The 115,343-nt window shown below is 59.0% G+C and carries 94 protein-coding genes, 2 tRNA genes, 3 pseudogenes and 1 riboswitch (2 of these 100 only partly in view); of the genes and pseudogenes, 32 read left to right on the forward strand and 67 right to left on the reverse strand.

All coding sequences use genetic code 11. The features are described 5' to 3' along the window. A protein-coding gene (locus AOC04_RS17905; RefSeq protein WP_060695707.1) for an AsmA family protein crosses the window boundary here: on the reverse strand, nt 1-1,616 show its 5' portion. It extends 451 nt beyond the left edge of the window; only the first 1,616 of its 2,067 coding nucleotides appear in the window; its start codon is at nt 1,614-1,616; its stop codon lies beyond the left edge, outside the window. 275 nt (nt 1,617-1,891) lie between these two features. Here AOC04_RS17905 and AOC04_RS17910 point away from each other — a divergent pair, with 275 nt between their 5' ends. The 6 genes and pseudogenes from AOC04_RS17910 to AOC04_RS17935 all read left to right on the forward strand — a co-directional run bounded on the left by AOC04_RS17910 (nt 1,892) and on the right by AOC04_RS17935 (nt 6,207). Further along, entirely contained in the window at nt 1,892-2,167 is a 276-nt protein-coding gene (locus tag AOC04_RS17910) for a hypothetical protein (protein WP_060695709.1), read from the forward strand. Between the two features lie 186 nt (nt 2,168-2,353). After that, nucleotides 2,354-2,986, forward strand: a complete 633-nt coding sequence (locus AOC04_RS17915) for a TetR family transcriptional regulator (protein WP_003439093.1) — start codon at nt 2,354-2,356, stop codon at nt 2,984-2,986. Between the two features lie 160 nt (nt 2,987-3,146). Continuing rightward, on the forward strand, nt 3,147-3,647 hold the full coding sequence (gene ureE / locus AOC04_RS17920) for an urease accessory protein UreE (protein ID WP_060695711.1): 501 nt from the start codon (nt 3,147-3,149) through the stop codon (nt 3,645-3,647). After that, on the forward strand, nt 3,644-4,318 hold the full coding sequence (locus tag AOC04_RS17925; RefSeq protein WP_060695713.1) for an urease accessory protein UreF: 675 nt from the start codon (nt 3,644-3,646) through the stop codon (nt 4,316-4,318). Before ureE ends, AOC04_RS17925 begins: the two co-directional genes overlap by 4 nt. A gap of 9 nt (nt 4,319-4,327) precedes the next feature. Further along, nucleotides 4,328-4,939 carry an urease accessory protein UreG gene (gene ureG, locus AOC04_RS17930; protein WP_060695715.1) on the forward strand — a complete coding sequence of 204 codons (612 nt, stop codon included), beginning with the start codon at nt 4,328-4,330 and terminating at the stop codon, nt 4,937-4,939. 138 nt (nt 4,940-5,077) lie between these two features. Continuing rightward, nucleotides 5,078-6,207, forward strand: a pseudogene (locus tag AOC04_RS17935) (AGE family epimerase/isomerase). Nucleotides 6,208-6,296: 89 nt separating this feature from the next. Here the strand turns inward: AOC04_RS17935 and AOC04_RS17940 are convergent. From AOC04_RS17940 to amaB, 9 genes are all read right to left on the reverse strand, one after another. After that, nucleotides 6,297-7,202, reverse strand: a complete 906-nt coding sequence (locus tag AOC04_RS17940) for a cation diffusion facilitator family transporter (protein ID WP_060695717.1) — start codon at nt 7,200-7,202, stop codon at nt 6,297-6,299. A 70-nt stretch (nt 7,203-7,272) separates the two neighbouring features. Beyond that, nucleotides 7,273-8,040 (reverse strand): SDR family oxidoreductase, encoded by a 768-nt coding sequence (locus AOC04_RS17945; RefSeq protein ID WP_060695720.1) that lies wholly within the window; start codon nt 8,038-8,040, stop codon nt 7,273-7,275. Nucleotides 8,041-8,832: 792 nt separating this feature from the next. Then, a complete protein-coding gene (locus AOC04_RS17950; RefSeq protein WP_060695722.1) occupies nt 8,833-9,549 on the reverse strand; it encodes an ABC transporter ATP-binding protein in 717 nt (238 codons plus the stop codon). After that, the gene (locus AOC04_RS17955; protein ID WP_060695723.1) at nt 9,546-10,436 is read right to left on the reverse strand and encodes an ABC transporter ATP-binding protein; all 891 of its coding nucleotides are present in this window, start codon (nt 10,434-10,436) and stop codon (nt 9,546-9,548) included. The genes AOC04_RS17950 and AOC04_RS17955 overlap by 4 nt, the downstream gene beginning before the upstream one ends. Then, a complete protein-coding gene (gene livM / locus AOC04_RS17960; protein ID WP_060695726.1) occupies nt 10,433-11,716 on the reverse strand; it encodes a high-affinity branched-chain amino acid ABC transporter permease LivM in 1,284 nt (427 codons plus the stop codon). The genes AOC04_RS17955 and livM overlap by 4 nt, the downstream gene beginning before the upstream one ends. Nucleotides 11,717-11,718: 2 nt before the next feature. Then, on the reverse strand, nt 11,719-12,633 hold the full coding sequence (locus AOC04_RS17965; protein WP_060695728.1) for an ABC transporter permease subunit: 915 nt from the start codon (nt 12,631-12,633) through the stop codon (nt 11,719-11,721). 189 nt (nt 12,634-12,822) lie between these two features. Then, on the reverse strand, nt 12,823-13,959 hold the full coding sequence (locus tag AOC04_RS17970) for a branched-chain amino acid ABC transporter substrate-binding protein (RefSeq protein WP_060695730.1): 1,137 nt from the start codon (nt 13,957-13,959) through the stop codon (nt 12,823-12,825). Nucleotides 13,960-14,321: 362 nt separating this feature from the next. Then, nucleotides 14,322-15,605 carry an L-pipecolate oxidase gene (gene amaA, locus AOC04_RS17975; protein WP_060695732.1) on the reverse strand — a complete coding sequence of 428 codons (1,284 nt, stop codon included), beginning with the start codon at nt 15,603-15,605 and terminating at the stop codon, nt 14,322-14,324. Between the two features lie 94 nt (nt 15,606-15,699). Then, the gene (amaB, locus tag AOC04_RS17980; protein ID WP_060695734.1) at nt 15,700-17,190 is read right to left on the reverse strand and encodes an L-piperidine-6-carboxylate dehydrogenase; all 1,491 of its coding nucleotides are present in this window, start codon (nt 17,188-17,190) and stop codon (nt 15,700-15,702) included. A gap of 165 nt (nt 17,191-17,355) precedes the next feature. Here amaB and AOC04_RS17985 point away from each other — a divergent pair, with 165 nt between their 5' ends. The 4 genes from AOC04_RS17985 (at nt 17,356) to AOC04_RS18000 (ending at nt 21,680) form a co-directional block, all read left to right on the forward strand. Next, a complete protein-coding gene (locus AOC04_RS17985; RefSeq protein WP_060695737.1) occupies nt 17,356-18,261 on the forward strand; it encodes a LysR family transcriptional regulator in 906 nt (301 codons plus the stop codon). 163 nt (nt 18,262-18,424) lie between these two features. Further along, nucleotides 18,425-19,639 carry a nicotinate phosphoribosyltransferase gene (gene pncB / locus AOC04_RS17990; protein WP_060695741.1) on the forward strand — a complete coding sequence of 405 codons (1,215 nt, stop codon included), beginning with the start codon at nt 18,425-18,427 and terminating at the stop codon, nt 19,637-19,639. 3 nt (nt 19,640-19,642) lie between these two features. After that, a complete protein-coding gene (gene nadE / locus AOC04_RS17995; protein ID WP_060695743.1) occupies nt 19,643-20,470 on the forward strand; it encodes an ammonia-dependent NAD(+) synthetase in 828 nt (275 codons plus the stop codon). Between the two features lie 187 nt (nt 20,471-20,657). Next, on the forward strand, nt 20,658-21,680 hold the full coding sequence (locus AOC04_RS18000; RefSeq protein WP_060695745.1) for a DUF1338 domain-containing protein: 1,023 nt from the start codon (nt 20,658-20,660) through the stop codon (nt 21,678-21,680). A 64-nt stretch (nt 21,681-21,744) separates the two neighbouring features. Here the strand turns inward: AOC04_RS18000 and azu are convergent, their stop codons facing one another. Then, complete coding sequence (azu, locus tag AOC04_RS18005; RefSeq protein ID WP_060695747.1) at nt 21,745-22,191, reverse strand: azurin; 447 nt, start codon at nt 22,189-22,191, stop codon at nt 21,745-21,747. Between the two features lie 369 nt (nt 22,192-22,560). Here azu and AOC04_RS18010 point away from each other — a divergent pair, with 369 nt between their 5' ends. Then, nucleotides 22,561-22,767 carry a hypothetical protein gene (locus tag AOC04_RS18010; RefSeq protein ID WP_060695749.1) on the forward strand — a complete coding sequence of 69 codons (207 nt, stop codon included), beginning with the start codon at nt 22,561-22,563 and terminating at the stop codon, nt 22,765-22,767. Between the two features lie 269 nt (nt 22,768-23,036). Here AOC04_RS18010 and AOC04_RS18015 read toward each other — a convergent pair whose 3' ends face one another. The 8 genes from AOC04_RS18015 to rnr form a co-directional block, all read right to left on the reverse strand. Further along, entirely contained in the window at nt 23,037-25,343 is a 2,307-nt protein-coding gene (locus AOC04_RS18015; RefSeq protein ID WP_060695751.1) for a YgiQ family radical SAM protein, read from the reverse strand. 237 nt (nt 25,344-25,580) lie between these two features. Beyond that, complete coding sequence (dnaB, locus tag AOC04_RS18020; RefSeq protein ID WP_048360319.1) at nt 25,581-26,975, reverse strand: replicative DNA helicase; 1,395 nt, start codon at nt 26,973-26,975, stop codon at nt 25,581-25,583. Between the two features lie 134 nt (nt 26,976-27,109). Then, on the reverse strand, nt 27,110-27,556 hold the full coding sequence (gene rplI / locus AOC04_RS18025; protein WP_003439047.1) for a 50S ribosomal protein L9: 447 nt from the start codon (nt 27,554-27,556) through the stop codon (nt 27,110-27,112). A gap of 19 nt (nt 27,557-27,575) precedes the next feature. Continuing rightward, entirely contained in the window at nt 27,576-28,472 is an 897-nt protein-coding gene (locus AOC04_RS18030; protein WP_060695753.1) for a YybS family protein, read from the reverse strand. Between the two features lie 36 nt (nt 28,473-28,508). Continuing rightward, nucleotides 28,509-28,739, reverse strand: a complete 231-nt coding sequence (gene rpsR / locus AOC04_RS18035) for a 30S ribosomal protein S18 (protein ID WP_003171373.1) — start codon at nt 28,737-28,739, stop codon at nt 28,509-28,511. Nucleotides 28,740-28,767: 28 nt separating this feature from the next. Beyond that, on the reverse strand, nt 28,768-29,193 hold the full coding sequence (rpsF, locus tag AOC04_RS18040) for a 30S ribosomal protein S6 (RefSeq protein ID WP_003439045.1): 426 nt from the start codon (nt 29,191-29,193) through the stop codon (nt 28,768-28,770). A 294-nt stretch (nt 29,194-29,487) separates the two neighbouring features. Continuing rightward, on the reverse strand, nt 29,488-30,255 hold the full coding sequence (gene rlmB, locus AOC04_RS18045; protein ID WP_060695754.1) for a 23S rRNA (guanosine(2251)-2'-O)-methyltransferase RlmB: 768 nt from the start codon (nt 30,253-30,255) through the stop codon (nt 29,488-29,490). Next, nucleotides 30,252-32,909: a ribonuclease R gene (rnr, locus tag AOC04_RS18050; protein ID WP_060695757.1), complete on the reverse strand. Its 2,658-nt coding sequence runs from the start codon at nt 32,907-32,909 to the stop codon at nt 30,252-30,254. Before rnr ends, rlmB begins: the two co-directional genes overlap by 4 nt. Before the next feature lie 227 nt (nt 32,910-33,136). Here rnr and AOC04_RS18055 point away from each other — a divergent pair. The 4 genes from AOC04_RS18055 to AOC04_RS18070 all read left to right on the forward strand — a co-directional run bounded on the left by AOC04_RS18055 (nt 33,137) and on the right by AOC04_RS18070 (nt 36,269). After that, nucleotides 33,137-33,223, forward strand: a tRNA-Leu gene (locus AOC04_RS18055). 165 nt (nt 33,224-33,388) lie between these two features. Continuing rightward, a tRNA-Leu gene (locus AOC04_RS18060) sits at nt 33,389-33,475 on the forward strand. A 215-nt stretch (nt 33,476-33,690) separates the two neighbouring features. Further along, entirely contained in the window at nt 33,691-34,716 is a 1,026-nt protein-coding gene (locus AOC04_RS18065) for an iron ABC transporter substrate-binding protein (RefSeq protein WP_060695758.1), read from the forward strand. Then, the gene (locus AOC04_RS18070; protein ID WP_060695760.1) at nt 34,716-36,269 is read left to right on the forward strand and encodes an ABC transporter permease; all 1,554 of its coding nucleotides are present in this window, start codon (nt 34,716-34,718) and stop codon (nt 36,267-36,269) included. Before AOC04_RS18065 ends, AOC04_RS18070 begins: the two co-directional genes overlap by 1 nt. 91 nt (nt 36,270-36,360) lie before the next feature. On the opposite strand, the pseudogene AOC04_RS24525 reads toward AOC04_RS18070, so the two are convergent. The 13 genes and pseudogenes from AOC04_RS24525 to AOC04_RS18130 form a co-directional block, all read right to left on the reverse strand. Beyond that, nucleotides 36,361-36,855, reverse strand: a pseudogene (locus AOC04_RS24525) (methyl-accepting chemotaxis protein); the annotation flags it as partial. A gap of 411 nt (nt 36,856-37,266) precedes the next feature. Beyond that, nucleotides 37,267-38,010 (reverse strand): annotated as a pseudogene (locus AOC04_RS24530) (methyl-accepting chemotaxis protein); the annotation flags it as partial. Nucleotides 38,011-38,426: 416 nt separating this feature from the next. Then, nucleotides 38,427-39,722, reverse strand: a complete 1,296-nt coding sequence (locus AOC04_RS18080; protein ID WP_003439037.1) for an adenylosuccinate synthase — start codon at nt 39,720-39,722, stop codon at nt 38,427-38,429. Between the two features lie 53 nt (nt 39,723-39,775). After that, nucleotides 39,776-40,963 carry an ATP phosphoribosyltransferase regulatory subunit gene (locus AOC04_RS18085; protein ID WP_060695764.1) on the reverse strand — a complete coding sequence of 396 codons (1,188 nt, stop codon included), beginning with the start codon at nt 40,961-40,963 and terminating at the stop codon, nt 39,776-39,778. 338 nt (nt 40,964-41,301) lie between these two features. Beyond that, the gene (gene hflC, locus AOC04_RS18090) at nt 41,302-42,180 is read right to left on the reverse strand and encodes a protease modulator HflC (RefSeq protein WP_003439032.1); all 879 of its coding nucleotides are present in this window, start codon (nt 42,178-42,180) and stop codon (nt 41,302-41,304) included. After that, entirely contained in the window at nt 42,180-43,355 is a 1,176-nt protein-coding gene (gene hflK / locus AOC04_RS18095) for an FtsH protease activity modulator HflK (protein WP_060695766.1), read from the reverse strand. The genes hflC and hflK overlap by 1 nt, the downstream gene beginning before the upstream one ends. A gap of 96 nt (nt 43,356-43,451) precedes the next feature. Beyond that, complete coding sequence (gene hflX / locus AOC04_RS18100; RefSeq protein ID WP_060695768.1) at nt 43,452-44,753, reverse strand: ribosome rescue GTPase HflX; 1,302 nt, start codon at nt 44,751-44,753, stop codon at nt 43,452-43,454. A gap of 12 nt (nt 44,754-44,765) precedes the next feature. Beyond that, complete coding sequence (gene hfq, locus AOC04_RS18105; protein WP_003439025.1) at nt 44,766-45,026, reverse strand: RNA chaperone Hfq; 261 nt, start codon at nt 45,024-45,026, stop codon at nt 44,766-44,768. An 89-nt stretch (nt 45,027-45,115) separates the two neighbouring features. Next, nucleotides 45,116-46,096 carry a tRNA (adenosine(37)-N6)-dimethylallyltransferase MiaA gene (gene miaA / locus AOC04_RS18110; protein ID WP_060695770.1) on the reverse strand — a complete coding sequence of 327 codons (981 nt, stop codon included), beginning with the start codon at nt 46,094-46,096 and terminating at the stop codon, nt 45,116-45,118. Continuing rightward, nucleotides 46,096-48,009, reverse strand: a complete 1,914-nt coding sequence (gene mutL / locus AOC04_RS18115) for a DNA mismatch repair endonuclease MutL (RefSeq protein WP_060695772.1) — start codon at nt 48,007-48,009, stop codon at nt 46,096-46,098. The genes miaA and mutL overlap by 1 nt, the downstream gene beginning before the upstream one ends. After that, a complete protein-coding gene (locus AOC04_RS18120) occupies nt 48,006-49,430 on the reverse strand; it encodes an N-acetylmuramoyl-L-alanine amidase (protein ID WP_205891810.1) in 1,425 nt (474 codons plus the stop codon). The genes mutL and AOC04_RS18120 overlap by 4 nt, the downstream gene beginning before the upstream one ends. A 2-nt stretch (nt 49,431-49,432) precedes the next feature. Further along, nucleotides 49,433-49,903, reverse strand: coding sequence for a tRNA (adenosine(37)-N6)-threonylcarbamoyltransferase complex ATPase subunit type 1 TsaE (gene tsaE, locus AOC04_RS18125; protein WP_060695774.1), 471 nt, complete (start codon nt 49,901-49,903; stop codon nt 49,433-49,435). Beyond that, the gene (locus AOC04_RS18130; protein ID WP_060695776.1) at nt 49,891-50,751 is read right to left on the reverse strand and encodes an NAD(P)H-hydrate dehydratase; all 861 of its coding nucleotides are present in this window, start codon (nt 50,749-50,751) and stop codon (nt 49,891-49,893) included. Before AOC04_RS18130 ends, tsaE begins: the two co-directional genes overlap by 13 nt. 62 nt (nt 50,752-50,813) lie before the next feature. On the opposite strand from AOC04_RS18130, the gene queG reads away from it, so the two are divergent. Continuing rightward, complete coding sequence (gene queG, locus AOC04_RS18135; RefSeq protein ID WP_060696984.1) at nt 50,814-51,881, forward strand: tRNA epoxyqueuosine(34) reductase QueG; 1,068 nt, start codon at nt 50,814-50,816, stop codon at nt 51,879-51,881. A gap of 19 nt (nt 51,882-51,900) precedes the next feature. Here the strand turns inward: queG and AOC04_RS18140 are convergent, their stop codons facing one another. Both AOC04_RS18140 and orn read right to left on the reverse strand, forming a co-directional pair. Next, entirely contained in the window at nt 51,901-52,512 is a 612-nt protein-coding gene (locus AOC04_RS18140) for a trimeric intracellular cation channel family protein (RefSeq protein WP_003439018.1), read from the reverse strand. Between the two features lie 144 nt (nt 52,513-52,656). Further along, nucleotides 52,657-53,199, reverse strand: a complete 543-nt coding sequence (gene orn / locus AOC04_RS18145; RefSeq protein WP_060695778.1) for an oligoribonuclease — start codon at nt 53,197-53,199, stop codon at nt 52,657-52,659. 105 nt (nt 53,200-53,304) lie between these two features. On the opposite strand from orn, the gene rsgA reads away from it, so the two are divergent. Then, a complete protein-coding gene (gene rsgA / locus AOC04_RS18150; protein ID WP_003439013.1) occupies nt 53,305-54,336 on the forward strand; it encodes a small ribosomal subunit biogenesis GTPase RsgA in 1,032 nt (343 codons plus the stop codon). A 46-nt stretch (nt 54,337-54,382) separates the two neighbouring features. On the opposite strand, the gene motB is transcribed toward rsgA, so the two are convergent. Continuing rightward, nucleotides 54,383-55,387: a flagellar motor protein MotB gene (motB, locus tag AOC04_RS18155; RefSeq protein ID WP_060695780.1), complete on the reverse strand. Its 1,005-nt coding sequence runs from the start codon at nt 55,385-55,387 to the stop codon at nt 54,383-54,385. Nucleotides 55,388-55,390: 3 nt separating this feature from the next. Further along, on the reverse strand, nt 55,391-56,242 hold the full coding sequence (gene motA / locus AOC04_RS18160; protein ID WP_060695781.1) for a flagellar motor stator protein MotA: 852 nt from the start codon (nt 56,240-56,242) through the stop codon (nt 55,391-55,393). Between the two features lie 164 nt (nt 56,243-56,406). Here motA and AOC04_RS18165 point away from each other — a divergent pair, with 164 nt between their 5' ends. From AOC04_RS18165 to asd, 3 genes are read left to right on the forward strand one after another with little or no spacing between them, the layout of a single operon-like run. Beyond that, nucleotides 56,407-57,945 carry an HDOD domain-containing protein gene (locus tag AOC04_RS18165; RefSeq protein ID WP_060696985.1) on the forward strand — a complete coding sequence of 513 codons (1,539 nt, stop codon included), beginning with the start codon at nt 56,407-56,409 and terminating at the stop codon, nt 57,943-57,945. 43 nt (nt 57,946-57,988) lie between these two features. Then, nucleotides 57,989-58,816 (forward strand): rhodanese-like domain-containing protein, encoded by an 828-nt coding sequence (locus tag AOC04_RS18170; RefSeq protein WP_060695783.1) that lies wholly within the window; start codon nt 57,989-57,991, stop codon nt 58,814-58,816. A gap of 9 nt (nt 58,817-58,825) precedes the next feature. Continuing rightward, nucleotides 58,826-59,692: an archaetidylserine decarboxylase gene (gene asd, locus AOC04_RS18175; protein WP_060695785.1), complete on the forward strand. Its 867-nt coding sequence runs from the start codon at nt 58,826-58,828 to the stop codon at nt 59,690-59,692. A 67-nt stretch (nt 59,693-59,759) separates the two neighbouring features. Here asd and serB read toward each other — a convergent pair whose 3' ends face one another. Continuing rightward, entirely contained in the window at nt 59,760-60,974 is a 1,215-nt protein-coding gene (serB, locus tag AOC04_RS18180) for a phosphoserine phosphatase SerB (RefSeq protein ID WP_060695787.1), read from the reverse strand. A 132-nt stretch (nt 60,975-61,106) separates the two neighbouring features. On the opposite strand from serB, the gene AOC04_RS18185 reads away from it, so the two are divergent. Next, complete coding sequence (locus tag AOC04_RS18185) at nt 61,107-62,645, forward strand: AhpA/YtjB family protein (RefSeq protein WP_060695789.1); 1,539 nt, start codon at nt 61,107-61,109, stop codon at nt 62,643-62,645. 131 nt (nt 62,646-62,776) lie between these two features. Here AOC04_RS18185 and AOC04_RS18190 read toward each other — a convergent pair whose 3' ends face one another. The 9 genes from AOC04_RS18190 to AOC04_RS18230 form a co-directional block, all read right to left on the reverse strand. After that, nucleotides 62,777-63,478, reverse strand: coding sequence for a PqiC family protein (locus tag AOC04_RS18190; RefSeq protein WP_171970592.1), 702 nt, complete (start codon nt 63,476-63,478; stop codon nt 62,777-62,779). 176 nt (nt 63,479-63,654) lie between these two features. Further along, nucleotides 63,655-65,919, reverse strand: a complete 2,265-nt coding sequence (gene parC / locus AOC04_RS18195) for a DNA topoisomerase IV subunit A (protein WP_060695794.1) — start codon at nt 65,917-65,919, stop codon at nt 63,655-63,657. An 11-nt stretch (nt 65,920-65,930) separates the two neighbouring features. After that, nucleotides 65,931-66,452 carry a retropepsin-like aspartic protease family protein gene (locus AOC04_RS18200; RefSeq protein WP_060695795.1) on the reverse strand — a complete coding sequence of 174 codons (522 nt, stop codon included), beginning with the start codon at nt 66,450-66,452 and terminating at the stop codon, nt 65,931-65,933. After that, nucleotides 66,449-67,429, reverse strand: coding sequence for an esterase-like activity of phytase family protein (locus tag AOC04_RS18205; RefSeq protein ID WP_060695797.1), 981 nt, complete (start codon nt 67,427-67,429; stop codon nt 66,449-66,451). Before AOC04_RS18205 ends, AOC04_RS18200 begins: the two co-directional genes overlap by 4 nt. After that, a complete protein-coding gene (parE, locus tag AOC04_RS18210) occupies nt 67,429-69,333 on the reverse strand; it encodes a DNA topoisomerase IV subunit B (RefSeq protein ID WP_060695800.1) in 1,905 nt (634 codons plus the stop codon). The genes AOC04_RS18205 and parE overlap by 1 nt, the downstream gene beginning before the upstream one ends. A 52-nt stretch (nt 69,334-69,385) precedes the next feature. Continuing rightward, nucleotides 69,386-69,994, reverse strand: a complete 609-nt coding sequence (locus AOC04_RS18215) for a YqiA/YcfP family alpha/beta fold hydrolase (protein WP_060695802.1) — start codon at nt 69,992-69,994, stop codon at nt 69,386-69,388. Nucleotides 69,995-70,070: 76 nt separating this feature from the next. Beyond that, nucleotides 70,071-70,886: a 3',5'-cyclic-AMP phosphodiesterase gene (cpdA, locus tag AOC04_RS18220; protein ID WP_060695804.1), complete on the reverse strand. Its 816-nt coding sequence runs from the start codon at nt 70,884-70,886 to the stop codon at nt 70,071-70,073. Nucleotides 70,887-70,984: 98 nt separating this feature from the next. Beyond that, a complete protein-coding gene (locus AOC04_RS18225; protein WP_060695806.1) occupies nt 70,985-71,437 on the reverse strand; it encodes a DUF1249 domain-containing protein in 453 nt (150 codons plus the stop codon). Beyond that, entirely contained in the window at nt 71,428-72,045 is a 618-nt protein-coding gene (locus AOC04_RS18230; RefSeq protein WP_060696986.1) for an NUDIX domain-containing protein, read from the reverse strand. The genes AOC04_RS18225 and AOC04_RS18230 overlap by 10 nt, the downstream gene beginning before the upstream one ends. A 221-nt stretch (nt 72,046-72,266) precedes the next feature. On the opposite strand from AOC04_RS18230, the gene AOC04_RS18235 reads away from it, so the two are divergent. Continuing rightward, nucleotides 72,267-73,013, forward strand: coding sequence for an RsiV family protein (locus tag AOC04_RS18235; RefSeq protein WP_060695809.1), 747 nt, complete (start codon nt 72,267-72,269; stop codon nt 73,011-73,013). A gap of 74 nt (nt 73,014-73,087) precedes the next feature. On the opposite strand, the gene cytX is transcribed toward AOC04_RS18235, so the two are convergent. Together cytX and thiC are read right to left on the reverse strand one after the other, a co-directional pair. Further along, nucleotides 73,088-74,362 carry a putative hydroxymethylpyrimidine transporter CytX gene (cytX, locus tag AOC04_RS18240; RefSeq protein ID WP_060696987.1) on the reverse strand — a complete coding sequence of 425 codons (1,275 nt, stop codon included), beginning with the start codon at nt 74,360-74,362 and terminating at the stop codon, nt 73,088-73,090. Between the two features lie 113 nt (nt 74,363-74,475). Beyond that, the gene (gene thiC / locus AOC04_RS18245; RefSeq protein WP_060695814.1) at nt 74,476-76,365 is read right to left on the reverse strand and encodes a phosphomethylpyrimidine synthase ThiC; all 1,890 of its coding nucleotides are present in this window, start codon (nt 76,363-76,365) and stop codon (nt 74,476-74,478) included. A 154-nt stretch (nt 76,366-76,519) separates the two neighbouring features. After that, a riboswitch (TPP riboswitch) is annotated at nt 76,520-76,625 on the reverse strand. Nucleotides 76,626-76,806: 181 nt separating this feature from the next. On the opposite strand from thiC, the gene AOC04_RS18250 reads away from it, so the two are divergent. Next, the gene (locus AOC04_RS18250) at nt 76,807-78,243 is read left to right on the forward strand and encodes a TolC family outer membrane protein (RefSeq protein WP_060695817.1); all 1,437 of its coding nucleotides are present in this window, start codon (nt 76,807-76,809) and stop codon (nt 78,241-78,243) included. Between the two features lie 82 nt (nt 78,244-78,325). On the opposite strand, the gene waaA is transcribed toward AOC04_RS18250, so the two are convergent. Next, nucleotides 78,326-79,603: a lipid IV(A) 3-deoxy-D-manno-octulosonic acid transferase gene (gene waaA / locus AOC04_RS18255; RefSeq protein WP_060695819.1), complete on the reverse strand. Its 1,278-nt coding sequence runs from the start codon at nt 79,601-79,603 to the stop codon at nt 78,326-78,328. Between the two features lie 164 nt (nt 79,604-79,767). On the opposite strand from waaA, the gene AOC04_RS18260 reads away from it, so the two are divergent. The 4 genes from AOC04_RS18260 to AOC04_RS18275 all read left to right on the forward strand — a co-directional run bounded on the left by AOC04_RS18260 (nt 79,768) and on the right by AOC04_RS18275 (nt 83,335). After that, a complete protein-coding gene (locus AOC04_RS18260; RefSeq protein WP_060695822.1) occupies nt 79,768-80,100 on the forward strand; it encodes a DMT family transporter in 333 nt (110 codons plus the stop codon). 249 nt (nt 80,101-80,349) lie between these two features. Further along, complete coding sequence (locus AOC04_RS18265; protein ID WP_060695824.1) at nt 80,350-81,525, forward strand: NAD(P)/FAD-dependent oxidoreductase; 1,176 nt, start codon at nt 80,350-80,352, stop codon at nt 81,523-81,525. Next, nucleotides 81,522-82,334: an aldo/keto reductase gene (locus AOC04_RS18270; protein WP_060695827.1), complete on the forward strand. Its 813-nt coding sequence runs from the start codon at nt 81,522-81,524 to the stop codon at nt 82,332-82,334. The genes AOC04_RS18265 and AOC04_RS18270 overlap by 4 nt, the downstream gene beginning before the upstream one ends. Nucleotides 82,335-82,375: 41 nt before the next feature. Further along, the gene (locus tag AOC04_RS18275; RefSeq protein WP_060695829.1) at nt 82,376-83,335 is read left to right on the forward strand and encodes a hypothetical protein; all 960 of its coding nucleotides are present in this window, start codon (nt 82,376-82,378) and stop codon (nt 83,333-83,335) included. Between the two features lie 55 nt (nt 83,336-83,390). Here the strand turns inward: AOC04_RS18275 and hldE are convergent, their stop codons facing one another. Together hldE and msbA are read right to left on the reverse strand one after the other, a co-directional pair. Beyond that, nucleotides 83,391-84,812 carry a bifunctional D-glycero-beta-D-manno-heptose-7-phosphate kinase/D-glycero-beta-D-manno-heptose 1-phosphate adenylyltransferase HldE gene (gene hldE, locus AOC04_RS18280; protein ID WP_060695831.1) on the reverse strand — a complete coding sequence of 474 codons (1,422 nt, stop codon included), beginning with the start codon at nt 84,810-84,812 and terminating at the stop codon, nt 83,391-83,393. Between the two features lie 167 nt (nt 84,813-84,979). After that, complete coding sequence (gene msbA / locus AOC04_RS18285; protein ID WP_060695833.1) at nt 84,980-86,788, reverse strand: lipid A export permease/ATP-binding protein MsbA; 1,809 nt, start codon at nt 86,786-86,788, stop codon at nt 84,980-84,982. 157 nt (nt 86,789-86,945) lie between these two features. On the opposite strand from msbA, the gene AOC04_RS18290 reads away from it, so the two are divergent. Both AOC04_RS18290 and AOC04_RS18295 read left to right on the forward strand, forming a co-directional pair. Further along, on the forward strand, nt 86,946-88,805 hold the full coding sequence (locus tag AOC04_RS18290; protein ID WP_171970590.1) for a bifunctional O-antigen ligase/aminoglycoside phosphotransferase family protein: 1,860 nt from the start codon (nt 86,946-86,948) through the stop codon (nt 88,803-88,805). After that, nucleotides 88,802-90,007: an acyltransferase family protein gene (locus AOC04_RS18295; protein WP_060695837.1), complete on the forward strand. Its 1,206-nt coding sequence runs from the start codon at nt 88,802-88,804 to the stop codon at nt 90,005-90,007. Before AOC04_RS18290 ends, AOC04_RS18295 begins: the two co-directional genes overlap by 4 nt. A gap of 75 nt (nt 90,008-90,082) precedes the next feature. Here the strand turns inward: AOC04_RS18295 and AOC04_RS18300 are convergent, their stop codons facing one another. From AOC04_RS18300 to AOC04_RS18330, 7 genes are all read right to left on the reverse strand, one after another. Next, the gene (locus tag AOC04_RS18300) at nt 90,083-90,967 is read right to left on the reverse strand and encodes a glycosyltransferase (protein ID WP_060695840.1); all 885 of its coding nucleotides are present in this window, start codon (nt 90,965-90,967) and stop codon (nt 90,083-90,085) included. Beyond that, nucleotides 90,964-92,115: a glycosyltransferase gene (locus AOC04_RS18305; RefSeq protein ID WP_060695842.1), complete on the reverse strand. Its 1,152-nt coding sequence runs from the start codon at nt 92,113-92,115 to the stop codon at nt 90,964-90,966. The genes AOC04_RS18300 and AOC04_RS18305 overlap by 4 nt, the downstream gene beginning before the upstream one ends. After that, nucleotides 92,112-93,551 (reverse strand): PIG-L deacetylase family protein, encoded by a 1,440-nt coding sequence (locus AOC04_RS18310; RefSeq protein WP_060695844.1) that lies wholly within the window; start codon nt 93,549-93,551, stop codon nt 92,112-92,114. The genes AOC04_RS18305 and AOC04_RS18310 overlap by 4 nt, the downstream gene beginning before the upstream one ends. A gap of 59 nt (nt 93,552-93,610) precedes the next feature. Further along, on the reverse strand, nt 93,611-94,507 hold the full coding sequence (locus AOC04_RS18315) for an antimicrobial resistance protein Mig-14 (protein ID WP_060695846.1): 897 nt from the start codon (nt 94,505-94,507) through the stop codon (nt 93,611-93,613). After that, nucleotides 94,507-95,637 (reverse strand): glycosyltransferase, encoded by a 1,131-nt coding sequence (locus AOC04_RS18320; RefSeq protein ID WP_060695847.1) that lies wholly within the window; start codon nt 95,635-95,637, stop codon nt 94,507-94,509. The genes AOC04_RS18315 and AOC04_RS18320 overlap by 1 nt, the downstream gene beginning before the upstream one ends. Further along, nucleotides 95,621-97,378: a carbamoyltransferase family protein gene (locus AOC04_RS18325; RefSeq protein ID WP_003438928.1), complete on the reverse strand. Its 1,758-nt coding sequence runs from the start codon at nt 97,376-97,378 to the stop codon at nt 95,621-95,623. The genes AOC04_RS18320 and AOC04_RS18325 overlap by 17 nt, the downstream gene beginning before the upstream one ends. Before the next feature lie 263 nt (nt 97,379-97,641). Beyond that, nucleotides 97,642-97,965 (reverse strand): YceK/YidQ family lipoprotein, encoded by a 324-nt coding sequence (locus AOC04_RS18330; protein WP_073514946.1) that lies wholly within the window; start codon nt 97,963-97,965, stop codon nt 97,642-97,644. A gap of 226 nt (nt 97,966-98,191) precedes the next feature. On the opposite strand from AOC04_RS18330, the gene AOC04_RS18335 reads away from it, so the two are divergent. Beyond that, on the forward strand, nt 98,192-100,273 hold the full coding sequence (locus AOC04_RS18335) for a TonB-dependent receptor family protein (protein ID WP_060695851.1): 2,082 nt from the start codon (nt 98,192-98,194) through the stop codon (nt 100,271-100,273). A gap of 100 nt (nt 100,274-100,373) precedes the next feature. On the opposite strand, the gene AOC04_RS18340 is transcribed toward AOC04_RS18335, so the two are convergent. From AOC04_RS18340 to glnE, 9 genes are all read right to left on the reverse strand, one after another. Then, entirely contained in the window at nt 100,374-101,813 is a 1,440-nt protein-coding gene (locus AOC04_RS18340) for a lipopolysaccharide kinase InaA family protein (protein WP_060695853.1), read from the reverse strand. Next, nucleotides 101,813-102,565 (reverse strand): lipopolysaccharide kinase InaA family protein, encoded by a 753-nt coding sequence (locus AOC04_RS18345; RefSeq protein ID WP_060695855.1) that lies wholly within the window; start codon nt 102,563-102,565, stop codon nt 101,813-101,815. The genes AOC04_RS18340 and AOC04_RS18345 overlap by 1 nt, the downstream gene beginning before the upstream one ends. Beyond that, complete coding sequence (locus tag AOC04_RS18350) at nt 102,562-103,296, reverse strand: lipopolysaccharide kinase InaA family protein (RefSeq protein ID WP_060695857.1); 735 nt, start codon at nt 103,294-103,296, stop codon at nt 102,562-102,564. Before AOC04_RS18350 ends, AOC04_RS18345 begins: the two co-directional genes overlap by 4 nt. Further along, entirely contained in the window at nt 103,296-104,102 is an 807-nt protein-coding gene (rfaP, locus tag AOC04_RS18355; RefSeq protein WP_060695859.1) for a lipopolysaccharide core heptose(I) kinase RfaP, read from the reverse strand. Before rfaP ends, AOC04_RS18350 begins: the two co-directional genes overlap by 1 nt. Beyond that, on the reverse strand, nt 104,102-105,223 hold the full coding sequence (locus tag AOC04_RS18360) for a glycosyltransferase family 4 protein (protein ID WP_060695861.1): 1,122 nt from the start codon (nt 105,221-105,223) through the stop codon (nt 104,102-104,104). The genes rfaP and AOC04_RS18360 overlap by 1 nt, the downstream gene beginning before the upstream one ends. Next, nucleotides 105,223-106,284 (reverse strand): lipopolysaccharide heptosyltransferase I, encoded by a 1,062-nt coding sequence (gene waaC, locus AOC04_RS18365; RefSeq protein ID WP_060695863.1) that lies wholly within the window; start codon nt 106,282-106,284, stop codon nt 105,223-105,225. The genes AOC04_RS18360 and waaC overlap by 1 nt, the downstream gene beginning before the upstream one ends. Further along, nucleotides 106,285-107,319, reverse strand: a complete 1,035-nt coding sequence (gene waaF / locus AOC04_RS18370) for a lipopolysaccharide heptosyltransferase II (protein WP_060695865.1) — start codon at nt 107,317-107,319, stop codon at nt 106,285-106,287. 190 nt (nt 107,320-107,509) lie between these two features. Next, nucleotides 107,510-108,433, reverse strand: a complete 924-nt coding sequence (locus tag AOC04_RS18375; RefSeq protein ID WP_060695867.1) for a branched-chain amino acid transaminase — start codon at nt 108,431-108,433, stop codon at nt 107,510-107,512. 85 nt (nt 108,434-108,518) lie between these two features. Next, a complete protein-coding gene (gene glnE / locus AOC04_RS18380) occupies nt 108,519-111,461 on the reverse strand; it encodes a bifunctional [glutamate--ammonia ligase]-adenylyl-L-tyrosine phosphorylase/[glutamate--ammonia-ligase] adenylyltransferase (RefSeq protein ID WP_060695869.1) in 2,943 nt (980 codons plus the stop codon). Nucleotides 111,462-111,845: 384 nt separating this feature from the next. On the opposite strand from glnE, the gene aceE reads away from it, so the two are divergent. Continuing rightward, the gene (gene aceE, locus AOC04_RS18385; protein ID WP_060695871.1) at nt 111,846-114,491 is read left to right on the forward strand and encodes a pyruvate dehydrogenase (acetyl-transferring), homodimeric type; all 2,646 of its coding nucleotides are present in this window, start codon (nt 111,846-111,848) and stop codon (nt 114,489-114,491) included. Between the two features lie 11 nt (nt 114,492-114,502). Continuing rightward, nucleotides 114,503-115,343, forward strand: the 5' portion of a protein-coding gene (aceF, locus tag AOC04_RS18390; protein WP_060695873.1) for a dihydrolipoyllysine-residue acetyltransferase. The gene runs 800 nt beyond the window's last position; only the first 841 of its 1,641 coding nucleotides appear in the window; the start codon lies at nt 114,503-114,505; its stop codon lies beyond the right edge, outside the window.

The following is a 115,343-nucleotide window of genomic DNA, read 5'->3' on the forward strand; positions in this document are numbered from 1 at the left end:
CCGGCAATTTCCATAAGGCTGCGGCTGATGGCGCCATCATTGATGATCATCTTCAAGCCGCCATTGGCCGTGCCCAGTAACTTGGCCACCGAGTTGCCAGTGCCCGAAAGCGTGGCATCGCCATTGAGTTCACCAAAACTGGTCTTCATTGGTTCAAAGGTGGGGAACAGCTGCTTGAGCTTGAAATTGCGCGCGGTCAGTTTGGCCCTCCCCTGCAACGGCGTACTGCGCCCGTTGAGGTTGATTTGCGCGTCCAGCTTGCCGCCCGCCACGCCGAAACGCAGGGGTTCGAGTTTCAGCTCGCCATTGTCCAGCACCACGTGGGTGTACAGGTCCGTGAACGGCAGCTCGGCACTCTGGACGATGCGCTTGCCGGTGAACTCCACATCGGCATCCATATCGCGCCAGCGTTCAGTGCGGAACTCTTCAACCGGCAGCACTTTACCCGCCGGTTGTTTGCTGTCACCGCCGCGGGCTTTTTGCTTGGCGTTGGAGTCAGCGCCAATCAACGGGGCCAGGTCAGCCATCAGCAATTGATTGGACACCAGTGCGCCGCTCAGTTTGGGCCGTGGCTGGCTGGCGACGTATTTCAGGTTGCCATGAATATCGCTGCTACCGATTTTGCCGTTGAAGTTTTCGTAGGTGAAGATTGCGCCGTCCGGCTCATGCAGTTTGGCAATCAGGTGGCCATCGGTTGAGTACGGCGGCGAGTCAGGCAGGGTTACGCCGGTCAGTGGATACAGGTTGCCCAGGCTGCTGCCTGCCAACTTCAGGCGCAGGTCCAGCGCCCCCAGATGGAACGGGTCGGTCAGGGTGCCGGCCAGCTCGACTTTGGTGTCGGCAATGCTCACTTGCGCCTGCAACGGGAAGGGTTTGGCCGCGTCCTGCAAGGCCAGCAGGCCGCCAATCTTCCCGGTGCCGTCGAGGCTCTGGCCGTGGTACTGACCTTTGACCTTCAGGGCGAAGGCATAGTCTTGTGGTGCGCTACCTTTCTCCAGCGCTTTTTTTGCAGCGCTCTGGCCGACGATGTCGCTGAACGGGACGGGTTTGCCCAGCGGATCAATCAGTACATCAAGACGGGTTTTCAGGGTCTGGTCATTAAGCGTTACATGGCCCTTGTCGAAACCAATGGCGCCTATGTCCACTGTCCAGTCCGAGGGTTTTTCGTTCGGGTCTTTGGGGTCGAACGTGAATGTCCAGTTCGCCCGGCCATCGGCCAGACGTTCAAGGCTGGCCGAGGGTTCGGTCAGATCGATACGCGGGATATCCACGGTCTGCGTCAGCAACGCCAGCGGCGACAGACGCAGCTCAACCTTCTTGAGGCTGGCCATTTGCGGTGCCTTGGACCACTCGGGATTGCCCAGGGCCAGGTCTTCGGCAATCACGTGGGGCCAGGGCACCCAGGCACGCCAGCCCCCTTCGTCCGCTTCACGCTGCCAGCGCACGGCGAGGTTGCCGTTAATGGCAAAAGGACGATGGAGGATGTCAGACACCTTGGTATTGATTGTGGGCTTGATCCGGTTCCAGTCGAAGGTAGCGAGGATCACCACCAGAACCACCACCAGCAGAACCAAAATACCGCCAATCCAGGCAAGGATTTTACGGGTGCGTGTCATGTAACGGCTCCTTATTACGGCTGAACGTCCCAACTGCGGCATTTATGAAGGGCTGCGACGCTAATAAAAGTACGACTGTCTGAGACCGCTCAAGGTTTAACCGGCGTACGACTTTCGTAAAAAAGCTGCCCGAAAGCCGCGGACCAGAGCCCTCAAGACTGAACAATCAATTGTGTTGATTATCACCATTGGCCGTATGAACTTTGATATCCAGGATCCAAGCGTAGCATTGCCTCCATACACAGTTCATTGCACTGCTACGGAGCACCCACCTCATGAAACGCCCATTATTGCTTGGTCTTACCCTTTCACTGTTTGCCATTAACGCCTTTGCGATGCCTGCCGACGATGAGCCGACACCTATGGCTCAACCCGCTTCCAGCACCTTGAGCCAACCGCTCAACCCTGTGGCTGAAGACGGTGCACAACGCACCCTGGACCAGCAGAACCGCGTGGCTGAAGACGGCTACGATCGCACTCAACGCCAGAACAACCTGGTGGCTGAAGGCGGCGCGGATCGTCTTGCACAAAGGAATCAACGTGCCAGCTAAGCCAATACTTGTAGTCGCTGCCGCAGGCTGCGATGGGGTGCACAGCAGCCCCAAGACGCTATAGGTCCTGCAGCCCTTATCGCAGCCTTCGGCAGCGACTACAGGGATTGATCATCACACCGTTCGACGTCATCAAAGCCGATTTGCTAGAGTGCGCCGCTGTACTTGTCTGGAATGCCAGCCCCGATGCTGCCTCGCGCCGAACAGAAACAACAAACCCGCCTTGCGCTGATGGATGCCGCCCGCCACTTGATGGAATCGGGCCGCGGCTTTGGCAGCCTTAGCTTGCGTGAAGTCGCTAAAACCGCCGGCATTGTGCCTACCGGCTTTTATCGCCACTTCAGCGACATGGACCAACTGGGCCTGGCGCTGGTCAGTGAAGTCGGTCAGACCTTTCGCGAAACCATTCGCCTGGTGCGTCACAACGAGCTGTTCATGGGCGGTGTCATCAACGCCTCGGTACGGATCTTTCTCGATGTGGTGCAAGCCAACCGTTCGCAGTTTTTGTTTCTGGCCCGCGAGCAATACGGCGGTTCTCAGCCTGTTCGCCAGGCCATCGGTGCGTTGCGCGAAGACATCACCTCGGACCTTGCGGCAGACCTTGGGTCCAAGCCCAAGTTGCAGCACTTGAACCATGCAGGCCTCACGGTGATTGCCGATCTGGTGGTTAAAAGTGTGTTTGCCGCCTTGCCCGATGTCATCGACCCGCCCGCAGAGGCGCTCCCCGACTACCTGCAACCCCAGGCAAAAATCAGCCAGCAGCTGCGCTTTATCTTTATCGGCCTCAAGCACTGGCAAGGGCTGGGCAGTACCGAGTAAAAGCGCGCACCTTGTTGGTGCGGCATAACACTCGCAGCGCACCATTATCGCTCGCCCCTGCCCGCTCCCCTTCCCCGGATCACTCGCCTTTGTTGTGCAACCCAAGGTTGGCAAGCCCCTTGCTCTGTTCAAGGCATTGTCAATTGCAGGAAGCCTACCGATGTTGGTGATTCATCGCAGAGTTCAGCCCCACCCCGTGTGGAGCGCCGAGTTACACCTCAACTTCGAAGCCCGAAGCAAAAGCCGTTTGCGTTGTTTCAGCAGTGACGCCGAGGACGTAGGCCTGTTCCTTGAGCGCGGACAAGCGCCCCTGCATGACGGCGAATTTCTGCAAGCCCAGGACGGGCGCATCGTGCGGGTGTGTGCCAGCCCCGAAAAGTTGCTGCACGTGACCTGTCTCAATGCCTTTGAGTTGACCCGCGCGGCCTATCACCTGGGCAACCGCCATGTCGCCCTGCAAGTCGGCGATGGCTGGCTGCGCCTGCTCGATGACTACGTGCTCAAGGCCATGCTGGAACAATTGGGCGCGCAGGCCGAAGCCATTGAGGCGCCGTTCCAGCCTGAGCATGGCGCCTACGGCGGCGGTCATCATCACTCCCGCGCAGGCGAAGAAGACTTCAACTACGCGCCGCGCCTGCATCAGTTTGGCGTGCGTTTGTGAGTCCGGCATGGGCGCTGTTGCGCCTGGCCAGCCCACAGCTGCCGATTGGCGGCTACAGCTATTCCCAGGGCCTGGAAATGGCCGTCGAGAATGGCCGGGTATGTAACCCGGCAACTGCCAGCCGCTGGATCAGTGATCAATTGCTGCTCAATCTGGCGCGTTTCGAGGCTCCGTTGCTGCTCGCCCATTGCCGGGCGGCGGCCGAGGAAGACTGGAGTGCCTTGCAGCAGTTTTGCGACGAACACCGCGCCAGTCGTGATACCCGCGAACTGCATCAGGAGAGCCGGCAAATGGGCTACTCCCTGCAGCAACTGCTGATGGGCTTGCCCGAGCTGGATGAGCCTGCACGGCTGTTTCTTGCACAGCAAACCGAGCCGCATCTGGCACTCGGCTGGGCGCTGGCCGCCCGCGCCTGGGGCATCAGCCCGGTGGATGCGCTGTCAGCCTGGTTATGGAGCTGGCTGGAGAACCAATTGGCCGTGCTGATGAAAACCCTGCCGCTGGGCCAGCAAGCAGCTCAACGCATGACCAGCGAATTGTCACCGGCGCTGCAGCAGGCACAGCAACACGCCAGCACCCTCGATTTATCCCGTTTGGGCAGCGCCGCTTTCGGCCTGTCATTGGCGAGCATGGCCCACGAGCGCCAGTACAGCCGTCTGTTCCGTTCCTAGGAGAATGCAATGAACACACAACCTTTACGCGTTGGTATCGGCGGCCCTGTGGGCTCCGGCAAAACCGCCCTGACCCTGGCCCTGTGCCTGGCGTTGCGCGACAAATACAACCTGGCGGTGGTCACCAACGACATTTATACCCGTGAGGATGCCGACTTTCTGGTGCGCAACGAGGCGCTGGCGCCGGAGCGGATCATCGGTGTTGAAACCGGCGGCTGCCCGCACACGGCCATTCGTGAAGATGCGTCGATCAACCTCGAAGCCGTGGATCAGCTGAACCGGCGCTTCCCCGGGCTGGATCTGATTCTGGTGGAGTCGGGTGGGGATAACTTGTCGGCCACCTTCAGCCCGGAACTGTCCGACCTGACGATCTACGTGATCGATGTCTCCGCGGGGGACAAGTTGCCGCGCAAGGGCGGCCCCGGGATTTGCAAATCCGACTTGCTGGTGATCAATAAAATCGATCTCGCGCCGCTGGTGGGCGCATCGCTGGAGCTGATGGACAGCGACACCCGACGCATGCGCGGCGCCAAGCCCTTTGTGTTCAGCAATCAAAAAACCGGCCACGGCCTGGACACCATCGTGGCGTTTATTGAAAAGCAGGGACTGTTGATCACGTAACCCGTTGTTCGCAGCAGTGAGCTGGCTCGCGATCTTTTGTGGGCGCTTTAAAAGATCGCGAGCAAGCTCGCTCCTACAGAGTTTTGCATCACGGTGTATCATGTCGCGCAAACGCCCCAGCCGTGACGACGCCTGCCAATGCCCCATGTAGCCAGCTCCGCCTTCCCGCTTGAACTGACCGCCCTGTTTGCGGCGGTACAGCAGCATTTTCGCCAGGTCATTGTGCCGCTCTGGCAAGGCCCCGGCTGGAATGCCGAGCTGGAACTGCCCTATGAGGCACTCAGCCCCGAGCACCGGCCCCTGGCGCCCCAGCGCTATCGCGCCATGGCCTGCGCCCGTCAACTGTATCTATTCGCCAGCCTGATCGATGACCCCGCCTTCCCCGGCGCCGCCGAGCGGGCGGGCATGTTGTTTCGCTCGCTGCAGAACCACTTTCACGACGCGGTACACGGTGGCTGGTTTTACAGCATCGACCCCGCCGGCGCGCCGCTGGACCCGCGTAAAGACCTCTACACCCACGCCTTCATCATCTTTGCCTGCGCTCATTATTGGGCCAAAGTGCGTGAGCCTTGCGTGGAGTCAGTGCTTAATGCAGCGCTGAAAGTTGTCGCCGAGCGCTTCAGTGACGGTAATGGCCTGTACGAAGCCAGCCTCGACCAGGACTGGTCAACACTAAATAGCGGCCCGCTGCAAAACCCGTTGATGCATTTGGCCGAAGCGTTTCTGGCAACTCTGTCGGTGCGCGACGATGCGCAGGTACACACAGCCTTGCTGGCACTGGCCCATGGCATGCAGCAACGCTTTATCGAGCCTGTGCATAACGCATTGCTCGAAAAGCCGCTGGGAGCTGTGGATAACTGGTTTGAACCGGGGCATCAGTTTGAGTGGTTCTACTTGCTGGAGTCCTCGCCGCTGCTGCGTCAAACAGCGTTGCACGACTCGCTTGCGGTCGCCTTCGACTTTGCCGAGCAGGTTGGGGTTGACCCGCAGACCGGGGCGGTCTGCGGCATGCTGGCTCCGGATGGCACGCTGCGTGATGGCACCCAGCGCATCTGGGCCCAGGCCGAGTACCTGCGCGCCCTGACCTTGCGCCCTACCCCCTGCCCCGTCTGCAACGCCAATTGCATGCGCTGCAGCAGAACTTTTTACATGCGGGGGGCTGGTATGAATGCCGTGATGCGGCAGGTGATGTGAGCCGACAGGACATGCCTTCGACGACCCCGTATCACCTGGCCACCTGCTACAGCGGCCTGGCGCAATTTTTGTAGGAGCGAGCTTGCTGTAGGAGCGAGCTTGCTCGCGAGCTCTTTCCATATGTTCACGGGAAAATCTCGCAAGCAAGCTCGCTCCTAAAGGGTCAGGCAATCCACTTGCGATCGCCGGTGAAGCAGATGGTCAGCCAGCGGGCGCTGTCAGCGGCGCCCAACATGCCTGAGATTTCTTCACGAATCGCGTCCAGAGTCTTGATACCGGTCAGCGGGTAACCCGCCGGCAGCACAATGTGAATCTCGATAAAGCGCGCCCGCCCATGCTTTTGCACATAGGTTTTGTAGCCCTCAAAGCCATGGCGCGCCGAGATGTCTTCGAGCACCTCACGCACCTTGTCATCGAGCTTGTCCGGGGCGATACCCAGGACGTCGCGCAAGGCCGGCCTGAGAATTTTGAACGAGGGCGCCAGCATGCTGAAAGCCAGCAAAATCAGGATCGCCGGGTCAACATAGGCCGCCCACTGTGCATAACCCTGCTGTTTCAAAATCAGCGCCGTGACAAAACTTATCAACAACCCCACCGAGAGCATGGCGTCCACCAGCCAACTGATGTTGTCGAACTGGATCAGGGTTGATTTAAGCTTGCGGTTTTTACGCCGGACCCAGAAGTAATACGCGAACTCGATCACGGTAAACACCGCCGCGTATACGATCACCAGACCCAGTTCAATATCGCGCCCGCCATTGATAATGCCGAACACGCCATTGAGAAAGGCGTAGATCGCAATCAAAAACAGGAAACTGCCTTCGATCAACAAGACCATGGGCTCAAGGTGCCAGAAGCCGAACTGGAACCGCTGATTGCTTTCTTTGGCGATCAGCTGTGCCGTAATCAGCATCAGTACTTTGATAAAGGTCGCGATCAAAGAGAAAAATCCATCGAACAAGATGGATTGGGAACCCGAAATGACGCCTGTCACGATGCCGGCGATGGCCACCGCGAACATAAGAATGGTCGATTGTTTGAGCAGGTTCTGCTCACCACGGTTACTCACAAAAACTCCTTTTCAGCCCGGTTGAATGCGACCCCCTCAAGAGGTCGCTAATGGGCTGCCAGGGGTGAGTTTACTCCTTGGCATGGCGCTCGATGGCAAAACCGCTCCAGGACTGCGTGACGGGCATCAGCTCCAGGCGATTAATGTTGATGTGGGCCGGGGTATTGAGTACCCAGAAAATCGTGTCGGCGATGTCTTGCGGCTGGATCGGCTCAGCCCCTTGGTAGGTGGCGTCATAGCGTGCCTTGTCGCCGCCAAAGCGCACCATCGAGAATTCGCTTTCGCACAGACCCGGCTCAACGTTGCTGACCCGCACGCCCGTGCCCTGCAAGTCGCAACGCAAGTTCAGGGAAAACTGTTTAACGAAGGCTTTGGTGCCGCCGTACACATGGCTGCCCGGGTACGGATAGCTGCCGGCGATGGAACCCAGATTGACGATGCCCGCACCGCGGCCGTAGGCAATCAGACGGGGCAACAGCAGGCGCGTGGTGTAGAGCAGCCCCTTGATGTTGGTATCGACCATGGTTTCCCAATCGTCGAGGTCGCACTTGGGCGCCGGGTCGGTGCCCAGCGCCAGGCCCGCATTGTTGATAAGTCCGCGCAGCTTGCTGAACGACGGTGGCAAATTGGCAATTGCCTCTTCCATTGCCTTGCGGTCACGTACATCCACGACCAGGCCATGCACTTCGGTCTGGGTGGACAGTTCCGCACACAGTGCATCCAGACGCTCTTTACGGCGACCGGTCAGCACCAGCTTCCAGCCTGCTTGCGCAAACTTGCGTGCGCAGGCCTCACCAAATCCGGAAGTCGCGCCCGTAATAAACAGGGTGGAAGTCATCGTGTTCTCCTTGGCTGGCGGGCATCGGCCGCCGTTGAATAAGACGGGGAGCAGAATGCCCCGACTGCGATTGGGCGGCAAGCGGGCACAGGATTGCGGGCCACGCCTGTACAAAAAACGATCAACCCCTTGCAGGCCATGCCACGTAAGGGCTTGAGCCATATACGCTCACGTTATCCACAGGCCCGTCCACAGTCTTTGGGGGCAACTCTAAAATGCTCGAAGCCTCTATCCACAAGGGCTTGAGCGCTTACTCAAGAGTTTTTAACTTGACCGCAGCACAGCCAACATGCAGGCGCCCCAAAAAGGTGCAACCCGGTAAAACCTGTTAGATAGCCAGAGGCCAGTAATTACGTAGCTCCGGGCATTCTTTCCAGAGTTTAACCACAGACTTATCCACAGGTTAGTTATCGACTAAGGACTATGTTAATAACTGAACAAATCTGTTGACAAATCCTGCGGAAAGCCAGGCAAAAACCACTGATCAAAAAACAACCACACCCATGCAGCCCCCGAAAACAAAGGCCTGCAGCCAACTACTCCCACGTTACCCACAGCCACCTCCACAGCAAACGGGGACAAGTCAAAATGATGACAAAACAGCTATTTACAGCGGCTTTATGTCGCGCTTTGGCAAGGTCGGAATATTGTTTTCCACAATTTCAAAAAGGCGCTCTGAGAAAGCAAAAAGCCCCTGCAAAGGGGCTGTGAGAATTGTAGGAGCGAGCTTGCCCGCGAGATTTTCAAAGAGCTCGCGAGCAAGCTCGCTCCTACGGGTACAGGGTGAACGGTTTAGTGCCCGCCTAAATACGCATTGCGTACTTCTTCGTTGCTTAACAGTTCCTTGCCGGTACCGGTCAGACGGATTTCGCCGTTGACCATCACGTAAGCGCGGTCCGACAGGCGCAGGGCGTGGTTGGCGTTTTGCTCGACCAGAAAGATGGTCATGCCCGTGGATGCCAGTTCACGCAAGGTCGCGAAAATCTGCTTCACCACGATCGGCGCCAGCCCCAGGCTGGGTTCGTCCAGCAACAGCAGCTTGGGACGGCTCATCAGGGCCCGGGCAATGGCGAGCATTTGCTGCTCGCCGCCCGACATGGTCATTGCCCGCTGATTGCGCCGCTCCTTGAGCCGCGGGAACAGTTCAAACATGCGCTGCATGTCTTCGTCGACGTGCTTGTCCCCGATGGGGATGGTGCCCATCAGCAGGTTTTCCTCCACCGTCATGTCCGGGAAAACGCGGCGACCTTCCGGCGATTGGGCGATACCGTTGGAAGCAATGTAGTGCGAAGACTTCTGTGTGATGTCCACCCCCTGATAGAGGATCTGCCCGCCGCTGGCCCGTGGCTGGCCGAAAATCGACATCAGCAGCGTGGATTTGCCCGCGCCGTTGGAGCCGATCAGGCTCACGGTTTCACCTTCTTCAATGTGCATCGAGACCTTCTTCAGGGCCTGGATCGGCCCGTAGTGAACGTCCAGCTCCTTGAGTTCGAGGATCGTGCCCGTCATATCAGCTCCTCTTCATCTGCGCCAAGGTAGGCCGCGATCACTTTCGGGTCGTTGCGAATATCTTGCGGCCCGCCCTGTGCGATCACGTTGCCGTGGTCGAGCACCACGATGTGATCAGAAATACTCATGACCATCCCCATGTCGTGTTCGATCAGCACCACGGTCAAGTCGTGGTCGTCACGCAGCAGGCGAATCATCGCACTGAGCGCCTCGGTTTCTTGCGGGTTAAGCCCGGCCGCCGGTTCGTCGAGGCAGATGATTTGCGGGCGCGTGCACATGGCCCTGGCAATTTCCAGGCGCCGCTGCTGGCCGTAAGACAATTCCCCGGCCAGACGGTTGGCGCAGCCCACCAGGTCGACGACCTCCAGCCAGTAAAACGCATGGTCCAGCGCATCGCTTTCGGCCTTGCGGTAGCCCTTGGTGTTGAGGATGCCCGCCAGCATGTTGCGGTTGACCCACATGTGCTGGGCCACCAGCAGGTTTTCCAGCACGGACATTTCCTTGAACAGACGAATGTTCTGGAAAGTCCGCGCCAGCCCTGCCCGGTTGACCAGATGGGTACCCCCGAACATCTTGTAGAACAGGCGGCTGGCAAAGGCTTTGGGCGAGACAAAGTCAGTCAGCCTGAACGGCTCGCCCAGCAGCTTGATGACATTGGTGCGCGTGCCACGGGCATTGAGTTCGATCCTGCCGCCGCTGGCTTTATAAAACCCGGTCAGACAGTTGAATACCGTGGTTTTCCCCGCCCCGTTAGGGCCGATAAGGGCAAAGATCGAGTTGCGTTTGACCTGCAGGCTGACATCGCTCAGAGCCTTGATCCCGCCGAAGTGCATCATGAGCTTGTCGACCGAGAGCACTACATCATCATTCGTGGAGAGTTCTTTCATGGCGCGACTCCCTTACGTGGCTTGACCCCGACACGACTGACCCGAATCAGGCCCCGCGGCCGCCAGATCATCATCAACACCATCAATACGCCAAACAACAGCACCCGGTACTCGGCAAAACTGCGCAACAGTTCCGGCGCCACCGTCAGGACAAATGCCGCGATCACCACCCCCACTGTCGAGCCCATACCGCCGAGCACCACAATGGCGAGGATCAGCGCCGACTCAAAGAACGTGAACGAAGACGGGTTGACGAACCCTTGATAGCTGGCAAAAAACACACCGGCCAGGCCCGCCGTCGAGGCACCGAGGGTGAAGGCGGAAAGTTTGACCAGCACGTGATTCAGGCCCATGGAGCGACAGGCGATTTCGTCTTCACGCAATGCTTCCCAGGCGCGCCCGATCGGCATGCGAGTCAGGCGGTGCTTGATGTACAGCACCAGCAACACCACCAGAAACAGCACAATGTAGATAAACAGGAATTTGATATTGGGGTTGTAGTCCAGACCGAAGAACTGATGAAACGGCACCCCGCCATCCTTGGCCACACGACCGAACTCCAGGCCGAAAAACGTCGGCGATGGCACCGGCATGCCGTTGGGGCCACCGGTAAAGGAGAGCCAGTTGTTGAGCACCAGCCGAATGATTTCACCGAAGCCCAAAGTCACGATGGCCAGGTAATCACCATGCATTCGCAACACCGGGAACCCGAGAATGCACCCGGCCATCGCCGCCGCAATGGCCGCCAGCGGCAGCACCGACCAGAAACCCAGGCCCAGATACTGATAACCCAGAGCCAGACCGTAGGCACCGATGGCATAGAACGCCACGTAGCCCAGGTCGAGCAGACCCGCCAGGCCGACCACGATGTTGAGCCCCAGCCCCAGCAACACGTAGATCAGGCCGAGGATGACCACCGTCAGGATGTACTTGTTGGCGAAGAACGGAAAAACGATGGCAATCACGATCAGCAGCGGCACGATCCAGCGCAGTCGTGACTTGTAATCCGGTGGCAGCACGTGCACGCCGGAGCCGGTGGACTCGAACCCCTGAAGGATTTTCAGGCCCCTGCCCGTTTGCAGGAACAGGCTGAGAACGAAGCGCCCCACCATCACGATCGCAACCAGCCAGCCGACCCGCGCCGGTTGCAGGTTAAAGCTGTAACCGTCGAGCACTACGCCGACGATGGGTCCAAACACAATCAATGAGATCAACCCGGCAAGGATCGAGTCAACGACGCTTTTCTTGATATCAACCGGTTTATTAATGGCTGCAGACATACTTACACCTTCGCCACGAGAGGACGACCCAGCAGGCCTTGGGGACGGAAAATCAGAATCAGCACCAGCAGTGAGAAACTGAACACATCTTTGTAATCGGAGTTAACCAGGCCAGCAAAAAGCGACTCGGAAATACCCAGGATGATCCCGCCGAGCATGGCGCCGGGCAACGATCCGATCCCGCCGAGTACCGCAGCCGTGAAGGCCTTGATCCCGATAATGAAGCCGGCGTAAAAGTCGAACGTGCCGTAGTTCATGGTAATCAGCACCCCGGCCAGCGCGGCCATGGCAGCACCTATTACGAACACGTAGGAAATCACCCGATCGGTGTTGATTCCCAGGATCGACGCCATCTTGCGGTCTTGTTGGGTCGCACGGCACATGCGCCCCAGCTGGGTGTATTTGATGATGTAGGTCAGCAGGCCCATGCCCGCGAAGGCCGCGATCAGAATGAAGACTTTGGTGTAGGTCAGCTGGACAAAGCCGGTGCCGATATCGACGCGCCAGGAACCACTGAGCAGTGTAGGGACGCCTTGCTGGCGCGAGCCCTGGGCAATTTGCACATAGTTCTGCAGGATCAGGGAAATACCGATGGCGCTGATCAGCGGCGCCAGCCGTGTGGAGTTTCGCAGGGGTTTGTACGCCACGCGTTCGATCACCCAGCCATACACGCCAGTCACTATGACGGTGAAGACCAGGGTGCCCAACATCAGCAGCGGGAAAGACTCAACGCCGAAGTATGCCAACAGAGCCAGACTGATCGCCGCGAGGTAAGCGGAGATCATGTACACCTCGCCGTGGGCGAAGTTGATCATGCCGATGATGCCGTAGACCATTGTGTAGCCGATGGCAATCAGGCCGTAAACAGACCCGAGGGTCAGGCCGTTCAGCAGTTGCTGTAGGAATATACCGTCCATAACGCAATCTCACGCACTTGAGCCATTGCACAAACGTGCCTGCAAGGCACGGTTTGCGCGGCTCCTGGAAAAGAAGACAGGTGATGCAGACATGCCTGATGCCCTTTGTCTGTAGGAGCGAGCGTGCTCGCGATCTTTAACAGCTCGCGAGCACGCTCGCTCCTACAGAAGAAGGCAGAGCGGCTTATCTCACTTCTGTTTTTCCAGCTGGTGATACTTGCCGTCCTTGTCCCACTGGTAAACCACGTAGTCAGAGACTTTGAGGTCGCCTTTGGCGTCCCATTCCTTCTTGCCCATCACGGTTTCTACCGGGTGGGCCTTGAGCCACTTGGCAGCGTCTTCGCCCTTGTTGGACTTGGCGCCGTTGAAGGCATCTGCCAGGGCCTGTACCGAGGCGTAGGCGTACAGGGTGTAGCCTTCCGGCTCGGTGCCGGCTTTACGGAACTGCTCAACCACCGCCTTGCTGTCCGGTAGCAGGCGCGGGTCGGCGCCGAAGGTCATGTACACACCATCGACATACTGCGGGCCGCCTGCGGTGGCCACCAGTTCGTCGGTTACAACACCATCATCGGACATGAACTTCACATCCTTGAGGCCGGCCTCACGCAGTTGACGCACCAGAGGCCCCGCTTCCGGATGCAGGCCACCGAAATACACCACATCGGCTCCCAGCGAACGGATTTTGGTTACCAGGGCACTGAAGTCTTTTTCGCCACGGGTAAGCCCTTCTTCCAGGATCGGCTTCACGCCGCGCTTGGTCAGTTGCGCGCTGGTGGCATCGGCCAGACCTTTACCGTAGGTGTCCTTGTCGTTGATAACGGCGACTTTCTTGCCCTTGAGCACGTCGACAATGTAGTCGCCCGCCACGATGCCCTGCTGGTCATCGCGCCCGCACATACGGAACACCGCGTCCAGCTTGCGCTCGGTAACCTGCGGGTTGGTCGAGCCCGGCGTAATCATGATGACACCGGCATCGGCATACACATCCGACGCCGGGATGGTGTTCGAAGAACAGAAGTGACCTACAACCCCGATGACCTTGTCCTGATCGACCAAACGGTTGGCAACCGCTACAGCCTGCTTGGGCTCACAGGCATCGTCGCCCGCCACCAGCTTGATTTGCTCGCCGTTAATCCCGCCTGCCTTGTTGATTGCATCCGCAGCCGCCTGCGCACCCTTCATGTACTGCTCGCCAAATGCAGCGTTGGCACCGGTCATCGGGCCCGCCACACCGATTTTCACATCAGCCTGAACAAACGAAGAAACACCCAACGCTGCTGCTACGGCGAGGGCCAGAAAACCTTTCTTGTAGAACGTCTGCGACATGAGGTGGTGCTCCTGAGGTTTTATTAGATGGCACTTCGACTTCACGGGAAGCTCAGAGCAAGGCGCGTGCCATTGGTTTTTTATTCTTAAAAAAGCCGCTGTCTTATTGTTATATCGACTGTTTTGAGCCCATTTTCATTGGGCGTGCAACCGTCTAGACCGAGGAAGGTGAAACCGTTTTTGATGGGCTGGTGATACCTGAAACAACAAGTGTTGCAACCGGGTTGCCCGGCACCGGGCAACCACTCTGTAACCACCCGCGTCACCTAACTGCACACTCCCGGTGCACGACTGCTACAGGCCGCACCATCAGAGGCTGGTCGCCGCCGGGGCAAATGCGTCAGCGAGGATGGAAAACGTTGTCAGATGACAATCCGCAAACATTGACCGGCGTGGTACAGCGAAAACCCGGCTTCGTACAGACAACTGCGCAGCCCCGTGCCAGACAGCGGCCGCATCGGTGCAAAGGGTATCGGCAGGGCTTTGGCATCGCCGTTACACAGGTAATCGGCAAATGCTTTACCCACCACTGTGCCGGTGGTCACCCCCCGGCCGTTGTAACCGGTGACTGCAACAAGACCGGGCGCGGGCTCGAACAGGCGCATCAAATGATCGGGGGTGAAGGCGATGCAGCCGGTCCAGGTGCATTCCCACTCCACCCCTTTGAGGTACGGAAAGTAGTGTTGCTGCACGCGATCGGCCCAGGCTTTTAGAAACCAGGTCGGTTTTTGATTGCCGTTGCCCAGGCTGCCCAGCAACAAACGGCCTTCGGCATCACGGCGGATGCTGCTCAATACCTGACGGGTGTCCCATGAGCCCTGCCCGCCGGGCAAGATGCGGTCGGCGCTGCCATCGGTCAGCGGTCTGGAGGCAACCTGGTAGTAATAACCGGGGAAAAAGTTGCGTCGCAAGTCAGTCCATTCACCCTCGGTGTAGGCATTGGAGGCCAGCACCACTTGCTCCGCACTCACCGCGCCCTGAGCGGTTTGCACCGACCAGCGCTGGCCTTGACGCTCCAGACCGGTAACGGCGCAGTGATCAAATAAACGCCCTCCCAGGTCACTGGCGGCCTTGGCCAGGCCCGAGGTGTAGGCCATTGGGTTGAGTGTGCCTGCACGCCTGTCTAGCAAGGCAGCCGCTATTTTCGGGGTGCCGGTCGCTTCGGCGCAGGCAGCCCCGGTAAGCAGTTGCACAGGTGCGCCCCGACGCTTCCACTGTTGCTCGCGACTGCGCAGGTCCGCTTCGCCACGGGCGTTGTGAGCCATGTGCAGCGTACCTTCACGCCGTAGCTGGCAGTCGATGCGGTATTTGTCGACCAGGCTGAAGACCAGTGCCGGGGCAGCACCGAGCATGCGGTTGAGCTGGCTGCCCACCGCTTCGCCGAAACCGGCTTCGATCTCGTCCGGGGGGATCCACATCCCGGCATTGACCAGCCCCACGTTACGCCCCGAACCGCCGTGCCCGGTGCGATGAGCCTCGAGCACACAGACGCTTTTGCCCTGCTCAAGCAGGTGAATGGCGGCAGACAAGCCGGTGATACCGGCACCAATCACACACACATCAACGCTCAGTTCGCCCTTGAAGGCTGGCGACTGAGGACGTTGTGGCGTCAGGTTTTCCCACAGACATTGTTCGAGTAAAGGCATTGCCAAGCTCCAGAGATGAAACCCAACGGTGTTTCATTTTTATCCACTAACTGCGGGAGCCGGCCAGCTCCCGCAGTGGCCCTTCACATGAGACTCAATCGAACGTAATACCCTGCGCCAGCGGCAGTTCCAGCGAGTAGTTAACGGTATTGGTCTGGCGCCGCATGTAGCCGCGCCACGCATCGGAGCCGGACTCGCGGCCGCCGCCGGTTTCTTTCTCACCGCCAAAGGCGCCGCCAATTTCTGCACCGCTGGGCCCGATATTGACGTTGGCAATACCGCAATCACTGCCGGTGGCGGACATGAACTGCTCGGCCTCGCGTACATCGGTGGTGAAGATGCACGACGACAGGCCTTGAGGCACGGCATTGTTCAGGCGCAGGGCCTCGCTGAATTCGCTGTAACCGACCACGTACAGGATCGGGGCAAAGGTTTCGCTGCACACCACATTGCTCTGCTCGGGCATTTCCACGATGGCCGGGGCAACGTAATACGCATTCGGGTACTGGCCGGCCAGTTGGCGCTCTCCGCCAAACACCCGACCGCCTTCGCTCAGGGCTTGCTCAAGGGCGTCCTGCATGTTTTCAAAACTGTGTTTGTCGATCAGCGGGCCAACCAGATTGCCTTCCAGCGGATGACCGATGCGCACCCGGGAATAGGCGGCCTTGAGCCGGGTGACGATTTCGTCTTTGACCGAGTCATGGGCGATCAGCCGACGCAGGCTGGTGCAGCGCTGGCCTGCGGTGCCGACGGCGCTGAACAGGATGGCGCGCACGGCCATATCCAGGTCAGCGCTCGGCGCGAGGATCATCGCGTTGTTACCACCCAGTTCAAGAATGCTGCGGGCAAAGCGCGCAGCAATTTTTGGCGCCACTTCGCGCCCCATACGGGTACTGCCGGTGGCGCTGATCAGCGCGACGCGCGGGTCATCCACCAGCGCCTCACCTGCGTCCCTGCCACCGATAATCACCTGGGTCAGGTACTTGGGTGCATCGCTGAACTTGTGCAGTACCCGATCGAACAGTGCCTGACAGGCCAGGGCCGTCAGCGGGGTTTTCTCAGAGGGCTTCCAGATCACTGCGTTACCGCACACCAGTGCCAGCGTGGTGTTCCAGGCCCAGACGGCCACGGGGAAGTTAAATGCACTGATCACCCCCACTACGCCCAGCGGGTGCCAGGTTTCACGCATATGGTGGCCCGGGCGCTCGGAGGCGATGGTCAGGCCGTAAAGCTGACGCGACAGGCCGACAGCAAAATCGCAGATGTCGATCATTTCCTGGACTTCGCCCAGGCCTTCCTGGGTGATCTTGCCCGCTTCCCAGGACACCAGCTCGCCCAGGTCTGCCTTGTACTCACGCAGCAGGTCGCCAAACTGGCGTACCAGTTCGCCACGGCGCGGAGCCGGGACCTTGCGCCAGGCCTCGAAGGCGTGCTCGGCGCGGGTCACGTGTTGCTCGACCTCAGCCGCACCTTCCCAGTGCACTGCGCCAATCCGGCTGCCATCAATGGGCGTGTGTACCGGTTGTTTGCCCTGCTGATACAGCGCAGGGTCAATACCAAGACGATCCAGTAATGCAGCAACCATGGGACACTCCTTCAGCTCAAAAATCGGGTTTTCAGGCCATTAGTTGTAGCTGGCCCACCGCGCGGCAACAAACGACCTTTAAGCGAGATATCATTCCAAAAATTCATGCTGCGCTGGTAACGTTGCCTGACAACAAGAATGAGGGGCCTTTTATGCTCTGCTCTTATGCTAAATAAACGCCATCTGCCATCGATCACCGCACTCCAGTGTTTCGAGGCGGTAACCCGGCACCTGAGTTTCACCCGCGCCGCCGAAGAGCTGAATCTGACCCAGAGTGCGGTCAGCAAACAGGTCGCGCAGCTGGAGGAGCTGTTACAACACCTGCTGTTTCGCCGCGTGCGTCGGCGTCTGCAACTGACCCCCGCCGGTGATTTGTATCTGGTAGAAGTCCGAAAAATCCTGACCCAGGTCGAGATGTCGACCCACACCCTGCGCTCCTACGGCGGCGAAACCGAAGTGCTGCGCGTATCGACACCCTCGACCTTCGGCGCCCGCTGGCTGGTGCCGCGCCTCAAAGGCTGGCGACTGCGATACCCGCATATTCATCTGGACCTGTGCAATGAGCAGCAGGCCGATGACTTGCTGCAAGGTCGCAGCGATCTGGCATTTTATTTTGGCCAGGGCGCACGCCCCGGCACCGAGTGCCTGAAGCTGTTTGGCGAAGAACTGGTGGCCGTGTGCGCGCCATCGAGCCTGCCTGAGATGCCCTATACCGACCCTACGCAGCTGACTGAACTGGTGCTGCTGCAAAATGCCTCTCGCCCACAGGCCTGGCATGAATGGTTTGAAAACCAGGGCTATCGCACCGATCACAGCTACCACGGCCCGCGCTTCGACACCTTTTATATGTGTATACGAGCGGCGCAAGTGGGGTGTGGCGTGGCATTGCTGCCCCGGTTTCTGGTCGAAGAAGAGTTGGCAGACGGCAAACTGGTCGTTGCCTGGCCGTACTCCATGCCCAGCCCCGACGCCTATTACCTGGCTTACCCAGAACATTCGGCCGGTGTGCCCAAGGTGCAGGCATTTGTGGCGTGGATAATGGCGCAATTGAACGACCCACAAACCCTGTAGGCGCGAGCTTTTGACCTTATAAAAGACCACGAGGCAAGCTCGCTCCTGCAGATGAAAGAAAAACCGCTGGCAAAACCGCCTGCGGATATGCGCCACTAGCGCCATTCATTGAAAGAGCTGAACGTCGTGATTATCAGGCACGGCCAGCATGGAGATTGCCGCTATGAGCGAGAGTGTGTTTGCCGATCGCATCGTGCAGAACTTGCTCGACACCGACTTCTACAAATTGACCATGATGCAGGCGGTGCTGCACAACTATCCCAACGTTGAAGTCGAATGGGAATTCCGCTGCCGTAACAGTGAGGACTTGCGCCCGTACCTGAGCGAGATTCGCCACCAGATCGAGCGTCTGGGCGAGCTCAGCATGACTCAGGACCAGCTAGGGTTTCTGGAACGAATCACCTTTATGAAGCCCGATTTCATACGCTTCCTGGGCCTGTTTCGCTTCAATTTGCGCTATGTACATACCGGGATCGAAAACGGCGAGCTGGTCATCCGTCTGCGCGGACCGTGGCTGCACGTCATTCTGTTTGAAGTGCCGCTGCTGGCGATTGTCAGTGAGGTACGCAACCGCTCGCGCTATGCCGACACGCTGCTGTCACAGGCCCGCGAGCAGTTGTACCGCAAGTTTGACTGGTTGCTGGCCAACGCCAGCGCCGAAGAACTGGCCGAATTGCAAGTCGCCGATTTCGGAACACGCCGACGCTTTTCTTACCTGGTACAGGAAGAAGTGGTCAGCGTGCTCAAGCACGACTTCCCGGGCCGCTTCGTCGGCACCAGTAACGTCAACCTGTCCCGCGAGCTGGACATGAAACCGCTGGGCACCATGGCCCATGAATGGATCATGGCCCATCAGCAACTGGGCCCGAGATTGATCGACAGCCAGAGTGCGGCGCTCGATTGCTGGGTGCGCGAATACCGCGGGCTGCTGGGGATTGCCCTGACGGACTGCATCACCACCGATGCTTTTCTCGCCGATTTTGATCTGTACTTTGCCAAGCTGTTCGACGGTTTGCGCCATGACTCCGGTGACCCGGTGGTATGGGCCGAAAAATGCATCGCGCACTACCACAAGCTGGGCATTGATCCAATGAGCAAGACCCTGGTCTTCTCCGACAGCCTGACCCTGCCCCGCGCACTGGAGATATTCCGTGCATTGCGCGGGCGGATTAATGTCAGCTTCGGCATCGGCACCAACCTGACCTGTGACATTCCAGGTGTCGAGCCGATGAGCATCGTGCTTAAAATGACCGCCTGTAATGGCTCGCCCGTGGCCAAAATTTCGGACGAGCCGGGCAAGACCCATTGCTCGGACCCGAACTTTGCCGCCTACTTGCGCCATGTTTTCCAAGTTCCTGAACTACCTCCAAAGGAGTGAATCATGCAGGCCGTACAGCGTCAGATTGCTGAAGAGCTCAAGGTCCAACCGCCGTTTAGCGACACCGCAGCCCTTGAGGCCGAGGTGGCACGACGCATTACCTTTATCCAGTGCTGCCTGCACAATTCCGGGCTCAAGACCCTGGTGCTGGGCATCAGCGGCGGGGTCGACTCGCTGACTGCAGGTTTGATGGCCCAGCGCGCGGTCAAACAACTGCGTGAACAGACTGGCGATCAGGCCTACCGCTTTATTGCCGTGCGCCTGCCATACGGCGTGCAGCACGACGAAATTGACGCCACTGCCGCTGTCGACTTTATTAACCCGGACGAACGTCAAACGGTGAATATCGGCCCGGCAGTAAAAGCACTGGCCGCCGAAGTTTCGGCCTTTGAAGGCAAGCCACACGCTACGGTGGATTTTGTGCTGGGCAACACCAAGGCGCGGATGCGCATGGTGGCGCAATACACCATCGCCGGGGCTACGGGTGGCCTGGTGATTGGTACTGACCACGCCGCTGAAGCAGTGATGGGCTTTTTCACCAAATTCGGTGACGGTTCCTGCGACCTGGCACCGCTCAGCGGGCTGGTCAAGAATCAGGTGCGCGCGATTGCACGTCACTTTGGTGCGCCAGAATCGCTGGTGGAGAAAGTCCCGACCGCAGACCTTGAAGACCTGGAACCCGGCAAACCTGACGAAGCATCCCACGGCGTGACCTATGCCGAGATTGATGCCTTTTTGCACGGTCAGCCGGTGAGTCAGGACGCGTTTAACATCATCTGCCGCACGTACGAGAAGACCCAGCACAAGCGTGAGATGCCGCTGGCGCCTTGAAGTAAGCCTTGCACCTGTGGGAACTGGCTTGCCGGCGATGCAATCGCTGGCAACCCTGATCCCACAGGTTTTGCACAGACTGAACATGTACGAAAAAACGGAATGAACCCCACGTTTTTTTTCGCTTGCCGCCTCTGCATTCAAAGGCTTTGATAGACGCCTATTTGGTCGCCAGAGCCCTGCCCCCATGTCTTCTTTCGATGGTTTGTTCTCTCTTGTCGAGTCTGCGCTCGGTCAGCCTGCCGCTCACTGGCTGCGCGAGCATGTCGAGGTGCCCCGGGGGCTGCTGGCTTTCAGCTGGCATGAGCAGGCCGTGCACCGGGCCTGGCTGGCCGAAGCGTTAAACCTGTGCCTGCTGCACAAGCTGGTGGACGCCGTACCGGATGGCCGGCGCTACGTAGAGGAACAAGCGCTGCAAGGCCGCAAAGTGGTGTTTGACCATGGTGCGATTCGCACTGTCGACTGGCCCGCCAACGGCGAACTGCCCCGGGGCCGTCAGGCATTTTCGCGATTGCTGGAGCCACTGGGCTTTACCGATGTACGAACCTACCCGCTGACCAGGCTGAACATGACCGGGTGGGGCTATCGGCAGATGGACCTGCCAGAAGACATTGCGCAGTTTTTTGTCTCGGAATTACACCCGGGGCGATTTAGCCAGACGTTTCAGCAGGCGGTTACCCGCGTCGTCGGTTCCAGCCTCGATCCGCTGCAAGCCGAACACACCCGCATTCTCAAGCGCCTGAGCCTCACCCGCCATTGCCGCCTCGATGAGGCGCAAGCCCTGCTACCGGCGTTGTATCGAGCATTCGGCCGGCAACACGGCACGGTGCTCGAAGCCGATTACCATTGCCTGCTCAGTGAAAGTGCAGAAATGGCCTGGATTGCCACCGAGGGCAACAGCTTCAACCATCTGACCGATCGGGTGCAGGATCTCGAAGCCTGTGTGGCACAACAACGGGACTTGCAGCGGCCGATGAAAGACAGCATCGAAGTCTCTGCCTCAGGCCGGGTGATGCAAACTGCGTATCGCGCCTGCACGGTTACGCGAGGGCTGATCGATGCCGACGGGCATTATCGCGAGCATCAGGTGCCGGGCTCTTTTGTCGAGTTCATTGAGCGCAAGGTCGACCCGGAAAACGGGCGTATCGATCTGAATTTCGACAGCAGCAATGCCCAGGGCATTTTCAAGATGACTGATTCAAAAGCCTGAGCCCAAACGCAAACAGCCCTGAGCGCACAAGGCGCGTCAGGGCTGTTTATTGGCTGGCCGGGTCTTATTTAAGAACCACGGAGCCTTTCATCATCGAGTTGTGGCCAGGGAATGTGCAGAAGAACTCGTACGTTTCAGCCGGGTTCAACTTCGACACGTCGAAGGTCACCGAATCTTTCTCACCGGCACCAATGATCTTGGTGTGGGCAATGATGCGGGTGTCGCCGTCTTTCAGGTAGTTTTTATCCAGCCCGGCTGCCATGCCATCAGTAGCAACACCTGCCATGTCTGCAGTTTTGCTCAACACCCAGTTATGACCCATGACGTTTTTCGGCAAGCTGCCGGAGTGCGTCAGGTTAACGGTGAAAGTCTTGCAGGACTTGTCGATGACGATCTCTTTGGTGTTGTAAGACATTTGGTCAGTCGAATCGACAGTCACAGCGCATTCAGCCGCCAGCAAATGGCCACTGGCCAGGGTCAAAAGGGATACCGCAAGAACTTTGGCAAACATGGTGTATCTCCAAGGCAGGGTATGAACAACCAATCTGTATACAGATTGCCCGAAAATTGTCTCGATTCCAATGATCTGAGTCATGCTCCTGGCGTTGATCGAAACAATTCATCCATTGGGTCAACGCCGGGCTTATAACCTTAGGTCATCAATGCGGTATTCGGGGGAATAAGTGGCGGGACTTTCAGCGCTGATCAGCAGCTGCGATCACCTCCGGTCCGAGATTTAATCCACAACCGGCTTTTTCGGCAGTGTAGAGTCGTGTTTTCAGCGCAAAATAGCGACTTGCTAAAACCCAGCTAACGGCTAAGCACTAATACAGGGCAGAATACGCGCCGCTCAACCCCTTCGACCCCCAGAGGATCGCCCATGGCCAAACCAAATTACAACTTCGCTAAGCGTCAAAGAGACTTGGCTAAAGAGCAGAAGAAAGAGGAAAAGCTTGCCCGCAAGAAAGCGGCAGCTGAGGAAGGTACTGTAGAGCTGGATCCGAATGCCGACGTTGAAGTCGATGCAGAAGGTGATGTTGTCGCTGAAACCACCGACGCCGTAGAACAAAAAGCACCAGACGCGTAACACCCTCGGCCCGGTTATCCACAACCCGGCCCACAGGATCTGTGATCAGGATCAGCAGCCCGGCTGTTGATCCTCGCAGTCCGCCTGATTGCCCCTGCTGCATCCTCAGACGTTCCAGGTCACCTACTCCTACATCCGGACATTAATCATGCCTGCTCGCGCCTGACGGGCTTGTGTGCGCGCAGAATGCACAACGCCAGCCCGAAGGCTGGCGTTGTGTTTGGCCAATAGCGCTTTTGCAGGCGCCGGCAACCCGGCGCCAACAGAAGTTAGCGCGGAACCACCGGCTTGCGTGTCGGCTTCTGGCTCTTGCCGCCCTTGGCTGCTTCGTGACGTTCTTTGGCAGCCTGTTTGTTACGGGCAAATGCGGCGGCCTTGGCCTGCTCGCGCTTGTCCCACGGGTTGCCACCATCGCTGGCACGCGGCGGAAGGCCGGTGTGCTGGGTCAGGATCTTGGTGGTTTTCTCTCCGGCCACTTTGTGGCTGCCGGCAGGCGTCGAGTTTTTGCGACGGGCACTCTGGTAGCTGTCGGTCGCCGGCTGATGCAACGGAATCAGCTGGTCTTTGCCCGAGCCAATCAGGTCGGCACGGCCCATGCGGGTCAGGGCCTCACGCAGCATTGGCCAGCCCTTCGGGTCGTGGTAACGCAAGAACGCCTTGTGCAGACGACGCTGCTCCTCGCTCTTGACGATGATCACCGAGTCGCTTTTGTACGTGACCTTGCGCAGCGGGTTTTTGCCCGAGTGGTACATCGCAGTGGCAGTGGCCATCGGCGACGGGTAGAACGCCTGCACCTGGTCAGCACGGAAGCCATTACCCTTGAGCCACAGCGCAAGGTTCATCATGTCTTCGTCTTTGGTGCCGGGGTGAGCGGCGATGAAGTAAGGGATCAGGTACTGCTCTTTACCCGCTTCCTTGGTGTACTTCTCGAACATGCGCTTGAACTTGTCATAGCTGCCAATGCCCGGCTTCATCATCTGGTTGAGCGGACCTTCCTCGGTGTGTTCCGGGGCGATCTTCAGGTAACCGCCTACGTGGTGCGTCACCAGCTCTTTAACGTATTCCGGCGACTCGACCGCGAGGTCATAGCGAAGACCGGAAGCGATCAGAATTTTCTTCACGCCCGGCAAGGCACGGGCGCTGCGATACAGCTGAATCAACGACGAGTGGTCGGTGTTCAGGTTCGGGCAAATACCCGGGAACACGCAGGATGGCTTGCGGCACGCGGATTCGATTTCCGGGGTTTTGCAGGCGATGCGGTACATGTTCGCGGTCGGGCCGCCGAGGTCGGAAATGACGCCGGTGAAACCTGGCACCTTGTCGCGGATCTCTTCGATTTCGCGAATGATCGACTCTTCGGAACGGTTCTGGATGATCCGGCCTTCGTGCTCGGTGATCGAGCAGAAGGTGCAGCCGCCAAAGCAGCCACGCATGATGTTCACCGAGAAGCGGATCATGTCGTAGGCCGGAATTTTTTCCTTGCCGTACGCAGGGTGCGGAACACGTGCGTAAGGCATGCCAAACACGTAGTCCATTTCTTCGGTGGTCATCGGGATCGGAGGCGGGTTGAACCACACATCCACTTCGCCGTGCTTTTGCACCAGCGCACGGGCGTTACCCGGGTTGGTTTCAAGGTGAAGCACGCGGTTGGCGTGAGCGTACAGAACCGAGTCGCCACGCACTTTCTCTACCGATGGCAGACGGATAACCGTCTTGTCACGGGTCATGCGCGGGCTGGCCAGGATTTGCACGACCTTGGCTTCGTTCGGATCTTCAACCGGACCTTTTTCCTGCTCGATGGCGCAGGCCTGAGTGTCCTGGGTGTTCACGTACGGGTTGATGATCTTGTCGATCTTGCCCGGACGGTCGATACGCGTGGAGTCGACTTCGTACCAGTCTTTTGGCGTATCGCGACGAATGAACGCGGTGCCGCGAACATCGGTAATGTCTTCGATCTTGTGGCCATAGGACAAACGCTGGGCAACTTCGACAATTGCACGTTCGGCGTTGCCGTACAGCAGGATGTCGGCGCAGGCGTCGATCAGGATCGAGTTGCGCACGCGATCCTGCCAGTAGTCGTAATGCGCGATACGGCGCAAGGACGCCTCGATGCCACCAAGTACGATCGGTACGTTTTTGTAGGCTTCCTTGCAGCGCTGGCTATACACCAGGCTCGCGCGATCCGGACGTTTGCCAGCCATGCCACCGGGGGTGTAGGCGTCATCGGAACGGATTTTTTTGTCGGCAGTGTAGCGGTTGATCATCGAGTCCATGTTGCCGGCCGCAACGCCGAAGAACAGGTTCGGTTCGCCCAGCTTCATGAAGTCGTCTTTGGACTGCCAGTTCGGCTGCGCAATGATGCCCACACGGAAGCCCTGGGACTCCAGCAGGCGACCAATGATCGCCATGCCGAACGACGGGTGGTCGACGTATGCATCACCGGTGACGATGATGATGTCGCATGAATCCCAGCCAAGCTGATCCATCTCCTCCCTGCTCATCGGCAGGAATGGCGCTGGACCGAAACATTCGGCCCAGTACTTGGGATAGTCAAATAAAGGCTTGGCTGATTGCATGTCGATGACCGGTGTTGAGTACAGAAAATTGGGCGCGTCATTTACGAAGAAATTCGCGGGCGCGGAATATAGCACAAAAAATGATCAATTCCGACGGTAATGGTCGGAATTGATTGGAGCCTTGGATTGCGATCCCTCGCAGGCCTGACTTGCCGGCGATAGCCTCGGCGCGACCGCCAAGGCAATCACCTAGCCTGCAGCGCTGGCAAACCAGCACCCGCAGGGGCATGCGGGCCGTTAATCGTCGTCGAAGTTGTAGCTGCCCGGGGCCAGGTTTTCAAAACGCGTGTATTTGCCGATAAACGCCAGGCGCGTGGTGCCGATAGGGCCGTTACGCTGCTTGCCAATGATAATTTCGGCAATGCCCTTGTGTTCGGTTTCGGGGTGATAGACCTCGTCCCGGTACACAAACATGATGACGTCGGCATCCTGCTCGATGGCGCCGGATTCACGCAAGTCGGAGTTGATCGGGCGCTTGTTGGGCCGCTGCTCAAGAGAACGGTTGAGCTGCGACAGTGCAACCACCGGGCAATTGAATTCTTTGGCCAGCGCTTTCAACGAGCGGGAAATCTCGGAGATTTCGTTGGTCCGGTTGTCACCGCCCGAACCGGGGATCTGCATCAGTTGCAGGTAGTCGATCATGATCAAACCGATCTCACCGTGTTCACGCACCAGACGACGGGTACGTGCGCGCATTTCCGACGGGCTGATGCCGGCCGTGTCATCGATGAACAGCTTGCGGTCGTTGAGCAGGTTGACCGCCGAGGTCAGGCGCGGCCAGTCATCGTCTTCCAGTCGACCGGCACGGACCTTGGTCTGGTCGATGCGGCCCAGGGACGACAGCATACGCATGATCAGCGATTCGCCTGGCATCTCGAGGGAGTAAACCAGTACCGCTTTTTCGCTGCGCAATACCGCGTTTTCCACCAGGTTCATCGCAAAGGTGGTTTTACCCATCGATGGACGACCGGCAACGATGATCAGGTCGGACGGCTGCAAGCCGCTGGTCATGCCATCGAGGTCGGTGTAGCCGGTGGACAGGCCGGTGATGGCGTTGTCGGTATTGAACAGCGTATCGATCCGGTCGATAGCCTTGGTCAGCAGGTCGTTGACGCTTACCGGGCCGCCGGTTTTTGGCCGGGCCTCGGCAATTGCAAAGATCTGGCGCTCGGCTTCATCGAGAATTTCGGCCGCATTGCGCCCTTCAGGATTAAAAGCGCTATCGGCGATTTCGGTACTGATGCCGATCAGCTGGCGCAACGTGGCGCGCTCGCGAACGATCTGCGCATAAGCCTTGATGTTGGCGACCGATGGCGTGTTTTTCGCCAGCTCGCCCAGGTAGCCCAGGCCACCGACTTGTGAGGTCTGACCTTCCTTGTCCAGTTGCTCGGCAAGGGTCACGACGTCAATCGGGGAGTTCTGGTCTGCCAGCTTGGCGATGGCGCGGAAGATCAGGCGGTGGTCATGCCGATAGAAATCGCCGTCCGAGACCTGATCCAGCACGCGTTCCCAGGCGTTGTTGTCCAGCATCAGACCACCGAGCACAGCCTGTTCGGCCTCGATGGAATGCGGCGGCACCTTCAGGGCTGCGGTTTGCAGGTCATATTGCTCAGGAGCGGAGATATCGTTCATGGCCACTTGGTTAATTTGTAAAAGCTGGGGGTTTGAAATCAGGAACAGCAGAAAGACAAAGGGCACGACCTGTAAACAGGATCGTGCCCGATGTTAACCGCCTGACACACAAGGTGCCAGTCAGTTAAGACTGCTTAAGCAGCTACCACAACAACGCGTACGGTTGCTTCAACTTCGGCGTGCAAGTGCACAGCCACGTCGAATTCGCCAACGTTGCGGATAGTGCCGTTCGGCAGACGAACTTCGCTTTTTGCAACTTCAACGCCAGAGGCGGTCAGTGCATCAGCGATGTCGTGGGTGCCGATCGAACCGAACAGCTTGCCTTCGTCGCCAGCGGTGGCAGTGATAGTCACTTCCAGCTCAGCCAGTTGGGCAGCGCGTGTTTCAGCCGAAGCTTTTTTGTCTGCTGCTGCTTGTTCCAGCTCAGCACGACGCTCTTCAAACGCAGCCAGGTTGGCAGCGGTTGCAGCGGTAGCTTTGCCGTACGGCAGCAGGTAGTTACGACCGTAACCGGCCTTAACATTTACTTTGTCGCCCAGGTTGCCCAGGTTCGCGACTTTTTCCAGAAGGATCAGTTGCATGTGAAAATCCTCTTAACTTTTAACCTTCACCGTCCGCAGAGTCTTTACCAGCGTCTTTCGGCGCCAGACGTCCGCGAAAATCAATCAGGCTGTCGACAATGGCCAGGACCACGAGTAACGGATAGATCAGCTGCATAAACAGCAACAGCGTGACGTACAACCCCACCAGCCAAAACTTGGCCAGTCGCTTTTGCGCCACCAGCCCGTGTATCAGGGCCAGCCCGGCGAAGAACAACGCTACGCTGCACAACGGCGTGAGCATGGCCATTTGAGGACCGAAATTCGGTCCTACAAGCATGCACGCCAGCAACAGTAACGCTGGACCCAGCGGTAGGCGGATGCTGCGAAATTCGCTGGCAAAACCGCCCGGGTTGTACAACAACGCCTGCCAATAACGCCCGATAATCAGGCTAAGCACGCTGACGACCTGCATCAAAGCTGCAATCAAACCGGTGAGAACAGGGGCAATCAATGCTCCTAGGCGCGCTCGCTCTACGTCAGACAACTTGTCGTAGAGACCATTGAGGACCTGCGGCAGAAGTTTTTCCAACTCCTGCGCCATCGCACCAATGGGTTCGCGGAAAACCGTACCCAGGATCACGCCATACACTACACCCAACGCCACGCTGACCAGCAGCACGCGATGCCAGGGCTGACCGGCGCGTAACATCATCGCCAATCCCAGAGATCCCAACAGCACCATCATGGTGCGAGGTTCTCCGATAAACCACCAGACCAAGGCCGGTAGTAGAGCCCACGTGAGGATGCTCAAGGCATCTCTCGGACCGCGCCGCAGGAGCACAAGGCAACCTGCAGCAGCACTCAACCAGAACAAAAACGGCAATGCCGCACATCCGGCCACGATTAACGCGGCCTGCACACGGCCTCGCATGATGAACTCAGCTAAGGCGCGCATGCTTTCAATCCTTTACTACTTGTCGACTGCCCGGTCTCAGCGGCCGTGGCTGTCGGTGTAGGCCAGCAGGGCCAGGAAGCGGGCGCGCTTGATAGCGGTGGCCAGCTGACGCTGATAACGAGCTTTAGTACCGGTGATGCGGCTTGGAACAATTTTGCCGGTCTCGGATACGTAAGCTTTCAGAGTGTTGAGATCCTTGTAATCGATCTCTTTCACTTCTTCTGCGGTGAAGCGGCAGAATTTACGACGACGGAAGAAACGTGCCATGTAATTGGCTCCTCAAAAGGTCCGTGGATTACTCGTCAGCGTTATCGCTGGCGTCGCTGTTATCGCTGTCATCGCCATCGGCGCTGTCAGAATGCTCAGGACGGTCACGACGCTCACGGCGCTCACTGCGGTTCTCTTCAGCCTTGAGCATCTCGGACTGGCCAGTTACGGCTTCGTCGCGACGGATGACCAGGTTACGGATCACAGCATCGTTGTAACGGAAGTTGTCTTCCAGCTCAGCCAGGGCTTTGCCAGTGCACTCAACGTTCAGCATCACGTAGTGAGCCTTGTGAACATTGTTGATTGCGTAGGCCAGTTGACGACGGCCCCAATCTTCCAGACGGTGGATTTTGCCGCCGTCTTCTTCGATCAGCTTGGTGTAACGCTCTACCATGCCGCCGACTTGTTCGCTTTGATCCGGGTGGACCAAAAAGATGATTTCGTAATGACGCATGAATGCTCCTTACGGGTTGTAGCCTGCCGCTAACTAAAAAGCGGTCAGACAAGGAGTGAATGACACTTGTGTGTCTTGCCTAGAGAGGCACATATGCGCCCGCCATGACGGCAAGGGGCGCAATTGTAGAGAAGGGGCAAGAGAGGTGCAAGGCAATTGGTGATTATTTGAACAATCTTTAATCACCGCAAACCTGTAGTCGCTGCTGAAGGGTGCGAGAGGGACCGCAGAGCCATCAAAAGAACGGATTGCTTCACAATCCTTCGCAGCCTGCGGCAGCGACTACAAGTATTGCTATTTCTTCTTTGAAGAAGTCTTGGCCTTGACGCTGCGCTGGCGCAGCGCTTCAAACAGGCAGACGCCCGTTGCGACCGATACGTTCAGACTGCTGACGCTACCGGCCATCGGCAGACGCACCAGATAATCGCAATGCTCACGAGTCAGGCGGCGCATGCCTTTGCCTTCAGCACCCATGATCAGGATGGTCGGGCCGGTCATGTCTTGGTCATAGAGTTCCTGCTCGGCTTCGCCGGCAGTGCCCACGATCCACAGTCCGCGCTGCTGAAGCTTTTTCAGCGTGGCAGCGAGGTTAGTAACTGCAACCAACGGAATCACTTCCGCAGCGCCGCAGGCTACTTTTCGTACAGTCGGAGTCAGGGTTGCAGACTTGTCTTTAGGCACGATAACGGCCAAAGCACCCGCCGCATCCGCCGTGCGCAAGCAAGCGCCCAGGTTGTGCGGATCGGTCACGCCGTCCAGAACCAGAATCAGCGGAGCACCTTCGGTACGGTCCAGCAACTCGTTGAGCATGGCCTCGCCCCACACCTGACTCGGGCTCACTTCAGCCACGACGCCCTGGTGTACGCCTTCAACCCAAACGTCCATCTCGCGACGTTCAGCGTTACCGACATCAATCCGGTTTTCGGCAGCCAGCGCAATCAGGGTCTGAACGCGAGGATCGCTGCGGCTTTCAGCCAACCATACTTGCTTGACGCGTTTTGGATGGTGACGAAGCAACGCTTCTACAGCGTGAATACCGTAGATTTTTTCCAACTGACTCATGACTTGGCCTTAGGTTTGCGCGCTCCGCCACTTTTGGCAGCAGGAGCGGTGCCCGATTTTGGCGGGCCTTTACGATGTTTGCTCGGCTTGGAAGGCTTGCCTGCATCTTTGGCAGGCGCCCCCCTACCCGACTTTCCCGGCTCTGATGTCCGACCGCCGCTTTTCGCGTCGGCCAGAAGCGCCTGCTTCAACTCACGACTTTTGCGCAGCTCGGCATTTTTTGCCGCAGCATCGCTCGGACGATACGTATCGTCGGTTTTCTTGGCAGCCTTGGGCGCGCTGCGACGAGCGGCCGGGGCCGGCTCGACAGGTTTTTCCGTAGCCTTGGTGCCCGATTTACCGGCATTTTTGGCAGCAGGTGCGTCAGTACCGCGATTTTTGCGGCCAATTGGCGCGCTGAGGGTTTTCTCAGCCATCTCAAAGTCGATTTTGCGTTCGTCGAGATCGACGCGCATCACTCGCACTTCAACGGTATCGCCCAAACGGAAGCTGCGACCGGTGCGCTCGCCCGCCAGGCGGTGATGCACAGGATCGAAGTGGTAGTAATCGCCCGGCAAGGCGGTCACATGGACCAGACCTTCAACATAAATGTCGGTCAGCTCGACGAACAGGCCAAAACCCGTTACCGCAGTAACTACGCCAGGGAAAGACTCGCCGACGCGATCCTTCATGAACTCGCACTTCAACCAGTTGGTCACGTCACGCGTGGCTTCATCGGCACGACGCTCGCTCATCGAACACTGCTCGCCGAGCTGCTCAAGAATCGCTTCGTCGTACGGATAAATGCGTGCTTTCGGAATCGTCATCGCACCGGCACGGCGAACGTGCGGGGTATCCATTTTGGAATGGATGACGCTGCGAATTGCCCGGTGGGTTAGCAGGTCCGGGTAGCGACGAATCGGCGAGGTGAAGTGGGTATAGGCTTCATAGTTCAGGCCGAAGTGGCCCTGGTTATCAGCGCTGTACACCGCCTGACTCAACGAACGCAGCATCACGGTCTGGATCAGATGGAAATCCGGACGATCCTTGATGCTCGCCAGCAACGCCTGGTAATCCTTCGGCGACGGACCATCCTTACCCTTGTGCAGGCTCAGACCCAACTCACCAAGGAAGGCACGCAGCTTTTCCAGACGCTCAGGTGGAGGACCATCGTGAACGCGATACAGGGCCGGAATTTCGTGCTTCTTGAGGAATTCAGCAGTGGCCACGTTGGCAGCCAGCATGCATTCTTCGATCAGTTTGTGCGCATCGTTACGCGTGGTTGGGCGAATTTCGGCAATTTTGCGCTCGGAACCGAAGATGATTCGGGTTTCCTGCGTTTCAAAATCAATTGCGCCGCGCACATGACGAGCAGCCAGCAGCACCTTGTACAACGAGTAAAGTTGCTTGAGGTGCGGCACTACATCAGCGTATTCGCTGCGCAGTTGCTTGGCTTCGCTGGTTTTCGGCTGCTCCAGGATAGTGCTGACCTTGTTGTAGGTCAGACGTGCCTGGGAGTGAATCACCGCCTCATAGAACTTGTAGTCGGTCATTTCGCCGGACTTGGAGATGGTCATCTCGCAAACCATGGCCAAACGGTCGACTTTCGGGTTCAGGGAGCACAGACCGTTGGATAACTGCTCAGGCAGCATCGGGATCACGCGCTCAGGGAAATACACCGAGTTACCACGTACCTGAGACTCGGCATCCAGCGCCGAACCAATTTTCACGTAGCTGGAGACGTCGGCAATTGCCACGTACAACGTCCAGCCACCCGAGAACAGACGCAGCTTGCCCGGCTTGGCTTCGCAGTAAACCGCGTCATCGAAATCGCGCGCATCTTCGCCGTCAATGGTGACGAATGGCAGATGGCGCAGGTCGATGCGCTTCTCTTTGTCTTTTTCTTCAACTTCAGGCTTGAGCTTGGCGGCTTCTTTAAGCACTGCCTCAGGCCAGACGTGAGGAATATCGTAGGTGCGCAGGGCAATGTCGATTTCCATGCCGGGCGCCATATAGTTGCCCACCACTTCAAGCACATCGCCTTGAGGCTGGAAGCGCGGCGTCGGCCAGTGAGTAATCTTCACTTCGACAAACTGGCCAACCTTGGCGCCGGCGTTACGACCCGGAGTAACCAGCACTTCTTGCTGGATCTTCGGATTGTCGGCAACCACAAAGCCAATGCCGCCTTCTTCGAAGTAACGCCCTACGATGGTTTCGTGAGCTCGCGAAACCACTTCAACGATCACGCCTTCACGGCGACCACGGCGATCCAGCCCGGAAACACGAGCCAGCGCACGATCACCATCGAACACCAGACGCATTTGCGACGGGCTCATGAACAGGTCGTCGCTTCCATCATCAGGGACCAGGAAACCGAAGCCGTCGCGATGACCGCTGATGCGGCCGAGAATCAGGTCGAGCTTGTCCACCGGCGCATAAGTACCACGGCGGGTATAAATGAGCTGGGCATCACGCTCCATCGCACGCAGGCGACGACGCAAGGCCTCGATTTGGTCTTCTGTAGTCAGACCGAACTCTTCTACCAACTGCTCGCGAGCAGCCGGCGAACCACGCTCGGCCAGATGCTGAAGGATCAGCTCGCGGCTAGGGATAGGGTTTTCGTATTTTTCCGCTTCACGTGCGGCCTCGGGATCGAGGGTCTGCCAATCGGCCATTAGATAGTTTTCACCTTGTCTATATGCGGGTTAGTTTGGCATACGCGTATTGAAACGGGAAATTTCGGACTCATACAGAGCCGTAATAGCCCGTTCTGACGCACATTGCGGTCGCGTACTCGCCGTTCGCGAAATATTTTCACTATTTTTATGCACAACGCTTTACAGGTCAAAGGGTCGTCCGTATAGTGCGCGCCATCGACAACGGCAACGACGTTGAAGATGATGCCCAGATGGTGAAATTGGTAGACACGCCAGCTTCAGGTGCTGGTGACCGCAAGGTCGTGGAAGTTCGAGTCTTCTTCTGGGCACCAATTTAGAGACGCAGATTAGTACAATCTGCAGACTCACACAAAAACCCGCGAAAGCGGGTTTTTGCATTCTAAGCCGCTGATTTATTAAAACTAAAACAGGGGTTTACAGAATCAAAAGCCCTCCGTATAGTGCGCCACATCAACAGCGGCAACGTTGCTGATACTGCCCAGATGGTGAAATTGGTAGACACGCCAGCTTCAGGTGCTGGTGACCGCAAGGTCGTGGAAGTTCGAGTCTTCTTCTGGGCACCAATTCAAGTTTGAAATGTTTTCACTGAAAACATTTCAAATCTCACAAAAACCCGCGAAAGCGGGTTTTTGCGTTTCCGTGGCTGGCAATCGCCCAAGCCCAAGCTTTCTATCCCCCCCCTCCTGCGACTATCGCCCCATCCTTGTGGCGCACTTGAGAAGCAATATCGTTTATTATTGTTACAAGTTTTGTAGTACCCAAGCGAGGAACCCAGCGAATGATGCTCCGAAATACCCAGCTTGCAACATTTCTACTGCGTAGTTTGTCCATCGCAACTCTTGGCCTGACCCTGATCACTCCCGCCGCTCAGGCTGCCGATCCTGTAACCCTGACCCTGTATAACGGCCAGCACAAAGAAGTCGGCGACAATCTCGCCGCAGCCTTTGAAGCCAAGACCGGCATTCACGTCGACGTACGCAAAGGCAGCAGCAACCAACTCGCCAGCCAGATCGTCGAAGAAGGCGACCGCTCGCCTGCCGACGTGTTCTATGCCGAAGAATCGCCGCCGCTCAACAGCCTTGGCGAACAGGGCTTTCTGGCCAAGGCCGACGACAGCACCCTGCAAGCGCTACCCAAGGAATATGTGGCCGCCAATGGCACCTGGATCGGCGTGACTGCGCGCACCCGCGTCGTGGCGTTCAACCCTGACAAGATCAAGGAAGAAGAGCTGCCCAAGTCAGTTCTGGATTTCGCAGGCCCCGAATGGCAAGGCAAAGTAGGTTTCGTACCTACCAGCGGTGCATTCCAGGAACAGGCCGTGGCCATTATCAAACTGCATGGCCGTGAAGCTGCCGAGGAGTGGCTGACCGGGCTACGCGCCTTTGGCAAGACCTACACCAACAACATGGTTGCGCTAAAAGCCGTCGAAAATGGCGAAGTGGCCGCCGTACTGGTCAACAATTACTACTGGTTCGCCCTGCAGCGCGAGAAAGGCAAGCTGAACTCAAAGCTGTACTACTTCACCGATGGCGATGCGGGCGGTCTGATTACCGTATCCAGCGCCGGCGTATTGAAGGCCAGCAAACATCCTAAAGAAGCCCAGCAACTTCTGGCTTACATGGCCAGCGAAGAAGGTCAGCGAGTGATCACCAACACCACTGCTGAATACCCGATGCGCAAAGGCATGGTCTCGGAACGCGGCCTCAAGCCATTTGATGAGCTACAACCGCCAAAAATCACTCCGGCCGACCTTGGCAACGCTGATGAAGCGCTGGAGCTTGAACAAGATGTAGGCTTGCTCTGATGCTGTCTGCCGCCCAACCTGCTGGCTTCACCGTGAAACGTAAAAGGCCTTCGGTCTGGCTGTTGTTGCCCGTGCTGTTGCTGGTAGGCCTGAGCCTGTTGCCGTTGCTGTATGTCGGCACCAAGGCATGGCAGGCCGGGTGGGCACAAGCGGCGCACTTGTTGTGGCGGCCTTTTGTATTTGACCTGATGCGCAACACGCTGCTGCTGATGGTGGGCGTGACCGTAACCTGCGCGCTGGTCGGCTTGTCGCTGGCCTGGCTGCTTGAGCGCAGTAACTTGCCGGGGCGACGCCTGTGGGGCGTGATCCTGTGCCTGCCGTTTGCCGTTCCGGCATTCGTCAGCAGCTTCACCTGGGTGTCCCTCAGCTCCAGCTTTGAGGGCCTGGGCGGCGCCATTCTGGTGATGAGCCTGTCCAAATACCCACTGATCTTCCTGCCTGTCGCGGCCACTTTGCGCAATCTCGACCCGGCACTTGAAGAGTCGGCCCGCACCCTGGGCCAGAATCGCCTGGGGGTGTTTTTCAGGATCACCCTGCCGCTGCTCTGGCCTTCGTTGCTGGCAGGCTCGTTATTGATTGCCCTGCATATGCTGGTGGAGTTCGGCGCGCTGTCGATCATCGGCCTGCAGACCTTCACTACTGCGATCTATCAGCAATTCGAGCTGTCGTTCAGCAACGCCAATGCAGCCATGCTTTCGGCAGTGCTGCTGGTGATGTGCCTTAGCCTGCTGTGGCTGGAGCTGAAAGTGCGCGGTAAAGGCCGGCACATTCGAATCGGCCAGGGCGCAGCACGGCGCGCCGAGCAAGTGCGACTGGGCAAATGGTCATTTTTTGGCCAGCTGTATTGCCTGGTACTGGCAATCATTGGCAGCGGGGTCCCGCTGGGCATGCTGGTGTATTGGCTGGTCAAGGGCAGCTCCGCAGCGTTCCCGATGGCAGCCATTGGCGAGGCGCTGCTCTCGTCCCTGTCACTGGCGCTGGGCGGCGCTGCCCTGTGCCTGGTGCTGGCAGTCCCCGTAGGCTTGCTGGTGGTGCGGTATAAAGGCCGGCTGGCCATCTGGGCCGAGCGTCTGCCATACCTGCTGCATGCATTACCCGGACTGGTGATTGCCCTGGCGCTGGTGTACTTCTCGCTGCATTACGTGCCAGCGCTGTACCAGACCTCCGCCCTGCTGCTGATTGCCTATGCCTTGCTGTTTTTGCCACTGGCGCAGGCGCCGATTCGCACGGCGCTGAACAAGGCCGCTCCGCAGCTTGAAGAGGCGGCACGCACCCTGGGCGCATCGTCGTTTTCGGCGTTTTGCCGGGTGACATTACCAATCATTTTCCCGGCACTGGGGGCGGCTTTCGCCTTGGTGTTCCTGGACGCCATGAAAGAACTGACCGCCACACTGCTTTTGAGTCCGACCGGTCTTAATACATTGGCAACACAGGTTTGGTCCCACACCTCCAACATCGAGTTTGCGGCGGCGGCCCCCTATGCGGCGCTGTTGATCCTGGTATCGGGGCTGCCGGTTTACCTGCTGACCACCAAGATGTATCTGAGCCGCTAGCAATCTGGAGACGTAGGAGCGAGCTTGCTAGCGAGCTCTTTGGTGGTTGAAAAGCTCGCGAGCAAGCTCGCTCCTACAGGTTGCTCGCGGTTTATGCCCTGAACTGCCCCAGGCTCGCTTTTAGCTGCGCCGCCAACCCGTCAAGTATCTGGCCGCTGGCGGTCGTTTCGTTGACCGCACGAGCTGCACGCTCAGCCTGGGCATGAATCACTTCAACCCGCCCACGCACCGCATGCGCGCCCTGGGCCTGATGCGCAGCAGCTTTAGTGGCATCCCCAATCGCGGCGTGCACCTGCTCAACCGAAGCCTGTACGGTTTTCTGCAACTGAACGCTGCCTCGCAGCACTGCCAACCCCTCATTGGCCTGGCGCCCGGCCAGAGCAATCGCCGCTACTGCCTCCTTGGCCCCCTGCTGCAAGGCTACGATGTGAGCCTGGATATCGCCGGTAGAGCTCTGCGTCTTGCTGGCCAGCGCCCGCACCTCATCTGCCACCACAGCAAAACCGCGCCCTGTCTCCCCTGCCCGTGCAGCCTCTATCGCCGCATTAAGGGCCAGAAGATTGGTTTGCTCGGCGATGCCGTGAATGACCGTCAGTACCACTTCAATTTGCTCACTTTGCTGGGCCAGACGCTCAATGACCTTGGCTCCAGCCCCAACCTGCCCGGCCAGCGCTTCGATCAGGCCGCCGACTTGTGCAGAGGTGCGGGTATTTTCATCAGTGGCCTGACGAATATCCTGCACCTGCTTGAGCGCTGCCTGCATCGCCTGACTTTCCGACTGCGCCGCGTCGGCCATGGTCGACAGCGCCTCCAGGCTCTGGGCCACTTCATCACGCTGCAACTGGGCCGCAGCATTGGCCCCTGCATTACGCTCTGTCATAGCACCAATCTCGACCCCGGTACGCTGCGCCACATCACCTGCCTCACGCACAATGGGCTGCAACTTGTCGATAAAACGGTTCACCGCCCCCGCCATATCGCCAATCTCATCCTTACTGTCCAGGCCCACACGCTTGGTCAGATCACCCTCGCCTGCAGCCAGATCGTTCAACGCGGCAATCATCAGCAGCAATTTGTTGACCACCCGCCGCCCCAGCACCACAGCCAGCAACAGCAAAACACCCAGTCCCACAGTCGCCAGCCCCATGCCAATGCGCCAGCGCAAGGTGTCAGCCGCATCGCGAACGGTCACCGCGGTATTGGCCTGCATCTGCGCCGCTGCAGCCTGGGCTGATTCCAGACGCGCGCCCAGTGCTGCCGAGCTGTCTTTTGCCGCGCCCTGCAGGCTTTCATCCACCAAATGCTCACTGCTGACGATCAGTTGCGCAAAACGCTTATCAAGGGCCGCCAGATCCTTCTCGACCGAGGCCGTGGAAACGCCCATTAACACCTTGCCAATCTCAACGCCATTGGGGCTGATGGAGGCTTCGAGGTAATAAACCGCCGGGTCGTGCCGCGCCGCATCCAGAACTTTATCCAGGGCTCGCTCGCCCTTACCCTTCTCCAAAAGAGCTTTGTTGATCGAATTTTCACGATTGAGGTAACGCGTCAGATGCTGTCCGGCAACGTCGTCATACACCACGAACAGCACGTTGGGATTGCGCTGGGCACGACGGGCGAAATCGGACAATGTGGGCGCATCATTGTCCCAGATGGCCCGTGGCGCTACAGCCGCCAGCAGTTGCGCCATATCATTGGCCGAATCCATCAGATTCTTTTCCAGTGCATTGCGCAGCTGCATTTGCTCTTCTTTCAAGCGCGGCGCCAGTCCGGCCGTCAGGCGTTCGCGAGTGCTGGCAGACAACCCTTCAAGACTGCTCTTGACCTCACGCCCGGCCTGCTCCAGCTCGCCCGTGAGCTTTTGACTGTCCGCCCCCAGGCGCACATCCAGATCAGACTCAAGGGCCGTCACTGTGCTCCGCGTCAGTGCAACAGCCACCAGCACCTGCACCAAGAGAGCGATACCTAGGGTAACGAATACAGGCCGCAATAGACGACTTCGTAACAGTGAGAGCACGGCAGACACAGAAAACCCCTCCACAGCGGTGCCACTATATTGATGGCACCTTAATGGCTATTTCACAGCAAGGGTCGTGCCGCACGACAGGCAGAAACAACAAAGGGCCCCGAGGGGCCCTTTGTTTACATCAAAACGTCTTAAGCGAACGGGTGACGCAGAACGATAGTCTCGTTGCGGTCCGGGCCAGTCGAGATGATGTCGATCGGAGCACCGATCAGCTCTTCTACGCGCTTGATGTAAGCACGCGCAGCAGCAGGCAGCTCTTCCAGGGTTTTGGCACCCACGGTCGATTCTGTCCAGCCCGGTACAGCTTCGTAAACCGGCTGCAGGCCTTCGTAGCTGTCAGCATCGGTCGGCGCGTCCACCAGGACGTTACCGTTTGCATCTTTGTAGCCGACACAAATATTGATGGTTTCCAGACCGTCGAGTACGTCCAGCTTGGTCAGGCAGATGCCCGAGATGCTGTTCACATCGATAGCGCGACGCAGGATAACGGCGTCGAACCAGCCGCAACGACGGGCACGGCCGGTGGTTGCACCGAACTCGTGACCCTGTTTGGCCAGGTGAGCGCCCACTTCGTCGAACAGCTCAGTCGGGAATGGACCCGAACCCACGCGAGTGGTGTAAGCCTTGGTGATGCCCAGGATGTAATCCAGGAACATCGGACCAACGCCCGAACCGGTGGCAACACCGCCAGCGGTAGTGTTGGAGCTGGTCACGTACGGGTAGGTACCGTGGTCGATGTCCAGCAACGAACCCTGGGCGCCTTCGAACATGATGTCTTTGCCAGCGCGGCGCAGACCGTGCAGCTCGGCAGTCACGTCCAGCATCAGCGGCTTGAGCAGCTCGGCGTATTCCTTGCACTCGGCCAGCGTCTTGTCGAAGTCGATGGCGGCTTCTTTGTAGTAACCCACCAGCATGAAGTTGTGGTATTCCACCAATTCACGCAGCTTGGCTTCAAAGCGCGGCATGTTGAGCAGATCGCCAACACGCAGGCCACGACGAGCAACCTTGTCTTCATATGCCGGGCCAATGCCGCGACCGGTAGTACCGATCTTCAGCTCGCCACGGGCCTTTTCACGAGCCTGATCCAGCGCTACGTGGAAGGACAGGATCAGCGGGCAAGACGGGCTGATACGCAGGCGCTCGCGCACCGGTACGCCTTTCTCTTCCAGCTTGATGATTTCACGCAACAGGGCGTCGGGAGCAACCACCACGCCGTTGCCGATCAGGCACTGCACGCCTTCGCGCAATACGCCCGACGGGATCAGGTGCAGAACGGTTTTTTCACCGTCGATTACCAAGGTGTGGCCAGCGTTGTGGCCACCCTGGTAGCGCACTACAGCGGCAGCATGTTCGGTCAGCAGATCAACGATCTTGCCTTTGCCCTCATCACCCCATTGGGTGCCCAGGACTACGACATTCTTACCCATAACACTTGTCCTCTTCGCGCAAACTTGGTGCCGGCAGCCGCCGGCAGGAAAACTCAAGAAGCCAGCGGCACTACTTGCCACAAGCCATTCTGCTGAATCAATTGGCGGTCGCAGTCCGCATCACTGGCGGCGATCCGTGACTGGCCAGGCAATGCCTGAACCACACGCTGACCTTCACTGCGAAGCTGGCAAACCTGCTGCCAGAGTGTCGCATCTGTACTGTCGGGCATCCAGATACCGCCACACGGTAGCTCGACTTCAGCACGCCCCAGGGTCACCAGGGTTTTCAAATCAGTCGAAAAACCGGTCGCCGGACGGGCACGCCCGAAAACAGCACCAATATCGTCATAACGACCGCCCTGAGCGATGGAATCCCCAACGCCCGGAACAAAGACCGCAAACACCACACCTGTGTGGTAGTGATACCCACGCAACTCACCCAGGTCAAAATACAGCGGCAACTGCGGGAAACGCACAGACAACCGCTCGGCAATCGCCAGCAAATCGTCCAGAGCAGCCAGAACCGGGGCCGGAGCCTGGGCCAGGCGCTCACGCGCAGCAACCAGCACGTCGCGGCCACCACACAAACCAACCAATGCCTGCAGCATGCCTGCCAAATCAGCCGGCAAACCTTCGGTCAAGGCCGTTACTTCGTCGATCGCCTTGCGTTGCAGAGCGTCGAACAATTGTTGTTCCACTTCAACCGACAGGTTGGCCGCACGGGCCAAACCACGGTAGATACCAACGTGACCCAGGTCCATGTGGACATCCGGCACGTCGGCCAATTGCAGCATGGCCAGCATCAGGCTGATGACTTCCACGTCGCTGCTCGGGCTGGCATCGCCATACAACTCGGCACCCAGCTGGATCGGGCTGCGCGAGGATGACAACCCGCGCGGCTGAGCATGCAGCACGCTGCCGGCGTAGCACAGACGGCTCGGGCCTTCACGGCGCAAGGTATGCGCGTCAATGCGCGCCACTTGTGGCGTGATGTCGGCACGAAAACCCATCTGGCGACCCGTTTGCGGGTCAATAACCTTAAAGGTCCGCAAGTCGAGATCCTGGCCTGCCCCTGTCAGCAAGGACTCCAGGTATTCGATATGCGGGGTGACAACGAACTCATAGCCCCAGCTCTGGAACAGATCCAACACCTGACGGCGCGCCACTTCAATGCGGGCTGCCTCAGGTGGAAGTACTTCTTCGATGCCATCTGGCAGAAGCCAGCGGTCTACCGTTGCCATTACGCCATTCCCCTGTGATCCGGGCGGCCAGCCAGCAGGCGAGCCTTGAGTAAAGCAGAACGTGGCTGCGTCTTGAACGCGCACAGCAAAAAAGCCCAAAGCGACAGGCTCGCACATTCCTCGAAAAATCTGCCGACGTGTAACAGCCAGTCGGTCAATCAAACATGCAGACGCAAAAAAGCCGGGAATTTCCCGGCTGCCGCATCATACACACGTTTTCTAAAAGGATCACCCCGCCAGGCAATTTGCCCGCCGGGCGGAGTGAATACATGCGCCAGATATTCATATGTATGAGCGAGCAAACCCGCTCATACAGTGACTAACTGGCGACGCGCCCTTTACTGCTGTGCCGGCTTGGATTTTTCCAGGTAGCGGAAGAAATCGCTGCTTGGGTCCAGAACCAGTACGTCGCTCTTGTTCGCAAAACTTTCGCGGTAAGCGCGCAGGCTGCGATAGAACTTGTAGAACTCCTGATCCTGGCCATAAGCCTTGGAGTAGATCGCGGAAGCCTGGGCATCACCATCACCGCGAGCCTCTTCGGACTGACGATACGCCTCAGCCAACAGCACGCGGGCTTGACGATCAGCGTCAGCACGAATGCCTTCTGCCAGCTCGTTACCCTTGGCGCGGTGCTCACGGGCTTCACGCTCACGCTCACTGCTCATCCGTTCGAAAACGCTGCGGTTTACTTCCTTCGGCAGGTCGATGGCCTTGACCCGGACATCAACAACTTCGATGCCCAGCTCTTTTTCAGCCATTTTGTTCAGCGACGCAGTCAGGTCAGCCATCAGCGCGTCGCGCTCACCGGACACAACCTCATGCAGCGTGCGCTTGCCGAACTGGTCGCGCAGACCCGACTCGAGACGACGCGACAAGCGCTCGTCAGCAACTTGCTTAAGACCGGAGGTCGCAGCATAGAAGCGACCGGCATCTTTCACGCGCCACTTGGCGAAGGCATCAACCATTACCGCTTTCTTTTCCAGCGTCAGAAAACGCTGAGTCGGCGCATCCAGCGTCATCAGGCGACCGTCGAACTTGCGCACCTGGTTGACGTAAGGAATCTTCACATGCAGACCCGGCGGAACATCGTCCTGCACCACACGACCAAAGCGCAGCATCACTGCACGTTCGGTTTGCGAAACGATGTAGAAGCTGTTCCAGGCAACAATCGCCACGACAACGGCAACAATAAGGGCGATCAGCGATTTATTGCTCATCAGCGACTCTCCCTGGTACGCGGTGGTGTCGGCATATCCGAGTTGGCATGGGATGCCGAATCGTTATTGCCCGCCGCAGCTGCCGAGCCCGTTGCCGGGGTGCTGCCATTACGGCCTTCAATCATTTTGTCCAATGGCAAGTACAGCAAGTTGCTCTGGCCGTTTTTGTTGCCGGTCACGAGTACTTTGCTGGTATTGCTGAAGACTTCCTGCATGGTGTCCAGGTACAGACGGTCACGCGTCACATCCGGAGCCTTGCGATACTCGCTCACCAGTTTGGTAAAGCGGTCTGCCTCACCCTTGGCGCGAGAAATCACTTCATCACGATAGCCATTGGCGTTTTCGATGATGCGCTGGGCCTGACCGCGCGCTTCCGGCACCACGCCATTGGCGTAGCTTTCTGCCTGGTTGCGGGCACGCTGCTCGTCTTCACGAGCGCGGATCACGTCATCAAAGGCTTCTTGTACTTCACGCGGTGCTGCTGCGTTCTGTACGTTCACCTGAGTCACTGTGATACCGGTCTTGTAGGTATCAAGGAATCGCTGCAAGCGCTCCTTGATGTCCACAGCCATCTGCTCACGGCCTTCGGTCAATACCTGATCCATCGCAGTGGAACCCACTACGTGACGCAACGCACTGTCGGTGGCCTGTTGCAGGCTGACTTCCGGCTGATCAACGTTCAGCACGAAGTCGCGCAGGTTGCTGATCTTGTACTGCACGGTCAGCGGCACTTCGACGATGTTTTCGTCTTCAGTGAGCATCTGCCCCTGCTTGGTGTACGCACGCTCACGCGTCACGTTTTCCAGGTACTTTTTATCGAACGGCGGGAAGTAAATGTTCAGACCCGGCCCTACGGTGTCGTAGTACTTGCCCAGGCGCAGCACCACGGCTTGCTCCTGTTCGTCGACCACGTAAACCGCGCTGTACAGCCAGGCTGCAGCCAGCACGACAAGACCAATGCCCAGCAGGCCAAAACCAGCACCTTTGCCGCCATTTGATCCGCCGTCGCCGCTACCACGTTTTTTCCCACCACCGAACAACCCATTCAGGCTTTCCTGCAGCTTTCGGAAGGCCTCGTCGAGATCTGGTGGTCCCTTGCGGCCGCCGTTATTCGGGCGTTTGCCACCCCAAGGATCTTGATTATTCGAGTTGCCACCCGGCTCATTCCAAGCCATAGCGCTCTCCATCTGATAAAGCAAAGACGCGCCCACGGCGCGCCGACCAATGCTACAGAATGCCTACCATAGCGGCACAGCCGCTTTGTGAGGCTTTTATTGCAAAGTGTGTTGTTCGATAAATTCCAGCGGCTGCATCCCTTCGCGGCTGACCAAGCGATTGAGCTCGGATCGCGGCAGGCGTACGTCCAGCAGACTGGCACCCTCATCGTCGTGCTCTTCTTTTTGTACTACCCCCAGTTCAAAGAACTGGGCACGCAGTCGAGCAAAACGTTGCGGCAAGCGCAAGGTACCCACAAACAAATCATTGCCCAGCAACTCGGCGATGGCTTGTTCAAGCAACTCCAGTCCGACACCGTCACGCGCCGACAACCAGACCCGCTGCGGTTTGCCATCGGCATCCCGCTGGATCTGCGGCTCGACACCTTCAAGCAAATCGATTTTGTTGTAGACCTCGAGGATCGGCAAGTCCTGGGCTCCAATCTCGCCCAGCACCACCATCACCTGCTCGATCTGCGCCATGCGCTCAGGTTCGTGCGCATCGATCACGTGCAGCAGCAAATCGGAATTGCTCGACTCTTCGAGCGTAGACCGGAAAGCCTCAACAAGCTTGTGTGGAAGGTGACGAATAAAGCCCACTGTGTCAGCCAGAACAATCGGCCCCAGGTCGGCCAGTTCAAGACGGCGCAAGGTAGGGTCAAGTGTGGCAAACAACTGGTCGGCGGCAAACACGTCAGAGCCGGTAACCGCATTGAACAGTGTGGATTTACCGGCGTTGGTATAACCCACCAGCGACACCGTAGGAATGTCGGCGCGTTGGCGCCCTCTACGGGACTGCTCGCGTTGACTGCGGACTTTTTTCAGGCGGGCCTTGATCTGGCTGATGCGTACGCGCAACAGACGACGGTCTGTTTCGAGCTGGGTTTCACCCGGCCCGCGCATACCAATACCCCCACCTTGACGCTCAAGGTGAGTCCAGCCGCGCACAAGGCGCGTGCTCATGTGATCAAGCTGGGCCAGTTCGACCTGCAGCTTGCCTTCATGGGTACGGGCGCGTTGAGCGAAGATGTCGAGAATCAACCCGGTACGGTCAAGTACGCGACACTCGAATACACGTTCGAGGTTACGCTCCTGACTCGGGGTGAGGACGTGATTGAAAATCACGATGTCGACCTTCTCGGCCTTGACCAGGTCGCGTAACTCCTCGACCTTGCCACTGCCAATCAGGTACTTGGCCGATGGCCGATGACGCGGCACGTTAAAAAACGCGACCGTCTCGGCGCCGGCCGATACAGCTAACTCCTGGAACTCCTGCGGATCTTCGCGCGCCTCAGGGTCCTGTCCTTCCAAGTGAACGAGGATCGCTCGCTCACCACCACCGTGGCGCTCAAAGAACAAAGCAGACTCCTATCAGGCGTTACCTGGTTCAGCGTCTGCCAGTTCCGATTCAGCTGCGCTTGGCAGACGAATAGGACGTACTGGTACGACTGTCGAGATAGCGTGCTTGTAAACCATTTGGCTGACGGTGTTTTTCAGCAGAATCACGAACTGGTCGAAAGACTCGATAGTCCCCTGCAGCTTGATCCCGTTGACCAGATAGATGGAAACGCCAACCTTCTCTTTACGCAAAGTATTCAAGTAAGGGTCTTGTAGCGAATGCCCTTTTGACATATGCCGCACTCCTGTAAGGATAAAAATAGAAACAAAAATTAGATGGCTGATGACGCCATACCCATAGGATAGACGGCATTTCCTGAGACTCAGCTCAATATGGAGACCGATTCCAGGTATTTCAAGGCTCGTGGCAGATTGTCGCAGTCAAGACTGTCCAGCCAATGCAGATCATTCCAGCTGCGTAACCAGGTGAACTGACGCTTGGCCAACTGGCGCGTGGCAATTATGCCGCGCTCCTGCATCTCGGCCGCTGTCAGCTTGCCGTCAAGGTAATCCCAGACTTGCCGGTAACCCACTGCACGTATAGACGGCAACCCTGCATGCAGGTCACTTCTATTACGCAGGGCTAGGACCTCATCAATGAACCCCTGTTCCAGCATCTGCCCGAATCTTTGTGCAATTCGCTCATGCAGCACCTGACGATTAGCCGGAGCAATGGCCAGGTTCGCGACAGTATAGGGCAATTGACTGCAGCCAGAAGCCGCTGCTTTAGTAGATTCTTCAGATTGTTTCTGGCGGTGGTCCGTCATGCTCATGCCGCTGACCCGATAAACCTCTAAGGCACGGGTCAGACGCTGCGGATCGTTGGGATGAATGCGTGCCGCCGACGCTGGATCGATGGCTGCCAACTGGTCGTGCAACGCTTGCCAGCCGAGGCGCAATGCCTCTTCCTCGAGTTGCGCACGCACTTGCGGGTCGGCCGCAGGCATGTCTGCCAGACCCTCACTAAGCGCTTTGTAATAGAGCATGGTGCCGCCCACCAACAGCGGGATATTGCCGCGAGCGGTGATTTCAGCCATGGCTGTGAGCGCATCACGACGAAAATCAGCCGCCGAATAGCTTTCAGCCGGGTCGAGAATATCGATCAGCCGGTGCGGATGCGCGGCCAGGATTTCTTTCGAGGGTTTGGCCGTGCCGATATCCATACCGCGATAGACCAGTGCCGAGTCGACACTGACCAGCTCGCAGGGCAGCACCTTGCTCAGCTCGATCGCCAGGTCGGTTTTGCCCGCGGCAGTCGGCCCCATCAAAAAGATGGCCGGAGGTAAAGCGTTGGAACCTGTCATCAGCGACCGCGCAAAAAGAGTTTGTCCAAGTCGTCCAGACCCATTTGGGTCCAGGTCGGACGACCATGATTGCACTGACCGCTGCGCTCGGTATTTTCCATGTCACGCAACAAGCCGTTCATTTCCGGCAAGGCCAGGCGCCGATTGGCGCGAATCGCGCCGTGGCAGGCCATGGTGCCGAGCAATTCATTGAGATGTGCCTGAATCCGGTCACTGGTACCGTACTCCATCAGATCGGCCAATACGTCGTGCACCAGACGCTGTGCTTCAGCCTGCTTGAGCAAGGCCGGAATCTGGCGGATGGCCAATGTTTCCGGCCCCAGGCGCTGCAACTCGAAGCCAAGACGCTGGAACCACTCGGCGTGCTCTTCGGCGCAATCGGCTTCCCGCTGACTGACTGCAATCGACTCCGGCACCAGCAGCGGCTGACCGCTCAGCCCTTCACTGGCCATAGCGACCTTCAAGCGCTCATACATGATCCGCTCGTGGGCCGCATGCATGTCCACCAGCACCAGCCCCTGGGCGTTTTCCGCGAGGATATAAATGCCCTTGAGCTGCGCCAGCGCATAGCCCAGCGGCGGAATATCGCCCTGCCCTTCAGGCATCGGCGAGGCGCCGGCCTCAGGCAATGGTGCGAAAAATTCCCGGTAGGCGTTGCGCGCCTCCGCGGCCGGAACAGACGGCGTCGCCGATGGCGGGCGATAGAACGATTGATAGCCCGCCCCGGCACCAGAACCCGGCACATGGGCCGAAGGTGCAGCCTGGGGCGGCTCGAGCAGATTCGCCGCCAGGCGCATTTCACCTTGCGGGCCAAACTCACCCGCATCGATCCCGGTAGGCCGTTCGGCACCCGGTACCGGCGCAGGGGCCGCCAGTTGATCTTCCGGTCGCACATCGCCCAGGGCGCGGTGCAACGTGCCGTACAAGAAGTCATGCACCATGCGCCCGTCACGGAAACGCACTTCGTGCTTGGTCGGGTGCACGTTGACGTCTACCACCGCCGGGTCGACCTCAAAAAACAGCACGAAGGTCGGATGACGGCCGTTGAACAGCACATCGCGGTAAGCCTGACGCACCGCGTGCGCCACCAATTTGTCGCGCACTGCACGGCCATTCACATAGAAGTACTGCAAGTCGGCCTGGCTGCGCGAAAAGGTCGGCAAGCCCACCCAGCCCCACAAATGCAGGCCGTTGCGCTCGATTTCGATCGGCAGCGCCTGCTCCAGGAAGGCTGCACCGCACACTGCCGCCACACGCCTGGCGCGGGCAGTATCGTCGTGGGCTTCGTGCAGATTGAGGATGGTTTTACCGTTGTGCCGCAGATTGAACGCCACATCAAAACGCGCCAGCGCCAAACGCTTGATGACTTCTTGCAGGTGATCGAATTCGGTTTTTTCAGTCTTGAGAAACTTGCGCCGCGCAGGCGTGTTGAAAAACAGGTCCCGTACTTCAACCGAGGTACCGACCGGATGGGCAGCCGGCTGGACCCGGGGCGCCATGTCGCGCCCCTCGGTCTCAACCTGCCACGCCTGATCAGCGCCGCGGGTGCGCGATGTCAGGGTCAGCCTTGCCACCGAACTGATGGAGGCCAGCGCCTCGCCTCGAAAACCCAGGCTCATCACCCGTTCAAGGTCTTCCAGGTCGCGGATCTTGCTGGTGGCGTGACGCGCCAGGGCCAGCGGCAAGTCATCGCTGGAAATCCCGCTGCCATCGTCGCGCACCCGCAGCAGCTTGATGCCGGCCTGCTCCACATCCACGTCGATTCGTTTGGCACCCGAGTCGAGGCTGTTTTCCAGCAGTTCCTTAATCACCGACGCCGGGCGCTCAACCACCTCGCCAGCCGCAATCTGGTTAGCCAGGCGCGGGCTGAGCAGCTCGATACGCGCACTACTGTTCAACACCCCGTCACTCATTGCTTGGACACCAGTTCGGTGGCGGGGATGTTCAGGTTCTGGCCAACTCGCAACTCATCGGTTTTCAAGTTGTTGCTCGACCGCAGCGTCGCAACCCCCACCTGATAACGCACAGCAATCATCGCCAGGGTTTCGCCAGGACGAACCGTGTGTTCGCGTGCACCCTGGGCGATTTTGCCGGTATCACGCAGCCAGGCAATGTAAGTGCCCGGTGGCGGGTTTTGCTGGAAGAATTGACGTACACCACTGCTGATCGAACGTGCCAGCGCCTGCTGGTGGCTGGAGGAAGCCAATTTATTGGCTTCGTTGGCGTTCGAGATAAAGCCGGTTTCGACGAGAATCGATGGAATGTCCGGCGACTTGAGCACCATAAACCCGGCCTGTTCTACACGCTGCTTGTGCAGCGGTGTCACTCGGCCGATGTTGCTCAATACTTTTTGCCCCACGTTCAGGCTGGACGTGAGCGAAGCAGTCATCGACAGATCAAGCAACACACCTGCCAGCATCCGGTCCTTGTCATCCAGGCTCACGTTTCCGGCACCACCGATCAAGTCAGAGCGGTTTTCGCTGTCTGCCAGCCAACGGGCTGTTTCGGACGTTGCGCCGCGCTCGGACAAGGCGAAGACCGATGCACCAAAGGCTGCCTTGGAAGGCGCAGCATCGGCGTGGATCGACACAAACAGGTCGGCGCCCTTCTTGCGGGCAATTTCGGTGCGTCCGCGTAACGGAATAAAGTAGTCGCCGGTACGGGTGAGCTCGGCTTTAAAGCCTTTCATGCCGTTGATCTGGCGCTGCAGCTCTTTGGCAATCGCCAGTACCACGTGCTTCTCGTGCTGACCGCCAGCACCCGAAGCGCCCGGGTCTTCGCCGCCATGTCCGGCGTCAATCACCACCACTACGTTACGTTTGCCACTGGGCACGGGAGGCAGATTGACCTCTGGTTGCGCAGGGGTCACCGGTACCACCGGAACCGTCGCCACATTGGTCGCCGGCAAACTCGGGCTCAGGTCAGCCCCCTGGTCATACAGGTCGACCACCAGACGGTTGCCGTATTGCGCATTAGGTGGCAGAACGAAGCTTTTGGGGGTCACGGCCCTTTTCAGGTCGATCACCACCCGCAAATCGGTAGGCGTGCGTTGCGCCGAGCGCATGCTGGTGATTGGCGTGTTGGCCGTAGCCACATTCAAAGGCCCGCCAAGGGTCGCGCCATTGATATCAATCACCAGGCGATCCGGTGCTGTTAGCGTAAATACGCTGTGTTGCACCGGGCCTGTGAGGTCAAACACCAGCCGAGTGTTGTCCGGGGCACGCCATAAACGAACGCTTTTTACCTGAGTCGCGGCCACGGCATTCACGGCCATGACACTGAGCAACAGACCAACGACACTCACTAACGCGCGAAAGCGCATACCAAACCCCATCATTATTTGTATTCCGGTGCCAAGGCGGCACACCAAGACTCGCCACGTGAACCTTGGGGCGTCAACTTCAGCAAACGCCCGGTGTTATGCGGGCTAATGGTAATGGTCAGGTCAGGCTTTGGCAAAAAGCCTGCACCTTTATCGGGCCACTCGATCAAGCATAGGGCGTCTTCGTCGAAATAATCGCGAATCCCCATATATTCCAGCTCTTCAGGGTCGACCAGGCGATACAGATCAAAGTGAAAAGCGCGTATATCGCCAATTTCGTAAGGCTCAACCAGGGTAAAGGTCGGACTTTTGACCGAGCCAGTGTGCCCCAGGCCGCGAATCAAACCCCGTGACAGGGTGGTTTTACCCATCCCCAGGTCGCCATCGAGAAAGATCAGACCGTGACCCTGGGTAACGGTCGCCAAGCGTGCGCCAAACGCGGTCATGGCCTCTTCATCAGCCAGATGCAGTGTTATCTCGTGCACGGTGCGTATTCCTCCAACAACTGACGAATGGCTGGTATCAAATCACTGGCCGCCAGCCCACGGCCCGATATTCCTTGTTGTTCACCGGCGCGGGCATGCAGCCACACCGCCAGACATGCCGCCTCAAATGCAGTCATGCCCTGAGCCAGCAAGGCGCCGATCACGCCAGCCAGAACGTCGCCCAGACCTGCCGTCGCCATTGCCGGATGGCCATGATTGCACACGGCCAGCTCATCATTCAGGCCTGCGATCAAAGTGCCTGCACCTTTAAGAACGCACACTACTGAGTATTTTTTAACCAGCGCCCGGACAGCAGCAGGGCGGTCGGCCTGGACTTGTGCAGTACTGATCCCCAGCAACCGCGAGGCTTCACCGGGATGCGGAGTGATAACCGAACCTGAGGCCAGTTTAAAGTCAGCGTTGGACAACAGATTCAGCGCATCGGCATCCCAGACTTGAGGCATTTTTGCCTGAGCCGCCGCCGATAACAAACTGCGGCCCCATGGCGCCTGCCCCAACCCTGGCCCCACCACCAAAACCGAGGCCTGGGCCAACACACCCATCAGCTGATTGGCCGATGACACACCCAGGGTCATCACCTCCGGCAGGCGCACCAGAGCGCCAGGCACATGTTCAGGCCGGGTAGCCAGCGACACCAACCCCGCACCGCAGCGCAATGCCGCCTGCGCACTAAGGGTAATCGACCCGCCAAACCCCCGGTCTCCGCCAATCAGCAGCACATGCCCGAACTGGCCTTTATGGGCATCCGGCGCTCGCGCAGGCAGCCGCGACAGGTTATCGGCGAGTAGGGGTTCAGGGCTGGCAAACAGGCGCTTGGTCTGTGGCATGGGTATCGGGCTCCGATGTCTGGCAGAATTATACGCATCTCAGCCCCGGTTTCTCTTGCCTCATGCCTGCTATTACCGTCGACCTCCCCGCTCTCGCACAATCCATCAAGGAATGGGGCCGCGAGCTGGGCTTTCAACAAGTCGCCATTGCCGGCCTCGACCTGGGAGAACACGAGCAACATCTGGAGCGCTGGCTGGCAGCCGGCTACCACGGCGACATGGAATACATGGGCGCACATGGCAGCAAACGTTCACATCCTGAAGAGCTGGTGCCCGGCACCTTGCGCGTGGTGTCGCTGCGCATGGACTACCTGCCCGGCGATACCCACATGGCACAATTGCTGGCCCAGCCTGAAAAAGCCTACGTATCGCGTTACGCCCTGGGCCGCGACTACCACAAGCTGATCCGCAAACGCGTGCAGCAACTGGCTGACCGGATCCAGGCGGACATCGGCCCGTTCGGCTTTCGCGCCTTTGTCGACAGCGCCCCGGTGCTGGAAAAAGCCATCGCGCAAAAGGCCGGCCTGGGCTGGATCGGCAAAAACACCCTGGTACTCAACCGCAAGGCCGGAAGCTACTTCTTTCTGAGCGAGCTGTTTGTGGATTTACCGCTGCCCGTGGATGCGCCCCACGAGACAGAACACTGCGGACGCTGCACTGCATGCCTGGACATTTGCCCCACCAACGCCTTCGTCGGGCCTTACGTGCTGGATGCGCGGCGCTGCATTTCATACCTGACCATCGAACTGAAAACCGCGATCCCCGAAGACTTGCGTCCACTGATCGGCAATCGGGTGTTCGGGTGTGACGATTGCCAGATCGTCTGCCCCTGGAACCGCTTTGCCCGCACCACGGCTGAAGGCGACTTCAAACCCCGACACAACCTCGATAACGCCGGGCTGGCCGAACTGTTCATGTGGGACGAAGACAAGTTTCTGAGCAACACCGAAGGCTCTCCGCTACGCCGTGCCGGCTACGAGCGCTGGCTGCGCAACCTGGCGGTTGGCCTGGGCAATGCCCCGTCGAGCATACCGGTACTCGAAGCGCTCAAAGCAAGGCGTGAATACCCGTCCGAGCTGGTACAGGAACATGTGGAGTGGGCGTTGGCCCAGCACGAGCAACGCGTCTGAGCGCACCCGCATCGCTGGCTCAATGCTCGTCGTTGTACACGAACTTGGGCATTTCCCAGTTGAAGCGAATCGCCAGCAAACGCAGCAAAAGCCCGCCGAACAAGGTGACGAAAATCGCCTGATCGTTGGGCATCTGCAGATAGGTGCACAGCAAGAAACACCAGGCCGCAGCAAACGACACGCTGGCGTACAGCTCGCGGCGGAAGATCAGCGGGATGTCGTTACAGAAGATATCGCGCAGGATGCCACCGAACACCCCGGTAATCACGCCACTCACCGAAGCGACCAACATGCCCTGGCCCATTTCGAGCGCGGTCATGCAGCCAATCAGGGTGAACGCTACCAGCCCCAGTGCGTCGAGCACCAAAAACAGTGAGCGCAGATGGCGCATCAACGGCGCGATAAAGATCGTCACCAGCGCGGCAAAGGTGGTGAGCACCAAGTATTCCGGGTGTTTGACCCAGGTCAGCGGGTAATGGCCCAACAGCACATCACGCACCGATCCGCCGCCCAAGGCGGTGACGCAGGCAATCAGCACCACCCCGAACCAGTCCATGCCCCGCCGACCGGCAGACAGTGCCCCGGTCATGGCCTCGGCAGTAATGGCAACTAAATAGAGCATCAGCAACATGGCAGCGATCCTTGCAATAAGGCGCGCAGTCTACTCATTTGCTTCAAGCACCAATAGAGGGCAAGGGACGCGCCCTGCAGGAGCTAGCTTGTCTCGCGATCAATATCAAAAGATCGCGAGCAAGCTCGCTCCTGCAGGAGGGGGTTAGAACTTGATGAAGTGCTTGCGGTAGTGCTGCAGCTCGGCAATCGACTCGCGAATGTCGTCCAGCGCCAGGTGCGTGCCTTTTTTCACCAGGCTGTCGCGCACTTCCGGTGCCCAGCGGGCAACCAGCTCTTTAAGGGTCGAGACGTCGAGGTTGCGATAATGGAAGTAGCTTTCAAGGGTTTTCATGTGGGTGTACAAAAAACGCCGGTCCTGGCAAATGCTGTTGCCGCAGATCGGTGATTTGCCTTTAGGCACCCATTGCTCAAGAAAGGCGATGGTCTGCGCCTCGGCCTCGGCCATGGTGGTGGTGCTGTCCTTGACCCGCTGGGTCAGGCCGCTGCCACCGTGAGTGCGAGTGTTCCATTCGTCCATGCGCGCCAGCACTTCATCGCTGTGATGGATGGCGATAACCGGACCTTCAGCCAAGGTGTTGAGGTTGCTGTCGGTGACGATGGTGGCCATTTCAATAATGACGTCGTTATCAGGATCCAGACCGGTCATTTCCAGGTCGATCCAGATCAGGTTCTGCGCGTTGTTCATAAATGGCTCCTGGGCTTAGTCGCGCAGTTTAGCTTAGGCATGCAGCCCTCGTGCTAAACTCGCCAGCGTTTTACCCTCCTTATCGTTTATCAACACGGAACACCCATGGCCAAACGCCAGCTCAATCGTCGCCAAAACTGGCGCATCGAAAAGATCCAGGGCGAGCGCGCTGCCCGCGCCGCCAAACGTGAATCCAGTGCTGTCGAAGCACTTGAAGGCGGCGACCTGGGCGCCGAACAGCTCGGCCTGGTGATCGCGCACTTTGGGGTGCAGGTCGAAGTCGAAGCCCAGGAAGGCGAGCTGAAAGGCCAGATGTTCCGTTGCCACTTGCGCGCCAACCTGCCTGCACTGGTCACCGGTGACACCGTCGTGTGGCGCGCGGGCAACCAGGGGATCGGCGTTATCGTCGCCCAGTTGCCGCGTAAAACCGAACTCTGCCGCCCGGACAGCCGCGGTCAGCTAAAGCCGGTCGCAGCAAACGTCGACATGATCGTCATCGTGTTCGCTCCGATGCCCGAGCCGCACGCCAACCTGATCGACCGCTACCTGGTCGCCGCCGAGCACGCCGGGATTCGTCCCTTGCTGCTGCTCAACAAAGCCGACCTGATCGACGACCAGAACGCTCCGGCGCTGAATGCTTTGTTGGCGGTGTATCGCCAGCTGGGCTACCCGGTGCTGGAAGTTTCGGCGCACCACGGCGATGGCATGCAGCAGTTGCAAGCGCAACTGGACGGCCATATCAGCGTGTTTGTGGGCCAGTCAGGCGTGGGCAAATCGTCCCTGGTCAACAGCCTGCTGCCGGAGGTCAACCTTCGTGTCGGGCCATTGTCCGAAGTGTCGGGCCAGGGCACGCACACCACCACCACCGCACGCTTGTTCCACTTCCCGGGCGGCGGCGACTTGATCGACTCCCCGGGGATTCGCGAGTTTGGCCTGGGCCACGTGAGCCGGGCTGATGTAGAAGCGGGCTTTATCGAGTTCAACGACTTGATCGGCCGCTGCCGCTTCCGCGACTGCAAACACGACCGCGAACCAGGCTGTGCTTTGTTGATGGCGCTGGAGGATGGCCGCGTGCAGCAACAGCGCATGAACAGCTATCGCTCGATCATTGCCAGCTTGCCCGAGTCGAGTTACTGACCCCGGCGACTCTGCAGAAGCGAGCTGTAAAGCTCGCCCCTGCAGATCAGGGCGTGGCCGGAGCCTTATCGTCAAACAGGTTGAGCTTCTGGCGCGGTTCATGGGCCGGCATCGGCTGCTGATCCGCCGGCAAGGCAGTCGGATCAACCGGCGCCTTGGGCAGTTCTTGCGCCTTGACCGGCTCCGCACCCTGCTCACCCTCAATCGCCTTTTGTGCCTTTTTGGTCAGCACCACAATGTCGATCCGGCGGTTGACCGGGTTGGTCGGGTTGGCTTTATCAAACAGAGCCGACGAGGCATACCCCACCACCCGCGCCACCTGGCTTTGCGGGTAGCTGCCGGCCACAAGTGCGCGTCGGGCCGCATTCGCACGGTTAGCCGACAACTCCCAGTTGCCGAAATCACCACTGCCGGCATAAGGCGTGGCGTCCGTGTGGCCGCTGATGCTGACCTTGTTGGGCACCGCTTCAATGGTGTCGGCCAGGGCTAGCAAAATATCCTCGAAGTACGGCTTGAGCCGCGCACTGCCGACATCGAACATCGGCCGGTTTTCAGCATCCATGATCTGGATCCGCAGGCCGTCCGGGGTGATCTCAAACAGCAACTGGTCCTTGAACTTGCGCAACTGCGGGTTTTCTTCGACCTTGTTCTGCAACTCCTGCAGCAACAGTTCAAGACGCTCTTTCTCGACCTGCTCCGCCACGCTTTCGGCCTGGTCAGAATTAACATGATCAGAGTCGACGTTGATCTTCTCGGGCTGGGGCTGCAGCTGCTCTTCGGGGTTGAGCGTTTTGTCCGGCGCCAGCGCAGGCGTGCCGCCCAGGTCAATGGTGTAGGGCGTGCCGCTTTCGCTGAACCCGATCGGATCCTTGAAGTAACCGCCGATGGCAATCTTTTGTTCCGGGGTGGCGGCGGTCATCAGCCACATCACCAGAAAGAACGCCATCATCGCCGTGGCAAAGTCGGCGAAGGCGATTTTCCAGGCACCACCGTGATGACCTGATGCGTAGCGCTTGACGCGCTTGATGATGATCGGCTGATTGTTTTCCATCAATCAGCGACCGCGAACCACTTGCTCCAGCTCGGAAAAGCTCGGCCGGTGCTTGGGATACAACACTTTGCGGCCGAACTCGACCGCCAGTGACGGCGGCATGCCCGAGGCCGATGCGACCAGCGATGCCTTGATCGATTCGTATACGTTGAGTTCTTCCTTGGCATCGTGCGCCAGGGATGTGGCCAAAGGACCAAAGAAACCATACGCCGCCAGAATACCGAAGAATGTACCCACCAAAGCCGCACCTACGTGCTGGCCAATGGCAGCCTGATCGCCCTCCCCCAGGGAAGCCATGGTCACCACGATGCCCAGAACCGCCGCCACGATACCGAAGCCCGGCATACCGTCGGCAATTCCGGTAACGGCGTGGGAAGGATGCTCCAGCTCCTCCTTGAGGTTGAACAGCTCCATGTCGAACAGCCCCTCAAGCTCGTGGGGCGCCATGTTGCCCGACGACATGATGCGCAGGTAGTCACAGATAAATGCCGTCATGCGCTCATCTTTGAGCACGGTCGGGTATTTGGCGAAGATAGGGCTGGCAGCGGCATCCTCGACATCGGCCTCAATGGCCATCATGCCTTCGCGCCGGCTCTTGTTGAGAATCTCGTAAATCAGGCCCAGCACTTCCAGATAAAAAGTGTGGGAGAAGCGTGACCCGAACATGCCCAGTGATTTTTTGATCACGTGCATGGTCATGTAACCCGGGTTGGCCTGCAGGAATGCACCGAACGCCGCGCCGCCAATAATCAGGACCTCGAACGGCTGAATCAGCGCCCCGATCTTGCCGTGGGAAAGTACGTATCCGCCGAGTACGCTCGCGAACACGACGATGATGCCGATAATTTTAGCCATAGATAAAAAGTACTTATTGAGTCGGGTTCAAGATCATATTCAAGCGTGGAGAAACTCTACTTCTCCTTATCGGCAAATCTGCGCCAGACTATAGCCGGTAAAGGCGAAAAACCATTCTGCCCTTTTGGGGCGTGCAACAAATTGATGATGACCGCGCACCCATCATGACCAGAGAAACCCTCCCGCCACTAGCAACACCCTCAACCCTGGATACCTGGGTCCAGCGCCTTGATGCCGCTCAATTGCCGGTCCCGCTGCATAGCCATGCGCTGGTGTGCAAGGCACTCAACGACAGCCGCCGCTCGTTGCGCGACATTAGCGAAGTGATGCAAGACAGCCCCGCACTGGCGCTGACCCTGATCCGTGAGGCCAACCAGCACCAGCAGAGCAGCCTCAGCGAACCTGCCGAGAGCCTGGAAGTCGCCATCAATCGACTGGGCCTCAAACGCACCCAGACGCTGCTCGAACAGATGAACGCTTTGCCGAATGAGCAAATCCCCCTGGCGTTCCGGCAAATCCAGCTCATCAGCCAGCATGCGGCGCAACAGGCCGTCGGCCTGTTCGGCAATCGTCTGGCACGGCTGTGGCAGGAAATCTACTGGGGCAGCCTGCTGTTTCTCTCGCCGCTGTGGGCACTGGCGCTGACCTATCCAGAACTGCTCGAAGAATGGGAGCTACGGGTCATTCACAAAGGCGAGCACGCCAGTGGAGTCGAACAGAAACTGTTCGGTGTCCGCCTGTTTGATATCTGCCTTTCACTGGCGCAACTGTGGCGACTACCGGCATGGGTGCTCCAGGGCTACAGGGTCATGCTTGAAGAGCAGCGCACGCTGGTCAGTGTGTTGCACATCGCCCGCGACACTCATAACCCGCTGCGCCAGCAACAGCGGCTGGACGCCGATCCGGCCCTGCGCCGCTGGCTCAATCAACCGGCCAACAGTGTGTTGCTGGCCAACGGCCTGGCGCTGTCGGCTCAATCCGGCTGGGACACCCCGCACAACATGCGCTGGCAGTTGCTGACGGCGCTGTACCTGCAGACCACACTGGATGATGTGCAGCAACTGGTGCACCAAAACGCGGCGAGCAGCGCTCGCTATCATTCGGTGCCTGACCTGTGGCACCCGGCACAAGCCCTGCTCTGGCCATGGGATACACGCCTTGCCAATCACGCCCGGCAACCCGCTGCACCACCGTCTGCCGAGGCGCTGGCACTATGGCGCAAACTGTGTGGGCAGCTGCTGGCAGAGCCGAGTTCATTCGCCAACGCAATGCACCTCACCACCTGTGCCCGCGAGGCCCTGCTGGCCTGTGGCATGCAACGGCTGATGCTCCTGAAGGCAGATAAAACAGCCACCACCCTGCAGGTTTGCGAGGTGTCCGGGTTGCCCGCGGCGGCATTCGACATCAGCTTTACCATCAGTGAAAGTACCGCCCTGCAACGCTTGATGATGCAACCTGCGCAAGTACGCCTGACTCCCGGGAATAACACGACGATTTCTTCGGTCCTGCCTGCCAACTTGCGCCACCTGTTCCCCGGCGAGCATCTGCTGCTACGCTCGCTGAGCAGCAATGGCCGAGTCGTGATGCTGCTCGTGGCTGACCAGGGTGGCGGCATGTTTTGCGAGACCAGCGTGCAGGCATTTGGCAAAACCGCGCAATGCATCGAGAAAGCCCTGAATAGCTTTAGCTCTCGCGGGCGCTAGCCTTGCGCTACAATCCCTCCTTTTTTCGCTCTGGAGACCTCACATGCCTGACTTCTCTGGCTTGGCGCTGGTAATTGAGCCCAGCGACCTGCTCGCACGGCTCAACACCCCCGAACTGATTGTGGTCGACCTGACCAGCGTTGCGCGTTACGAGTCAGGGCATATCCCGGGCGCGCGTTTCGTCGATCCCAAACGCACGCAACTGGGCCAGCCGCCGGCACCCGGCCTGCTGCCGACCCTGCACTCTCTGGAGGCGTTGTTCGGCGAACTGGGGCACAACCCCAACGCGGTCTATGTTGTTTATGACGACGAAGGTGGCGGCTGGGCCGGGCGCTTTATCTGGTTGCTCGACGTTATCGGCCACAAGGCCTATCACTACCTGGATGGCGGGATACACGCCTGGATCGCCGAGGGCTACTCGCTATCCACCGAAGTGCCGCCAGCTGTGGGCGGCCCGGTCGAGCTGACCTTGCATGACGAACCCATTGCCACCCGTGAATACCTGCAAAGCCGTCTGGGCGCTGCTGACCTGGCCATCTGGGATGCACGCAGCGCCGCCGAGTACGCCGGTGAAAAAGTGCTGGCAGCCAAAGGCGGGCATATCCCCGGCGCGAAAAATTTCGAATGGACCGCGGGCATGGATAAAAGCCGCAACCTGCGCATTCGTACCGACATGGCGCAGATCCTCAAGGATCTAGGCATCACGCCGGACAAAGAAGTGATTACCCACTGCCAGACTCATCACCGCTCTGGCTTTACCTATCTCGTTGCCAAATCGCTCGGTTACCCGCGCGTCAAAGGCTACGCCGGCTCCTGGGGCGAATGGGGCAACCACCCCGACACCCCCGTCGAGCTGCCTGTCAAAAACTAAGGACCTGCAATGAAAAAGCGTTTGTTTCTCCTGAGCCAGTACCTGTTGCCGCACCACCTGTTGTCGCGCCTGGCCGGCTGCATTGCCGAGTGCCGCGTGCGCTGGTTCAAGAATGCGTTCACCACCTGGTTCGCCAAGCGTTATCAAGTGGACATGTCCCAGGCGCTGGTAGAAGACGTTACGGCTTACGAGCACTTCAACGCCTTCTTCACCCGAGCCCTGAAAGACGGTGCCCGCCCTCTGGATCAAACCCCGGGCGCGGTACTGAGCCCGGCCGACGGTGCAGTCAGCCAATTGGGCCCGATCGAGCACGGCCGGGTGTTCCAGGCCAAGGGCCACAGCTACAGCGTGCTGGAGCTGGTGGGCGGCGACGCGGCGGTTGCTGCGCAATTCATGGGCGGCGAGTTTGCCACCATTTACCTGTCGCCCAAGGACTACCACCGTGTGCACATGCCACTGGCCGGTACCCTGCGTGAAATGATCTACGTGCCGGGCCGCCTGTTCTCGGTCAACCAGACCACAGCCGAAAACGTACCGGAGCTGTTTGCCCGCAACGAGCGTGCGGTGTGTATTTTTGATACTGAGCGCGGCCCGATGGCCGTGGTATTGGTCGGCGCCATGATCGTGGCATCGATTGAAACCGTCTTTGCCGGCCTGGTGACGCCGCCTAAACGCGAGCTGAAAACCTTCCGCTACGACGAGGCTGCCCGTGCACCAATCCATCTGGAAAAAGGCGCCGAACTGGGTCGCTTCAAGCTGGGTTCTACTGCGATCGTGCTGTTCGGCCCGGAGCAGGTCAAATGGGCTGAAAATCTGACGGCGGGTTCGCCGGTGATGATGGGGCAAGGCATTGGTGGCCCGGCTAACGCCGAATAACACCTGATCCCTGTACTTGCTCGCGATCTTAAAAGCTCGCGAGCAAGCTCGCTCCTGCAGGGCTTCGTTAGCCCTGGCTGTTACGGTCGCGCTGGCCCAGCAGGTACAGCACGGCATCCAGACCCAGGGTCGAAATCGCGTGGCGGGCCGACTGTTTTACCAGCGGCTTGGCGCGAAACGCTACACCCAGACCGGCAATCGCCAGCATTGGCAGATCGTTGGCGCCATCACCGACCGCAATGGTCTGCTCCAGTAACAGCCCTTCCTTGATCGTCAGCTCTCGCAGCAAGTCAGCCTTGCGCTGTGCATCGACAATCGGCTCAACCGCCACCCCGGTGACTTTTCCGTCGACCACCTGCAGCTCGTTGGCAAACACGTAGTCGATACCCAGCCGCGCTTGCAATTGCTTGGCGAAGTAGGTAAAGCCGCCCGACAAGATGGCAGTTTTGTAACCCAGACGCTTGAGCTCGGCGAACAGCACCTCGGTGCCTTCCGTCAGGCGCAGCGATGCACCGATGGAGTCCAGCACGCTGACGTCCAGACCTTTAAGCAGCGCCATGCGCTCCTTGAAGCTGGCCTTGAAATCCAGCTCACCGGCCATCGCACGCTCGGTGATGGCGGATACCTGCTCGCCCACGCCTGCAGCTTTTGCCAGTTCGTCGATGACTTCGGCCTGGATCAGGGTCGAGTCCATGTCAAAGACCGCAAGACGACGATGGCGACGGAACAGGGTGTCTTCCTGCAACGCGATGTCGACATTGAGCTCCTGGGCCAGACCAAAGAATGCCGCACGCAAGGCTTCAAGATCGGTGGGGCCACCGCATACACGCAACTCGATGCAGCTTTTGCTCAGTTGCGTCGGCGCATCCAGCGGTACACGACCCGACAGGCGATCCGTCTGCTCGATGTTCAACCCGTGCTGGCTGATCACCGATGTCACGCGCTGCAGTTCATAGGCCGTCACCTGGCGGCTCATCAACGTCACCACATGACGCTGCTGGCTTTGCTCATTGACCCAGCGCTGGTAGTGATCCTCGGTAATCGGGTCAAAGCGCAGTTGCAGACCCTCTTTAGCGATCAGGGGCTGCAGGTCCTTGAGTACCGCCGACACCTGTTCCGCTTGCGGAATTTCAACCAGAAAACCCAACGACAAAACGCCATGAATGACGGCCTGACCAATGTCGAGAATGTTCACACCATTGCTGGCCAGTACGCCGGTAATGGCCGCAGTGAGACCCGGACGGTCCTCACCCGTGATGTTTATCAGGACGATTTCGCGCAAGGCACACCCCCATTCGCTAAAAAAACCGCATTCTACCTACTTTCAGTGACCATCGGGCATCGCCAAGGCTTTGCCGCCCCGGGGCTGCTCGTTATACTGCGCTCCAACTTAACGGACTAAGAGCCGCGCTCAGTGAACCGGCCATTGCCTGTCAAAAACGATAATTTCTTCCTGCTGATCTTCCGGGCCTTGCGCGATCGTCGCGTTCCGATTGCTCTGCGTATTGCCACCCACAACGTGATTCTGGTCGCGTTGGCGCTGGTCATTTATGCGGTGGTGATGGGCCTGCAATTCAAACAGGCCATGCACGAACAAGCCGATGCGCTGGGTCAGAGCCTGACCACCCAAACAGCCACCTCGGCGACCGAGTTGCTGGTGTCCAACGACATCCTCAGCCTCAACGTGCTGCTCAACAACCTGACCAAAAACCCCTTGGTGGCGCACGCCGCTATTTATAGCGTCGATAACCGCATCCTCGCCGAAGCCGGGCAACGCCCGAAGAACGGTCTGCTGGGCGAAACCCAGGGCGTTTACCAGACCAAAATCACCTTTCAGGATGTGACCGCCGGGCATCTGCGCATCAGCCTGGACATGAACCAGTTCGAGCAGCCGATGACCATCAGCTTGCAGAGCATGGGCATTTTGAGCGCCATTCTGCTCGCACTGGCGCTGGCCTTGAGCCTGCGTCTGGGTCGCCATATCACCACGCCCCTGTTGCAGTTGCGGGTATGGCTGCGCGAACCGGACCCTTACACCCCGGCGATTACCCGCCAGGATGAAATCGGTGATCTGGCGCGCCAGCTCCACAGCCGGCTGGCCCCGCCTGCTCCAGAGCCGGAGCCAGAGCCCGAGCAGGAAGAAGACTACGACGACAGCGATTACGAAGACGCCGAAGACAACGAGCCGACATTCGAAGTACGCAACCTGAGCAATCCGGATTTCGATGAAACACCGCCCGCGCCCGCTCCCAAAGCAGCGCCACGGCAAGTGATAAGCACCGAAGAAGACGAGAGCGAAGAAGACCCGTTCGCTGATTTGCGCGACACCTCAACTACCGCCGCGGCGCCAAAAGCCCTGGCCAAAGCCCAGCCGGCCACGCCACAACCGAGCGCTGTACTGGCAGTGCAACTGGGGGCGCAAGAACAACTGCGCCGCTTGCCCCGCGCCCGTCTGATGGAGTTGCTCGAGCGCTATCGCGACTGCCTTAACCAGGCTGCCTCGCTGTACCAGAGCGAGCTGCACACGCTGAACGACGGCAGCACCCTGATGCTGTTCCATAGCGAAGACAGCGGCGACGACTACCTGACCAATGCTATCTGCTGCGGCGAGTTGCTTCGGGCCCTGGGTCACGCCTTGCAGATCGAAGTTGCGGACAGCGGCATCACCCTGCAATTGCAACTGGGCCTGGTACTGGGCGAAGGCCTGAACGGCCTGAGCCAGATCGATCTATTGCTGACCGAAACCGCACAGGACGCCCTGGCCCTGTCGCAACACAGCCGCAACTTGCTGCTGGTGGAGCGCAAGATCAGTGATGACCCGCTGATCCGTCAACGCGCCCGCATCCGCCCTATCGCCAGCCCCGAAGGTGCCTGCTGCGTTGAGCGGCTGATGGAGCCCTACCCGTCCATGCTCGAGCGCCAGTTGGCACGAATGCATGAGAACCGCGTATAGAGGCCACCCCCTGCTGGAGCGAGCTTGCTCGCGAGCCATGCGCTGAAAAGCTCGCGCCTACAAAGGCAGGGCAAAAAAAACGCCGCTTTCCCATTTCCGGGTAAGCGGCGTTTTTTATTGTGTGAACTGACTCAGAAGCGGAACACTTCCATGTCAGTACGTATCGGTGAAGCCATGGGAATTCTCGGCTTCTCCGTCTGCTTGGGGGCCGGCTTGGCTTCAGGCTTGTGCAGCTCAACCAGCGGCGGCTGATTGGCCAGCGGGGCAAGCGCCACTGCCAATTGCTTGCTCAACTGTTGCAACAACTCGCCCTGGGCCTTGACCTGGGCTGCCGTGCTGCCGTCGTGCTGCTGCTCCAGATGAACCATGCGGTTATCCCGAACCTGGCCGCGCCGGTCGATCAAGCGCCATTGCGCATCCAGAATTGCCGGCTGATTTTTACCGGAGTCCAGACGGGTGATCGACAACAGCACTTGCACGTCCGGGCTGAAGCCCGCAGGGGCCGGTGCCAGAACGACACGCTGGCTGTCCAGGCGCCAGGCAACCTGGCGCAACAACAACTGATCAATGTCTGACGACAAGCTGCCAGCCCAACGACCATCGGTGGCCGCATTCAGGCTGCCATCGGCCTGGCGTTGCAGCAGGGTTTCGCGTTGCAGGTAATCGGCCACGGTCACGGGGCCAAGCACCACAGCCATGCCCGCGCTTTGCTTGGGCTGGCCGGGAGTGCCACTGTCCAGTTGGTACAGAGCAGCTGGCTGGTGCGTGCTGCACCCCGCCAGGCCAAGCATACCGGTCAATAGCGCAATTAAAGGAAGACGTAGAACGTTCATCATTCCATCCAGGGGGCCGCCGTTTGGCGCGCCGCAGTGTGATTCTGAAGAATTTTAGGAATATTCATACGCACCATGTCGTAAGAGCGGCATATCATCCGCGAATATCAGGCGCGACTCCAGCGCCGTTGCGCCGATCTACGCGATAAATCGAAGATCGGACGCATTAAACAGGCTTAATTGGGCACTTCTACCAGCAAAGCATCCACGCGCTGGAATCCTCGCGGCAACTTGTTCCCGCGCCGGCCACGCTCACCTTTGTAATGTTCCAGGTCATCAGCCTTGAGCGACAAGGTGCGTTTGCCGGCCTGCAACACCAGCGTGGCGTTGTCCGGCAGTACGGCGATGTCCGTCACATACTCTTCGCGGTTGGCGACGCGATCACCGGGAATGCCGATGATTTTGTTGCCCTTGCCTTTACCCAGCTGCGGCAGGTCGCTGACTTTGAAGATCAACAGACGGCCTTCAGTGGTCACGGCCGCCAGCCAGTTATGCTCGCGATCCGTCACCGGTCGCGGCAGCATCACTTGCGCACCTTTTGGCAGGCTGAGCAGCGCCTTGCCGGCCTTGTTCTTGGCTTGCAGGTCTTCACCCTTGACCACAAAACCGTAACCGGCATCGGAGGCGATTACGTACAGCGAGTCGTCTTCAGGCAACAACACACACTCAAACGTCGCGCCCGGCGGCGGTGTTAGACGGCCGGTCAACGGCTCGCCCTGGCCACGGGCCGACGGCAGAGTGTGCGCCGGTACCGAATAACTGCGCCCGGTGGAATCAATAAACACCGCGAACTGGTTGGAACGCCCGGCAGCAGCGGTTTTGTAGCCGTCCCCGGCTTTATAGGACAGCCCTGTCGCATCCAGGTCGTGACCTTTACCGCAACGTACCCAGCCTTTTTCAGACAACACAACCGTGACCGCTTCAGTCGGCACCAGCTCGTTTTCCGACAAGGCTTTGGCTTCAGCGCGAGACACAATCGGCGAACGACGGTCATCGCCATAGGTTTCGGCGTCGGCCAGCAACTCGCTGCGCACCAGCTTTTTCAGCTTGGCTTCGCTGCCCAGCAAGGTTTGCAGTTTGGCTTGTTCTTTACGCAGCGCGTCTTGCTCGGTGCGCAGCTTCATCTCTTCAAGGCGGGCCAGTTGGCGCAAGCGCGTGTCGAGAATGTAATCGGCCTGGGTTTCGCTCAGGGCAAAGCGCGCAATCAGCTCGGCTTTGGGGTGCTCCTCGGTACGAATGATATGGATCACTTCGTCGAGGTTCAGGTAAGCCGTGAGCAAACCGTCCAACAGGTGCAGGCGGCGCTCGACTTTATCAAGGCGGAACTGCAAGCGGCGGCGCACAGTGTGAACCCGGAACTCCAGCCACTCCACCAGCAAGGCACGCAGGTTTTTCAGCTGCGGTTTGCCGTCCAGGCCAATGATGTTGATGTTGACGCGGAAAGTGGACTCAAGATCGGTCACAGCAAACAAATGCTGCATCAATTCGTCGAGATCGACCTTGTTGTTGCGCGGGATGATCACGATGCGGCACGGGTTTTCGTGGTCAGATTCGTCGCGCAAGTCAGTGACCATGGCCAGTTTGGTCGGCTTGGCCTGCATCAGCGCGGCGATCTGCTCCAGCACCTTGGCGCCGGACACCTGGTGCGGCAACGCCGTGACCACGATGTCGCCATCTTCAATGTGATACACGGCCCGCATGCGCACCGAGCCACGACCGGTCTGATAGATCTTCAGCAGATCGGCGCGCGGGGTGATGATTTCGGCTTCGGTCGGGTAATCCGGCCCCTGAATGTGCTCGCACAGTTGCTCTACCGTGGCTTTGGGCTCGTCAAGCAAGCGTACGCAGGCAGTCGCGACTTCGCGCAGGTTGTGCGGCGGCACGTCAGTGGCCATGCCCACGGCGATGCCGGTGGTGCCATTGAGCAGGATGTTCGGCAAACGGGCCGGCAACACTGCAGGTTCGTCGAGGGTGCCGTCAAAGTTGGGCACCCAGTCGGCCGTGCCCTGACCCAGTTCGCTGAGCAGCACTTCGGAGTAGCGCGACAAGCGCGCTTCGGTGTAACGCATGGCGGCGAATGACTTGGGATCATCCGGCGCACCCCAGTTGCCTTGCCCGTCGACCAGGGTGTAGCGGTAGCTGAACGGCTGTGCCATCAGCACCATGGCCTCGTAGCACGCCGAGTCACCGTGGGGGTGGAACTTGCCGAGTACGTCACCAACGGTACGCGCCGATTTTTTGTGCTTGGAGTCTGCATCCAGACCCAGTTCGCTCATGGCGTAGATAATGCGCCGTTGAACAGGCTTGAGGCCGTCGCCGATATGCGGCAAGGCCCGGTCCATGATTACGTACATGGAGTAGTTGAGGTAGGCCTGTTCGGTGAAGTCGGCCAGTGACCGGCGTTCTACGCCGTCCAGGCTGAGATCAAGGGAGTCGCTCATGCGGACCTCATTCAGTTCGTTGTCTGGCGCAGCAGCATGGTGCCGCCGCGCTGGGTAAATTCAAGTTTGTTCAGGGCACTCATGCCCAGCAGTATCTGTTCGCCTTCAAGCCCGGGCGCTGCCACCGCGCGTACGTCGCGCAGCACAATGGCACCCAGTTGCAGGCGGTCGATCCGGGTCTGATAGCCCTGGGTGCGGCCATTGGCGGTGTTCAGGGTCACCGGCATGCCTTTGGGCAATGCCAGTTGCCTGGCCAACTCCAGCGGAACCGCAACATCGGTAGCCCCGGTATCCAGTAAAAATTCCACCGGCACGTTGTTGATACGGCCACTGGCGACGAAGTGACCCTGCGCGTTGCCGAGCAGTTTGACTTCGATATAACCCTCGCCCTGCTCAGAGGTGACCTCAGCGTTGGGGTTGGCCTGGCGCTGTTCCCAGCGCCCAAAAAATTGCGTCGCCAGATACAGGCCCGCGCACCAGGCCACGATCATGAAGACCCGTCCTACGCCCTTGCCCGGTGGCTGGCGGCTCATGACCCGGCACTCCAGCCGCCTTGCGGGGCAGCAAAACGCCAGACAACGGGGCGCTTCTCGCCATCGGCACGCACATGATTGCCGTTATCCACACCGATCCAGGCGCCTTTGGCGTCAAGACTCAGGGCCTCGGTATTGCCATACGCACTCTTGTAAAGCCGGCCAGCGGTCAACGCATCATTGGCAAATGACCAGCAGCGTTCAACTTCACCCGTGCTCGGGGTGCGACGACAAATGCGATAGGCCATGCGCTCGAGGGTAAACAGTTTGCCCTCGAACAGCGCCAGGTCGGCGAAGTCCTTTTGTTGCGCCTTGACCTTGAGTTGAGGTGGCGGCTGTTCGAGGCCGCCCTCACTCATCAACACGCAGCCGCCTTCGCAGTCCCACACACTCTGTTTTTTGCGGATCGTCAGCAAACCACGCCGCTCGCGCTCGGCCGCCAGCCAAATCTGGTTGCCCTGCGGGTTGACGGCGATCCCTTCAAATAACGCATTAAAATGCAGCAACATGCCGCTGGCACGCGCCTGGCGTACCAGCGCCGGGTCGATTTTCAACCATGCAGGCGCCCCCATCTGCGGAATTTGCAGCACCGCGGCATGGGCCTCACTGACCACGAAGCGGTTGCCCGCGTCGTCGCAACTGATCCCTTCGAAATCCAGATCACCACCGCGCAACGGGCTGACGGCCTTGCTCATCATGCGCACGCCCCACGGCAAGCCGCTTTCAGGCGGCGGCGGGACATCAATCGTCAGCGCCTCGGCGTGCCACTCGGCAAAGTGCTGATCCAGGCGGTAAATCTGATCATCATCGCGGTCAGAAACCGCCCACAACTCTCCCAGACACAGCGCCAGCCCGGACAGGTTGGCGCCGCGCATGCCTTCTACGGGATGCTCGGACTGCAGCGCCAGTTCGGGCCATGTATCAGCCATTACCGGTGCTGCACCCACACAAAGCAACGCCATCAAGGCAATGCGCATCAGGCCAGTACCTGCGCCAGGTTGCCTTTGGACTCGAGCCAGGACTTGCGGTCACCGGCGCGTTTTTTGGCCAGTAGCATGTCCATCATTTCGGAGGTGGCAGCGTAATCGTCAAGTGTCAGCTGCACCAGACGCCGGGTGTTCGGGTCCATGGTGGTTTCACGCAGCTGTGGCGGGTTCATTTCTCCCAGGCCTTTAAATCGCGTGACCTGAGGTTTGCCGCGCTTCTTCTCGGCAACCAGCCGGTCGATGATGCCATCGCGTTCGGCTTCGTCCAGGGCGTAAAAAATCTCTTTGCCCAAGTCGATCCGGTACAACGGCGGCATGGCCACGTACACGTGGCCGGCGTCCACCAACGGCCGGAAATGCTGCACGAACAATGCACAGAGCAAGGTCGCAATGTGCAAACCGTCGGAGTCGGCGTCGGCCAGGATGCAAATTTTGCCGTAGCGCAGCTGGCTGATGTCGGCCGCGCCCGGATCAACCCCGATGGCCACCGCGATGTTGTGCACCTCCTGGCTGGCCAGCACTTCGCTGCCATCGACTTCCCAGGTGTTAAGAATCTTGCCGCGCAACGGCAGGATTGCCTGAAACTCTTTGTCCCGGGCTTGCTTGGCAGAACCGCCAGCGGAGTCACCCTCCACCAGGAACAGCTCGGAGCGCATCGGGTCCTGCCCGGCGCAATCGGCAAGCTTGCCCGGCAACGCCGGCCCCTGGGTGATGCGCTTGCGTTCGACCTTTTTACTGGCCTTGAGCCTGCGCCCGGCGTTGTTGATCGCCAACTCGGCCAGTTGCATGCCCAGCTCGGGGTTGGCATTGAGCCACAGGCTGAAGGAGTCCTTGATCACACCCGAGACAAAAGCCGCCGCTTCACGGGACGACAGACGCTCTTTGGTTTGGCCCGAGAATTGCGGTTCCTGCATTTTCATCGACAGCACGAACGCAATGCGCTCCCACACGTCTTCGGGGGCCAGCTTGACGCCCCGCGGCAGCAGGCTGCGGAACTCGCAGAACTCACGCATGGCATCGAGCAAGCCCTGGCGCAGACCGTTGACGTGAGTCCCGCCCTGAGCCGTGGGGATCAGGTTGACGTAGCTTTCCTGGACACTGTCGCCGCCCTCTGGCAACCACAACAGCGCCCAGTCAATGGCTTCTTTATTACCCGCCAGGCTGCCGCAGAACGGCTCATCCGGCAGGCGTTCGAATTCGCTGACGGCATCAACCAGATAGGAGCGCAGACCGTCTTCGTAGTGCCACTCGATTTTTTCGCCGGTGCCCTTGTCTTCAAAACTGACCAGCAGCCCCGGGCACAATACGGCCTTGGCCTTGAGCACGTGCTTGAGACGGCTGACCGAGAACTTGGGCGAATCGAAATATTTCGGATCCGGGGCGAAGTACACGCTGGTTCCAGTATTGCGCTTGCCGACGGTACCTACAACTTCCAGGTCGGTGGCTTTATAGCCATCGGCGAAGGTCATCTGGTACTCGTTGCCGTCGCGTTTGACCTTGACCCTGACCAGAGTCGACAGCGCGTTGACCACCGAAATCCCCACGCCGTGCAGGCCGCCGGAGAACTGGTAGTTTTTGTTCGAGAACTTGCCGCCCGCATGGAGCTTGGTAAGGATCAGCTCGACGCCTGACACGCCTTCTTCGGGGTGAATGTCCACCGGCATGCCGCGCCCGTCATCGCTGACTTCCAGCGAGTGATCGGCATGCAGAATGACTTGCACCGATTTGGCATGGCCGGCCAGGGCTTCATCGACACTGTTGTCGATGACTTCCTGGGCCAGGTGGTTGGGCCGACTGGTGTCGGTGTACATGCCGGGGCGTTTGCGCACCGGGTCGAGGCCCGAGAGGACTTCGATGGCGTCGGCGTTATAAGAGCTAGCGCTGGGAGTGGCCATAGGGTCTCGTCGTTAGTCGTAAATGAAAAATAAGGGCCATTCGACGGGCGCCTTAAAGGGCCGCAAAGTCGATGGTTTGATACTGCTGGGCGCCAATCCCGGCAAAACTCAACAGCGCGGGCAGTTGCTGCGCGAACCCCTGGTAACTGTGATCGCCACCGCCCTGAATCCGCAAGGCACAGGCCTGGTAATAGGTTTCAGCGTAACGGTAGTCCAGGGTTTCATCGCCTGTTTGCAACCACACCTGATACCGCTGCGGGTCTTGGGGCGCCGCCACTTCAAGCTCGGCCAGGGCCTGTACATGATCGAGGGTCAGTTCCCAGGTTTCGCCGCTGTAAAGGTTGGTTTGCGTGCCCAGATAACCGTCGAACATCCGATGCGGGCTGACGGCCGGATTGACCAGCAAGGCTTTGAGCCCATGCTGTTGGGCCAACCAGGTCGCATAGTAGCCGCCGAGTGAACTGCCTACCAGCAACGGGCGGTCCATCTCGTTGATTGCCGCCGTCAACTGCGCCATCGCTTCGCGCGGGTGATGATGCAAGGCCGGCACCCGGAGCTGATCGCCAAGACCCATGCGCTGCATTACCGAGATCAACTGCGTGGCCTTCCTGGACTCAGGAGCACTGTTGAAGCCGTGGATATACAAGATGGAACCGGACATGCAATCACTCCCGAGTACAGATTTGGCCGTCACAACATCAATAAAGACGCGCAGTTTAGCCTGACTCAGGGGCAACTCAGTAATTGTTGGCGCTGTAATCGGGTTCGAAGACGAAGTCGGGGATGCGCGACACCCCGGTTTGCAAAGTGCCATCAGGCTGCAGGCGCAGCCAGCGATAACCTGGCGCCTCGCTGCTGACCTTGAAATCAGGGCTGGCGGGGGTGAACTGGACGCAGGTCGAAGGGGATGCCAGCAGCCTCACGCCATTGCGGTGCTGATCAAACTCTTGATGCACATGGCCCCACAGCACGCCACGCACCTGTGGATAACGATCGAGCACCTTCCAGAATTCGCTGGCGTTGCGCAGCCCGATCGGCTCAATCCACTCACAGCCCACCGGCACTGGATGGTGGTGCAGGCTGATCAGATGATGAAGGTCAGGCGCTTCGCTCAACGACTGCGCCAGCAACTGGAGTTGACTGTCTTCCAGATAACCGTGGCTTTTCTGGTCCACGTTCGAATGCAGCAAGGTGATGCGCCAGTTGCCCAGATCAACCACCGGGTCCAGCAAACGGCTTTGCACGGCGGCTTCGTACATATTGGGCACATGATCATGGTTACCGGGAATCCAGCGCGCCCGGGCGCACAGCGACCCGGTCAGTTCCCGGAAATGCCGGTAAGCCGCAACGCTGCCGTCCTGGGCCAGGTCACCGGTGCCCAGCAGCAAATCAACCTGCGGCTGTTCGGCGCGAACCAGATCGATTACTTGCTGCAGACTGTCTGCGGTCCTGAGGCCCAGCAGCGAACCGTCGGCCTCGGCAAACAAATGGCTGTCGGTCAGTTGCACCAGCAGCACCGGGTCTTCGGTGGTCAGCGTGGATACATTCGGCAAGGAGGCTACCCCGGGAGAAAAGTTGAGCGGTAAAAGCGAGTGTGCTCGCGAACTGTCGGGTTGAAAAGATCGCGAGCGAGCTCAAACAGATAGTACGTCTAACGAACTTCCGCGTATTCATGCCCGCATGCCAGACAATGGCTCAGCCATTCACCCAAAAATATATTGAGCTGGGCTTTCTCGTCGGGCTGGTGCATGGCCACGTTGGGGTACGGGTAAATACTGCGAAAGCGCCGCGCATGCTCGGCCGCAATGACTTCGGCCATGCGCGCATCGTGGTACACCTGCACTTGCAGTTCGGGTACCGGCAACCAGGGCAGGCTGTGCTCCTGACGCACCCGCAACGTGCTGGTGTAAGGGCAGTCCTGGATCACCTCAAGGGTCAGCACCCCCAGCATCTGGTCACCCTGGGTCACGGCAATCCGCCGGGCACTCGGTTGCTCGCGCATATCGGGCAACAACCGCATCAGCCGGGCGTAATTGGCCTCGCAGGCAGCCTGCAAGCCAATCAGATCGACCCGGTATCGTTCACGACGTGCAATTACAACCATAACCCCCTCACTTCAGCGCGATTAAGCGCCAGCCATTGCAGGGCAATAATGCTCGCTGCATTGGAAATACGTCCATCGCGTACGGCTTGCAGGGCATCTTCATAGGCCCAGACTGTCACCCGGATATCTTCGGCTTCTTCTTCCAGCCCGTGCAATCCGCCAACACCCACGGTGCTGCAACGGCCCAGATACAGATGCACAAACTCGGTGCTGCCACCGGGCGACGGAAAGTAGCGGGTGATCGGCCACAGGGAGGAGAACGTCAGCCCGGCCTCTTCTTCACCTTCGCGACGAGCGACTTCTTCAGGTTCTTCGACCTTGTCGATGAGTCCGGCCACCAGCTCGATCAACCACGGGGTCTGGGCCTTGCCCATGGCACCGACGCGAAACTGCTCGATCAGTACCACTTCATCGCGCTGCGGATCATATGGCAGCACACACACGGCATCGTGACGCACAAACACTTCGCGACTGATCTCACGACTCATACCGCCAGCAAACAACTCATGGCGCAGATGGACGCGGTCAAGCTGGTAGAAACCCTTAAAACACTCTTCGCGTTTTATGATCTCTGTGGCGCTTGGCGTGGCCTTGGTGATGTCAGTCATGGAAAACCTCTTGCTGGCGAATTTCACCGGGGTTGCCCACGGCATCGGGCATCCTAACGCGCCTGCGGTCAAGGATGCAGCCCCTTTTATGACGCGGGGATAGACGGATTGCCTGCAAACCCTCTCTAATTGACACTCTTGAGCTTAGTGGCGAACCGACTCCCCTGCGGGCAGTCGAACCCCCATAATCTGCAACTTTCTTTCGTTGATGAAGGACGACCATGTCGCTTTTAAAATTTGCCTCCATGACCTGTATCGCCCTGACCCTGGGTGCCTGTCAGAGCATGTTCCAGCCGTCCGCGCCAAAACCGCTGGCCTTTACTGCGGACGCCTCCGAGCAAGTCAAAGCCGGATGCAGCGGTATGGAGTGCCCACTGGTCAACATCGAGACCGTGCACTTTGCAGACGCTCCAAAACTCGATGCCCTGATCGAAAACCGCTTGTTGAAAATGACCGTCAACTCACCCGACGAGAAACTGGCGCCTTCGCTCAATGCTTACCGCGAGCAGTTTTTGCGCACGGCCCCCAGCCGCAACAGCACCTACCTGCAGGCAAAAGTACGCGAGCAGCATGACGGTCTGGTGATCATCGAGCTGTCCAGTTATCTGGATACGGGCGGCGCCCATGGCATGCCAGGACGTGGCTTTATCAACTACTCGGCCAAAGAGCAGAAAGAAGTGACCCTGCAGGACATGCTGCTGCCGGGCAAGGAGCAAGCCTTTTGGGGCGCCGTCAAAGTGGCGCACAACAACTGGTTGATCAGCAGCAATCACGGCAGCGACCCGGAGTTCGTGAAAAACTGGCCGTTCCAGCAAACCCCGAATGTGGCACTGCTCAAGGACAACGTGGCCCTCAAATACGACGTGTACAGCATTGCGCCGTACTCTGAAGGGCATGTGGAGTTGAAGATCCCCTACTCGCGCCTGAACGGAATTCTGAAACCCGAGTGGATCCCGGCCCGCGGCTAACCCCCGCCCACTGTAGGAGCGAGCTTTTCAATAGCTTCACAGCTCGCGAGCAAGCCCGCTCCTACGGTCAGATGTCAGAATTTGTTACGTCCCAGTACCCACTGCAGCAACCCGGCCAGCAACAAGGCCGGCAAGGTCGCGCCCACATCCGGGTACAGATTCGCCAGCAGGTGATAGGTCACCACCCCGCCGAACCAGGCCAGCAAGGTCGACCAGCGAAACAGTGTGGCGGTCACTTGGGCACTGCGCTTGCGCAGGATGAAGTGGTCCACCAGCACCACGCCAAACAGCGGCGCAAACACCGATCCAATCAACAGCAGGAAGTTCTGGTACTGGGCCAACGGCGCGAAACAGGCAATCAGCGTGCAGATCACGCCAATCGTCAGCGCCAGATGTTCGACTTTGATGCGCAACAAAATCCCGCTGGAGACCGCCGCCGAGTGAATGTCGGCAAAAGCGTTTTCCGACTCGTCGAGCAAGATCAGCAACAACGGAATCCCCAGCCCCGCACCCGCCAGCGCCAAGAGCAACGCATTGACTTCGCCACTCGGGGCGAACGCCAGCGTGTAGGCCACCCCCAGGCTCATTAACCAGAAGTTGCCAATAAAGAAGCCCAGCGCAGTGCCGCCGAATACGTTTTTGGCACGTTTGCCGAAGCGTGAATAGTCGGCGATCAACGGCAGCCACGACAGCGGCATGGCGATGGCAATGTCAAAACCCAGTGCAAACGGCAACGACCCATCGCCCTTTTGCCCCCACAGTGCAGGCAGATCGGCTTTGGCGAGCAGGTTCCAGGTCAGCCACAGGCATGCTGCCAACAGCAGCCAGATGCCCCATTTGCGCAGGACCTTGCGCACAAAGGTCAACGGCCCGCTGACGGCGAGCAAGGTGGCCAGGGCACCAAAGATCAGCGTCCACAGCATCGGGCTGCTCAGCACGCTGCCTTCGCTGAACGCGCGGGCGCCCAGCAAGCTTGCGGCGTCGCGCATCACGATGATTTCAAACGAGCCCCAGCCGATCAGCTGCAGCACGTTGAGCATGGCCGGGAGCATGGCGCCCCGGGTACCAAGGCTGAGCTTGAGGGCTGCCATGGAGGACAGCCCGGTGTCGCAGCCAATCACCCCGACCGAAGCCAGTAAGGCCACGCCCACCAGCGTGCCGAAAAAAATTGCCAGCAATGACCCTGAAAGGCCCAGGCCCGGTGCCAGCAAGGCGCCGGTCTGCAGCACCATCAGGCCAATGCCGAGGGAGAACCACAGGGAAAACAGATCACGGGCGCCGAAGACGCGCTTGTCGCCGGGTACCGCAATGTCAGGGGAGTAGGTGCCGGGTGTGTTCAAGGAATGAATCTCAAAGGGACGTTTGTTTTTTACGATCGCAATCGCCGGCAAGCCGGCTCCCACAATATTGGCGCAATCATTGTGGGAGCCGGCTGGCCGGCGACTTGGCCAGAAGGTTTACATCACACCTTTTTGTAAAGCTGACTGCCTTCCTGCTTGAAGCGCTCGGCCTGGTCCGCCAGGCCCTGGGCAACTTCTGCATCCACCGCCTCGATACGCTGGTTAGCCGCGTAGATACGCACTTCCTGGGTGATTTTCATCGAGCAGAATTTAGGTCCGCACATGGAACAGAAGTGGGCGACCTTGGCCGAATCCTTGGGCAAGGTTTCGTCGTGGTAAGAACGGGCCGTGTCCGGGTCCAGACCGAGGTTGAACTGGTCTTCCCAGCGGAATTCAAAGCGCGCCTTGCTCAAGGCGTTGTCGCGGATTTGCGCCCCCGGATGTCCCTTGGCCAGGTCGGCCGCGTGGGCCGCAATCTTGTAGGTGATAATCCCGGTCTTCACGTCATCCTTGTTCGGCAACCCCAGGTGTTCCTTGGGCGTGACGTAACACAGCATGGCGCATCCGAACCAGCCGATCATGGCCGCACCGATGCCCGAGGTGATGTGGTCGTAACCCGGCGCAATGTCGGTGGTCAGCGGGCCAAGGGTGTAGAACGGCGCTTCGTCGCAGCACTCAAGCTGCTTGTCCATGTTCTCTTTGATCAGCTGCATCGGCACGTGGCCCGGACCTTCGATCATGCACTGCACGTCGTGCTTCCAGGCGATCTTGGTCAGCTCGCCCAGGGTTTCCAGCTCACCGAACTGCGCCGCATCGTTGGCGTCGGCAATCGAGCCCGGACGCAGGCCATCACCCAGGGAGAAGCTGACGTCGTAGGCCTTCATGATTTCGCAGATTTCGTCGAAATGGGTGTAGAGGAAGTTTTCCTTGTGGTGCGCCAGGCACCACTTGGCCATGATCGAACCACCGCGCGAAACAATCCCGGTCACCCGCTTGGCGGTCAACGGTACGTAGCGCAGTAACACACCGGCGTGAATGGTGAAGTAGTCAACGCCCTGCTCGGCCTGTTCGATCAGGGTGTCGCGGAACAACTCCCAGGTCAGGTCTTCGGCCGCGCCGTTAACCTTCTCCAGCGCCTGATAAATCGGCACGGTACCAATGGGCACCGGCGAGTTGCGGATGATCCACTCGCGGGTTTCGTGAATGTGTTTGCCGGTGGACAAGTCCATGACCGTGTCCGACCCCCAGCGAATGCCCCAGGTCAGCTTGGCCACTTCTTCTTCAATCGAGGAGCCCAGCGCACTGTTGCCGATGTTGCCGTTGATTTTCACCAGGAAGTTACGCCCGATAATCATCGGTTCCAGTTCAACGTGGTTGATGTTGGCCGGGATGATGGCGCGACCGCGGGCGATCTCTTCGCGCACAAATTCGGCAGTGATTTCTTTCGGGATGCTGGCGCCGAAACTGTGACCCGGGTGCTGCTGATCAAGCAAACCGGCAGCCCGCGCTTCCTGCAGCTTCATGTTTTCGCGGAGGGCGACGTATTCCATCTCGGCGGTAATGATGCCCTTACGCGCATAGTGCATCTGGCTGACGTTGGCCCCGGCCCTGGCCCGACGGGGGTTTTTCACGTGGGCGAAACGCAGCTTGTTCAGCTCGGCATCGTCGAGGCGCATCTGCCCGAAGTTGGAGCTCAGGCCCGGCAGGCGCTCGGTGTCGCCACGGTCATCGATCCACGCCGAACGCACATCACCCAGACCTTTGCGCACGTCGATTTGCACAGACGGGTCGGTATACGGGCCAGAGGTGTCGTAGATCAATACCGGCGCGTTGATTTCACCGCCAAAATCAGTGGGGGTGACATCCAGGCTGACTTCACGCATCGGCACCAGAATGTCCGGGCGCGAACCCTGTACGTAGACTTTTTGCGAGCGGGTAAAAGGCTTGACCGATTGCTCGTCGACCTTGGCCGAATCACTGAGATTGATCGCGTTTTTTGGTTTTGTACTCATCACGGCTCTCCAGACTGCATCCAGGCGGATTGTCGGAGGTAGAACCTGAAAAAAGCACGGAGGCACCCAAGGACTGGATGCTGAGTGATGGCCTCGAACGATTGATCACTTTTTGAACAATCGATCCCGGACGGCACTCAAGAGGACTCGCCGGGAGACGAGAAATCTTGTTCCCTACGCAGGCGTTAACCTGATCAGGTTCAACGGGATCCGAAATTATTCGATCTCAGCCTCATAGCAAGGCACCCCGACAAGAACGTGGCCAGTCTAGAGAAGAGTGACGCAGAACGCCAACTCCGAAATATGCCGCGTGATGAAAGGCGCAAGATCGGGATTGTTGCAAGGTGCCACCACTACTACACTCGCTACGTCTTGAAACCACGAGCGTCGGAACACGGCCTCGGGCCTTTATTTTTCGCATTATTGAACTAGGGATCGCTCATGCTGCGCAAACTCTCACTGGCTATCGCCGTGTCCTGGGCGACCAATGCAATGGCGCTGGATACACAAGCGCCTCTATCCAGCCAGAACGGCCTGGTCAGCGTTTACCATGAAGCCGTCGACAATAACGCCGATCTGGCTGCAGCCCGCGCCGATTACGATGCTCGCAAGGAAGTCGTGCCCCAGGCCCGTGCCGGTTTGCTGCCCAACCTGTCGGGGGGAGCCGAGTCGACCAGTGTGCGCACCTCCATTGATCAGCCGTCACTGACCACCACACGCAGTGCAGTGGTGTACCAGGCCACCCTGGCTCAGCCGCTTTTCCGCGCCGATCGCTGGTTCCAGTTAAAAGCTGCCGAGTCGGTCAATGAACAGGCTGCACTGCAACTGTCGGCCACCGAGCAAAATCTGATACTGCAAACCGCCAATTCATACTTCTCGGTACTGCGCGCACAGGACACTCTGGCCTCGACCAAGGCTGAAGAAGCTGCATTCAAGCGCCAGCTGGACCAGTCCCGCGAGCGCTTCGATGTGGGGCTGTCGGACAAGACCGACGTGCTGCAATCTCAAGCCAGCTATGACACGGCCCGGGCCAACCGGCTCCTGGCGCAGCGCCAGGTGGCGGATGCGTTTGAAGCGCTGATTACCCTGACCAACCGTCAGTACAACTCGATTGAGGGCATGCGTCACACCTTGCCGATCCTGCCGCCGACGCCGAATGATGCCAAGGCCTGGGTCGACACCGCCGCCAGACAAAACCTCAATCTGCTGGCCAGCAACTTCGCGGTGGAAGCTGCCGAAGAAACCCTCAAACAGCGCAAGGCCGGTCACGCGCCGACCCTGGATGCAGTGGCGCAATACAAAACCGGCGACAACGACGGCTTTGGTCTGAGCAACCCTAACGCGTTGCAGCAGCACTACAGCGGGGATGTGTCGCAACGCAGCATCGGCTTGCAGCTCAACATCCCGATCTACAGCGGCGGCCTGACCAGCTCGCAAGTGCGTGAGTCCTACTCACGGCTGAACCAGACCGAACAACAGCGTGAATCGATGCGCCGCCAGGTGGTCGAAAACACCCGCAACCTGCACCGCGCGGTCAATACCGATGTCGAGCAGGTACAAGCGCGCAAACAGTCGATCATCTCCAACCAGAGTGCGCTGGAAGCCACAGAAATCGGTTATCAGGTCGGTACGCGCAACATCGTTGACGTGCTTGATGCCCAACGTCAGCTCTACACCTCGGTGCGCGATTACAACAATTCGCGCTATGACTACATCCTCGACAACCTGCGACTCAAACAGGCTGCGGGCACCTTGAACCCGGGCGATCTCGAAGCGCTGTCACGCTATCTGAAGGCTGACTACAACCCGGACAAGGACTTCCTGCCACCGGATCTGGCCCAGGCCGCAGAAGCCAACATGCGTTCACCGGGTAATTGAAAAAAGCCTGCAACCTGCACAAGCAAGGTTGCAGGCTTGCAGCGGCACTGCCCGGGTCAGTGCCGCCCAACGCAAAACCGGATCACCCTTTGAGAAGTCGCCCCAACCCCTCCAGCAGGCGCTGCAGTGCGCCCTGATTGGCCTGCATCACCTTCAGTCCTGCTTCGGCCATGCGCTGCGCATCTTGCGGCAGTTCAAACAGGCGTTGTACTGCAACTGCCAATCCTTGTGCGTCATCCACCTCTTGCAGTGCACCGGCCTCGCGCAACAGCGCGGCAATTTCGAGGAAGTTGAACAGATGGGGCCCGCTCAGTACCGGTTTGGCCAGGGCTGCCGGCTCCAGCAAGTTGTGCCCGCCATTGGGAACCAGGCTGCCACCGACAAATGCACTGTCGGCCAGCGCATACAAAAACAGCAACTCGCCCATGGTGTCGCCCAACAGCACCTGTACCCCGGCACTGACCCGCTCGCCGCTTGAGCGGCGCACGGTGGTAAAACCCTCGCGCTGGCACAGCTCAAACACTGAATTGAAGCGCTCAGGGTGACGCGGTACCAGAATCAGCAGGGCGTCGGGGTGACGGGCCAGCAATTGACGATGGGCCGCGAGCACAATCGCGTCTTCGCCTTCATGGGTACTCGCGGCAATCCATACCGGGCGATCTTGCGCTTGCCAGTGCTCACGCAATTCGCCGGCCCTGATCAGCAACTGCGGATCGATACTCAGATCAAACTTGATTGAACCCGTCACCTCAACGCATTCGGGACGGGCACCCAACTGACGAAAGCGCTCGGCTTCGGTTTCGGTCTGTGCAGCAATCAGGCTCATCTCTTCGAGCATCGGCCGGGTCAGTTTGGCGAACCGTGCATAGCCCTTGGCCGAACGGGCCGACAACCGCGCATTGGCCAGTGCAACAGGAATCCCGCGCCTGGCGCACTGGTGGATGTGATTAGGCCACAGTTCAGTTTCCATGATCACTGCAAGTCTGGGCTGTATCCGGTCCAGAAAGCGCGCCGCAGCCCAGGGCAAATCGTAAGGCAGGTAACAATGCTGAATCCGCGGCTCGTTGGCGAACATGGCCTGGATCCGCTCGGACCCGGTAGGGGTCATGCACGTCACGGTAATCGGCATCTGTGGATAACGCAGGAGCAACGCCCGGATCATCGGTGCGGCAGCGATACTCTCGCCCACTGATACCGCGTGCACCCAGATCCCGCCCGGCTGCAGCACCGCATGATTCAGCGCAAAGCGCTCGCCCACACGCTTGGCATAGGCCGGCGCCTTGCGCGCCCGCAGCCATAAGCGAATCGCCACCAGTGGCAGCCCCAGATGAAACAGCAAGGTGTAGAGAGTTCTATTCATGGGCGCGGAGTTTACTTGAAAAAGGATTGCCCATAATGGCACCCGGGGGGCTGGTCATGTCGAGATGTCTGCGGCGTCTGTCGCAATCAAAACGCAATACACTTTTACACTCTCTAGAATGGCTTGCTGTTAAATTGCCCCGCACTACCCCTCAGGACTCCACCATGAATGCCTACTACTATTTGGCCATCGCCATTTGCGCCGAAGTAATCGCTACCGTTTCCATGAAGGCGATCAAAGGTTTCAGCACACCGTTGCCACTGATTCTGGTGATTGCCGGTTACGCCACCGCATTCTGGATGCTGACCCTGGTGGTGCGTACGATCCCGGTGGGTGTGGCCTATGCCGTCTGGGCCGGGTTGGGGATTGTGATGGTGAGCATCGCGGCGCTGTTCATCTATGGTCAAAAACTCGATGTACCGGCCATGCTCGGCATGGGTTTGATCGTGCTCGGGGTGGTGGTGATCCAGCTATTCTCGAAAACAGCGGGGCATTGACCCGCCCGTTACCACCTGTAGTCGCTGCCGAAGGCTGCGAAGGCTTGCGAAGCAAGCCGTTTTATACCGGACGCTACGGTCTGTTTTATACCGACCCCACGGTCCCTTTCGCAGCCTTGGGCAGCGACTACAGATCCGTCCCCCAATAAGTCAGACCCAAGCCCCCATAAATCCTCAACGCCCACAAAAAGTCAGAGTCCGGATCAGGCTGTATACTCCCAGCCTTGTCTTTGAACGCTGAGGTCGACCATGCCATCCGTTATTTCCACCGACGTTCTGATTGTCGGCGCTGGTGTTGCAGGCCTCTGGCTCAATGCCCGCCTGCGCCGCCTGGGCTTTTCCACGGTACTGGTCGAGAACGGGACGCTTGGTGGCGCGCAGACTGTAAAGTCCCAGGGCATCATCCACGGCGGGGCGAAGTACGCGCTGCATGGCGCGCTGACCGGCGCCTCGGAAGCTATTGCCGACATGCCCCGACGCTGGCGCGAAGCCCTTGCCGGTAACGGCGAGCTGGACTTGAACGGCGTACGCTTGCTCTCCGAAGCCCACTACCTGTGGTCACCCGGCACCCTGGCCGGCAACCTCACCAGCTTCTTCGCCAGCAAAGCCGTACGCGGACGTGTGGATCAGGTCAAAGGCGATCAATTACCTCCTGCCCTGCAAGACCCCCGATTCAAGGGCAAGGTCTATCGCCTGTCCGAACTGGTGGTCGACGTCCCGAGCCTGATTGAGCGCCTGGCCGAGCTGGCGGGCGATGGTTTGCTGGCAGGCCAGAACATTGAACCGGTGATTGAGAATGACGAGCTGATCGGCCTACGGATCGACGGGCGCGAGATTCATGCCCAACGCATCATTTTCAGCGCCGGAGCCGGCAATGCCGAATTGTTGGCCAGTGCCGGGATCAGTGTCCCGGCGCAACAACTGCGACCGCTGCACATGGTGCTGGTCAAGGGCCCAAGCCTCAAACCTCTGTATGCCCATTGTCTGGGCGGTGGCCCCAAGCCACGTATTACCGTGACCACGCACCCGGCAGCCAATGGCGAATGGGTCTGGTATTTGGGCGGTGACATCGCCGAAGCAGACGGTGTGGCGCGCACTTCTGAAGAGCAAATCGCCGTTGCACGCAAAGAACTGGGCAATTTGTTGCCATGGATCGATCTGAGTCAGGCGCAATGGGCCACGCTGCGGGTCAATCGCGCCGAGCCTGCGCAGTCCGGGCTGGTACGCCCCGACAACGCTTTCCTCGCCGATCAGGGCCGTTTACTGGTCGGCTGGCCAACCAAGCTGGCGCTGGCACCCGACTTCGCGGACCGGGTCATCAGTGCGCTGGAAAATGACGGTATCAAGCCAGGCAATGTGCCTGCCCTGCCTGAGTTTGCGCGCCCGCCACTGGGTGAAACAGCGTGGGAGCAGCTGTTGCCATGAGCCAGCCAACCCTGCACGACCTTCATCGCCCATTGGGCAGTACCGGCCTGCTGGTTTCGCCACTGGGCCTGGGCACCGTCAAACTGGGGCGTGACCAAGGGGTTAAATACCCCAGCGGTTTCAAGATCCCGGATGATGGCGAAGCGAAAATGCTGCTCAAGATGAGCCGGGATTTAGGGATCAACCTGATCGATACAGCCCCCGCCTACGGCCGCAGTGAAGAGCGGCTTGGCCCGCTGCTGCGGGGCCAGCGTCAGGACTGGGTGATTGTCAGCAAGGTCGGCGAAGAATTCGATAACGGCGTATCACGCCACGACTTTAGTGGCGCCCATACGCGGCGTTCAGTTGAACGCAGCCTGCAACGCCTTGAAACGGATTTTATCGATCTGGTACTCGTGCATTCAGATGGCAATGACCTTGCGATCCTCAACGAATCGCAAGTCTACGAGACCCTGGCCGAGCTGAAGCGCGAGGGTAAAATCCGCGGTTTCGGCCTGTCGGGGAAAACCGTCGAAGGCGGGCTAAAAGCCCTGGAAACCGGCGACTGCGCAATGGTGACCTACAACCTCAATGAACAAGCCGAACGCCCCGTCATTGATTACGCGGCCGCCCATGGCAAAGCGATTCTGGTTAAAAAAGCCCTGGCCAGCGGTCATGTTTGCCTGAGTCCGGGAGTTGATCCGGTGCGCGCCAGCTTCGAACTGGTATTTGGCCATCCCGGGGTTGCCAGTGCTATTGTCGGCACCATCAATCCGCTGCACCTGGCCCATAACGTGGCAACTGTTGCGCAGGTTCTGCGTAACCTCTGAAGCCGCCGATGCGGCCGACCCCGACGCAAGAAGGAGCCGACATGCCGCGTTCGCTGATTCGCAAAAACCCCAGTGACTTTAAAACCCTGCCGTTGTTTGTCGAGGCCACGCCCGAAGGGTTGAGCTACCAGGCGATCGGCAGGCCCCTGAACTTTGCACAAACCTTGCAAAAACGCCGCCCGGTCAAGGTCGCCGACACCCAGAGGTTTTCTCTGGAGCTGGCCAACCTTGGCGTATCCGTTCGCCTGACGTTGAACTGGCAAGGCCGTGATTATTGGGTGCTGGTGCGCCAGCGGCGCCAGGATCGGGGGGACGTAGTACTCAAATTGATCTCGGGCTACGTACCTGCCCACGAGGTCAGCCTGCCCCTGCACACGGCCATCCAAGAAATTGCTGAAGAGTGTTTGCTTGAGACCCCGGAAGGCTGGCTCAGCGGACGCTTCAACGAAACATGGTTACCCGCGCCTTACGCCAGCGCACTGCATTATCGTGAAGCCCTGCCCTTTCGTCTCACGCCCTTGTCCGGCGCGGCCCGCCCCGTCCGCTGTGGCAGCCAGCCATTGATCGAGCGCCCCAGGGCCTACGTGCACTTGCCGACGGCATCATTGCAGCTGATTTACGATTTACGCCTGGAAGTGCCCAAGGAAGCCAAGTCCCTGAGCCTGTTCCACGTCGACGAACGACTGGAGGGCGACCAACTGGTGGCACGGCTCGACCGCAAACGTGCAGACCTGTACCTGATGCCGCTGACTGACGGCCAGCCCTGTGCCGAGCTCTACACCCTGCACAAGGACCGGCTGCACAGTGCGAGCACGCGCGGCCTGTATCTGGCTGAGAGTTTTGCCCATCAGGAAGGCTGGGTGGTAAGCGATGAACGCATTAGCTGGAAGGACTGGCTCATCCAGCAAGGCTTGAGCGCGCCGGGCAAGGAATCGAGGCTCAAAAGCCTGACCGGCAAGGCACGGCAGATATTCAGAAAGGTGGTGAAGAGAGAGGCATGACACTGTAGGAGCGAGCTTGCTCGCGAGCAAGCTCGCTCCTACAGAAGCGGGATCCTTACTGACCGCGGATTTTCTCGACAATCGCCGTGGTCGAGCTGTTTTCAACCAGCCCCAGCACTTTCACTGTACCGCCATAAGACGTCACGATATCGGCACCCACCACCTGGTCGATTCCGTAATCACCGCCTTTGACCAGCACGTCCGGCTTGACCTGGGCCAACAGGTTTTCGGGCGTTGCCTCCGCAAAGCTGATCACCCAGTCCACAGCGCCCAGACCTGCCAATACCGCCATGCGCCGGTCAACGCTGTTGATCGGACGCCCGGGACCCTTGAGGCGACTCACCGAAGCATCGTCATTGACCGCAACGATCAGGCGATCGCCCTGGGCCCGCGCTTGTTCCAGATAGGTCACGTGCCCGGCATGCAAAATGTCGAAGCAGCCGTTGGTAAACACTATTTTCTCATTGTGGGCCCGCGCATCATCGATGGCCAGCAACAGCTGATCGAGCTTCAGCACACCGCGCTCGGAACCCTCTTCGCGCTGAATCGCACGACGCAACTCCGGCGCACTGATGGCGGCCGTACCCAGCTTGCCAACCACAATGCCGGCAGCCAGATTGGCCAGCGCCACGGCGTGGGGCAGCTCTTCGCCAGCAGCAATCGCGGCAGCCAGGGTAGAGATAACCGTGTCGCCGGCACCCGTTACGTCAAACACTTCACGGGCGCGAGCAGGCAGGTGCATGGCCGCAAAGTCTGGACGCAACAGCGTCATGCCGTGCTCCCCGCGCGTCACCAGCAAGGCGCCCAGGTCCAGATCAGCCATCAGTTTGGCGCCTTTGGACACCAGCTCGGCCTCATCGGCGCAACCGCCAACGATGGTTTCAAACTCGCTGAGGTTGGGCGTGATCAGGCTGGCACCACGGTAAATCGAGAAGTCCTTGCCTTTAGGATCGGCCAACACCGGAATGCCCCGGGCACGTGCGGCCTGGATCAATACCTGATGGTTTTTCAATGCGCCTTTGCCGTAGTCAGACAGCACCAGCACCTTGACGCCTTCAAGCAGGTTTTCAACTTCGGCACCCAACGCCTGCGCATCGGTGGCGAACGGTTCTTCGAAGTCGATACGCAGCAGTTGCTGGTGGCGACTCATGACCCGCAGCTTGACGATGGTTGGCTGGTGCGCAATGCGCTGGAACAGTGCCCGTACGCCTGCACCCTTGAGGCTATTGGCCAGACTGTCGGCGGCTTCGTCATCGCCGGTCACGCCCACCAGAGATGCAGGTGCGCCAAGAGCGGCAATGTTCAAGGCAACGTTGGCAGCACCGCCCGGGCGGTCTTCGATTTGCTCGACCTTGACCACCGGCACCGGCGCCTCAGGGGAAATCCGCGAGGTTCCGCCATGCCAATAACGGTCGAGCATGACATCGCCTACCACCAAGACAGGGGCTTGATCGAATCGCGGCATGGACAACTTCATGGAGAACCCACATACAAAATGAACAGAGGCGCGATATTAACACAGGGTGAACCCAGGTCAGTTCGCGGTATTAATGCAGCAAATGAGAATTAGCCGAGGACTGCAAACTGCGGTCGACCTTACTGTGGGAGCCGGCTTGCCGGCTCCCACAAATCGGGCTGCCCCTGCTAGGCGATATCGCCCGAGGTCTGCGGAGCATCAAGACCCATCGAGTGCAGTCGGGCGTAGTAACCGTTTTGCGCCAACAACTGGGTATGGGTGCCGCGCTCGACGATTTCGCCCTGGTCCATGACCAGAATCATGTCGGCCTTTTCAATCGTCGAAAGACGGTGGGCAATCACCAGTGTGGTGCGGCCCTTCATGACGTGATCCAGTGCCGCCTGAATATGGCGCTCGGACTCGGTATCAAGAGCCGAGGTCGCCTCATCGAGGATAAGCACCGGAGCGTTTTTGAGCAGTGCCCGGGCAATCGCCAGACGTTGACGCTGACCGCCGGAAAGCAGCACGCCGTTTTCCCCGACCTGAGTATCCAGGCCGTGTGGCAACTGCTCGATGAAGTCCATCGCGTAGGCATCGCGCGCGGCTTTTTCGATATCGGCACGCGGTGCACCGGCCAGGTCGCCATAGGCAATGTTGTTGGCAACGGTATCGCTGAACAGGGTCACGTGCTGGGTGACCTGGGCGATATGGCGGCGCAGGTTGAGCAAGCGATACTGCTCGATCTCAACCCCGTCGAGCAGAATTTCGCCCGAGGTGTGGTGATAGAAGCGCGGAATCAGGTTCGCCAGCGTCGACTTGCCACTGCCGGAACGCCCGACCAGTGCCACCATCTGCCCGGGTTCGGCCACGAACGATACATCCTTGAGTACCTGGCGGTCGGTATCAGGGTATGTGAAGTTGAGGTTGCGTACATCCAGACGGCCCGTGACATGGTCACGTTCAATGGTGCCTGTATCCACTTCCGGTTTTTCGTCCAGCTGCTCGAAAATGCTTTCAGCGCCGGCCACACCCTTCTGGATAGTAGAGCTGACTTCCGACAGCTGACGGATCGGCTTGGGCAACAAGCCGGCCAGGGTGATGTAGGCAATCATGTCGCCCGCTGAGGCATCACCGCGCAGATAGAGCACCAGGAACATCAGAATGCCCATGGCGATATAAATGACCAGTTGCAGCATCGGCGTGTAAATCGCCCCGGTGCGGGTCATGCGCAGTTGCTTGTCCGTGTTGCTCTGGCTGGCTTCCAGAAAACGCTTCTGCTCGTAAGTCTCGCCGCCAAAGCTGCGCACGACGCGATAGCCCTGGATGGTCTCGGACGCTACGTGGGTCACATCACCCATTGCCACTTGGATTTTCTTGCTCTGTTTGCGGAATTTCTTGCTGGCGGTACTCACCATCACCGCGATCAACGGCAAGATTGCGATCATCACCAGCGTCAGCCGCCAGTTCATCCACAGCAATGAGGCAAACAGGAACACCACCGTCATGCCTTCACGGATAACCACCTTGATCGCATCGGTAGCGGCACCGGTGACCATCGTCACGTTGAAAGTGATGCGCGAGATCAGATGGCCGGAGTTGTGCTTGTCGAAATAGCGGTTGGGCAGTACCAGCAGTTTGTTGAAAAGCTGGACCCGCAGGTCATGTACCAGCCCAAGGGACACCTTGGCCAGAAAGTAGTTACCCAGGAACGAGCCCAGGCCTTGCCATGCTGCAATCAGCACAATCAGTATCGGCACGGCCTGAAGCAGGCGAAGATCACGCAAGTAAGGGACGGTAGGAAACAACACCGCATCCGGGTTGGACAGTCCGTCAACGAAATACTTGAGGATGTAACCAAGCATGGGTTGAGTCGAAGCGAAAATAAGGAACCCGACAATACTCAGCAGGAAAAGGCCGATGTAAGGTCGGACATAGCCTAAAAGACGCAGATAGATTCTTACGCTCGATTGGCTTTCGCTGGGGCTGGATTCAGTCATATCACGCGGCGGTTAGTAAAAAAGGATGCTGACTTTATCACAGCTTCTCTGGTGTACTGCGTGCCGGTTGGGGTGAGGCCCCACGGGGTAGCAAAAACGACATTAAATGGCCACTACGCTAGTATGGCTATCCAAAATCCGGAATGAATTTTACCGCATGCAATTCAGCTACTTAAGCTATTCAAAAAATCGGGTATTTGACTTTATTTGCCTATGGCTGCTTCCCATTGGCTTTTTACTGCTTCTATCCGACCTTTATTTTTTGCCGGGACGCAGCATTCATCACAAGCTGTATTACGGTTTGTTCAGCATTCCTACCCTGATCGCAATCATCCTGCGCCCCAGGGAGCTCAAAGATATTCTGCGCGAGCCGCTGGTGCTCGGCTTTATCCTGCTTTCATTGTGGTCGATAGTCAGCCTGATCTGGAGCAACACTCAGGATGACTTCGTGGGGCTGGTGAGACCGGCCCTGCATATGTTGATGTTGTATTTCGGCTGCTCGTTAATGGTCAAATACCGGGCAGACATCCTGCAGCCGCTGTTCTTTAGCGCTGCCATCATTGCCTTGATCGCCACCCTTTATAACCTGTGGGTATTCCTTCCAAACTCGCCGGAAGCGCGGATGATCGGTGCGGGTGCATTCGACAACCCGCTGCTCAGTTCCCACGCTTTCGGCTTCTTTTGTATTTACTGGCTTGCACTGGGCATGACCTGCAAGCGCGCATACGTGCTACTTATAGCTGCTCCCGCCTTTTTGATCATGTTCGCGGCGATACTGGCCACCGGGTCCAGAACGCCATTGGTGGCAGTCGTCCTGGCGATGGTCTGGCTCAGCTTTATTTGCTGGAACCGCCGTTCACTGGCATTGATCAGCATGCTGGTGGGGGGGGGCATCGTGGTCATGACGATGTTCTCCGAGATGATTCTGGGCCGCGGCAGTTCGTTTCGCATTGAACTCTGGCAGATGGCTCTGGTGCTTATAGAGCAGCGTCCATGGATCGGCTATGGCTATGACGCCGCATTGTCACTGCAGCCGCAAGGCATTGATGAGATCCTGAGCGAACCGCATAACTTCGCCCTGGGCGTGCTGTATTACGTTGGCATTTTAGGCTTCCTGCCCTGGCTGTTCATGCAGGTGTGGGGGCTGTACAGCAGCTGGCGTCATCGTGTACAGCCGCTGTTTATCCTGGCTTCCGCCTGGCTGGTGTATGGCATTGGTGCGGGCCTGACCGAAGGCGGCGGATTAATACCAAGGCCGAAAGAACACTGGTACCTGCTGTGGATTCCTCTGGCCGTGATTGCTGCGCTCAATATCAATCTGCGCCTCAAGACCCTGCGCGGCAGAGCGGTTAACCGGCTTCCCGAACCGGCCTTCAAAACGCTTGAAGCCCATGCACAAGTGATTGAAGAGGACGGCCTGGGCCCCAAAGTCTTGCGCCTTGAGAACGGCAACTTCCTCAAGTTGTTCCGTGCCCGACGCTGCTATACCTCAGGCAGCTTCAACCCCTACTCCGAACGTTTTGCTGTCAACAGCGAGCGCTTGCAGGCAATAGGCATTCCGGCACCAAAAATTCTCGACCTGTATCTACTGACCGATGGCAGCAGCGCCGTGCTGTACCAGCCGCTGCCAGGCCAGACGCTGCGCCAGGTCATGCAGTCAATGGGCTCTGCCTCCGTGCGCCAGGCGCTGGTCGAACGCTTTGGCAAGTTCCTGGCCCAACTGCACGACAAAGGGGTTTATTTCCGCTCCTTGCACCTGGGCAATGTACTGTTGATGGACGATGGCGAGTTCGCACTCATCGATATCGCAGACATGCGCATTTACCCTTCACCGCTAAGAAATGCCTTGCGCCAAAGAAACCTGCGGCACATGCAACGTTACCCTGAAGACCGTCGCTGGCTGTTCGAAGAGCAACTTCCCGAGCTGCTCCAAGGCTACGCGACACTGGCTTCACCAACGGCTGTGGAGGGTTTGCGCCAGCAGGTTGCTGCGCTTACCCAAATGGCCAAAGTTTGAACGTGGCGAGCGACAGCGTTCTCTGGGCGCTAATGGCCTATGCCCTGGCAGTGGCCACGTCCGGATTACTGCTGCGGTATTTCCCTGCACTGCAGCGCCACCTCAGCCATCCCGGCCAAAGCCGCTATGCCAGTGTCGATGGCGTGCGCGGTTATCTGGCGTTCGGGGTGTTCGTACACCACATGGCGATTATCTGGGTCTTTCTGCATACCGGGGTATTCAACGTGCCAGAGAGCACGTTTTACGCCCAGATCGGACTGGCAAGCGTGGCCCTGTTCTTTATGATCACCGGCTTCCTGTTTTGGGGCCGCCTGATGGAAAAGAGGCGCGACTTCGACTGGCTGGCCTTTGCCGTGTCACGGGTGTTCCGCCTCTACCCGCTGTATTTGCCACTGCTGTTACTAGTGATTTTCAGCGTGTTTTATATCCAGGGCTGGACCTTCAATGATGCCCCGCTGGAGGTGGCCGGGCAGATCCTGGGCTGGCTGCTCTTCGATCGGCCCGACATCAACCAGTATCCACAGACCGGCATCCTGATCTCAAACGTCACCTGGACGCTGAGCTACGAAGTGTTCTTCTATATGGCGCTGCCACTGTTCGGCATGGTGTTTCTGTACCGCCGCAGCTGGATGCAGACCGTACTGTGCCTGCTGGGTATCTACTTGTTGTATCAGCTGGTCGGCTGGGAACACTCGCTGAAAAAACACTTCCTGATGAGCTTTCTGGGGGGCGTGGCAGCGGCATACTGGATTCGTCATCCCGGGCTGCGGGCCTGGAGCCAGACGCACCTTGCGGGGATCATTGCGCTGGTTGCTTTGCTGGTGGTCGTTACGCAGTTTCAAAAAAGCTTTGCCGTCATGCCACTGGCGCTACTGACACTGGTGTTCTCGATTATCGCCTCGGGCCACACACTGTTTGGCGCATTGACCTTGCGCAGCATTCGCTGGATGGGCGAAATCAGTTACAGCACCTACCTGCTGCACGGGTTCCTGATCTGGCTGATGATCCAGCGTGTGCCACTGTCATTGCCGTTCGACACCAAAGAACCACTGACCTTTGTGATGCTGGCGGCGCTGTGCTGTTGCCTGCTGATCATCATCAGCAGCCTGACCTTCCTGTACATCGAGAAGCCGGGCATGGAAGCCGGCAAAAAAGTCGTGCACTGGTTACGCCAGCGCGCACAGGCAAAGGCTAAAGCCTGACTGGTTGTAGGAGCGAGCGTGCTCGCGAGATCTTCGTCGTTGAAAAACTCGCGAGCTCGCTCCTACAGATGTGTCTTAGTCCTTTTCCAGCGGCGAAAAATACAACCGCCCCAGCCCGCGCCAGGTTTTCCCGGTCCAGTGCCTGAACGGAATCTGGGCCAACAGCTCCCGGGCCAGGGCGCGGTTGCGGTTCGCGGTTTTCAGGAACATGGAATTGAGAAACTTGTACCGCACCTCGTCATACAGCGGGTGATCGCTGAATAACGCATAGGTTTTCAGAATGCTGTCGATCATGAAACGGTGGTTTTTGTACGAGTTGGTTGCGTGCTTGCGATAGCGCGCCATCACCACGTTCAAGCCATCAATGAAATACCCGGCATGGGTGATCTTCAGCTCGATATACAAGTCTTCCAGGCGGATCTGCGGGTCGAACCCCCCCACCTTATCCAGCGCTTCGCGACGGATCATCAGGGTCGGAGCCGGCGGATACGGCTTGCGCTCAAGAAACATGTCTTCGAAATCGAGACGGCGAAACGGCACGTCACGGCGCTGACGCTTCTCCGGAAACAGGTTGCCATCGGCATCAATCAACTCGATGTTACCCGCGCAAATCCCGACCTCGGGCTTGCCGTCCATGTAGGCGACCTGAACCGCAATGCGATCCGGCATCATGATGTCATCCGAACCGAAAGGCACAATCAGGCTGCCTTTGGCGCGGGCAATCGCGCCGTTGAGCGTGTTGGTCAGCCCCTGATTCTGCTGTACCCGAAAATCGAAACCATGGGCGTGCTGCAGGCGCTGAATGCGTTCCACGCTGTCATCGGGCGAGCCATCATCGATAACCAGCAACTCGATATTGGGATAGGTCTGATCCAGAACACTCTGGATGCTTTGCTCGATATAGGGACCATGGTTGTAGGAGGCGATGATCACTGTCACCAGCGGCTGCGAGTCGGTCATGGGTGATCCTTACGTGCCTGGCTCAGGCCAGAGTCAATCAAGTCCAGATACTCCTGACGGAACACCTCAATGTCATGGTGCTCCTGCAGGTAACGATACGCCTGCTCGCCCTTGGCCTGCAGCGCTGCATCCGGCAATGCCAGATACTCATCCAGCGCAGCGGTCAGTGTCACCACATCACTGGGTTTGACCGCCAGACCGCCGGCCCCCTCAATCAACGGCAGCATGGCCGGGACATTGGTAGCGATGACCGGCAAATGTCCGCTCATGCCTTCCAGCAGCGCCAGCCCCAGGCCTTCAGCGAGCGAAGGCATGGTCCAGATATCGAAGGCACGTACGTACTGCAGCGCGTTCTCCTGAAAGCCCAGCAGGTGCGCCCGCCCCTCAAGCCCCAACTGCCCGATCTGCTCGCGCAAACGCGACTCTTCGCGCCCGGCGCCAATGATTGCCAGCTGCGCCTGCGGGTATTTGTCTTTCAACGCAGCGAAAGCCTGCAGCAGAAAACGGTGGCCCTTGATCGGCACCAGGCGACCCAGCGCGCCAATCATCCGCGCATCCTGATCCAGGCCGAGCTTTTCGCGCGCCTGCTGGCGTGGCAACTGCAGAGCCTCGGCCTGCTCGATGTCGATGGCGTTAGTAATGGCGTAGGTATTTTGCTCTGTGAAACCGCACTTGCAGTCGAGCAAGTACTGTTTGACCGCAGGCGATACGCCGACAAAACGCCAGGCTTTATCGATCAGGCGCTTGGCCTGACTACGCCGGTAAAAGCGGTCGTACTCGCCAAAACCATGGGAAATCCCTACACACAGCGGGATCTTGAGCCAGCGGTTGAGTTGCAGCATCATGTTCACCGGCTTGAAGCGGTTGCAGATCACTACATCGAACTGCTCTTTGCGGCAGAACTTGTACAGCGCCCACATGGCACGGATACGCATACCCTTGAGCGACTTGTCGCTGAACTCGAAATACACCGAATGATCGGCTTTGCTCACTGGCTCGCCCGGACCCGGACGACCACGCAAAAAGGCCGCCGTGATTTCGTAGCGCTCAGTGGGCAGAGCGCGCACGATCTGCTCGGCAAGGTCGGCAAAGTCATGGGATTTGACGTTGTAATCAGGCTGCAACTGCAAAACCTTGGAACGCTTCATAGCTCTCCCCGGTAAAGTCCGGACGCATCGGTTTTCAGGATCCAGAACAGTTCATGTCGCCGGACCGCTTTACGGAAAAATTCATTTTCGCCATAGGGGGAAGATTTCCTGCCCGCCAGCAACTGCTGGATCAAGCGCCGGATTCGACGCTTGAGCGCGGCACGCGGTTGCAGGTCATGCATCATGCCCAACGCCATGGCTTTATCACGCTGCTGCGCGAGGTCGAGCGGCAAACTGCAGGGTTGCAATACGAGGGCCGGGTTGAACACCGGCGGCAAGGCGATGCCATCCCCGCTATCGCCCATCGGCCAGCGATCGTTATCGTGCAGGTGGTTGGCATACCCCAGAATTGTCGTCGGTTGCCACTCCAGACCTTGCAGTGCTTCAAGAACCGCAGCATGGGCACAGATATGGTCCGGGTGCGGGTCGATAGCAGGATGCGGCAACACCATGACTTCGGGTCGCGCGCGCAGGATCAAGGCGCGCAAGTCCGCAAGCAGGTTGTTCCAGGTAGGGGCGCCATCCATATCACCGGGCAGCGCATACGGGTTGAGCTGACGGAACAGGCGAGTGTCGCTCAGGTCTGCCTCCCGTGAACCTATTGGTTGGTCGGGGGCCGCCTGCATTGCGGATAGCTGCAGGCAAAAATACCCGAGCTGGGCGCAATGCGCTTCGGGAACCCCCGCCCAACGCGGTACCGCCAGGCTGTCCCAGGCACGCAGACGACCCTTGAGCCGTGCCGCCTCGGCACGTTCAAGGCCCATGTGCTCATAGTGTTCGGCTTCAATTTCGCCAGCAGTCAGGGTCACGATCCAGGCTTCTTTGGCCTGGCTGTACAACCCGAAGGCGGCGAGCTCGGCATCGTCGGCATGGGGCGCGATCACCATGACCCGCTGATCACGGTAGTCGGGCTGGCGAAACACCCACAACGCGGGCTCGCCCGCCAGTCGACAAAAACGCCCTTGCAGGCGCAACGTGCCGCTGACCAGCGATGAAGCAAAGCCGCTCAGATTCAGATAGCGCAGGCCGTCAACTCCGCGCTCGAAGGTCTGTTTATCCAGCGCCCCGGCGGCGAGCAGTTGCACGAACGGATCGACAAAACGCCCGAGTATCCCGGCCTTGATCTTGACTGCCAGTATCAGGGTTTCGTCGCCAGTCAGGTCCAGAGGCTGATCGACTACCAGCCTTGCCCCCTCAAGACGTACCGCCACACGCTCGCTGTCCGGCGCAAAGCTGTACTGATAATCGTCTTTTGGCGAGTAGAAAAGGTGGTCGGCAAACCAGGCTTCATGGGCTACCCAGCCCAGAACCGCCAACACCAGTGGCAGCCACCAGGCCAGCAGCACACCGCTGGCAATCAACACCAGCAGGCCAATCAGCAGGCCCATGCGCTTGTTACGCCGATGACGCTTGAGAAGTTGTTGTTTGCGGCTCATGGCTTTTGCTCTAAGGCTTTTGATTTCCTGCAGGAGCGAGCTCGCTCCTGCAAGGCCAATTACACTTTGAAGACCGGCACCGGGTTGCACCACCGCTCTTTGTACTCGCGGTCGGCACGACCGAACGAGAAACGCAAAGGCTTGTTGACGCTGCGAGCCTGCTCCCAGGCCGACTGGGTATTGAGGAAGCTCAACACGCTGCCAGGGCTGAAGGCACGGGTTTCAGGGTCAACGCCGCCATTGACGTACTCAATGCTGATCCACTCCGGCGATTCAGCGCGATACACCAGCTGAATCGCAATCGGCGCATCGTTAAGGAAAATCACCGAGCCAATCAACAGCTCGCGCAACAGCTCGATCACTTCGGCCATACGCTCGGCGCCGGTCGCGACAAAACCCCAGCGGCGCAGGAACAAATCGCAGTAAATAGAGGCCAGTTCGACACTGGAAAACTGCGCAACCGGACGCACCACACCGCCCGCCTCTTCCAGCAAGCGAAGTTCACGGCGCTGGTTATAGCGGAACTTCTTGGAAAGCTCTTCAGGTGTGCGAGCCATGGCCAACTGCTCGGCCTGGGGCACCAGGTTACTGAAACGACCTTCGTTGAGTTGCGACAGATAACGTGCGCGATGGCGCAACGGCACATTGGCATCGGCTGCCGCAGGCAGGATCAGCTCGGCATTGCCCAGATCAAACAGACCTTTTTTACCGTGACGTTTGAGCACGTCCTTGGACAGGGCCACATCACGGCCCCAGACAGGAATTGCAGCTTTGAGCTCGTCATTTTGCTCCCAGGCCAGATAACGCACCGGGATACCCGCCAGTTGGGCCAGACGCTCGACTACCAGCGGATGCGTCGCAACACTGCCGCCAAAACGCTGCCAGGCGTCGGCATAAGCAGGAGCATCGACAACGCTCCAGCCACGCTCGCGCCAGCCTTGAAATCGATTGAGCATCAGGACTCCGCAGTCAGGTCGGTGACTTGCGGCAAATGCCAGAATGTATCGCGCACGGCCTGATCACTGAACCGCTCTTGCAAGCGCGCCAGCATCAGCTCAGCGCAAGCCAGACGCTGCGCATCATCGAGCACCGCAAGGTGTTGCAGGCCCTGGGCCAAATGCTCGGCATCACCGAGCGGGAACAAAATCCCCACGCCTTCGACCACTTCCCTGGCGCCGCCACAGGCCGTAGCCAGCAGCGGAACACCGGCGGCCATGGCTTCGAGCAGCACCATGCCGAACGGTTCGTGATCGGAGCTGAGGGCAAACACATCAAACCCGCGGAAATAGCGACGCGCATCAGGCACCTGACCCAGGAATTTCACCTGTTCGCCAACTCCCAGCTCGATCGCCAGTTCTTTAAGATCTTGCTCCAGGCGGCCCTTGCCAAGGATGGCCAGCTGACTGTCGGCAGGCAGGCCGGGCAGCGCCAGGGCAAAGCCCCGGATCAACGTGGCCTGGTCTTTATCCGGATGTAGACGCCCGACATTGCCCACAACAAAGCCATTAACCGATAACCCCAGCGCCTCACGCGCCTGGGTGCCCGGCAATTGACCGGCTTGTACGCCAGCAACATCGATGCGGTTGTAGAGCGTACTGATGCGCCCGGCCGGCCACTTGGGCAAGCACTGGCGCATGTCATCACGCACCGCATCCGAAACACCGAGCAGGCTCAGGCGCTTGCGGAACAGGTTCGCAAACAGCTTGCGGCTGCGACGCTGATAATCGCCAAACGCGTGATGCACACCAATCACCGGCAAACCGGTGGCCAGCAAGGCGATATAAATCGGCTTGAAGCGATGGGCGATGCAAAAACTGAAATTGCGCGAAGCTGCGATTTTACGCAGTTCGCGGATGGCACCCAGCTTCAGGCCACGAATGGCCTTAGAGCTGAATTCCATAAACAGCACTTCATCAGACGCGCAGCCTGCAGCCACCTCGGGATCGGCCGCCCCGGTCAGGAAGACCGTGGTAACGCGATAGCCGGTGCCGCAAAACAGGCTGGCGTACTGACGCGCGCAGTCCAGAAACGGCCCGTCATAGCCATGGCAGAACTGCAGTACATGGCGCTCAGTCGAGCGATTCATACGTTTGCGCACCTTCTTTAACAACCAGAATGTCTTCCATGATCAGGTACTGCAGGTCAGAGCCGAAGAACATGTTCAGCGCATCGGTCGGCGAGCAAACCATCGGTTCGCCACGACGGTTGAGCGAGGTGTTCAGCGACACACCGTTACCGGTCAGGACTTCGAGTGCTTTCATCATGTCGTAGTAGCGCGGGTTGTATTCGCGCTTGAGCACCTGGGCGCGGGAGGTGCCATCTTCATGCACAACTTCCGGCACACGGCTCTTCCACTCGTCCGACACTTCAAAGGTGAAGGTCATGAACGGCGCCGGATGATCGACCTTGATCATCTGCGGGCCAACGGTGTCGAGCATCGACGGGCAGAAAGGCCTCCAGCGCTCGCGGAACTTGATTTGTTCGTTGATGCGGTCAGCCACGCCTTCGCTGCTCGGGCAACCGATGATCGAACGGCCGCCCAGTGCGCGCGGACCGAACTCCATGCGGCCCTGGAACCAGGCCACCGGGTTACCGTCGACCATGATCTTGGCGATGCGCTCGGGGGTATTGTCGATTTTGCGATAGGCCGGCTTGCCAGGGTGGCGGGCACAGGCCGCGATCACGTCTTCGTTGCTGTACGCAGGGCCGAGGTAGACGTGTTCCATCTTCTCGACCGGCACGCCGCGAGCGTGGGACACATAGGCCGCCGCGCCCACCGCTGTACCGGCATCGCCGGACGCAGGCTGCACAAACAGCTCTTTGACTTCAGGGCGGGCAATGATCTTCTGGTTCAGCTTCACGTTCAACGCGCAGCCGCCCGCAAAGGCCATCTTGCCGGTCTCCTTGAGGATGTCGCCCAGGTAGTAATCGATCATTTGCAGCGACAGTTTTTCAAACAGCGCCTGCATGCTGGCCGCGTAGTGGATGTAAGGTTCGTCGGCGATATCGCCTTCACGCTTGGGCCCCAGCCACTCGATCAGTTTTGGCGAGAAGTAGAAACCCTTGCCGTTTTCTTTGTAGCGACGCAGACCGATGACGTTGGCGTATTCGGTGTTGATCACCAGTTCGCCGTTTTCAAACGAGGCCAGACGCGAGAAATCGTATTTGCTGGCGTCGCCATACGGCGCCATGCCCATTACCTTGAACTCGCCGTCGAGCATCTCGAAACCGAGGAACTCGGTAATCGCGCCGTACAGGCCGCCCAGGGAGTCCGGATCGAAGAATTCCTTGATCTTGGTGATCTTGCCGTTTTCGCCATAACCGAAGAAAGTCGTGGCGTACTCACCCTTGCCGTCGATGCCGAGGATCGCGGTTTTCTCTTTGAAACCCGAGCAGTGATAAGCACTGGAGGCGTGGGCCAGGTGGTGCTCAACCGGTTCGATCTTGATTTTTTTCGGATCGAAGCCCAGTTGCTCAAGGCAGAACACAATCTTGTTGCGGTAGCGCTTGTAGCGACGGTTACCCATCAGGATCGCGTCAAGGGCGCGGTCCGGGGCATACCAGTAACGCTTGGCGTAATGCCAGCGGGCCTTGCCGAACAAGCTGATGGGGGCGAAAGGGATCGCTACCACATCAACGTCGCCAGGCTTGATACCGGCTTGTTCAAGGCAGAATTTCGCCGATTCGTAAGGCATGCGGTTCTTGGCATGCTTATCACGTACAAATCGCTCTTCTTCAGCCGCTGCGACCAGCTTGCCGTCGATATACAGGGCTGCGGAGGGGTCATGGCTCAGGGCGCCGGACAGGCCAAGAATCGTCAATGCCACAGGTTGTGCCTCTTTGAAATGCAGGCAGGCGGCAGGCGCCTGAAAAAATGGTGTGCTGCGCACTTCGCGCAGAAACAACTAAAGGGCGGGATTATAGCGTAAAGAACACAGGAATGACCCAGCGCGATTTGCCGCGCTCTCGCAACCCCGCCGCGACGCCGGCTGTGGACACAGGGCTGCAGATGATGGCCCGATGAATCGCAGGGGGGAGTGATGCTTATACGGCGCAGTGGCTATATCTGCGTCGGCCATGACAGCTGTACTTAGTGCAGCAATAGGCTGCCATCCCTGCTCTGTCGATAAATCGTGTAAGGCAAGGCCAGCGTGTCGGCCAAGGCAGAAGCGACAACATCTACAAACAACAATGGAATCAAGCCGCCCCCCATACCTGTGGTGTTGGCCGGGGCGTGTAAAACGCAAAGATCGAACACTGCACCGCTATAAACCCTGGGCACGGAGTCACAATAGGTTGACTCCTTTTTGAGCGCTGCACTCACTTGGGCGTCGCTATTGAATACAGTTTTGACCGTGCCACAGCCGCCCAGCGTCAGAACCAGAACACACCAAACCACAGGTTTAAAAGTCATCTGCACCAGCCTCCAGGAAAATCAGGCAACCTAGCAACTACTGACCAGGCCTGACATAGGAGCTGTCCGAAAAAACCGTGCGAAACCTCCTTCATCCCGCAGTACCTGCCCCTCACGCCGATGCACCCAAGCAATTGCAGCGCTCAGCCGCTAAACTGCGCGCCCTCTGCTAGCCTGATACCCGTCGCCCGGACGGGTCGCTTCACACGGAACCCCTGAACCGCCCATGAAATTTTTTGCACCTGCACGCTTTGCCCTGCTGCTGCCCGGCCTGTGCCTGGCCTCCAACGGTTTCGCCGCCCAAACCCTGGAGCTGGACCCCAGCGTCATCACCGGCTCGCGCAGCGCTAGCCCAAGTTTCGATCTGCCGTACTCGGTAGACAGCATCAGCCAACAGCAAATCAGCGATGGCCAGCTGGGTATTAATGCCTCGGAGGTGTTATCCCGGGTGCCGGGGCTGGTGGTGCAAAACCGTCAGAACTACGCTCAGGACCTGCAGATTTCATCCCGCGGTTTTGGTGCCCGCTCGGCATTCGGCGTACGTGGCATCAAGTTGATTGCAGACGGCATCCCGGCAAGCACCCCTGACGGTCAGGGCCAGGCTGCCACCTTCAACCTCGACACCGCCGAGCGCATTGAAGTGCTGCGCGGCCCGGCGGCCACCTTATACGGCAGCAACGCCGGCGGGGTCATTCAAATGTTCTCCCGTGATGGCGAAGGCCCGCCGCGCATAGGTGCCGAAACCCTGATCGGCAGCGACGGCCTGAGCAAAAACCACCTCACAGCCGAAGGCGCCACCGATGACATCGGCTTTGTGCTCGATGCCTCGCGCATGGACACCGACGGCTACCGCGACCACAGCGCTGCACGTCGCGACCAGACCTTTGCCAAGCTCAACCTGCACCCTGATGACGACAGCAAGCTGGCGCTGATTTACAGCAGCCTTGAACAAAACGGTACGCAAGATCCGCTGGGGCAAAGCTGGGAAGCCTACAAGGCCGACCCGCGCTCGGTGACGCCCAATGCCATTACCTACAACACGCGTAAAAGCATTGACCATCAACAACTGGGGATGAACTACGAGCGTTACATCGGCGATGCCACCCTGCAGGTCAACGCCTACACCGGCACCCGCAGCGTGATTCAGTATCTGGCGATCCCCAAGGGAACCCCCGGCAACGAGCAAGGCGGCGGCGTCGTTCAGTTCGACCGTAAATTCTATGGTGGCAGCCTGCGCTGGCTGCAACCGGTGGATGGCGTGCCGGGCGAGCTGACCCTGATTGGCGGCCTGGACTTTGACCAAAGCCAGGACAGCCGCCACGGCTACAACAACTACATAGGCGACCAACTGGGGGTCAAAGGCGCGATGGTACGCGACGAGGTCGATACCGCCCGCAGCCTGGACCCGTATGTACAGGCCAACTGGGCTATCGATGACTGGACCGTGCAGGCCGGCTTGCGCTACAGCACCATGGAAATGGACGTCGACGATCAATTTTTGAGCAATGGCGACGACAGCGGTACCAAGCGCTATGAGAAAGCCACGCCATCGGTCAGCGTGATGTATGCCTTCACCCCTGATCTGCATGGTTATGTCAGCGCGGGCAAAGGGTTTGAAACGCCGACTCAGGCCGAGCTGGCTTATTCGCCAGGTGGCAATGGCTTTAACTTCGGCCTCAAGCCTTCCGAAAGCACCCAGTACGAAATGGGCCTTAAGGCTCAAATCGATAACACCCGAATCAACGCGGCCGTGTTCCAGATCACCACCGAAGATGAACTGGTGGTTCTGAGCAATACCGGCGGACGCACGACCTATCAGAACGCCGGACGCACCCTGCGCCGCGGATTTGAACTGGGGGTCGAAAGCCAGCTCAGCGAACACTGGACCACCACCCTGGCCTACACCCGCCTGCAAGCAACCTACGACAGCGACTTCGCCAGCACCAAAGGTACTATCGACAAAGGCAACTACCTGCCCGGCGTGCCGCAGACCACCTTGTTTGCCGAAGTGAACTGGAAGCCGACCGACTGGGTCAGTACCGCCATCGAAGGCATGTACCGCAGCAAGGTCTACGTTGAAGACACCAACACCGCAAAGGCTGCACCGGCTTACAGCGTATTCAACTGGCGGGCGAAGTTTGAACAGAAGGTCGAGCACTGGACCTTCCACCAGACATTGCGTCTGGACAACCTGCTGGACCGTCAATATGTAGGCTCGGTGATTGTGGCCGATGGCAATAGCCGCTACTACGAAGCCGCGCCGGGCCGTTCGTGGTATGCCGGCGCAGGCGCCGAATACAGCTTTTAAACGAATCCCCCGCCCCTGTAGGAGCGAGCTTGCTCGCGAGCTCTTATAACGCCGCAACGAAAGGCTCGCGAGACAAGCTCGCTCCTACAGAGGGTTGGGGTCAGGGCTGTTTGGGCAGGCGCCCGTCGATCAATTGATACAACGCACTGTCCGCTGGCCAGTTACGCATGAAGCGCGCCCGGTCACGGGCATACGCCGGGGCGAAACTGCTCAGGGAACGGTGCTGGCACATCGAATCCAGATCAATCAGCGCCCAACGCCCTTCATCCCAGAACACGTTATGTCCCTTGAGGTCGCCATGACTGATGCGCTCGCGAATCAAATCGGCAAACAACCCGTCCAGCGCCTGCAACTCGACTAGCGGCGCATCACCCCTCTCAACATAGGGCGCAAAGCGCTCGATGATGTCCGGGCCCGGCAAGTACTCGGTCACCAGATACGCTTTGCCGCGCAGCCAGCAAAAACGTGTTTCCAGCAACGCCAGCGGCTGGGGCGTAGCAATGCCCAGAAACGCCAGGCGGTTGCCCTCGCGCCACGAATGCCAGGCCCGGCTCGGACGCCAAAAGCGCTTGAGCCAGTGGGCGAAACCTTTGATGTTGTAGCGCTTGACCACCAGCGTGCGGCCCGCCACTTCAACCTTGCCAACACTCGCTGCACCACCGGTTTTATAAAGGTGTCCCTGATCGAGCAAGGCATCGGCCCGGGCCAGTACCGGCAGCATCGCTGCCTCCTGGTCGCGGCGAATGCCGCGCAAGGCAAAAGCCCCGCGCTGCACGCTGAACAAGGTGCAGTCCCGACCGACCTTGGTCAGAAAGTCGTTCAGCCGCCAGGCACGGATTTTCTCGACTTGCTTGAGCAGCGCTTCCATCGGCAAGGCGTGCTCGCCATTGCTGAGCAAATAATGCACCAGCAATTCTTCGATAAACGGCTCAAGGTTTTTCGGCAACTGGGCGAAGAACACGCCCAGGTTTTCCAGCACTTTTTGTCGGGACAGCGGCTTGCCTGCCTCTTCGACGCAAATACCCGCACCGTCGATCAAATACAGCTTGCCGTTCTGGCGCAGCAGGTTGTCCAAGTGCAGGTCTTCCTGCCAGAGCCCCTTGAGGTGCATCTGCCCGATCGCGCCCAGCGCTTGTGCCAATACGGCTTGTTGCTCATCTGCCAGGACCGGCAAACCCTGCACCGCTTTCCAGGCCATATCCAGGCTCTGGGCGTTTTCCAGAAACTCGAACAGCAACCAGCCGCCCTCGCCTTCCTGCAAACCGTCGGCCAGCAGCAAGGGCGTGGTCAGCCCTTGCTCGGCCAGCAGACGCACGCCATTGAGCTCGCGCTGAAAATTGCGCGCAGCTTTAGGGCCCACCATCAACTTGGCCAGCACCGTACGCCCGCGCCAGACACCGGCGCCGACATAGCGCTGGCCCGGCAACACGCGCAACAGGGTCAGCAGTTGCAGCCTGGCGGGCCCGGCGGCGTCCTCCAGCTCAATGCTTAGCGGCAAGCCCGGCGCACGCCCGGCGTTTTGCAGTTCGGACAAACGCATCAGCGGGTCTCCTTGTGGCTGCGACGCACGTTCAGGCGCTGATACCACGCATCCACCAGGCCACTGTCTGCCGGCTGTTTCAGATAGGCCGCGAGTAAGGCGCGCACGTCAGCTTCAGTCCAGGCATGGGCCCGACGCAGCAACGGCTCGATATCCTTGACCCGGTCACGTTGGCCCAGCAGCAAGGGCCGGGTTTTTTCCAGGTCGATCAGTTGCGCGCGATAGGCCGCCCCATCAGGCTGCAAGAAAATGTGCTTGGGATAAAAACAGCCGTGAACCTGACGCACCGCGTGCAGGCGACGCGCCAACCGGCCGCATGCCTGCAAGATCGCCTGCTGTTGCCCGGCCGTCAGTTGCGACCACTGCTCAAGCAACGAATCCAGATCAGTCCAGCCATCCAGAGCGCGGGTCATCAGGATCGCCCGACGCTCGCCCGGCACTTTGCGTTCGCCAAAGAACACGGCTTCCAGCGCCGGAATGCCTAGCTGTTTATAACGTTCAATATTGCGAAATTCGCGGGCAAAGCTCGGCTCGCCCAACGGACTGTGTAGCGTGCGGGTCAGGTAGTTGCTCTGGCGCTTGAGGTAAAAGCCCTGGCCTTCCAGATCCATACGAAACACGCTGCTCCAGCCACCACCACTGGTGTTGGGTTCATCCACCGCCTCCAGTTGCACGGCCCACAACGCATCAAAGTCAGCCAGCCCGTTGCGCTCAAGCAAGGCCCGTTCGGCGTCTGCAACAAAATCAGTCATTCCCGGCCCTCAAAGAAACGCACGATATGACGAACCCGCTCTTTGTCCGCCGCGTTGAGCGTATTACGCCCCGTGTACTGGAAATAAAAACGCAGGCGCTGGGTGGCAGTCAGGTGGTATTTGGCCACTTTGTCCAGGCATGCCAGGTCTTTGGTGATGCGGTACTTGAGCCAGAAACCGCGCCAGAAATCGCCGTTGGGGCAGTCGATCAAATACAGTTTTGCCTGATCGTCGATCAGCAGGTTGCGCCACTTGAGATCGTTATGGGTGAAGCGGTGGTCGTGCATGATCCGCGTACAGCGGGCCAATTGACGACTCACGCCATCGACCCAGGCGCGATCCTTGAGCAACGGATCGTGGTTGTCGGCCAGCTCTGACAAGTCGCGGGTATTGGGCAGCTCGCGAGTAATCAAGGCACCACGGGCATAGGCCGCGCCGCTGCGCTCAAGCCCCCAGGCCACGACTTCTGCCGTGGGAATGCCCCACTTGGCGAAACGCTTGAGGTTTTGCCATTCGGATTTGACCCGCGGGCGCCCCAGATAACGGCGCAAGCCTTTGCCGGCACCGGTGTAGCGTTTGACGTAATAATTGACCCCGCCGCGCTCGACGCGAATGACCTCGGACAGCGGGTCACGGGTCAGGTGCTCCCCCTGCAAGGCAAAAACCGCATCCAGAGTGCCAAAATCCGCTGTCAGAGCGCTGTAAGCCGGTTCCAGATTCCAGCCCGCCATTACAGTGCATCTCCATAACGCAGTTTGCGTTCATAGAGTTTGCTCGCCTTGCCTTCGAGCCACGCCAGCAAGCGGGCCTCTTCGCGCAGGATCTGGCGCAGCGGCCGCTGGAAATAACCGCGCAGGAATCGCAGCTTGTCGCGTTGGGTCAGACCGATGTCCAGCGCCGAGAAATACAGCGCCGCCAGGTCTTTATTACGCCAGCGCTTGCTGATCACCGTACGGGTCTGGGCGCGATGCAGGTCAATGATCGACAGGCGGAAATTTTCGGCCGTGACCGGTTTGTCGGTGTGCAACAAAAAGTGGCAGATGTAGCAGTCGCGGTGGTTGACCCCGGCGCGGTGCATCATGCCGGTCATGCGCGCCACTTCGGCGATCAGCGCATGCTTGAGTTTGGGCCGCGGCGGCTCTTTGACCCAGTTGAGGCTGAAGTCTTCGAGGCTGACGGTGGGGGCCAGCTCTTCAGTGATGATGAACGAGTGCTGGGCGGCCGGGTTGCTGCCCTTTTCGCCATAGGCGACAGCCGTCATGGTCGGTACGCCGACTTCGTGCAGGCGCTTGATCGCACGCCATTCCTGGCCTGCACCGAGAACCGGCAGCTTGGCGGTCAGCAAGTTTTTAAAGACTTCACCCCAGCCAATGCCGCGGTGAATTTTAACAAAGAAACCGCGTCCGTCGACTTCAGTACGCAAGGTACGCCGGCCTTCCAGTTCGCGGTAAACCTCGCCTTCCAGACGCTCGACTTCGGTGAACGCATCGCGCCCGGCCCACAAGCTTTTGAACGGTTCGGCAAGAATCAGTTTCATCAGTGTTGCTCCGCCAGAATCACATCCGCAGCGTGCTGCGGCATGCTATAGAGGTCGGCCGTCTGCGCGTAGGCCAGGCCGTTTTGGCTCCAGGCCGCACGTGCAGCATCGTCGGACAACATGTGTGTCAGGTATTCATTGAGTTGCGTTTGTTCGAACGGCTCATCCAGCACCCGCCCGCAATCGGCGTCACTGATGTAGTGGGCATAGCCGCACACCGCGCTGACCAGTACCGGCAACCCGGCCACCAGCGCTTCAAGCAGTACCGTGCCGGTGTTTTCGTTGTAAGCGGGATGGATCAGCAAATCGGCACCCAGCAGGAAGCGCGGGATGTCACTGCGGCCCTTGAGGAACTGCACGTGATCGCCCAGCCCCAGAGTGGCGCTTTGCAGCTGGAAAACCTTGGGGTCGTCCTGGCCGATGACAAACAGCCGGGTGCGTTTTCTAAGCTGCGACGGCAACGCGGCCAGGGCTTTGAGGCTGCGGTCCACCCCCTTGGTCTTGAACCCGGAGCCAATCTGTACCAGCAACAGGTCGTCGTCGGCCAGCTTGAACTCGCGGCGGAACTCGGCGCGAATCTCGGCCACATTGGCCGGGGCACGGCGGTCCAGTGCAATACCCGGCGGCAACAAATGGAAGCGCTGCAGCGGAGTTTGGTAATGCTTGATAAACAGCGGTTGTTGGACCTCGGAAATCATCAGGATTTCGGTCCTGGCGTCTTTGTCGAAGACCGCGCGCTCGTATTCGGCAAAATGTTTGTAGCGCTTGAAGTGGCGATACATCGAGTGGCGCAAATTCTGCGCCTTGTCCTCAAAGCAGCCATCCGCCGCGTAGTACACGTCCAGACCCGGCATTTTGTTGAAGCCAATCACCCGATCAACCGGGCGCTTGACCAGATCGGCCTGCATCCAGGCGAGCATTTTTTCATTGCGCGTGTGATTGAAGAATGCCTTGACCGGCGCCACCAGCACTTCGAAGCCCGGCGGAATATCGCCCTCCCAGATCATCGTGTACACACGGATCTGGTGCCCGCGCTTCTGGCACTCCAGGGCAATACGCATGAAATCGCGTTGCAGGCCGCCAAACGGGAAGTATTTGTACAACACAAAAGCCAGTTGCATCAGCGCAGTTCCTCAGCCAGTAACAACGTGCTTAATCGACTCGCGACACGCTCAGGGTTCAGACGAGTGAAGCACAAGGGCCACTCGTTCTTCAGATCAAACCGCTGCTGGTCCTGTGCAGTCGGCTGGTAAGTACATTTTTTCTGCAGGCACGGTGCACAGGGAAAATCGCTGGCCAGATGGATCTGCACCTTGCCGTAGGCGCCCGTGAGGCCGGGGTTGGTCGGCCCGAACAGGGAGATGGTCGGCACATCGAGTGCCGCAGCCAGATGCCCGAGGCCGGTGTCCACCGCCACACAGGCACTGGCGCTGGCCAATACCCTGGCAACACCTGCCAGGTTCAGTTTGGGCAGAACCACTGCGTTGCCCAAACCATTGGCAATGCGCTCTGCCCTGGATTTTTCCGCCGGGTTGCCCCACGGCAGGCGAACTTCAACACCCTTGTCCGCCATCCGTAGCGCCAGGTCGCGCCAGTACAGTTCAGGCCAGTGCTTGGTGTCCCAGGTAGTGCCATGCAAAAACAGTACGTAAGGCTTGTTGCGCGGCAATTCAATCAGGCGCTCGACATCGAGGCCGTAATCGCCCAGCCCCTTGGGCAAGTCGTAGCCCAAAGCGACGGCAAACAACTGGCGCAGGCGCTCAACCGCATGCTGCCCACGGGCTACGGCCAGACGACGCTGATAAAAGCGGCTGGCCAGCGGTTCGCGGGCAGAGTTTTTGTCCAGGCCGGCCACCGGAGCGTTGACGTAGCGCGTCAGCCAGGCACTTTTAACCAGGCCCTGGGCGTCGATCACCAGATCGTATTTCTCGGCACGCAGGCTTTGCTTGAAACGTCGCCATTCGCCGCTCTTGATGGTTTGCCAAATGTTTTTGCGCCAGCGGCGGATCGCCACCGGAATCACTTTGCCCACTGCCGGGTGCCAGGTCGGAATCTCGGCAAAGCCTTCTTCCACCACCCAGTCGAAAGTGATCCCCGGAATGGCCCGCGCCGCATCGGACAGCGCCGGCAAGGCATGAATCACATCTCCCAGGGATGAGGTTTTGACCAACAGAACGCGCACCTAGTTGACCTCGACCACAGAACCCTGCAAACGCTGCAAGGCTTCAACCACCGGTTGCGGCATCAGTTCACGCAGGCAGTTGTAGTGGCCGAAACGGCAGGTACGATCGAAGCACGGGCTGCAATCGAGGCCCAGGCGCACGATCTCGACCTTGTCGGCCAAGGGCGGAGTGAAGCCCGGCGATGTCGAGCCATACACCGCCACCAGCGGGCGATTAAGCGCCGCCGCCACGTGCATCAGCCCCGAATCGTTGGACACCACCGCATCAGCGCACGACAACAGATCAATGGCTTGCGCCAGCGAAGTCTCGCCGCTGAGGTTGACCGACTCTTCACGCAGCCCCGGAATCAGCCGCGAGCGGATGTCTTCCCCCACCCCGTGATCGTTTTTAGAGCCGAACAGCCAGACTTGCCAGCCTTCGCGGATTTTCTGCTCGGCCACCGCAGCGTAGTGCTCGGAAGGCCAGCGCTTGGACTCACCGAACTCAGCACCCGGGCACAGCGCCAGCACCGGACGGTCCAGTGCCAGACCAAACTTGTCCAGGGCCGCAGCGCGACTCCCCGGATCGATTTGCAAAGCGGGACGCGGGTACGGCCGGGGCAGATCTGCACCGGGCGCATAGGCCAGCGCCATAAAGCGCTCGATCATCAGCGGATAGCGCTCTTTATCGAGCTTGCGCACGTCGTTGAGCAGGCCGTAGCGGAACTCACCGCGCCAGCCAGTGCGCTTGGGGATACCGGCGAAAAACGGCACCAGTGCCGATTTCAGCGAGTTGGGCAGCAGGATGGCCTGATCGTATTGCCCTTTGAGGGACTTGCCGATCTTGCGTCGCGTGGCCAGTTCGAGTGCGCCGTGGCCGAGCGCAAAGCTCAAGGCCTGACGAACTTCAGGCATACGCTCAAGGATGGGCCGGCTCCACTCAGGGGCCAGCACATCGATTGCGCACTCCGGGTGACGCTGTTTCAGGCACTGGAACAGTGTCTGCGCCATCACCATGTCACCGACCCAGCTGGGCCCAACGATCAAAATATTCATAAGTTTCCATAAACGAGCAAGGGAGGCATTCGCCTGATACCTGCCAGTCAACAGCCTTCAACTGTAGGAGCGAGCTTGCTCGCGAGCCTCTCAAGAAAGACCTCGCGAGCAAGCTCGCTCCTACAGAAACAGCGTTCATTTAACTGACGGGAATCAGGCATTCGCCTCCCCGCTGTAGTGCCATATCGCTTTATTTGACCAGTGTACGCCACTCTGGGTGAGCCGTAGTCTTGCCGGTCACTAGATCAAAGTAGGCCTTTTGCAGTTTTTCGGTGATCGGACCACGACGGCCAATACCGATCAGTCGCCCGTCAACTTCGCGAATCGGCGTTACTTCAGCGGCAGTGCCGGTAAAGAATGCTTCGTCGGCGATGTACACCTCGTCGCGGGTAATGCGTTTTTCTACAAACTGGTACCCAAGCTCGGTGGCCAGGGTCAGGATCGTGCTGCGGGTGATGCCGTTCAGGCAAGCCGTCACGTCCGGGGTGTAGATCACGCCGTCCTTGATCAGGAATACGTTTTCGCCCGAGCCTTCGGCCACGAAGCCTTCCGGGTCCAGCAACAGCGCTTCGTCGGCACCGCCGGAAATCGCTTCCTGCAGAGCCAGCATCGAGTTGATGTAGTGACCATTGGCCTTGGCCCGGGTCATGGAAATGTTCACGTGGTGACGGGTAAAGGAGCTGGTACGCACCTTGATCCCGACTTCCAGGGCCTCGGCGCCCATGTAGGCACCCCAGCTCCAAGGCGCGATGATCACGTGGACTTTAAGGCCGGTGGCACGCAGGCCCATGGCTTCGGATCCGTAGAACACCATCGGCCGGATGTAAGCGCTGTCGAGGTTGTTTTCACGCACCGCAAGGCGGGTCGCTTCGTTGATTTCGTCTTTGCTGAACGGGATTTTCATGCCCATGATGTGGGCCGAATCGAACAGGCGGTCAGTGTGCGCCTGCAGCCGGAAAATCGCCGGGCCTTGCGGGGTTTCATACGCGCGTACACCTTCAAACACGCCCATGCCGTAGTGCAGGGTATGGGTCAGCACGTGGGTTGTCGCATCGCGCCACGGCACCAGCTTGCCGTCATACCAGATCACACCATCACGATCAGCCATCGACATCATTACGCTCCTCAAAGAATCCAGCACCTGCGCATGACACGTCAGGCAAATTGGACGGGCCTTATGGACCCGCCGGATACGTTCTTTAGCTCAATCCTAGCTCAGACCAAATGCGCCGTACGTGTTGACGTTCGACCACAAATTGATCCCCCGTGACCACCCCGGCCTCCTTCTGCAAGGCTTGCCGGTGGGCTACGGCGCGAAAGGCCTTGTAAGCCTCGCGCAACAGGGCAGCATCAGCGGCGGGTATCAGCCCGTCCTGCTCCAGCCCTTCCAGAATGCGGATGTTATCGGTGTAGCGCAGTAACGCCGGGTGTTCCCTGGACCAGGCCAGGGCCGCGTATTGCACCATAAATTCAATATCGACGATACCTCCGGCGTCCTGCTTGAGGTCGAACGGCACCGTGGCCTGAAAGGCATTTTCAGCAGTACCTGCAGCGGTTATCCGGGTACCGAGGTTGCCGCGCATTTTGGCCCGCATCTCGCTGACTTCCTGGCGCAGGGTGTGCAAATCGCGCTCCCGGCACAGAACGCTCGCGCGCACCTGCTCGAATGCGGCCCCGACCTGCTTGCAACCCACCAGTACCCGGGCCCGCACCAGCGCCTGATGTTCCCAGGTCCAGGCTTCGTTTTGCTGGTAACGCTCGAAAGCCCCGAGCGAGCTGACCAGCAACCCCGATGCGCCTGACGGGCGCAGGCGCATATCGACGTCATACAGCTGCCCGGAGTTGGTCTGGGCGGTCAGCAAGTGGATGATGCGCTGGCCAAGACGGGTGAAAAATTGCGCGCTATCGATGGGTTTGGGTCCATCGGTGTCAGCACTGGGGTCGCCATCGTGAATAAACACCAGATCCAGATCCGAGCCGTGCCCCAGCTCGATTCCGCCCACCTTGCCATAGCCCACGATAATAAAGCCGGGATCGCACAGGCTGCCGTCCGCACGCTGCGGCGTGCCGTACTTGGCCACCGTCTGGCGCCAGGCCAGCGCCAGCACTTGTTCCAGAATCGCTTCGGCCAGCCAGGTCAGGTAATCGCTGACTTTCATTAAAGGCAGGCTGCCGGCGATTTCCGAGGCGGCCACCCGCAGGCGGTGTGCCAGCTTGAAATTACGCAAGGCCTCCATCTGCTGCTCAAGGTCGTCCTCGGGAATACGCGTCAGACGTTCGCGCAGTTCGCCAGCCAGCTCTGGGGCCAGCGGCGGCTTGAACAGACGGCTTTCATTGAGCAACTCGTCGAGCAACAACGGGAAACGGGTGATCTGCTCGGCAATCCATGGGCTGGCCGCGCACAGAGTCAGCAAACGTCGCAGGGCATCGGGGTTCTCGGTCAACAACACTAAATACGCGGAGCGCCGGGCGACTGCCTCAACCAGCGGCAACACCCGCTCCAGCACCAGATCGGGGTTGGCATGCTCCACCGCCTGAGCCAGCAGACGCGGAATAAAGGCATCCAGCCGCTCGCGCCCCAAACGCTGCATGGCCCGCAATTGCGGGCTGGAGCGCAGGCTGGCCAGCTGCTTAAGGGCCTTGGGAGCATCGATAAACCCGGCTTCTTGCAGTTGGACGCAGGCCGCCGCGTCATCCTGGACTTCTTCCCACAACGGCAACCACTCGCCACCGACGATCAGCTCACCTTCGTCGATATCTTCTTCGTCGTCCGGGTCGGCAATTACCTGACGGAAGTGCCAGTCGATACGGCCGCGCCACTCCATCAGTTGCTCGTGGAACGCCGCCCAGCTGTCGAAGCCCATCATGAAGGCAATACGCGCCTGATCCTGCTCAGTGTCCGGCAGCATTTGGGTCTGGCGGTCGGCAATGGCCTGAATCGCATGCTCGGTGTAGCGCAAAAATTCATAGCCTTCACGCAGCTCGCTGACAACCGCGGCGGGCAGGTAACCCTGACCTTCGAGGATGCTCAGCACTTTAAGCAGCGGGCGTTGCTGCAGACTGAGGTCGCGACCGCCATGGATCAGTTGAAAGGCCTGGGCGATAAATTCGACTTCACGAATCCCGCCAGCGCCCAGCTTGATGTTGTCGGCCATGCCTTTGCGCCGCACTTCCTGCTGGATCAGCTGCTTCATGGTGCGCAGCGCTTCAATCGCCGAAAAGTCGAGGTAGCGCCGATAAACGAACGGTCGCAGCAAACTGAGCAACTGCGCCCCCGCCTCCTGATCACCGGCCACTACCCGGGCCTTGATCATGGCGTAGCGCTCCCAGTCGCGACCTTGATCCTGGTAGTACTGCTCCAGTGCGTTGAAGCTCAACACCAGCGCGCCAGAAGAACCGTAAGGCCGCAGGCGCATATCGACACGGAACACAAAACCGTCAACGGTCATCGGGTCCAGGGCCTTGATCAGGCGCTGGCCCAGGCGGATAAAGAACTCCTGATTGTCCAGCGCACGCTTTGCCCCGACAGTTTCGCCGCCCTCGGGGTAGGCGAAAATCAGGTCGATGTCCGATGACAGATTGAGCTCCACAGCGCCCAGTTTGCCCATGCCCAGAATGACCATCTGCTGTGGCTCGCCACTGCGATTCCCGGTAGGCGTACCAAATTGCTGGCAATGGCGCTCATACAACCAGCGATAAGCCTGATCGATGCTGGCATCGGCCATGTCCGACAGGTCGCGGCAGGTTTCAATCAGATCGGCCTGACGGTTGAGATCACGCCAGATAATCCGGATTTGCTGACGGGTGCGCTGACGCCGCAGTACACGGCCCAGTTCGTCATCGGTGGTTGCCGTCGCCACGACAGCCGCGATTTGCCCGCACAACTCGCCAGGCTTGAAGCTGCGGTCCAGCTCCCCCGCGCGCACCAGCTCTAGCAACATCAAAGGGTCACGCAATGACTGTTCAATAAAGAAGTCACTCGCCGCACTTACCCGATCAAACGCTGCCCAGCGCTGCGGCGACCAGTCATCGAGTTCCTGCTCGCCTGCGAGTTGCGCGACCGCAGCACGCCATGACTGTTGGCTACGGCTGGCAAGTGGCAATAAAAGGCTGGGGATTGCGGCAAGCGAGGGAAGGCTCATGGTCTATCCTTGATCGGCGAAGACGTTGCCGAGTACGGTGACAGGAAGAAACAGCGGTTAAATCCGACTGTCGAACAAAGGTTACAAATAGCTGAATTTTCTATTTAATTGGCAGCCGACCTGACATCTGAAGGTCAAATTGTAAATTACGCACCAACAATATCGATTTTTCACACAACGCAATAGGTAAGCATCCTATGCTTTCCTGTAGTTTTACTACTGAGCAAGATACTCGAAAGGCTGAAATGGCCGACGATTTGTAGTAAAACTACACAACGCCGGAATCAACCCTCCGGTCATCCAAGAATTTATGTCGTCTGCCCACAAGGCCAGTCGCAAACTCAGGCAACCGATTCTGGAAGCCTTTCCGCCCTGGAGCAAGCCATGCAAGACCTCGATCCCGTCGAAACCCAGGAATGGCTGGACGCCCTGGAATCGGTTCTCGACAAAGAAGGCGAAGAACGCGCTCACTACCTGATGACCCGTATGGGTGAGCTCGCTACACGCACCGGTTCGCAACTGCCGTACGCCATCACCACGCCATACCGCAACACGATTCCTGTTACCCACGAAGCACGCATGCCTGGCGACCTGTTCATGGAACGCCGCATTCGCTCGCTGGTACGCTGGAACGCGATGGCGATGGTTATGCGCACGAACTTGAAAGATTCTGACCTGGGCGGTCACATCTCCAGTTTCGCTTCCAGCGCAACGCTGTATGACATCGGCTTCAACTACTTCTTCCAGGCGCCGACCGAAGAACATGGCGGCGACCTGATCTACTTCCAGGGTCACACCTCGCCAGGCGTTTACGCCCGTGCGTTCATGGAAGGCCGCATCACCGAAGACCAAATGAACAACTTCCGCCAGGAAGTCGACGGTCAGGGCCTGTCGTCCTACCCGCACCCTTGGCTGATGCCTGACTTCTGGCAGTTCCCGACTGTATCCATGGGCCTTGGCCCGATCCAGGCGATCTACCAGGCACGCTTCATGAAGTACCTGGAAGCCCGTGGCTACATTCCTGCCGGCAAGCAAAAAGTCTGGTGTTTCCTGGGCGACGGCGAGTGTGACGAGCCGGAATCCCTGGGCGCCATCTCCCTGGCAGGCCGCGAAAACCTCGACAACCTGATCTTCGTCATCAACTGCAACCTGCAGCGCCTTGATGGCCCGGTTCGCGGTAACGGCAAGATCATCCAGGAACTCGAAGGCGTGTTCCGCGGCGCTCACTGGAACGTGACCAAAGTCATCTGGGGCCGTTTCTGGGACCCACTGCTGGCCAAGGACGTCGACGGTATCCTGCAACGTCGCATGGACGAAGTCATCGACGGCGAATACCAGAACTACAAAGCCAAAGACGGCGCGTTCGTGCGTGAGCACTTCTTCAACACGCCAGAACTCAAGGCAATGGTTGCCGATCTGTCCGACGACGAGATCTGGAAGCTCAACCGTGGCGGCCACGACCCGTACAAGGTCTACGCGGCGTACCACGAAGCGGTCAATCACAAAGACCAGCCAACCGTCATCCTGGCCAAGACCATCAAAGGTTATGGCACCGGTGCCGGCGAAGCGAAAAACACTGCGCACAACACCAAGAAAGTTGATGTTGAAAGCCTGAAGCTGTTCCGCGACCGTTTCGACATTCCGGTCAAAGACGACGAAATCGAAAACCTGCCGTTCTTCAAGCCGGAAGACGGCAGCGCCGAAGCCCGTTACCTGAGCGAGCGTCGCACTGCACTGGGCGGCTTCGTCCCTCAGCGCCGCGCCAAGAGCCTGAGCATCCCCACCCCGCCACTGGACACGCTAAAGGCCATCCTTGACGGTTCCGGCGACCGTGAAATTTCCACCACCATGGCTTTCGTGCGCATCCTGGCGCAGTTGGTGAAGGACAAGGACATCGGTCAGCGCATCGTTCCGATCATCCCGGACGAAGCACGCACCTTCGGTATGGAAGGCATGTTCCGCCAGCTGGGCATCTACTCGGCCGTCGGCCAGCTCTACGAGCCGGTTGATAAAGACCAGGTGATGTTCTACCGCGAAGACAAAAAAGGTCAGATTCTCGAAGAAGGCATCAACGAAGCAGGCGCCATGAGCTCCTTCATCGCCGCCGGTACATCGTACTCCAACCACAACCAGCCAATGCTGCCGTTCTACATCTTCTACTCGATGTTCGGCTTCCAGCGCATTGGCGACCTGGCCTGGGCTGCCGGCGACAGCCGCACCCGTGGCTTCCTGATCGGCGGCACCGCCGGGCGTACCACGCTCAACGGTGAAGGCCTGCAGCACGAAGACGGTCACAGCCATATCCTGGCCAGCACCATCCCGAACTGCCGCACCTTTGATCCGACCTACGGCTATGAGCTGGCGGTGATCATTCAGGACGGCATGAAGAAGATGACCGAAGAGCAACAGGACGTCTTCTACTACATCACCGTGATGAACGAGTCGTACCAGCAGCCAGCCATGCCGGCCGGTGTTGAGGAAGGCATCGTCAAGGGCATGTACCTGCTTGAAGAAGACACCAAGGAAGCGGCTCACCACGTTCAGCTGATGGGCTCCGGCACCATCCTGCGCGAAGTACGTGAAGCGGCGAAAATCCTGCGTGAAGACTTCAACATCGGTGCTGACGTATGGAGCGTTACCAGCTTCAACGAACTGCGTCGCGACGGCCTGGCCGTTGAGCGCAGCAACCGTCTGCACCCGGGCCAGAAGCCCAAGCTGAGCTACGTTGAAGAGTGCCTGACTGGCCGTAAGGGTCCGGTCATTGCCTCTACCGACTACATGAAGCTGTTCGCCGAGCAGATTCGTCAGTGGGTACCGGTCAAGGAATTCAAAGTGCTGGGCACTGACGGTTTCGGCCGCAGCGACAGCCGCAAGAAACTGCGTCACTTCTTTGAAGTAGACCGTCACTTCGTGGTGTTGGCAGCCCTTGAAGCACTGGCTGACCGTGGCGATATCGAACCCAAGGTGGTGGCTGAAGCCATCGTCAAGTTCGGCATCAACCCGGAAAAACGCAACCCACTGGACTGCTGAGGAGAATATTTGTGAGCGAACTCATTCGAGTACCTGACATCGGCAGCGGTGACGGCGAAGTCATCGAACTGTTTGTAAAAGTCGGCGACCGTATCGAAGCCGACCAGAGCATCCTGACCCTGGAGTCGGACAAGGCGAGCATGGAAATCCCTGCTCCCAAGGCCGGCGTGGTCAAGAGCCTGAAGGTCAAGCTGGGCGACCGCCTGAAAGAAGGCGACGAACTGCTGGAGCTGGAAGTTGAAGGTGGCGCTGCTGCACCTGAAGCACCAGCCCCTGCGGCGCCTGCTGCCGCCGCTGAAAAGCCGGCCGCCGCCCCTGTTGCCGAGGCCCCTGCGGCCCCGGCTGCAGCACCTGCACAATCCACCGTCCAGGACATTCACGTCCCGGACATCGGTTCGTCGGGCAAAGCCAAAATCATCGAGATCCTGGTCAAGGCCGGCGATACCGTTGAGGCTGATCAATCGCTGATCACCCTCGAATCCGACAAAGCCAGCATGGAAATTCCATCGCCGGCCGCCGGTGTGGTTGAAAGCATTTCGGTCAAGCTGGACGACGAAGTCGGCACTGGCGACTTCATCCTCAAGCTCAAGGTAGCGGGCGCCGCTGCGCCAGCTGCACCGGCTCAGGCGCCAGCACCTGCTGCGGCCACAGCTGAAGCGCCAGTGGCTGCTCCTGCAGCTGCACCGGCTACCAAAGCCACGGCACCTGCCCCGGCCGCCGCACCTGCGCCAAGCGGTGCCAAAGTTCACGCCGGCCCGGCCGTGCGTCAACTGGCCCGCGAGTTCGGCGTCGAGCTGAACGCGGTCAGCCCGAGCGGCCCGCACGGTCGTGTGATCAAGGAAGACGTGCAGG

Origin of the sequence: Pseudomonas versuta (assembly GCF_001294575.1) — a bacterium.
Classification (GTDB): Bacteria; Pseudomonadota; Gammaproteobacteria; order Pseudomonadales; family Pseudomonadaceae; genus Aquipseudomonas; species Aquipseudomonas versuta.

What these genes read in the sequence shown, in the direction of transcription:
- AOC04_RS17910 (WP_060695709.1), top strand. Translation starts at nt 1,892, where the DNA reads ATGAAACGCCCATTATTGCTTGGTCTTACCCTTTCACTGTTTGCCATT.
- AOC04_RS17915 (WP_003439093.1), top strand. Translation starts at nt 2,354, where the DNA reads ATGCTGCCTCGCGCCGAACAGAAACAACAAACCCGCCTTGCGCTGATG.
- ureE (WP_060695711.1), top strand. Translation starts at nt 3,147, where the DNA reads ATGTTGGTGATTCATCGCAGAGTTCAGCCCCACCCCGTGTGGAGCGCC.
- ureG (WP_060695715.1), top strand. Translation starts at nt 4,328, where the DNA reads ATGAACACACAACCTTTACGCGTTGGTATCGGCGGCCCTGTGGGCTCC.
- AOC04_RS17945 (WP_060695720.1), bottom strand. Translation starts at nt 8,040, where the DNA reads ATGACTTCCACCCTGTTTATTACGGGCGCGACTTCCGGATTTGGTGAG.
- AOC04_RS17950 (WP_060695722.1), bottom strand. Translation starts at nt 9,549, where the DNA reads ATGACGGGCACGATCCTCGAACTCAAGGAGCTGGACGTTCACTACGGG.
- AOC04_RS17955 (WP_060695723.1), bottom strand. Translation starts at nt 10,436, where the DNA reads ATGAAAGAACTCTCCACGAATGATGATGTAGTGCTCTCGGTCGACAAG.
- livM (WP_060695726.1), bottom strand. Translation starts at nt 11,716, where the DNA reads ATGTCTGCAGCCATTAATAAACCGGTTGATATCAAGAAAAGCGTCGTT.
- AOC04_RS17965 (WP_060695728.1), bottom strand. Translation starts at nt 12,633, where the DNA reads ATGGACGGTATATTCCTACAGCAACTGCTGAACGGCCTGACCCTCGGG.
- AOC04_RS17970 (WP_060695730.1), bottom strand. Translation starts at nt 13,959, where the DNA reads ATGTCGCAGACGTTCTACAAGAAAGGTTTTCTGGCCCTCGCCGTAGCA.
- amaA (WP_060695732.1), bottom strand. Translation starts at nt 15,605, where the DNA reads ATGCCTTTACTCGAACAATGTCTGTGGGAAAACCTGACGCCACAACGT.
- amaB (WP_060695734.1), bottom strand. Translation starts at nt 17,190, where the DNA reads ATGGTTGCTGCATTACTGGATCGTCTTGGTATTGACCCTGCGCTGTAT.
- AOC04_RS17985 (WP_060695737.1), top strand. Translation starts at nt 17,356, where the DNA reads ATGCTAAATAAACGCCATCTGCCATCGATCACCGCACTCCAGTGTTTC.
- pncB (WP_060695741.1), top strand. Translation starts at nt 18,425, where the DNA reads ATGAGCGAGAGTGTGTTTGCCGATCGCATCGTGCAGAACTTGCTCGAC.
- nadE (WP_060695743.1), top strand. Translation starts at nt 19,643, where the DNA reads ATGCAGGCCGTACAGCGTCAGATTGCTGAAGAGCTCAAGGTCCAACCG.
- AOC04_RS18000 (WP_060695745.1), top strand. Translation starts at nt 20,658, where the DNA reads ATGTCTTCTTTCGATGGTTTGTTCTCTCTTGTCGAGTCTGCGCTCGGT.
- azu (WP_060695747.1), bottom strand. Translation starts at nt 22,191, where the DNA reads ATGTTTGCCAAAGTTCTTGCGGTATCCCTTTTGACCCTGGCCAGTGGC.
- AOC04_RS18010 (WP_060695749.1), top strand. Translation starts at nt 22,561, where the DNA reads ATGGCCAAACCAAATTACAACTTCGCTAAGCGTCAAAGAGACTTGGCT.
- AOC04_RS18015 (WP_060695751.1), bottom strand. Translation starts at nt 25,343, where the DNA reads ATGCAATCAGCCAAGCCTTTATTTGACTATCCCAAGTACTGGGCCGAA.
- dnaB (WP_048360319.1), bottom strand. Translation starts at nt 26,975, where the DNA reads ATGAACGATATCTCCGCTCCTGAGCAATATGACCTGCAAACCGCAGCC.
- rplI (WP_003439047.1), bottom strand. Translation starts at nt 27,556, where the DNA reads ATGCAACTGATCCTTCTGGAAAAAGTCGCGAACCTGGGCAACCTGGGC.
- AOC04_RS18030 (WP_060695753.1), bottom strand. Translation starts at nt 28,472, where the DNA reads ATGCGCGCCTTAGCTGAGTTCATCATGCGAGGCCGTGTGCAGGCCGCG.
- rpsR (WP_003171373.1), bottom strand. Translation starts at nt 28,739, where the DNA reads ATGGCACGTTTCTTCCGTCGTCGTAAATTCTGCCGCTTCACCGCAGAA.
- rpsF (WP_003439045.1), bottom strand. Translation starts at nt 29,193, where the DNA reads ATGCGTCATTACGAAATCATCTTTTTGGTCCACCCGGATCAAAGCGAA.
- rlmB (WP_060695754.1), bottom strand. Translation starts at nt 30,255, where the DNA reads ATGAGTCAGTTGGAAAAAATCTACGGTATTCACGCTGTAGAAGCGTTG.
- rnr (WP_060695757.1), bottom strand. Translation starts at nt 32,909, where the DNA reads ATGGCCGATTGGCAGACCCTCGATCCCGAGGCCGCACGTGAAGCGGAA.
- AOC04_RS18065 (WP_060695758.1), top strand. Translation starts at nt 33,691, where the DNA reads ATGATGCTCCGAAATACCCAGCTTGCAACATTTCTACTGCGTAGTTTG.
- AOC04_RS18070 (WP_060695760.1), top strand. Translation starts at nt 34,716, where the DNA reads ATGCTGTCTGCCGCCCAACCTGCTGGCTTCACCGTGAAACGTAAAAGG.
- AOC04_RS18080 (WP_003439037.1), bottom strand. Translation starts at nt 39,722, where the DNA reads ATGGGTAAGAATGTCGTAGTCCTGGGCACCCAATGGGGTGATGAGGGC.
- AOC04_RS18085 (WP_060695764.1), bottom strand. Translation starts at nt 40,963, where the DNA reads ATGGCAACGGTAGACCGCTGGCTTCTGCCAGATGGCATCGAAGAAGTA.
- hflC (WP_003439032.1), bottom strand. Translation starts at nt 42,180, where the DNA reads ATGAGCAATAAATCGCTGATCGCCCTTATTGTTGCCGTTGTCGTGGCG.
- hflK (WP_060695766.1), bottom strand. Translation starts at nt 43,355, where the DNA reads ATGGCTTGGAATGAGCCGGGTGGCAACTCGAATAATCAAGATCCTTGG.
- hfq (WP_003439025.1), bottom strand. Translation starts at nt 45,026, where the DNA reads ATGTCAAAAGGGCATTCGCTACAAGACCCTTACTTGAATACTTTGCGT.
- miaA (WP_060695770.1), bottom strand. Translation starts at nt 46,096, where the DNA reads ATGACAGGTTCCAACGCTTTACCTCCGGCCATCTTTTTGATGGGGCCG.
- mutL (WP_060695772.1), bottom strand. Translation starts at nt 48,009, where the DNA reads ATGAGTGACGGGGTGTTGAACAGTAGTGCGCGTATCGAGCTGCTCAGC.
- AOC04_RS18120 (WP_205891810.1), bottom strand. Translation starts at nt 49,430, where the DNA reads ATGGGGTTTGGTATGCGCTTTCGCGCGTTAGTGAGTGTCGTTGGTCTG.
- AOC04_RS18130 (WP_060695776.1), bottom strand. Translation starts at nt 50,751, where the DNA reads ATGCCACAGACCAAGCGCCTGTTTGCCAGCCCTGAACCCCTACTCGCC.
- queG (WP_060696984.1), top strand. Translation starts at nt 50,814, where the DNA reads ATGCCTGCTATTACCGTCGACCTCCCCGCTCTCGCACAATCCATCAAG.
- AOC04_RS18140 (WP_003439018.1), bottom strand. Translation starts at nt 52,512, where the DNA reads ATGTTGCTGATGCTCTATTTAGTTGCCATTACTGCCGAGGCCATGACC.
- orn (WP_060695778.1), bottom strand. Translation starts at nt 53,199, where the DNA reads ATGAACAACGCGCAGAACCTGATCTGGATCGACCTGGAAATGACCGGT.
- rsgA (WP_003439013.1), top strand. Translation starts at nt 53,305, where the DNA reads ATGGCCAAACGCCAGCTCAATCGTCGCCAAAACTGGCGCATCGAAAAG.
- motB (WP_060695780.1), bottom strand. Translation starts at nt 55,387, where the DNA reads ATGGAAAACAATCAGCCGATCATCATCAAGCGCGTCAAGCGCTACGCA.
- motA (WP_060695781.1), bottom strand. Translation starts at nt 56,242, where the DNA reads ATGGCTAAAATTATCGGCATCATCGTCGTGTTCGCGAGCGTACTCGGC.
- AOC04_RS18165 (WP_060696985.1), top strand. Translation starts at nt 56,407, where the DNA reads ATGACCAGAGAAACCCTCCCGCCACTAGCAACACCCTCAACCCTGGAT.
- AOC04_RS18170 (WP_060695783.1), top strand. Translation starts at nt 57,989, where the DNA reads ATGCCTGACTTCTCTGGCTTGGCGCTGGTAATTGAGCCCAGCGACCTG.
- asd (WP_060695785.1), top strand. Translation starts at nt 58,826, where the DNA reads ATGAAAAAGCGTTTGTTTCTCCTGAGCCAGTACCTGTTGCCGCACCAC.
- AOC04_RS18190 (WP_171970592.1), bottom strand. Translation starts at nt 63,478, where the DNA reads ATGAACGTTCTACGTCTTCCTTTAATTGCGCTATTGACCGGTATGCTT.
- parC (WP_060695794.1), bottom strand. Translation starts at nt 65,919, where the DNA reads ATGAGCGACTCCCTTGATCTCAGCCTGGACGGCGTAGAACGCCGGTCA.
- AOC04_RS18200 (WP_060695795.1), bottom strand. Translation starts at nt 66,452, where the DNA reads ATGAGCCGCCAGCCACCGGGCAAGGGCGTAGGACGGGTCTTCATGATC.
- AOC04_RS18205 (WP_060695797.1), bottom strand. Translation starts at nt 67,429, where the DNA reads ATGCGCATTGCCTTGATGGCGTTGCTTTGTGTGGGTGCAGCACCGGTA.
- parE (WP_060695800.1), bottom strand. Translation starts at nt 69,333, where the DNA reads ATGGCCACTCCCAGCGCTAGCTCTTATAACGCCGACGCCATCGAAGTC.
- AOC04_RS18215 (WP_060695802.1), bottom strand. Translation starts at nt 69,994, where the DNA reads ATGTCCGGTTCCATCTTGTATATCCACGGCTTCAACAGTGCTCCTGAG.
- AOC04_RS18225 (WP_060695806.1), bottom strand. Translation starts at nt 71,437, where the DNA reads ATGGTTGTAATTGCACGTCGTGAACGATACCGGGTCGATCTGATTGGC.
- AOC04_RS18230 (WP_060696986.1), bottom strand. Translation starts at nt 72,045, where the DNA reads ATGACTGACATCACCAAGGCCACGCCAAGCGCCACAGAGATCATAAAA.
- AOC04_RS18235 (WP_060695809.1), top strand. Translation starts at nt 72,267, where the DNA reads ATGTCGCTTTTAAAATTTGCCTCCATGACCTGTATCGCCCTGACCCTG.
- thiC (WP_060695814.1), bottom strand. Translation starts at nt 76,365, where the DNA reads ATGAGTACAAAACCAAAAAACGCGATCAATCTCAGTGATTCGGCCAAG.
- AOC04_RS18250 (WP_060695817.1), top strand. Translation starts at nt 76,807, where the DNA reads ATGCTGCGCAAACTCTCACTGGCTATCGCCGTGTCCTGGGCGACCAAT.
- waaA (WP_060695819.1), bottom strand. Translation starts at nt 79,603, where the DNA reads ATGAATAGAACTCTCTACACCTTGCTGTTTCATCTGGGGCTGCCACTG.
- AOC04_RS18260 (WP_060695822.1), top strand. Translation starts at nt 79,768, where the DNA reads ATGAATGCCTACTACTATTTGGCCATCGCCATTTGCGCCGAAGTAATC.
- AOC04_RS18265 (WP_060695824.1), top strand. Translation starts at nt 80,350, where the DNA reads ATGCCATCCGTTATTTCCACCGACGTTCTGATTGTCGGCGCTGGTGTT.
- AOC04_RS18270 (WP_060695827.1), top strand. Translation starts at nt 81,522, where the DNA reads ATGAGCCAGCCAACCCTGCACGACCTTCATCGCCCATTGGGCAGTACC.
- AOC04_RS18275 (WP_060695829.1), top strand. Translation starts at nt 82,376, where the DNA reads ATGCCGCGTTCGCTGATTCGCAAAAACCCCAGTGACTTTAAAACCCTG.
- hldE (WP_060695831.1), bottom strand. Translation starts at nt 84,812, where the DNA reads ATGAAGTTGTCCATGCCGCGATTCGATCAAGCCCCTGTCTTGGTGGTA.
- msbA (WP_060695833.1), bottom strand. Translation starts at nt 86,788, where the DNA reads ATGACTGAATCCAGCCCCAGCGAAAGCCAATCGAGCGTAAGAATCTAT.
- AOC04_RS18290 (WP_171970590.1), top strand. Translation starts at nt 86,946, where the DNA reads ATGCAATTCAGCTACTTAAGCTATTCAAAAAATCGGGTATTTGACTTT.
- AOC04_RS18300 (WP_060695840.1), bottom strand. Translation starts at nt 90,967, where the DNA reads ATGACCGACTCGCAGCCGCTGGTGACAGTGATCATCGCCTCCTACAAC.
- AOC04_RS18305 (WP_060695842.1), bottom strand. Translation starts at nt 92,115, where the DNA reads ATGAAGCGTTCCAAGGTTTTGCAGTTGCAGCCTGATTACAACGTCAAA.
- AOC04_RS18310 (WP_060695844.1), bottom strand. Translation starts at nt 93,551, where the DNA reads ATGAGCCGCAAACAACAACTTCTCAAGCGTCATCGGCGTAACAAGCGC.
- AOC04_RS18315 (WP_060695846.1), bottom strand. Translation starts at nt 94,507, where the DNA reads ATGCTCAATCGATTTCAAGGCTGGCGCGAGCGTGGCTGGAGCGTTGTC.
- AOC04_RS18320 (WP_060695847.1), bottom strand. Translation starts at nt 95,637, where the DNA reads ATGAATCGCTCGACTGAGCGCCATGTACTGCAGTTCTGCCATGGCTAT.
- AOC04_RS18330 (WP_073514946.1), bottom strand. Translation starts at nt 97,965, where the DNA reads ATGACTTTTAAACCTGTGGTTTGGTGTGTTCTGGTTCTGACGCTGGGC.
- AOC04_RS18335 (WP_060695851.1), top strand. Translation starts at nt 98,192, where the DNA reads ATGAAATTTTTTGCACCTGCACGCTTTGCCCTGCTGCTGCCCGGCCTG.
- AOC04_RS18340 (WP_060695853.1), bottom strand. Translation starts at nt 101,813, where the DNA reads ATGCGTTTGTCCGAACTGCAAAACGCCGGGCGTGCGCCGGGCTTGCCG.
- AOC04_RS18345 (WP_060695855.1), bottom strand. Translation starts at nt 102,565, where the DNA reads ATGACTGATTTTGTTGCAGACGCCGAACGGGCCTTGCTTGAGCGCAAC.
- AOC04_RS18350 (WP_060695857.1), bottom strand. Translation starts at nt 103,296, where the DNA reads ATGGCGGGCTGGAATCTGGAACCGGCTTACAGCGCTCTGACAGCGGAT.
- rfaP (WP_060695859.1), bottom strand. Translation starts at nt 104,102, where the DNA reads ATGAAACTGATTCTTGCCGAACCGTTCAAAAGCTTGTGGGCCGGGCGC.
- AOC04_RS18360 (WP_060695861.1), bottom strand. Translation starts at nt 105,223, where the DNA reads ATGCAACTGGCTTTTGTGTTGTACAAATACTTCCCGTTTGGCGGCCTG.
- waaF (WP_060695865.1), bottom strand. Translation starts at nt 107,319, where the DNA reads ATGAATATTTTGATCGTTGGGCCCAGCTGGGTCGGTGACATGGTGATG.
- AOC04_RS18375 (WP_060695867.1), bottom strand. Translation starts at nt 108,433, where the DNA reads ATGTCGATGGCTGATCGTGATGGTGTGATCTGGTATGACGGCAAGCTG.
- glnE (WP_060695869.1), bottom strand. Translation starts at nt 111,461, where the DNA reads ATGAGCCTTCCCTCGCTTGCCGCAATCCCCAGCCTTTTATTGCCACTT.
- aceE (WP_060695871.1), top strand. Translation starts at nt 111,846, where the DNA reads ATGCAAGACCTCGATCCCGTCGAAACCCAGGAATGGCTGGACGCCCTG.